Raw genomic sequence first — 113,244 nt, 5'->3', positions numbered from 1 at the left:
GCTTCAGTCTCTGGCGATTATGACACAGCCAACGTGACAGTCGGCGAGGCGGTGGGCCTCATCAACGACCTTCCATCGGCAAAGGACATTGTTCGCCGAACTGTGCGCGAGGCAAGCGAAAGACTTAGCCTCTACGCATTCGATCAGCGCATCGCCAGCTAAATTGCCGCGGCCCAAATGAAAGGGCCGACCACTTCCAAAAACATAAAAAGGGGACTGCAGCATGCAACAGCTACAGGAAAGGGACGATTCTGTCCGCAAACCAGGCATCTGGACCGTTGTTCTCGCATCAAGCGCCGGCACGGTTATCGAATGGTACGACTTTTATCTCTACGGAAGCCTGGCAATTTTTTTCTCGACGCTCTTCTACCCGGCCAATGAGCCGACGGCAGCCGTTCTGATCAGCGTCGCGACCTTCGCCACGGGTTTTGTCGTTCGCCCGTTGGGAGCCCTGCTGTTCGGCAGCATCGGTGATCGCTTCGGACGCAAGAGCACCTTCTTGATGACGCTCATTTTGATGGGCGTTGCGACCGCGCTCGTCGGCATCTTGCCAACCTTTGAAACCGCAGGATATTTCGCGCCGATCGCGCTCGTCGTCCTTCGGCTGATCCAGGGATTGGCAATCGGCGGTGAATACGGCGGCGCCGCCGTTTACGTTGCAGAACATGCACCGGCGAAGCGGCGCGGTTTCTTCACGAGCTTTATCCAGACAACGGCAACCGTCGGCTTTTTTCTGGCGATTGTCGTCGTGCTTACGTGCCGGTTGTCGTTTGGCGAAGAACTCTTCAAGCAGTGGGGCTGGAGAATTCCCTTCCTGCTATCGTCGGTCTTGATCGTCCTGTCCATATATCTGCGCCTCAAGCTGAGCGAATCCCCGGTTTTCGAGGAGCTTCGGAAAGGCGGGAAGACCGCAAAGAGCCCAATTCGTGAGAGTTTCGCCACCGGTCATGGTATGCGCTATGCAGCCTTTGCGCTGTTCGGGGCGACCGCCGGCCTGGGTTGCGTGTGGTATACCGGGCAATTCTACGCCCTCTATTTCCTGCAGAGCGTGCTGAAGCTGGACTTTCTGACAGCAAACCTTTGCCTTGCGGCTGCTTTGGTGATCGGAACGCCGCTCATCGTTTTCTTCGGCGCCTTGTCCGACCGGATCGGCCGCCGCAAGTTGATTGTCACCGGCTTCATTCTAGCAGCCGTATTCTATGTGCCGATTTATCAGGGCATCGCGGCAGCCGTCGCTGCGCAGAATTTCGTTCTGGTTACGGCCCTGATCGTCGCCCAACTCGTTTTCGTCGGGCTTGTTTACGGGCCGATGGCAGCTTTCCTCGTCGAGCTCTTTCCGGCGAAACTGCGTTACACATCGCTCTCACTTCCCTATCACATCGGAACAGGCGTGTTTGGCGGCTTTGTTCCTCTCATCAGCCTGTCGCTGGTTGCCTACACGGGCAACATCTATGCAGGGCTCGCCTATCCCATCGCGATCGCGATCATGAGCGCGGCGGTAAATGTGCTCTGCTTCCCTCGCGCCCTGGCTGGAGAGCGTGAACCTGCCACAACTGGCCTGCCGATAGAGGCAAACTGAATGTTCAAGGGGGACGCTGGCGCGTCCCCCGCCCTTTTCCTTTATTTCCAGAGGACGGCAATGCCGCTGATAAAAATCAACCTTCTAAAGGGCCGATCGCCCGAAGAACACGACACGATCCTCGACTGCATCCATGAGGCGGTAGTCCAGGCCTTCCATGTACCGCTAGCCGATCGCTATCAGATCCTGATCGAGCACGAGAGATCGCATGTGCGCGCGGAGGATACTGGGCTTGGTCTTTCTCGCAGTGACAGGCTGATCATTATCGAGGTGATCTCGCGAGGGCGGTCCGCAGACGACAGACAGACGTTCTATCGTCTCGTTGCCGCGAGGCTTTCGGATGCCTGTGCGATCGACCCTGCAGATGTTGTGGTCAGTATCGTGGAAAATGGTGACGCCGATTGGTCCTTCGGCCTTGGTCGAGCTCAATTCATAACCGGCGAGCTTCGCTGAAATCAGGATCCGCGGCAGTGAAAAGACATCAACGCCTGAACCAGTCCGATACCGCCACGCCATCAGCTTTGACCGGCCGGGTGCCAATTCAAACGACCAAGGAAGAGCTATTATGAAACAGCTACACAAAACCGTTGCAGTGTCACTGGGAGTGCTGATGACGACCTTCTTGGTTTCGGCACAAGCCAAAGAGACCGTCGTTAAGCTCAAAGTCGAGGGTCAGACGATCGTAGCCACGATGGTCACGCCGGATGATGTTGCCAAACCTCCCGTCGTCCTGATGCTTCACGGTTTCACCGGCAGCCGCAACGAGTGGAGTTCGGAGGCAGTGAAGGAAGGCCTGTTTGGGCGCGCTGCGCCGGTGCTCGCGAAGAATGGCATCGCTTCGCTTCGGATTGATTTTCGCGGCAGCGGTGAGAGTGACGGCAAATTCGAAGACGTGACCGTCGAAACCGAGATAACGGACGCACAAGCGGCGCTCGACTTCCTATCGACGAATGACAGCGTCGATGGCAAACGTATTTCGTTGATGGGAATGAGCCTGGGTGGTGCGGTCACGACCGCGGTCGCCGGCCGGACGAAAACGCCTCTAAAGTCTGTCGTGCTCTGGAACCCCGGCATCAATCTTCCGGCCGCGTTCATCTCCATATTTGGCGAGAAGCAGATGGCCGAAGCTGTGACAGCGGGCGATAAAGTCTATCCCGCCAAGCGCGTCGGCGATGGCAAGGAAATTCCCTTGAAAGGCCGCTTCTTCGAGAGCCTGTACGCAGTGCAGCCTGCCGGCGAAATCTCGCGCTACAAGGCGCCGCTGTTCTTGGCGGTCGGCACACGCGATAGCATCGTCTTTCCCCAGCCCGTTCTCGCCAAGTCGCTACTAGCTTATCACGATGGCCCGGAGGAACTGTGGACTGAAACCGTTGATCATGGGTTCGGCGTCGAACAGAGTGCTGAGACGGTGGACAAGCTGATTTCGGCGACGGTCGCCTTCCTGAAGTCCAACAGCCAATGATCGTGAGGGGCGAATGGCGCTTCCTTGAGGTGACAAATTCGCGGGAAGTGGCGGCGTCTTCGGCCGTAGCGCTACACGAAGACACCGCGCGTGCGAAATATCTCCTCCTACCCGACGATGACGTGCGGTACGAAACGCGATAGATTGGCGGTTATGCGCGAGCGGTCCTCGCGGACCGCAAGACCGCAGGCGCGATCACCGACGATCCAGCTGCCGAGCACAGCGAAGCCGCCATCGCTTTCGAAAAGCGGCGCATAAGCCTGGACGATAAAACCTTCCTCACCATAATCGCCGGGGGCGGAAATCAATTCCCGGCCATCTCGGAATATCGTGACGTTCTCGCCTTCTCGCGACAGCAGCGGTTTGCGCACATAGTCCGTCAAGGTCGAGGCCGCCGGGTCGTCGGCGAAATAGCTGGGCAGCAGGTTGGGATGATTGGGGTGGCGCTGCCAGAGCAGAGGCAAAAGCCCCTTGTTGGAGAGCACGGCCTTCCAGGCGGGCTCGACGAAAACATCGCCTGAGCGCACCAGGTCGCGTGCGAACGGCTCGCGCAGCATGAATTCCCACGGATACAGCTTGAAGCAGCGGTCGATCACCCGATCCTGGAGGTCGGTGTAGCGACCCTGCGCATCGATGCCGATCTCGCGTATGTCCAGAAGCTCGACGCGATGGCCGGCCTGCACTGCACAGTCCATCAGATAGACCGTCGTGCCGCGATCCTCCTCATTGTCGGTCATCGCCGCGAAGTGGAAGATCGACTCTTTGGAAAATTGCTCGAACGCCTCGACGAGGCCTTCCTGCAAGGAATTATACTGGTCCGCATCCTTGGGCAGGATACCCAAAGCCATCTGGTCGGTCAGCCAGTTGAACTGGAAATAGGCCGTCTCGAACACCGAAGTGGGGGTATCGGCGTTGTATTCGAGCAACTTGGCCGGGCCAGTGCCGTCGTAAGCAAGATCGAATCGGCCGTAGAGGTGCCGGTCGCGGCGCTGCCAGGAGCGCTGCACCACATCGCGCAGGTCCTCCGGAATGGCCAGCCTGTCGAGCGTCTCTTCGCTTCTGACGATATCGCCGACCATATCCATGCACATGTCGTGCAGTTCCTGGCTCGGCCCTTCGATCTGCATCTCGATCTCATCGAGCGTGAACGTGTAGGCGGCATCGTCGAGCCAATAGGGCTCGCCATACATGACGTGAAACCCGAAGCCGACGGCGCGCGCCTTGTCAAGCCAATCAGGACGCGCCGGAAGTGTGATGCGCTTCATGTCAGCCGCCGAAACTGAACGACGAACGGCCCCCGAAGCCTTGACGGGCAACGGTGCGAGTGTTGACGTTGACCGGCTTGACAGTCTGACGGGAGGGCGCGATCGCGGTGTCGTTGCCGCCCGAGCGAACAGTCGTTGTCACCGTTTGCCCCGAGCGATTGCGGTAAATCGGTGTCGAGCCGTAGGAGCCACTCTCCTCCTGGCGCCGGCGATAATTGTAATAGTCGCCGATGTTGTTCAGTGCGGAAGACAGCACGTAGCCTGTCAGGAACGGTACGAAAAAGCTGCCGCCACCCCCGCTATTGTTGGGGACGGCACTGGCCGACTGTTCCGTGCACTGGCCCGAGCCGTATTCGGCCTCGCAGGCGGCCATGCCGTTGAAACGCGGCGCGGCGGCGAGATGGGCTCGCATGGCATCCTGATAGCCGGCCTGGCAGACCTGCCGGTCCATGCCGGAAGTCACGCATTGGTCGACGGAGGTAAACATTGTCTCCGAAGGAGTCTGATCGCCGCAACCAGACAGCGCCAGGGTCGAGGCAGCAATAGTGCCGAGGGCCAGGAAAGGTCGTTTGTGCCCGCTCATGCGTCTGCGCATCGTTCCCTCCCTCAATAGGTCATGCAGGCGGCGTTGAGAATACCGATGACAAGCGCGATGCCGCCACCCCATATGCCCGCGGCGATATCGTCGCCAGTGATCTTTTCATGCAGGTCCGTCATGGTGAAATTCGCAATATAGAAAGCGAGGATCTGCGCCAGAATGCCGACCACCGCCCATATGATGTAATCGATGATGCTGACAGAATTGGCTGCAGCCGAAGCCAGAGGCAGGCTGAAACCGACAAGCGCGCCCAAGAATGCCGTGACGGCAGCAAGATTGCCTGCGCGAATGAGTTGGACTTCCTTTTGCGGCGTCAAGAATGTGTAGATCACCGCAAAAACGCCATAGGCGGCAAGACCGACGGCGAAATAGCCAAGGAAGGCAGGCAGACCCGCCACGTAATCGAGCATTGAAAAAGTCCTCCGTTGAAATTGATAGGATCCATCAGACGCGGCGAACATCGGCCGGAGCGAGTCCGTAGCCGATCAGAAACTCCACCGAGCTGCCCGCCTGGCTCTGTCCGAGATCCAGGTCACGCTCGACATTGATCAGCAGCATTTCGCGCGTCGAGCCAAGCGGGCGATAATACAGCATGCAGGTCTGGTGAATGGAGCGCTGCGCCTCACCGTCGTCGACCTTCTCGACAAACTCCGCCAATGGGGTGCGTTCCGGGCCTTCACCCCAGAAGCGGCTATAGAGGATGCCATCGGCATCGTAGGTTGGCTGGCCAATCAGGCCGTCCGGCCCGGTCCAGCGGTTCCATTCGCCCTGCCCGGCAGGCACGACGCTGTCCCAGGGGTGATAAAAGCTGATGTCGTCGACATCACCCGGCTGGCCCGACGTCGACATCACCTGAACCATTCGATGGTCTTCATCGTAATAGCGCGACAGAACCGTCGCGGCGTCCAGCGAAACCTCACCGTAGCCGGCAATGATGAACGGTCCGCTCCGTGGCAGCGGCATGGCCGGCTGGCCGGTTAAAGCCTCGGCTTCGAGGGAGAGGAAATCGATCTCCAACGCCCCGCCGATGGCGGCGCTCAACGGGCCAAGTTCTTTGGGTAAGGGCCTTTCGTTCTTGTCTCTGCCGAACCAGCCGATCATGATACGTCTCCCATTCGAGCCCAAGCGATGGCAGCGGGATCTAGCCGCATTCCGCTGATGTAGTAAAGGGTCTCGCCGCCCCGCAGCGGCGCCTCGTCTCGGCAATTGAGGTCGGTCATGCCCTGGCTCAGCATGCCCACCAGCGTCACATTGTGCTGACGTTTGAGGCTTAAAAACACGTCTCCATAGAGTAGCGGGGTTTGCAAAGGCGGGACCGGCAGGGAGAAGGCCGTGTCCGTGGAGGCGGCCGACAGCAGCCGTGCGGCGATTTCCGAGGAGCCCGGATCACGGGCGGAACGCGACAGCAGCTCCTCGGCGAGCGAGCCCACCGCCTCGACACGCGGCCGGCGTTGTTTGACCATCTGTGCCGTGCGGTCGTCGGCGAAATAGGCCACGATATGGGTATTGGGCGCATGGTCTTCGGCAATCAGCACGGCGGCCAGCGTCTCGTCGTCATTTGCTCCGCGCGCGATGATCGCGCGCGCCTTCGCCACTCCGGCCCGCACCAGAGCATCGGCATCGGCAAGCCGCTCGGTTCTGATATAGTCGGCGTAATTGCTGGCGGGATTTTCCGGCAGGTCCTTGGCAACCAGAACACTCATCGGTTCGTTGGCCTGCCGTTCGGCATGCAGCAGCCGCAGCGTCTGGTATGTCTGCCCCTCTTGCCAGCCGAGGACGATGATATGGCCGGCGCGTTCGCTGTAATCACCCAATCCGCGCATGCGATTCCTCCAGATCGTACCGATATTTGTCAACAACTTGCCAAGAACAGCGGTGAAGATGGCAATGCCGCCGGGAAGAACGAACAGGACGGCAATTAATCGGCCGAGCCCCGATTTTGGAGACAGATCGCCATAGCCGACAGTCGTTGCCGTCACCATATAGTAATAAAGAAAGTCGACAGGATTGCCGACGAGATCGCCTTCGCTGGCCAGCATGAAGAGCAGGTAAGAAGCGACCAGATGGATCAGGAGGATAACAAAAAGGGCTGACCAGGCCAATTCGCTGAGCGAGAGATATACACGCCGCAGCAATGAAGCGATAAATGGCAAGCGATTCCCCCCGTTCCCAACCCGTACCCTAGCGAAATTTATTTAGCGCACCAGATCTTTAAGTTGCAAACCGATTACCCAAATATTTTGACGTTCCAACCGATGGAGGACTTTTTGGAGACCTGGAACCTCACCACTTTAACGCGCCTGTTCGCCGCCGATCCGGATGCACTGGGCGATGTGGATGTTGCCGTACCCGAACAGGGCGACGTCATATGCGTAACTCTTAAGGAAAAAGGCGATCTCGACGTCTTCGTCGCGGTGAGCGGGGAGCGCGACATCCTTGTCAGCGCTGTTCTGGTGCCGTGCAAGGACGTGCCCAATCGAGAAGCCTTCGAACGCATGGTGCTGAAGACCCACAAGTTCGTGCCGCTCTCCAGCTTCGGCATCACCACGATCGACGGTGAGGAATGGTATGAATTGTTCGGCTCGCTGTCAGCACGCTCGCCGGCCGAGACGGTGGTCGAGGAAGTGGCGATTCTGGCTGCCAATGCCGTCGATGCGGCCCACATGATCGAAGAATGGAAAAGCGGGGAGATTGCAGCGTGAGCACCTGGGGAAAGATTTTCACCGCCATTCGCGGCGGCATTAACGAGGCAGCCGAAGCGGCCGCCGACAGCCAGTCCATGCGCATTCTTGACCAAGAAATCCGCGACGCCGAACAGTCGCTGCGCAGTGCGCGATCCGATCTGGCCGGCATCATGGCGTCCAACAAGAGCGTCATGCGCCGACTTGAAGAAAACCGCGCTAAGGAGGCCAAGGACACCGACAGCGCTCGCGCTGCGATCTCAGCGGGCCGCACGGATCTCGCTCAGGGCCTCGCCCAGCGTATCGCCAGTATCCGTGGCGAAGTGCAGCGCGATCAGGAAGAGCTCGATCGGCTGCTGCCCCGCCAGCAGCAGATGCTGCGCACGATCCAAGAGACCGAAGCGCGCATCGCTCAGATGAAGCGCGAAGTGGAGAACGTCAAAGCCAACGAGTCGCTGCTGCGCGCTCAGTCGGCGATTGCCCATAGCCAGTCGGGTATCAATACCCGTCTCGGCAGCGCCGTCGAAAGTCTCGAACGTATCAAGAAACGCCAGGAAATCACTGCCGGCCGCATCGAAGCCGGTGCTGAACTAGCCGCGCTGGAAAACGGCAGCGACCTCGATCGTCAACTCCTCGAGGCCGGCATTGGCAGTTCGAGCCACTCGGCCGACGACGTTCTCGCACAGCTGATGGCACCGAGACATTCGGTCGAGCCTATCTTGCTGCCGGCGCCGACCGGCAAAAAAGACTGACAATTCCCGGGAGCGGCAGCCCTGTCGGCAGATTGAAGACAGGGCGGCCGCGCGTGGGACTTTGACGTTACAGCCCGAACAAGTCGAAGAATGATACGGCGTCTGCCTGTGATCTCGTCAGGGGCTGCCGGCCAAGCACGTGCACGCGGACCGCGCCTATGACGCCAGCACGATCCCGGATTTCGGCACCGATGCGGCTTTGAGCCGGAGCTTTTGGAGCGATGGGCGCCTCCTGATTCCTTGGATGTAATGCATTTGAATGGTGATCCCCCGCGATGTGCATCTTGCGCTTGCAGTCAAAGCACGCTAATTGGCTTTTGTAATGTTATTACATCACCACCACGGCACGATCCGTGCCGGCCAATCGAAAGAGTTTCAGTGAATGAACAAGGCGATCACAACACTCAGCTACGCACTGGCTGTATCTGCAGCATTGACTTTTGCAGGAACGGCAGGCGCCCAGACATCTTCGGGAAACAATCACAGCCACAGCCATTCCCACGATAAGAAGGGGTCGGTAAATGATGGTTATTTCGATGACGATCAGGTGAAGGCGCGTGAACTATCGGACTGGGAAGGCGACTGGCAGTCAGTCTATCCCTATCTTGTCGACGGAACCTTGGATCCGGTGATGGCCGACAAGGCAAAACACGGCGACAAGACCGCCGGGGAATATCGTGCCTACTATGACACCGGATACAAGACTGACATCGACCGGATCGTCATCAACGGAAAGAAGGTTACGTTTTTCCGCGGCAAGGACTCCGTGACCGGAGACTACGAGACGGATGGGCACGAAATCCTCACCTACAAAAAGGGTAATCGAGGGGTTCGTTTCATCTTCAGGAAAAGCGCCGGTGATGACGCCGCACCTCGGTTTATCCAGTTCAGCGATCACATCGTCGCCCCCGAGAAAGCCGACCACTACCATCTTTATTGGGGCAATGACCGCGCCGCCCTCCTGAATGAAGTCACTAACTGGCCGACCTACTACCCCTCGAGCCTGAATGGAAAGCAGATCGCCGAGGAGATGCTGGCCCACTGACTAGCCGAGGCCGCACGTAGCCGTATCGGGGGGGGCGCAGAGCGCGAGCGCCCTCTCTTGTGTTTGCTTGGAGCGCGAAGCATCCGGCGGTCTCCATCCTCGCCGAGGCTACAGCGCGCCGAGGAACCTTTGGCAATCACCAAAGTTTAGTTTTTGAAGCTGTTAGCGCGGAAGACTTCAGTGAAGAGCGCCTCGAAAGCTCCCTGCGTGAACAGCTTCAACGGCTCCGCGGCAACCGAAACCTTGGCATTCAACATGAACGTCGAAACGACAATTTTCGAGCCGAGCGACTGGGTCCCGAACAATCAGCGCCTTCCTGTGTTACTTTACAAGGGGCTTTCTGGCGACGACGGACCTTGTGATTTCGAAGATCGCTTCGCGGGAAGCGGTTGGACAGGCATCTGGACAAACGGTGTCTTCGATTATCAGCACTACCATACCAGCGCACATGAGGTGCTCGGTGTGGCACGGGGTAGCGCCACTCTTCTCATTGGCGGTCCCGGCGGTCACGCAATAAAGGTCACGGCGGGAGACTGTTTGGTGCTTCCAGCCGGGACAGGACACCAAAATCTCGGCTGTACGTCGGACTTCCAGGTCGTCGGCGCTTATCCTGAGGGACAGCATGCCGACATTCAGACTTCGGCTGCATCAAGCGAAATGCTGGCGAAAATCTCGTCAGTACCCATCCCCCACAGCGACCCCGTTCAAGGTCCGTCGGGATTTCTCACCAAGAAATGGGGGTAGTCATTCGCCACCAATCGTGCGACCACTCGACCGGCTCAAAAACCTTACATTCACTCCCACCCATCACGACCCTGCTGGGTATCCTGGGATGCGGGAATCCCGGAGTTGCGGTTGCGCTTCTCGTGCTCCACCGCGCGTCAGCAAAAATATAGCATTGGCTAGTCGCATCGCCTAAAAGGGCGCACTGGGAATCGAGAGCTTTTCTGCAAAGCTCAAGCAATTGCGACGAAATGCAACTCGCTGTGACAAAATCGCCGCCGACTTCATGGGTTCATCAATATTGCAGGCACCATGCTCTGGCGCAAATGATTAAATTGTCACCGCCGCCTAGCTGACACCGAGAAACTGCCGGAGCTCCGCAGTCTGCGGATTGGCGAAGACGTCCTCCGGCCGGCCTGCTTCATGGACCCGGCCCTGATGCATGAAGACCACGCGGTTGCAGACGTCGCGGGCGAACTTCATCTCGTGCGTCACCATCAGGAGGGTCATTCCCTCGGCAGCGAGTTCGCGCACGACGGCCAGAACTTCGGCGACCAGTTCCGGATCGAGCGCCGAGGTGATCTCGTCGCAGAGAAGTGCAGTCGGCTGCATGGCGAGCGCGCGGGCGATGGCGACGCGCTGCTGCTGGCCGCCCGAGAGCTCGTCCGGATAGGCGTCGAACCTGTGGCCCAGCCCTACCCGCTCCAGCATCTTGCGGGCGGTGGCCTCGGCTTCGGCTTTCGGGGTCTTCTTGACCACGGTCTGCGACAGCATGACGTTACCGCCGACGGTCAGGTGCGGGAAGAGATTAAACTGCTGAAAGATCATGCCGACCTTGAGGCGCAGTGCCTTCAAATGCACTTCGTCATCGAGGAGCTGCGCGCCGGCCACGGAGATGGAGCCGTCGGTGATGGTCTCCAGACCGTTGATGCAGCGAAGCAGGGTCGATTTTCCCGAACCGCTCTTGCCGATGATGGCGATGACTTCGCCGGCCTCCACACCGAGATTGATGCCTTTCAGCACCTCGGTGGTGCCAAAGCTCTTGCGGACTTCAGTGATTTCGATGAGCGACATTGAGCTTCCTTTCCAGGATCTGGCTGCTTTTCGACAAGGGCCAGCAAAGGGCGAAGTAGATGAGGGCGACGAGCCCGTAGACGGTGAAGGGTTGAAAAGTGGCATTGGTGACGACGGTGCCGGCTTTCGACAATTCGACGAAACCGATGATCGAGGTCAACGCCGTTCCCTTGACGATTTGGACGGAGAAACCGACCGTCGGCGGTATGGCGACCCTCAGCGCCTGCGGAAAGATGACATAACGCATCTGCTGCAGCCGGCCCATGCCGAGGCTGGCCGAGGCCTCCCATTGACCCCGCGCGATCGCTTCGACGCAGCCTCGCCAGATTTCGGCGAGGAAGGCGGCGCTCCACAGGGTGAGCGCCAATCCCGCGGCAAGCCAGGCCGGCACGTCTATCCCGAAGAGGCCGAGACCGAAAAAGGCGATGAAGAGCTGCATCAGCAGCGGCGTCCCCTGGAAGAGTTCGATATAATATTTCGCGAATGCCCTGAACGCCTTGCGCTTGCTGATGCGCAGGAACAGCAGCCCCAGTCCGACTGCGCCGCCGCCGATGAACGAGACGAGCGAAAGCAGGATCGTCCAGCGGGTGGCGAGCAACAGGTTGCGCAGGATGTCCCAGAGTGTGAACTCGATCATCGTGCTGCTCTCCTCGGGAAAATGAACCCGCCGACCACCCCGAGCAACTGCCGGAGCAGGATCGCCAGCACAAGATAGATGGCTGTCGAGACGATGTAGGCCTCGAAGGCGCGGAAGGTTCGCGATTGTATGAAGTTCGCAGCAAAGGTCAGATCCTCGGCGGCGATCTGGGAGACGACCGATGAGCCGAGCATGACGATCACGACCTGCGACGACAGGGCCGGCCAGATGCGCTGCAGGGACGGCACGAGAACGACATGCCGGAAGGTTTCAAAGCGCGTCATGGCAAGGCTCTCGCCTGCCTCGAACTGGCCCTTCGGGGTTGCCTGGATGCCCGCGCGGATAATTTCGCAGCTATAGGCGCCGAGATTGACGACCATCGCGAGGTTGGCAGCCGTCAGTTCGGGAAGCTGGAGACCGAGCGACGGTAGACCGAAGAAGATGAAAAAGAGCTGAATCAGGAACGGCGTGTTGCGGATCAGCTCGACATAGGTCGCAACGACAGGCTTCAGCCAGGCCGGACCGAGTGCCCGCACCCAGGCACAGAAGATCCCAAGCGAAATGCCGAGCACGCCGCCGATCGCGATAAGCTCCAGGGTGACCAATATGCCCTTGATGATCTCAGGATAATATTCAAGCAGCCAGCCGAATTCGAAATGGTAGCTCAAGGAACTCTCCCCTCTTGCGGTAACAGAGCGTCACGTCATCCCGCGTGCGGACGCGGGATGACGTCCGTAAGACCGGGTCCTAGAGATCCGAGGGAAGATCGGCGCCGAGCCACTTCTGCGATATGGCGTTCAGTGCCCCATCGGTTTTGGCGGCGGCGATGATGCCGTTCACCTTCTCCAGAAGTGCTGCCTGTTCCTTGTTGAGGCCGATATAGCAGGGCGAGTTCTTGATGAGGAACTTCATCTCAGGGCGCTTGGGGGGATTCTTGGCGAGGATCGCCGCGGCGACGACGTTGCCGGTAGCGATGGTGTCGACTTGGCCGGACAGGAATGCGGAGATGGTGCCGTTATTGTCCTCGTAACGCTTGATCGTCGCGTCGGTCGGCGCGATCTTCGTCAGCTCGAGATCTTCGACGGCGCCGCGCGTGACGCCGATGCTCTTGCCGGCGAGGTCCTCCACCTTGGCGATCGAAACATCGGCCGGCGCGAACACGCCGTTGAAGAAGGGTGCGTAGGCCGTGGTGAAATCGATCACCTTTTCGCGCTCGGCATTCTTGCCGAGGCTTGATATGACCAGATCGACTTTGTTCGTCTGCAGATAGGGAACGCGGTTGGCGCTGGTGACCGGCACGAGTTCGGTCTTCACGCCCAGCTTTTCGGCAATGAGATTGGCCACGTCGATATCGTAGCCCATCGGCGCCATATCAGTGCCGACGCTGCCGAAGGGCGGGAAATCCTGCGGGACGGCGACACGCAGCGTCCCGCGCGCCGTGATGTCGGCGAGAGCATCGGCGTAGGACGCCGAGCCGAAGCCGAAGGTTGCAGCCAGGGTCGCGATTGCGAAGAAGACTCGTCTTGTCAGCATGTTTTAATTGCTCCTTTGAAGTTGTGGTTTTTTGGGTCTGATAGTTGGGAGACCGAGGGCACGGTCTTGGGAGGAAGTGACAGGGAACTGCGCAGTTCCGAGAGCGGATCGGGGCGGGTGGTGAGGTCGAGGCCCATTTCCACTTCGTCCAGATGTTCGATAGAGAGCTCGGCAGCTCTGACGAAATCGCCCGCTTGCATCGCCTCGAAGATGCGGCAATGCCCGTCATGAGACTGTGCTGCGTGAAATTCAGACTGATAGAGCATCGATATGAGGATCGTCCTCGCGGTGAGATCGCGGAGGATATCGACGATGATGGCGTTCCCGCTCAATTCTGCGATGCGGATGTGGAAATCGCCCATCAAATAGGTCAGGCGCTGGCGGTCGCCCGCAGCCATTGCGGTCTTTTCCTCGTTCAAATGCACGTCGAGAGCTTTGCTTCCCTCGTCCGTCAATACACGCATGCTGCGCAGCAACCCGGCCTCGATGACGCGCCGTGCCTCATAGACAGCGATCGCCTCTTCAGCGGACGGCTCGACGACAAACCAGCCCCGTCTCGGACTGACATGCACGATGCCGCGTGTTTCCAGACGCATCATGGCTTCACGGACGCGGGTTCGAGACACGCTGAAGAGCGTTGCCAGCTGGTTTTCACTCAGACGCGTCCCGGGCCGAATTTTGGCTGAAAGAATCCCGGAGACGATCGTCTCCTCGATGGTCTTCTGCGTGCTCTCAGATGTGTGGCTATCTTGCATACAAGACAGGAAAGCAAAGCTCGTGCCAAAATTCTGCGTTCAGGATTTCCAAGATGTCTCGGATCCCTCCCCCCGGAATTTGCACGCTGGGAATGCAGACTGAGCGTAAATTAAGCGAGTCCCCGCAATTCCTTGCAAACTCCTCAGCGGCCGCCGCCCAAAGCCGGCAAAGCCCCGTCCCTGTCGAAAAGTTGCTTGCAGCTAGACCGGTTCGGCATACATAGTCATGTTAGTCACCATAGTCAGGATATAGCGAATGCAGCCATCACGACCAGAAGATAAAAGTTGGACCGTCGCCAGTGCGAAAGCCAAGCTGTCTGAGGTTATCGAACGCGCGCAAGCAACGCCGCAAACGATCATGCGCAATGGTAAACCAAGCGTCGTCGTCGTTTCGGCCGAGGAATGGCAGCGGAAGACCGCGCGCAAGGGCACCCTTGCAGAGTTTCTGATGCAATCGCCGCTGCGTGGCGCCGATCTGGACCTCGAACGGCAGCGCGACGAACCGCGAGATCTCCAGTTGTGAGACTTCTGCTGGACACCAATGTGCTTTCCGAGGTGACAAGGCCGCATCCCGATGCACGTGTCCTACAATGGCTGGACAGTCTCGACGAGGATCGCTCATTCATCAGCACCGTATCGATCGCGGAGATCCGGCGTGGTGTTGCATTGATGGAAAGCGGGCGGAAGCGCGACGCGCTGGCTGAATGGCTTGCCCAGGATCTGCCGCAGCGCTTCGAGCAGCGTGTCATCACTGTGGACCAGCCGGTTGCGATAGCCTGGGGCGACTTGATGGGGCTCGCAAAGCGAAGCGGGCGCGGCTTCTCCTCAATGGACGGCCTAATTGCCGCCACCGCGATTGCTCACGATCTCACCCTCGCCACTCGCAATGTAAAGGATTTCCACGGCTTTGGGATCGAGCTTGTCGATCCTTGGACCGAGCGCCCGTGACGACCCACAGAGCGATCGTCATGGGATCTTTCTTTCGTCTAGTTGAAACTCGAGGTTTTGAGGAATTCCGCCAGCCGTTCGGTCTTGGGACGGACGAACATTTCCTTTGGATCGCCCTCCTCGCAGATGACACCCTGGTTCATGAAGATGACCCGTGACGAAACCTCGTAGGCGAAACGCATCTCGTGGGTGACGAGCAGCATGGTCATGCCGTCGGCAGCAAGCCCCTTAATCACCTGCAGGACTTCGCCCACCAGTTCCGGGTCGAGCGCGGAGGTCACTTCGTCGAACAGCATCAGTCTGGGCGACATGGCGATCGCGCGGGCGATCGCGACGCGCTGCTGCTGGCCGCCGGAAAGCTGCCCGGGATAATGGTTCGTGCGGGCGGAAAGGCCGACACGATCGAGCCATTTTTCCGCGATGGCGCGAGCGTCCGACTTCGTCATTTTCTTCACCTTGACGAGGCCGAGCATGACGTTTTCAGCAGCGCTCATATGCGGAAAAAGATTGAACTGCTGAAACGCCATGCCGGTCAGCGCACGCTGGCGTGCAATCTCCTTCTCGCTCTTGCGGCGCCGCGTTGTCCCTTCGGCGCGATAGCCGATCTCCTCGCCGTCGAGGCTGATCGTGCCGCCCTGGAATTCCTCGAGCATGTTGATGCAGCGCAGCAAGGTAGTCTTTCCGGAGCCGGACGAGCCGATGATGGAAATGACTTCGCCCTCCTCAACGGCGCAATCGACACCCTTGAGGACTTCGTGGATACCGTAAGTCTTGCGCAGACCCTGGATCTCGAGAATGGTCTTGGCCATCGGGGTATCTCCTCAGGACGGCAGGGCGGTCTTACGCTCGACATATTTGCCGAAGTGCTCGATGCCGTAGTTGATGATGAAATAGAGCCCACCGGCCAGGAAATAGAACTGGAGGCTCATGAAATTGCGGGAGATGATTTCCTGCGTGCGCAGGAGAAGCTCCGCGACGCCGATGACGGAGAGCAGCGTCGAGGCCTTCACCATCTCGGCCGCCGTATTCACCCAGGCCGGCAAGCACTGGCGCATGGCCTGCGGCCACAGCACCGAGGTGAAGGTCTGTGTAAAGGTCAGGCCGATCGCCTTGGCGGCTTCGGTCTGCCCTTTCGGGATCGCCTGAAGCGCCCCGCGCACGATTTCGCCGACATGGGAGGAGCAGAAGATGGCAAGGGCGAGCACGCCGGCCGAGAACGGCCCGAGATCGAGGCCGACGGCGGCAGAGACATAGTAGCTCGCGAGCACCAGCACGAGCACCGGCGTGCCACGGATGATATCCGTATAGGCGCGCACGGCCAGACGCAAAACAACGCCGCCATAGACGAGCGCCAAACCGACGAAAACGCCGAGTATGGAACCCGCGAGGATGGCCAGCAGGGAGATCGACACGGTTACGCCAATGCCGTTCATGATGACGTATCGGGCGATCCAGAGTTGTTCGAGAAAGGTGTGGGACATCGGCTTATCTCGGCAGGGCCAGACGGCGCTCGACGAAGCGCATCACGGCGGCGATGAGGAAACAGGTCGCGACATAGAGCGCGGATGTGACCATCCAGGTTTCTATGACGCGGAAGCTCTCGACATTGATCTTGCGGGCGGCAAACGTCAGTTCAGGCACGGCGATGGCGGCGGCAAGCGAGGTGTCCTTGAAGAGCGAGATGATCGTCGAGGACAGCGATGGCAGCACGTTGCGCAGCATCAGCGGAGCGATGATGGAGCTGCGGATCTGCATCCCCGTCAGGCCGATGGCAAGCCCCGCTTCCGTCAGGCCTCTCGGAATGGACAGCAGCCCGGCACGGAACACCTCGGCCAGATAGGCGCCGGAATAAAGCGACAGAACCAGGACGAAGCTTTTTATCTTGTCGAGGCGCACGCCCATCTGCGGCAGCGCGAAAAAGACGAAAAGCACCAGGACGAGAATCGGCAGGTTGCGAATGACAGTGACATAGACCCGTGCCGGCACGATCGCAAAACGGCTCTTGGAGGTCAGCGCGAAGGCCACGACAAGGCCGATCGCGGCCCCGATCAGGATCGAGATCACCGCAAGGCCGAGACTGAGTGCGAGCCCGCTCAAAAGAAAATCGAAGTTGCGCCAGACGGCAGCGAAATTCAACGTGTAACCCATACGGGCCGCCCTTTCAGACCAGAGCATGATGCCGAAAAGAGCGAGCGGTTTTCGGCATCATGCTCTCACTCTTTAAATGCGGAGCGGGAAACATGTCCCGCTCCGCATGGCTGTTACTTGAACTCGACCGGGAAGCCGATCTGCGGCGGCGTCAGATCTTTGCCGAACCAAGTCTTGAAGGACTTGGCGTAAAAGTCGAATTCAACGCCGGTCATGGCTTCGTGCAGGGCGGTGTTGACGAAGTTCAGCCAATCCTGATCGCCGCGCTTGACGGCGCAGGCGTAGGTCTGCGGGTTCCAGCCGTAGCCGGCATCTTTGTAACGGCCCGGATTCTGCGTCATGTACCAGGCAAGCGACGACTGGTCTGTGGCGACAGCATCGGCGCGTCCCGATTCCAGTGCCTGATAGATCAGGTCGACGGAATCGTACTGGTCGACGGTCGCCTCCGGCAATGCCGCATGCACCATTGCCTCGGCATAGACGTTTTGAAGAACCGAGATGGTGACGGAGGAACCGGCCGCCTTGAGGGCTGCGTGGTCGGCATATTTTCCGTCCGCCTTGAGCATCAGGCCGACACCCTCGCGATAATAAGGAATGGTGAAGGCAACCTGCTGCGCGCGTTCGCCGGTAACCGTCATGAACTGGCAGGTGATGTCGACTTTGTCGGTGGTGATGTTCGGGATGCGAGCATCGGAGGACTGGTTCACATATTCGATCTTCTCAGGATCGCCGAAGAGCGCCTTGGCGATGATATGGCCCATGTCGACGTCGAATCCCTGGAGCTTGTCGTCGGCGCTCTTGAAGTGCCAAGGCGCATTGGTGCTGCCCGTGCCGAGGACGAGATGGCCGCGGGCCAGCACTTCATCGAGCTTGCTGCCTTCGGCCAGCGCAGGCGTGGACAACAGAGCGGCGACGGCCAGCGACATCACGCCGGTGCGAAAGGAATTGGTCATGGCGTTCCCCTTATGGATGGTTCCCGTTATTCCAATATAATGGACGTATGTCTGTTTTACTGGAACAATGTTATGAAGTGCCATCGAGGATGAATTGTCAATGGGTCATGCCGAAAAAACGCGCAGCGGCGCGCGTGGCGATTTTTTCGGCAGTGCAGCATTATTCTCTTGTTTCAGAGGCTCAACATTATGCCCTTAACGCTCAGCGACCTGACGGCCATGCAGAGGGCAAAAGGTACGATCTTCAGAGCGACTGCCTCACGATCCAGCGCCTTACCCGTTTGCGGTCGCAGCGCAGATCAGTGAGGCAGCCGCCTCGCCTGCGGCTTCCATATAGGTCGGGTCTCGATGCAGCAGAACGACGGCGAACGAGCCATCGAGCAGCAGGACGATCTGCCGGGTGACGCTCTCATGCCGGCCGCCCATGACTTCGCATGGCGCATTCTGTCATTCACCGCTGGCGGCGGCGAGCGTTCTGGCGGCGGTGACGCGCGGTATCCAGAGCATTGCGGAGGGGTTCTGATCGAAGGCGAACGATTCGCCCGCATGGCGCCAACCACCGCTTTGCGCGGAGGGCTCGACGCATGGATCGAGCGTCGCAAGCCAACCGTCCCGGCTCGCCCGATTGATTGTCGCCAATACTGCCGATGCATGGCTCAGCTAGCGTAAAATTCTTCCAATCAGCCTTCAGCGCGATGGAGGCCGACTCCTACCCTTTGATCGACGATGATGCGCTCCCGTCAGGCTCGCCGCGGACGGGGCGACTACAGGCCTCACCCGCTTTTCAATTGCGCCATCGCAAGCAGCGAGTCCGCGCTTATCGTCGCCGAGCCGGTCAGGATCGAAAGTGCCGTCGACGTGGTGCCTGTGCCGTTGGCCATGTCATACATGGCAGTAAAGCGTTTGATCAGATCGTCGACTTTGTCAGGATCCGACAGATCCTCGATGTCGATAAAATTGTTGATCATCTCGGCTTGCTTGTCGACGTCCATGTTCGAGACGTAGCTGGACAGGTTGAAGCTCGTCGTAAAAAACTCGAAGAGCGCGCTGTCGCCCAGAATGTCGTAGGCGCTCGAGATCTCCGGCGCTTTGCGCTGGAAGTAGAGGGCAAGGCGCACGCCGGTGTTGCTGTCGCCTTGATCATCCTCGAGCGTCAGCCTGACATAGGCGTCGATTGTCTCCAGCACGTCGCCGCGCTGCTGCACCGTCCCGGTCGGATCGGTCGAAATATTGCCGTCCTGATCGAAATTGAACGCGCCGACGAGTTCGGCGAAGCGATTGTCGTCCAGCTTGTTGACGTAACTGTCTTCGTCGTCGAGATCGGAAGAAAACATCTTCTCCAACGCGTCCGACGTGACATCATCAGGATCGAGCCCCTTCGCCTCGAGCACGAAGGAAACCAGTCGATCGTCGGCCAGGAATTCGCTGGCCGTGGTGATCGTCGCCATCTGCTCGCGAAAATAGGCAATCTCCTCGTCCGCCGCGTCGGTCGCTTCCGTCAGCTCGTCGCCTTCGAGGTATCGGATCTTGTTCTGCTTGTAATAGGTGGCATAGTCGTCGACGACGGATTCCGACATGGCCTGCAGCGGAACGGCAACATCGCTATTGCTGTCGAAGTTGAAGGCTTTGCGAAAGGCGACGAACCGGTCATCGTCGAGGCTGTTGACATAGCTTTTCGAGTCCGAGGGATCGCTTTCGAGAATTTTCCGGACCTCGCTTCTCGAAACGCTGTCCGGGTCTATGTCAAAGGCTCGCAACGCCATTTCCCACAGTTCCGGGAGATCGTCGTTGTCGTCATCGTCGTCGTCATCGTTCGACACCAGGAAATCATCGATCGAGGTGACGCTGGCGATGCGCGTCGTATAGTTGTCGACGGCGTCTTCTGTGTCGGTGTTGGCGACCAGCACCGCATAATTTTCATCGAAAGCCGCCGTGGTGGCGGCGGTCTGTTCCGATGTCTGGGCCGTGTCGCCATCGGCAAGCGCGCCGTCCTCGTCGAAATTGAAGGCATCGTGCAGCTCGGACAAGCCGATCGCGTCGGCGAGATCCGCGCTTTTCAGCGCCGCGGAAATGAAGTTATCGGTCTCGCTATCGGTAAGCCCATAGGCAGTTCTCAGATAGGAAACCAGTTTGTCGTCGCTCATCAACGCGTCGACGGAGATGATGTTTCCGATTTGCGCAGCGAAGTAGGTGTCATAGGCCTCCCCGGTATCCGAGGATGCGGTCGTCGCCGAGGCAACCGCATAAGCGCTTGTGACCAGCGAAATCTGATCTTCCGACATCACGTCGCCGTCGGTCGAGCCATCCTCGTTGAAGTTGAAGGCCTTCGCCAGGTTGACATAGACCTCGTCGTCGAGCTGGTTGACGAAGCTATCGGCATCGTCGAGATCGCTCGTCAAAACGCTCTTCAGGAAGCTGGTCGAGGTATATTCGGTGCTGAGCCCGAAAGCCGTCAGCACATAGTTCTTCAGCGTCGAACTCGACAGGAGATCGTCGACCGAGGTGATCGACGAGATATTCTCTTCGAAATAGTCCGTCGCGTCCGCGATGTCATCCGCCTCGGTATCGAAGGATTCCTCATAAGCATCAAGCAGATTGTCCCGCTGCACGTCCGATTGCGCCGTCATCGTCTCGCCGGCGAATTTGAAGGCGGCAGCGAACTCGGCATAACGGGTGTCGCTCAAGCTGTTGGCGAAGCTCGATGAATCACTGAGGTCGCTCTCCAGAACCTTCTTCATGAAGGCCTTGGCATATGTCATGTCTTCAAGGCCGTAGGCCTTCATGGCGTAGGAATAAAGTTTGTAATCGCTCATGAACTCGTCGACGGTCGTGACCTTGTCGATGTTTTCCTTGTAATAGGCGCTGTCGCGGGCAACCGTTGCCTGTGAAGCCACGTTCGAGAGGCTGGCGTTCAGATTTCGCGCGACCGTGAGATAGCTTACATAGGTGGAAACCAACGTCTGTCCCTTTCATAGGCACGGCGGTGCCGCGCGAAAGCCTGCCGGCAGTCACGGGTGAACATTTTCATCTCTGCGGGAATGTCGTCGCCGGTCATGGCGAAGCGCAGCCACCTACATGTGGGCCGAATCACGTTAATAGAACTCTATAGTTCTATAATTCATCCAGTGCGGAATTGGAAGCGAAAGTCAAGGGAGGATAGCGCGAGGAGCGAATCTGATTGCGACGTTTTAGGCGGCGCCGACGCCTGCGGCAAAGATGGCAATGCAGCGGCGAAGATGGGCAAACAGTTGAGCCCGGTCGGGCCAGGCCTGCGCGCGCCCTTCCGGCGGACCCATGCCGCCGAGGATCATATCCATCAGCATCCGGGCTCCGCTCGCCGTATCGTCCAGCTTCAATTTGCCTTCCGACCGGCGTTCGCTCAGCCAGTCGGCGAGATGCTGGCGGCTGGCAAGCATGCCTTCGCGCTGCAGGATATCAACAAGTTCGGGAAATTGCGCCGCTTCGCGAAAGACGAGTTGCAGGAAGCCGGTGCGATCCGCATCCTTGTCCTCATCCATATCGATCATGAAAATGCGCTCGAGGCTCGCGGCAATCGAGATATCTTCGGCAGGCCTGGGCAGATCGAGCATCAGGCGTCGATGCGCGCCGACCACGGCGGCAAACAACTCTTCCTTGCTCTGAAACAGCTTATAGAGCGTCTGCTTCGAAACGCCCGCCTCGGAGGCGACGATCGCGGTCGTGCTTCCGGCATAACCGTATTTGACGAAAACGCGGCCGGCGACTTCGACGATATGCGCCCGCTTGTCCTCGTCGCTGGAAACTTTCGGTCGACCGCGTTTGCGCGGCTCGTCCGCAGGTTCGTCGATAATATCCATGACGGTCTAGACCACCCTGCCGAAACGCGTGCCGACGACCTGAGAACGTAGACTACGATTTCTGAGGGGCAATTTTTTCGGTTGTGGCATTAGTGATTTCGATTTAGAGAACTTATCAGTTCTGTAATGCGTTGCATCCTCACCCTCCTAGCGATGGAGCGCTTATGACGACCATTTCCGCTGCAACATCAGTCTCTTCCTATTCCTATAGCAAGCACCCGACATCCGCGTCCGAGGAGATCCTATCCTCTAATACGGTTTCGTCGGCAAAAGCAACCAAAAGCGGGCAGCTCGATGAAGACACGTCCGGCAGCGCCGACAAACTCCTGTCCCAGCTGATGACGCTGTCGATGAACCGCTTCTCCGATCAGTCGGCCTCCGGCGAGAATGAGGATGGCGGCGAAGGCATGGACGTTGCCCAATTGGACAGCGATGGCGACGGCTACGTGAGTAAGGCCGAGTTCGTCGCGGCCCGGCCGTCCGACGTGACGGAGGACCAGGCCAACACGCTTTTCGACAGCTTCGACAGCGAAAGCACTGGCTCGCTATCGGTCGATGCGCTGACCGAGGCCATGTCGGCTCAGCGGTCGCAACGCCCCGGCGGACCGCCACCGCCGCCCGCTGACGATGACGATCTTGCATCCCTGCTCTCCGATCTCGATACCGACGGCGACGGCTCCATCAGCAAGGACGAGTTCGTCGCAGGCCGGCCGTCCGATGTGACCGAAGACCAGGCCGACACGCTTTTCGACAGCTTCGACAGCGAAGGAGCGGGTTCGCTATCGGTCGATGCGCTGACCGAGGCGATGTCGGCCGAGCAGTCGCAACGTCCCGGCGGACCGCCACCGCCGCCGCCCGCAGAAGACAACCAGTCTCAATCCCTGCTCTCCGATCTCGATACGAATGGAGACGGGCTGGTGACATTGGACGAGTTCATGGCAGGCAAGCCCGAGGACGTCACCGAAAGCCAGGCGAGCCAGCTCTTCGATCTGCTCGACACATCCGGCACCGGTTCATTGTCCGTTCAATCCGCGGGCTGACGGCGGATACGGAGCGTCGCCATTGCAGCTGCTGGAGAAACTGCAATGAGACGATCTGAAAGCGGCCCGGCCGTGGAGCTGGCAGAGCCTGGAGCCGGGCCGCTCCTGAAATGCTGAAACGTTGGTGCGCCGCCACAGGCGCACGAAACCAGCGCGCGGATGAGCCGGAGCGCCTATCGCCATCACGGGGTCAGTCCAGACAATCAGATCATCGACCGGTGTCGGCCTTTGCCCGGCGCCAGCGATGTCGTGCGCCCGCCATCCGGGCCCTGGAAGCCTGTCGTCACATGGCATGTTCCCAAACCTTGAAGGAATTGAGCCATGAGCATTTTTGGAAGCATGAAAACCGCGGTCTCCGGCATGAGCGCCCAGGCAAACCGGCTGAGCACGGTTTCCGACAATATCGCTAACGCGAACACCACCGGCTACAAAGCCGTTTCCACCTCCTTTTCGTCATTGGTTCTGCCGTCTTCCTCGGGCAATTATAATTCAGGCGGCGTTCAGACCTCCGTGCGCCAAGCGATTTCTCAGCAAGGCGACATTTCCTATACGACCTCGGCCTACGACCTGGCGATCTCGGGAGACGGGTTCTTCATCGTCGAAAGCGCCGACGGCACGCCTGTGCTCACCCGGGCCGGCGACTTCTCGGTCGACAGCGACGGCAATCTCGTCAACGGCGCCGGTTTCACGCTGATGGGATATTCCTATGATTCCGGCGTGCCGGCGGTGGTCGTCAACGGCTTCGACGGTCTGGTGCCGGTCAACGTATCCCAATCGGGCTTGAGCGCCGTCGCTTCGAGCAGCGCCTATTTCAGTGGTAACCTGAACTCCGAAGCGACCGTCGTCACCGATACGACGACGCTGCCGAGCGCCAACACGGCAAGCGTCACCGACGACACGCAGAAGATGTCGCTGGTTGCCTATGACAGCCTCGGCGGCACCGTCCAGTACGACTATTACTTCACCAAGACCGGCGTCACGACGGATGCGAGCGGCGCAGTCACCGGCAGCACCTGGGAGGTCGCGGTTTACCGCAATGCCGATGCAGCCACCGGCAGCACGACGTCCTTTCCCTACTCTTCCGATGCCGTGAGCGTCGCAACGCTCTCCTTCGACGCCGATGGCCAGCTGACCTCCGCAACCGACACCGACATCGTCGATCCGGTGACGGCAAAGACGGTCACCATGGACTATTCCGACTTCACCCAGCTTGCCTCCGACTTCTCGGCGACGGGCTCTGCAGACGGCCAGGCCGCAAGTGCCGTAAGCTCGGTGTCTATCGGTGCGGACGGCGTGGTCTCGGTCTCCTACGCGAACGGCGCGACAAAGGCTCTCTACCAGATCCCTCTCGCGACGGTCGCCAGTCCCGACAATCTGACGCTGCTCAGCGGCAACGTCTATAGCGCCAACGGATTGTCCGGCGTCACGGTCACCGGCTTCCCGCAAACGAACGGGCTTGGCTCCATCCAGTCCGGCGCTCTCGAAAGCTCGAACGTCGATCTCGCCGGCGAACTGACGGAGATGATCGAGGCGCAGCGCAGCTATACCGCCAATTCCAAGGTGTTTCAGACCGGCTCCGATATCATGGATGTCCTCGTCAATCTGAAACGATAGGGAGGGCGCCGGCATGTCGCTCACCTCCGCCTTGAACAGCGTGCAAAGTATTTTCAACACTACGGGCCAGCAAAGCAGCGTCATCTCGACGAATATCGCCAATGTCGGAAATTCCGACTATGTGAGGCGGGAGGCGTCGGTTACGACGTCTCTTTCCGGCGCCCAGGCTGTCAGCATCAGCCGGGCGCAGGAAACTGCGCTGCTTGCCCAGTATCTGCAAACGAATGCCAAGGACAGCGCCCAGCAAACGCTGGTGACCGGTCTCGAAAGCCTGAAGTCGCTGGTGGGCGGCAATGACTACGAGACCTCGCCGAGTACCTATCTCACGGCGTTCCAGCAGGCGCTCCAGACATTCGGCACGTCGCCGAGCAGCACGACATCAGCGCAATCGGCCGTGACCGCCGCGCAGGATCTCGCCAATTCGCTAAATACCGCAAGCGACGGCGTCCAGTCGATCAGAGCCGAGGCGGATGCGGAGATCGCCACACAGGTCTCCACCCTGAATACGCTGCTGTCGCAATTCGAGGCGGCCAACAATGCGGTCAAGCTGGCGACGTCGACTGGCACCGATACATCTTCGGCGCTCGACGAGCGTGAAAAGCTGCTGAAGCAGATCTCCTCGATCGTCGGCGTCACTTCCACCGTGCGCGACAATAACGATATGGCGCTCTACACCTCGGATGGCACCGTGCTGTTCGAGACCATACCCCGTACCGTCACGTTCGCGCCGACAGCGACCTACGTCGCCGGAACGGAAGGCAATTCCATCTATATCGACGGCGTTGCGCTCGACGCCGGCGAGGGATCGACGACGAGTGCCTCGGGGAGCCTGCAGGCGCTGCTGCAGCTTCGCGACGAGATCGCCCCGACATTCCAGGCCCAGCTCGACGAGATCGCCAAATCGCTCGTCCAGATCTTCTCGGAAACCGACGGCAGCACCAGCGCGCCGGGACTTTTCGTGTGGACGACGGCGTCAGGCGCAACCGGGGGAACACCTGCTGCTTCCGACGATACGACAGGGATCGCCTCCACCATCTCGGTCAATCCAGCCGTCGTCACCAGCGAGGGCGGCGATGCGACGAAGCTGCGCGATGGCTCCATCAGCGGGATCATCGATCTCAACACCGCGGGAGACAGCGGCTTCTCGGACAATCTCGACGCCCTGTATCAGGCGCTGACGGAACAGCGCTCGTTCTCTTCCGACGCCGGTCTCTCGACGTCGCAAAGCCTGACGGACTATGCCAGCGCCTCCATCGGCTGGCTCGAACAATATCGAAGCGATGCCACGTCGGCCTCCGAAACCACGGCTGCGGCCTTGTCACGCTCCGACGAGGCCTATTCCAACGAAACCGGCGTCAACCTCGACGAGGAACTGACGCTGCTTCTCGACATCGAACAATCCTACAAAGCGGCGACGAAGATCCTGAACGTCATCGACGAGATGTTCCAGTCGCTCCTCGACATAGCGAGCTAGTCATGAAAGCATCTTTTGTCTCATCATCGGCAATGCAGAACGTTCTCAGGCTCACCATCAGCCAGTCCCAAAACAAGCTGCAGCAGGCCTCGACGGAAGCAACGACGGGAACCTACGCCGATATCGGCGTATCCCTCGGCGCCGGCGCTGCAAAGTCGATCAATCTCACCAGTGCTATCGCGCAGGCCGCCTCTTTCAAGATGAGTAATGCCGTCGTCGAATTGCGCATGAACGCATCGCAAACCGCCCTTTCGAGCCTCAAGGATGCCGGCGACAGTCTGGTCTCGAACCTGACCGCACTCCAGGCGAGCCAGGATACGACGAGCATCGCCGTTGCCTTGCAGACGGCGAGCGCCACGATTTCGCAGCTGGTCTCGACGGCAAACACGTCGGTCAATGGCGAGTTCCTGTTCGGCGGAACGAACCTCGACAGCCAACCTCTGACCGATCAATCCTCGGCGGTCTCGGATACGATCGTTTCGGCTCTGACCGACTATGCAACCGGTCTCGGAAAAGACGTCAACGAGTTGACGGGCGAGGAAATCGGCAGCTTCATCACCGACACGGTCGAGCCGATGTTTTCCGAGAGCGCCTGGACGGACGCTTCCGAAGGCTGGTCGGCCGCTTCCAGCGCCAACATGACGAGCCGGATCAGCGGATCGGAAACCATCACGTCGTCGACCAATGCCAATTCCGAAGGCATGCGCTATCTCGCGCTCGCCTCCGTCGTCGTCTCCGCCCTCTTCGGCCAGGATCTCAGCTCCGACGCGCAGAGCACCGTCGCATCCAAGGCGATCGCCTATGCGGCGCAGGCAACCTCAGGGATCGTGACGCAGCAAAGCGAACTCGGCCTCGCCCAGGAACGGCTCGAAAAGGCAAATGAGGCCCTCGACGCTCAATCCACTCTGCTTCAGGGAAACCTCGTCGATCTCCAGGGCGTGGATACCTATGAGGCCTCGACGCTCGTCAACCAGCTGCAGACGCAATTGGAAACGGCCTACACGCTCGTTTCCAAACTCCAGAGCCTGAGCCTGGTCAACTATCTCTGACGGATTGAAAAATGCGGGAATTCAAGCAGTTGCAAATACCGGCTCTCACGAAGGAGCCCAACACGGCGTGTTCCGAAATCGTGGCGGAGGCGGCCTTCGCGCTTGCCTCCGGCATCATCGATACGATCCCCTTCGTCGGCAGCAAACTCGATGAGCAACAAACGCGGGCATGGCCGCGATCGGGTGTCTTCACGGATGACGGCGTCGAGATGACCGGTACGCCCCCTGAAATATTCGAGCTTTGCGAGTTGCTGGCAGCCCACATCGAGAAAGGCACGTCATTCGACGTTTTCGAGGTTTTCCACAAGATTGCGCGCATCGACCGGCTGATCGACTGGCGCCACGGCGCAGTGCTGTCACCTGAGCCCCATCCGGTAACGCATTGACAGAAGACGCAAAATGTCTTCCCAATGGCGGCGCGATCACGGCCGCGCCGCCAGGAAGCATGGCATAGGCTGGTCTTGCATAGGGCTTGTCCGTTGCGGCAGTCTGGACTTTCCCATAGGGGAGACTGAGGACGATTGCCGAAGGTCTGCCGGCAATGGTCTTTCAGAGACCGAGTGTGTTCTTGATGTCAAAGCCGCGCGCGAAGCTACCCTTCTCCGAAGAGACCTTGCAGGCCATGCTGATCCGCGTGCTTCGCCCACTGGTCAAGCTCGCACTCGCCTCCGGCTTCAACTTCATCTCGTTTTCGACCGTTCTTCGCCGCCTCTATATCGAGGTCGCAGAGAAGGAGTTCACGCTGCCGAACAAGAATCAGACGGATAGCCGCATCTCGCTTCTGACCGGCATTCACCGCAAGGACGTCAACCGGCTGCGCGGACAGGTGCTTGCGGCATCCTTCTTGACCACCGGCGTTTCGCAGACGAGCCGCATCCTCGCCAGATGGCTTGCCGATCCGTTCTATTGCGATGCGGAGGATAGGCCGAGCGCCCTGCCCCGGACCTCCAGCGACGGCGCTCCGTCATTCGAGAGCCTGGTGAGCGACATCACCAAAGATGTCCATCCCCGTTCCATCCTGGACGACTGGCTGGATAAAGGCATCGTCGTTCTTGATGAGAACGGCTGGATCCGGCTCGACCTCTCGTCGATCGTCCCCAATGCCGGTGACGAGGCTCGCCGGCATTATTTTACACGCAACCTCCGTGACCATGTGCAGGCGTCGGTCATGAACCTGATGAACGAGCCTCCTCCGAACTTCGAACGCGCGGTCCATTATGACCGGATATCTCCTGAGCTGGCGGCCCGACTCGACGCGATCGCGCGCGACGAAGGAATGACGTTGCTCCTGAAGCTCAACAAGATCGCCCATCAGGCCATCAAGGACGACCCCGGCGGCAACAGCCGCTGGATCGCCGGGCTCTATGTCATGACCGAGGAGGCTGACGCCGATCTTAAGGCAGACGCCGCTTCCGAGACGGAGACAGACGAATGACCTCGTCGGCGATCTCGAGAAGACAATTTCTGTTGGCCGGAATAGCGCTTCAGGTCCTGGGGCCTACGATCGCCGCCGCGCAGCCGACGGGCACCAGCGATCATGGAATCGGCGGATCCGGACTTTCCATCCAGGGCGGCGAGTATGAAGATCACGGCATCGGCGGAACCGGTATCGTCGGAACTATCCAGGGTTTTGGAAGCATCATCGTCAACGACATCCACATACCATTCAGCGCGACGACACCGATCGAAATCGACGGCCGACGCGTTCGCGCGAGCGCGATGAAGGTCGGTCATGTCGCCCGGGTGCTGCTGACGGGCAAGCTCGCCGCCCGTATTACCATCTCCAGCGAAGTCCAGGGCCGCATCGACCGGATAAACAAGACCGGCATGACCATACTGGGGCAAACAATCGACACGACGGATGTCTCGACGAAAGGCCTGCGCAAGGGCAAGCGGGTCGCCGTGTTCGGCATCCGCAAACCTGACGGTACGATCATCGCCCGGCGCATCGAGCCCCGCTCCGTTTCCGATGGCGCCCACGTCCGAGGCGTGCCATCGAAGAGGGATAATCGCGTCCTGATCGGCCGCCTTTCGCTTGGAAGCACGCATGGATACCTGGCCGGCAAACAAACGCTCGTGCGTCTCAAGGCGGTCGCCGATCGATTGATCATCACCCGCGTCCAGGCCGAATCCGTGGTGCCGGGCCTCAAACACGGCATCGTCAACATTGAGGCCTTCCGGCCGACGGATAAGGACGGGCCTGGCGCGGGATCCCGAGGGTCCACGCCCTTCGGCTCGGCGCCGCTATCTCCTGATGGTCATGGCTTCGTCGATGTCGGCGTGCGGGACTCAAGCAGAATGACGGGCTTTCCCGGCGGACGCATTCCGGACGGTTTCGGTTCAAGACCGCCAGGTGGCCGTGGCCCTTCGGATCGGCCGCCGCCCGATCGTTCGCCCTTCGGCAGAGGCGGGCCGGACCGAGATTTTTCCGCCCCGCATAGAGGGGGGCCGCCAACAAAGGACGCCCCGCCTCCTGGGCCGCGGCCCCCTGGCCCGGGTCCGCACTAAAACTGCTGTCATTCGCATTGACAAATGGGAAAAATTCCCATTTATTGCTCCTGCGAATTCTGCTTCGGGTCATTCCAGGGAGGGTTTGTCGATTGGCTAACGGGTCCGCCCCACACCCGCTAGCCAATCGTTTAATTTTCAATTGTTCCGAGACTGTCAAACCCGTGTTCCTGAGTCATCGCAGCAATGGCCCATCTCGAAAGCTCAATGGCGCCATTCGAACCAAACCGTCATCGCCCAAGAGGAATCAGGACTTGTTTTTGCTGGAACGCGAACCGGACATGCCGGTGGAGATGGACGAACAGACCGTCGTTGCAACCTGGGAAAACCGCGCCCAAATCATCGAAATCATGGGCTGCGCACGGACCATGAGCCAGGAATTTCAAGATCTTTGGAGCGGCAGCGGCGGAACGGGACGGCTCAGTCAAGATGATACGGATAAGTTGATCGAGCTTCTGCGACAGATCGGCGACCTGAACGAAAAACTCATGCGCTTGGCCTGAAGGATATCAGGTAGGACGCCAAGCATGCTTCAGGAATTTAAAATTGCCATGGTGAGATCAACTCAAGACCTGTGGCCGCAAAGTCCCCCGGCTCTCGCGTCGCAAGTCGACCGCCATTGATCCGCGCAATAGCGGCTATCATGCCATCCGAAGCCGACATTCCGCGCCCTTGGCGAGCAGCAAGGCCCATGATGTCGCCATAAGCAAGAGCTGCCTCATCCATCAGGCCGAAAATCCGGTCCGTGAAGCAGCCGCGCTAGTTGGACAGTCCCTCTGTTTGAGGCGTTCGGCTCGTTGATCGGATCGGATCTTCTGAATACCAAAAGCTATTTCCGCAATTGTCACCGTCGGTAGCGCCAATTCTGAGTCATGACGGACCAGTCATGTGCTCACAGCTTTGTCGCGCGGGGTTTCCGCTATGACTTTGGTATCGAAAAAGATCAAAGGTCGATGTCCGTGCCACATTGTTGCACAAGTCGAGCATAGAAGCTCGTGGCTGCCTCGCGACCGGCTTCCCGTATTTCATACGATTCGAGAGCCCGCTCAACGATCTCAGCTATTGAGCGATTTTCGAGCCGGGCAAGCCGATGTGCAAGATCGCGTGCCTTCGCACTGCGCACGGAAAGTTGAGGTTCGGCCATGTCGGTCTGCTTTCATCTGCATGTAGCATAACTCCACCAGCATCAAGATTGGCAACTGATGGCTGAATACCACAAGTATTCACAGTTCTTTATTGTGTTCCGACATCAAAAAGAATTAACCGTATTTCAGTGTTCTCGCGAAATAATGCCACACGTCGATCAGGCGTCTCGAAGCAGAGAAGCCAAAAGTTATTTGGAGACAGTCTTGGCACTTACCATTGCTCGCAGTCTAGTGGCGTTTGGTGTCGCCGTTTCGGCCGGCCTTTTCATGTCGATCGGATTGCAGCAGTCGGCGCTCGAAAGGCTGAAGGTCAACGGGCCGGTTTATGAGCAGGTCGTCTACGGCAAGGATTTGATCGCCGATATTCTGCCGCCGCCGCTGTTTGTGGTGGAATCCTACATGCTTTCCTTCGAGGCGAGCAAATTTCCCGAACTCACCGAAACCAATCTTGCCAAGATCGCAAATCTCAAGGCTGCTTACGACGACCGTCGCGCCTATTGGAAAACCACCCGGCTGCCGCAGGCTTTGAAGGACGAGCTTGAAAACGAGGTCATCGCCAAGGGCGATCAATTCTGGGGGGTGATGAACCGCGAGATCATCCCGGCCTTGAATGCCAGGGATGAAGACAAGGCTCATGGTGCGATCGAGCAGCTGCGTGTCGCCTTTCATTCGCATCAGGACGCGGTCGAGAAACTCGTTGCCAATTCCGACGCCTTCCTGAAGGGCGAGGAACGCAATGCAGCCTCGGAGATCGTCACCCGGACGATCTATGCGGGTGCTGCGGGCTTCGGATCGTTCGGGCTGTTGCTGGTGGGGCTCTATCTCCTGCGTCGCCGCGCAATCGTGCCGCTCGATGGCATGAAGGCCTATATGGGCAACCTTGCCGAAGGCGACTTTTCGACCGAAGTTCCCTACGCCAATAGGTCCGACGAGATCGGAGCCATGTCGAAGGCCGTTGCGGTATTCCGCCGCAACGCGCTCGAGCGGCAGGATGCGCAGAAGCGCGAGACCGCACTTCGCAATGCGGAATTCGAACGCGAACGCAGCCAACTGGCCGAAAGGGCCGCCGAGGAGCAGACCCGCGAAACGGTGATCGAGGAACTCACCTACGGCCTGGAACAGCTGTCGACCGGCAACCTCGATTGCCGGATCACGACTCCGTTCGCCGCCGCCTACGAGACTTTGCGTGCGAAATTCAACGGCAGCATGGACGCACTTTGCGCTTCGATGGCCGAGATCGCCCAGACCTCCAAGCAGGTGGGCAGTTCCTCGGCCGGCATCACCGATGCAGCCGACAGCCTTGCCTCGCGCACGGAACAGCAGGCCGCCATGCTCGAAGAAGCGACAGCCGCGCTCGATGAGATGAATGCCAAGGCGAAAGACGCCTCCGCTCATGCCGGCAAGGCAACCGGCATGATGGCCGAAGCCCGCACCAGCGCCGAACATTCGGCGGCCGTCGTTCGCGAAGCCATCGCCGCCATGGAAAGGATCGAAGGCTCGTCCTCCCAGATCGGCGACATCGTCAATGTCATCGATGAAATCGCCTTCCAGACCAATCTTCTGGCGCTCAATGCCGGGGTTGAAGCAGCGCGCGCCGGCGAAGCAGGCAAGGGTTTTGCCGTTGTCGCGCAGGAAGTGCGCGAACTCGCCTTGCGCTCGGCTAACGCCGCCAAGGAAATCAGAGCTTTGATTTCCACCTCTTCGTCCCAGGTCTCCACCGGGGTGCAGCTTGTCAACCGCACCGGCAAGGCGCTTCTGGAAATCGAAGGCCAGGTCGAGCAGGTTGCCGGGCTGATCGCCCGCATCGTTTCGGTATCCTCAGAGCAGGCGGCGGCGATCGGCGAGATCAACGCCTCCGTCAACGCGCTCGATCAGGTGACGCAACGCAACGCAGCCATGGCCGTCGAAACCGCCACGGCCTGCCGGGCCCTCGGCAGCCAGACGCAAACGTTGGAAGGGGTCGTAAACCGCTTTCAGATCGACGGGACCGCCAGCGGGTCAAGACCGCAGAAAGCGGCTTGACATCTGACCGTCGAAGCTCGTCCTGCCTCTACCTGTCCGACCGCCTAGAGCATGATGCCGAAAAGTGTGCACGGTTTTCGGGCGACATCATGCTCTAACTCTTTAATTGAGAACAGGATCCAGATTTTAGGCCGGCCCGGCCTAAAACCATCCTGTTCTAGTCGTCAACAACCGCCACGACGGCAACGCAATCGCCTGATTTGACCAGCCCCGGGAAATGCCGGGCACAGAGAATGCCGTTCATGCCGGCGCGGATCTCGCGAGGGGCCACCCCGGTCCGTCCGGTCGGATAGATGCGAGCGATGACGGCATCGTCGGTAACGGCTTCGCCGAGATCGATGACGGGTTCGATCAGCCCGCCCTCCTCTGCGAAGGAGAAGCAGCGGCCGTCCGGCATGTCGAGCCAGGTCGTCGGATCGGGATCGACGGCGCCCGCGACGATCCCTGCGTGGCGCAGCACGTTCATGGTGCCGCGCTTGGCAATCGCCGCACTTTTGGCCGTGGCGGTGCCGCCGCCGCCGAGTTCCGTGGTGATGAAGATCTTGCCCATCTCCTCGGCCGCGGTGTCGTACATGCCGACCGCATCGATCTCCAGCATCTTCATCGAATAGGGAGCGGCAAAGGCCGTCACGAATTCGAAAGCTTTTTCCTGCTGTTGCTTGTTCGGCAGGATGTGGGCTGCGCAGAACGGCAGAAAATCGAGCGTCTTGCCGCCGGAATGGAAGTCGAGAACGAGATCCGCCATCGGCAGAAGCACACGGCTGAAATAGTCGGCAATCTTCTCCGTCACCGTGCCGTCCGGCCGGCCCGGGAAGCTGCGGTTCATGTTGCCCCTGTCGATCGGCGAGGTCCTGGTTCCCGCTTGGAATGCCGGATAATTCATGGCCGGCACGATGATGACGGTGCCACTCACCTCTTCGGCCTTCAGCGTGCGGGCAAGATCGAAGAGCGCGATAGGTCCTTCATACTCATCGCCGTGATTGCCGCCGGTCAGAAGCGCCGTTGGCCCCTTGCCGTTTCGGACGACCGTTATCGGCACCATCACCGATCCCCAGGCGGAATCGTCGCGGCTGTAAGGCAAGCGCAGGAATCCGTGCTGGATGCCCTCGGCGGCGAAATTGACCGTCGCGCTGATCGGCGACGGCCGCAAGCCAATTTCTGTCATGACAGCCTCAATCCTTCACCATCAGCCTGCGCGGCACGTTGGCGAAGCATTCGACACCACTGTCGGTGATGAGGATGCTCTCGGTCGTCTCGAAACCCATGTCCTCGAGCCAGAGGCCGGTCATGAAATGGAAGGTCATGCCGGACTTCAGTTCCGTCCGGTCGCCGGGACGCAGGCTCATGGTGCGCTCGCCCCAGTCCGGCGGATAGGAAAGGCCGATCGGATAGCCGGTGCGGTTGTCCTTGACGATGCCGTATTTCTTCAGCACCGCGAAGAAGGCGTTGGCGATATCCTCGCAGCTATTGCCGGGTCTGGCGACCGCAAGACCGGCTTCCATGCCCTCCAGCGTGGCCTTCTCGGCATCGAGAAAGGCCTGCGTCGGCTTGCCGAGGAAGACGGTACGCGACAGCGGCAGGTGATAGCGGTTGTAGCAGCCGGCGATCTCGAAGAAGGTGCCCTCGCCCTTCTTCAGAGGCCGGTCGTCCCAGGTCAGGTGCGGTGCGGACGCTTCGACGCCGGACGGCAGCAGCGGCACGATCGCCGGATAATCGCCGCCGATGCCGTCGACGCCGCGGGTGCCGGCATCATAGATTTCCGCGACCAGATCACACTTGCGCATGCCGACCTCGATCTTGTCGAAGATGCGGGCATGCATCGCTTCGACGATACGGGCGGCATTCCGCATATAGCTGATCTCGGTCTCGCTCTTGACCGCTCGCTGCCAGTTGACGAGCGCGGTCGCGTCGACGAAGCGCGCATTCGGCAAGTGCTTCTGCAGCGCCGCATAGGCTGCCGCCGAAAACCAGTAATTGTCCATCTCGACGCCGATCGTCAGCTTGCCGAAGCCGCGCTCGGTCAGGATGCCCGAGAGGTAGCCCATCGGGTGGCGCTCGGTCGACTGCACGTAGTGATCGGGATAACCGACGATATTGTCGTGTTTCAGATAGGCGGTGAACTTGGCGCCGTTGGCATCCTGGCCGCGGCCGAACCAGATCGGCTCGCCCTGCGGCGGCACGATCACCGCCTGGTGCACGTAGAAGGACCAGCCGTCATAGCCGGTCAGCCAGGCCATGTTCGACGGGTCGCTGACGATCAGCAGGTCGACACCCTTCGCCTCCATGGCACGCCGTGTCTTTTCCAGCCGCGCGGCATATTCACCGAGCGAGAATTTGAGATTGGGCTTTGTCATGTTTCTTCCCTTCTTTTCCGGCGCCGCGCCGGTCAGCTTTCGAACGTGGTCCCGGCATTCGCCACGCCGGCGCGAGCAAAGGCGAGTGTGGCGATGGCGGTGTCCTGGATGCCGGTCCCGGTCAGGTCCGCGATGGTAATCTGGTCGTTGCGCGTCCGTCCCGGCGTCCGGCCGGCAACGATCTGGCCGAGCTCGGCAAAGACCGCACCGCCTGCGACCAGCCCGGCATCGATTGCGTGATGCAACTCGCCGAGGCGCCGTGTCTGCTTCAAGCTGTCGGCGACGTAGAGGTCGGCACCCGCGATGGCGGCCGGATCGATCTCGTTCTTGTGCTCGGCATCCGAGCCCATCGCCGTCAGATGCTGTCCGGGTTCCAGCCACCCGGCCTCGATGATCGGCGTTTCGGAAGGCGTGGTGGTGACGATGAGATCAGCGCCGGTCATTGCGCCTCTGGCGTCCGATGTGGCGGTGATGGGAAACCCGAGCCTTGCCGCCAGTTCCGCTGCCACGCTTTGCGCCTTGGCGGCATCGCGCGCCCAAATCCTCGCTTCGCGGATCGGCCGCACCAGCGTCAATGCTTCGAGTTGCAGCCGCGCCTGCATGCCCGCACCGAAGATCGCGGCCACGGACGCATTTTCCCGCGACAGATGTTTTGCCGCGACAGCGCCGGCTGCTGCGGTGCGCACATCGGTGAGATAACCATTGTCCAGCAGTAAGGCCTGCACCAGTCCGGTTCGGCTCGACAGCAGCACCATCATGCCGTTGGTGCTCGGCAGACCAATCTTCGGATTGTCGAAGAAGCCGGGGCTGATCTTGATTGCGAAGCCCTCGATGCCGGGCACATAGGCCGTCTTCACATCGACTTCGCCCCGATATTCCGGAATGTCGAGCCGCAGGATCGGCGGCATGGCGACGGCCTTGGTCGCAAGCGCTGCGAAAGCGGCCTCGACGCAATCAACCGCATCGCGATCAAGCGCGATGACTTTCCTCAGTTCCGCTTCCGTCAGAATGATCATCCGGCTCATGGTCCCTCCTCACCGTAGAGCGGCTGCGTCCCGTTGATCACCTGCCGGTGCTGCTCCATGTCGACATTCGCCCCGGACAAGATCGCGACGATGGGACCGCGGCCCCTGATTTTTCCCGCAAGCACCGCTGCGATGCCGACCGCGCCCGCGCCTTCGACGATCTGGCGTTCGCAGGCATAGGCATGACGCATGCCGGCGGCGATTTCCGCTTCCGTCAGCAAGATGACCTCGTCGAGAAGCTCGCGGCACATGGCGAAGGTCACGCGATTGTCTAGGCCGATGCCGCCGCCGAGCGAGTCGGCAAGGCTCGGCATTTCCTCGACCTGCACCGGCAGCCCGGCATCGAGGCTCGCCTTCATCGCCGCACCCTTCTCCATCGTCAGGCCGATCACTTTGATCGTTGGACTGATGCCTTTGACCGCAGCGGCAACGCCGGCCGCAAGGCCGCCGCCCGAGAGCGGCACCAGCACGGTTGTCGCCTCCGGCACGGTGTCGATGATTTCGAGCCCCAGTGTTCCCTGCCCGGCCACGACATCAGGACTATCGAAGGGCGGGACCATCACCAGCCCCTCCTCGCGGACCAGCCGATCGACCTCCTGCTGCGCCTCGTCCTGTGATACGCCGACGATGCGGACATCGGCACCGAGGCGACGGATTTCCAAAATCTTGTTCTCCGGCACCAGCCGCGACATGCAGATGGTCGCAACAGCGCCTTCCGCCTTTGCCGCATAGGCAAGCGCCCGGCCGTGATTTCCGGTCGAGGCCGCGACGACGCCGCGCGAGCGCTCCGCCGGCGACAAGGAGAGCATCGCATTGGTCGCGCCGCGCAGCTTGAAGCTGCCGGTCGTCTGATGATGTTCGAGCTTGAGATGGACAGGTACGCCGGCCAATTCGCCGAGTGAAAAGGACTGCACCATCGGCGTGCAGATCACGCGGCCGGCAATCCGGTGCGCCGCCGCACGGATATCCTCCAGCGAAACGGGCAAGGTGCTCACCATGATCTCAGCCTTCCCGGTAGGGCTTGGTCATCAATTGACCGAGTTCGGGCCGCGCCCGATCGTCGCCGCAAAGCCGCAGGCAAGCCCAGGCGGTTGCGAGATTGCTGGTCACCACCGGCTTGCCGGTCTCGGCCTCGATTCGGGCCGCGACCTCTGCTGCCCGCACCGCCGTACAGGAGATAAACAGCGCGTCCGACTGCGGCGCCTGCGCCTGGCGCGCGAAGGCAAGGATCTCGTCCGGCGCGATCCGCGCCATCTCGCGGTCATCGGTCAGGCCGAGACAGGTGAAGCGGTCGATCGCAAAGCCGAGCTCCGCGAAATAATCCGCCATCGGCCGGCTGGTCTCGATCGTATAGGGCGTCAGCACCGAAATCCGTCTGGCGCCCAGCGCCTTCAGGCCAGTCATCGCGGCAGCCGTCGGCGTCACGACGGAAACGCCGGGCTTGGCCGCATGGATCGCCGCCTCGATATTCCGGTCGCCGATCACCACTGAGGCGGAGGTGCAGGAATAGACGATGGCATCGAGCGCCTCGTCCGGAAGGATCAGTGCCGCGCCTTCCGTCAGCGACGGCTGCATCTTCAGGAGGTTTTCCGGCGTGACCGGATTGGCATAATGGATGCGGCTGACATAGACGCCGAGGCGATCGCTGGCGACCATGCGCTGGAAGTCGACTTCCGTCGTATGGTCGGTCGCGAGGATGACCAGGCCGATGCGCTTTTCCAACGGCCGGTCCTCCAGCCGCGGCGGCCGGCCGGCAGCGATGATCTCGATCTCTACGGTCATGGTCAGTCATCCATCCTGGCGTAGCGTTCTTCGAGCCAGCGTAATCCCACCACCGAGATCAGGCTGATGACGAGGAAGAAGACGCCGACCAGCGTCATCGGCTCGATGTAGCGGTAGTTGCTGTTGGCGATGCTCTTTGCCTGGTTCATGAGTTCGAGCACGGTGATCGCCGAAAGCAGCGGCGTTTCCTTGAACATGGCGATGAAATAATTGGCGAGCGCCGGGATCATCGGCGGGATCGCCTGCGGCAGGATCACGTGGATCCAGGCCTGGCGCGTCGACAGATTGGTGGCCTTGGCCGCCTCCCATTGTCCGCGCGGCACGTTCTCGATGCCGGCGCGATAGACCTCGGCGGTGTAGGTCGCATAGTGAATGCCCATGCCGATGACGCCTGCGACCAGAGGCGACAGCCGGATGCCGATATCCGGCAGCACGTAGAAGATGAAGTAGAGCTGCACCAGCAATGGCGTGCCGCGGATGAATTCCGAGACGAAAGCGACCGTCCTGGAAATGCCGGCGGCCGGTGATCGCCGCGCAATGGCGAGCCCCAGGCCGGCGATCATGGCGACGGCAGCGCCGAGGATGGTGGCGAGAAGAGTGATCTTGAAGCCTTCGAGAAGGGTCGGCATGATCTGCCAGACGAAGTTCCAATCCCATTCCATCTGATCAGATCCTTATGCCGTCGAGGCTGCGTGCCATCCGCCGCTCCAGCCAGCGCATCGTCGCGGAGATCGCCGAGGCCATGAGAAAATAAAGGATGAGGATCGTCGCGAAGGGCACCAGCGTATTGCCGGTCTGCGCCCGCACCACCTGCGCCTGGAAGGTCATATCAGTCAGCGAGATCAGCGACACGACGGCCGTGCCCTTCAGGAGTTCGATCGCATTGTTGCAGAAGGTTGGCAGCATCAGCGGCAGCGCCTGCGGCAGGATGACGTGGCGCATGCGCTGGTATCGCGAAAGGTTGAGCGCGATGCAGGCTTCCGACTGTTCCCGCCCGACAGCCTTGACGGCGCCGCGCACCACTTCCGCCGCATAGGCGCCGACATTCAGCCCGAGCGCCAGCACGCCCGCCTGCAGCGGCGTCAGGGTCAAGCCCGCGAAAGGCAGCACGAAATAGACCCAGAAGAGCTGCACGAAGATCGAGGTGCCGCGGAAGAATTCGATATAGGCCGTCGCCAGAGCCCGCACGGCGAAGAAGCGCGACAACCGGCCAAGGCCCGCCAGGAAGGCCATCACCAGCGCCAGCGCAGACCCCATAATCGTCAGTTCGAGCGTCACCAGGGCGCCCTCAAGGATCAGTGTCAGATAGCCGGACCATACCGACATCGGCAACTCACTTCCTAAAGCATGTCGCGCAAAACTGTGCAGCGGTTTTGCGATAACGACATGCGTAAAAACAAGGACCTAAAGCGCGAGGAATGCATCTGAAAGATCGCGACGCGCTTTAGGAGATCGTTCGAGGGCGATCCGGCCATGCCTGGGGCATGGCCGGCTGCTTACCCTTGTTACTTCGCCGCGGCGCAGAGCTTGTCGCGGCTCGTCGACATCGCGGCCTTGGCCGAGAAGCCGTAGGGCTCGATGATCTTGGCGAATTCGCCGGACTCCTTCAGCTTCTTCAGCTCGACATCGAAGGCGTCGCGCAGCGCAACGTCCTGCTTGCGGAAGGCAGCGCCATCGCAATAGACTGGCGCATTGACGACGGGAGCGACGGTTTCGAGATTTGGATCCTTTGCCTTGTCCATCAGATCGTGGATCGACAGAACCGGCAGCGAATAGACGTCGATGCGGCCGTCCTGCAGCATCTTGATGCCGCTCTGGCCATCCGGAACGACGATGACGCGGTCACGCGGCACGCCGGCCTCGAGCGCCAGCTTCTCTTCGGTGCCGCCGCCCGGCGCGCCGATCTTGGCGTCCGGATTGTCGGCGATGTCCTTGTAGCTCGTCAGCTTCAGCGGGTTGCCCTTCTTGAGAGCGAAAGCTTCGGCATCGCAAAGGATCGGTTCGGAATAGGCGACGGCGTTGCAACGCTCGGGCTTCATGAAAAGGCCTGCGGTGATCGCGTCGTGGCGGCCGGCCTGCAGGCCGGGGATCATCGCACCATATTCCGAGATCGAGGCGACCACTTCCTTGACGCCCAGCTTTTCGAAGATTGCGCGCGCCACATCGGGTGCAGCGCCGGACACTTTGCCATCGGCTCCGACGGCGGTGAACGGCGGCTCGTTGGCGATGGCGATACGCGCAAAGCCTTGCTCCTTCAGCTGTTCGAGCTTGTCATCGGCGGCGGAGGCCGGGGCGGCCGCTGTGACCAGAAGCACCGACAGGCTGGCGGCGCTCAAAAGATATCTTGTTTTCATCGTTCCCAACTCCTCTGATTTTCCTTGAGTTTTGTTCTTGCGGGCAATGTCTGAGGTCAGACGCGGTGCCCCGCCGCAATGATCTTGCGCAGGAAAGTCTGCGTCCTCTCCTGCGTCGGATTGCGAAAGATGTCGCCCGGCTTGCCTTCCTCGACGATCTTGCCGCGATCGAAGAACAGCACACGGTCGGCGAAATCATGGGCAAAGCCCATCTCATGCGTGACGAGAAGCATGGTCATGTCGGTCTCGGAGGCGAGCCGCCGCATGACGTTCAGCACCTCCTCGACCAGCTCCGGATCGAGCGCCGACGTCACCTCGTCGAACAGCATGATCTTCGGCGACAGCGCCAGCGCCCTGGCAATCGCGACGCGCTGCTTCTGCCCGCCGGAAAGCTGCGCCGGGACACTTCTCGCCTTGTCGGCCAAGCCGACCATATCGAGAAGCTCCATCGCCCGCTTTTCGGCCACGGGCCGCTTGATGCCTTTCGTCAGCATCGGCGCCAGAGTCACGTTGTCGAGCACGCATTTATGCGGGAACAGATTGAAATGCTGAAAGACCATGCCGATCTTTTCGCGCATGCGGTGCAGATGCCGCTCATCGGCCGGCACCAGCCCGCTGCTACCAGGCATGTGGTAGAGCTGTTCGCCGTCGACCTCGATATGGCCACCGCTGATCGTCTCCAACGTCATCAGAATGCGCAGGATCGTCGTCTTGCCGGAGCCGGATGGCCCGATCAGCGCCAGCTTCTCGCCCGGCATGACATTCATCGACAGGCCGTCGAGCACGGTCAGCGGGCCGTATTTCTTGACGATGTTGTCGATGCGGATGATGGGCGGAAGCATTCATGTCTCTCCCTGTTGAGACAAGCAATGTCCTAACGATGACGGCCCATCAAAATCATGTCAATTCGTAAAATAATATCATGACAATTATTCTGCGCATGCTCAAACGCAAGGCATCTGCGTCAGATCGCAAGCAGCAGCTCCTCCGGGTTTCCTTGCGCCAATGAGGCGACGATGCCGAGCCCCGTCCGCAGCTCGGTTTCGGTTGTCGAGCCAAGCGAGATGCGCACGGCTGGCGTCCAGCCTTGATCGCCGGTGTGGAACGATTTGCCAGGCGCGATCGCCACGCCGCGCAGCCTTGCCTGCGATACGAAGCCGTCCTCAGTATGATTGCCGGAGAGCGGCAGCCAGACGTGCAGGCTTTGCGGATGCGCCCGGTACGGTAGGCCGGCCAGCATCTCCGCCGCGATCGCGTGCCGGCTCAAAAGGGCACGGCGCTGCCAGTTGACCAGCTCCATCGCCGTGCCGTCGCTGACCCAGCGGGTGGCGATCTCGGCCATGGCAGGCGTCGCCATCCAGTTGGAGACGAGATGCCGATTGGCGACGGCGGCAACATAGCGGTCGGGCGCGGTGAGATAACCGATCCGCAGGCCGGGAACAGTAATTTTCGTGAAGCTCGTGACGTAGAGTGTCCTCTCCGGCGCAAACGCGGCCACCGGCGGTGCACGACCCTCGACCATCGGGCCGAGAATGTCGTTTTCGATGATCGCGATATCATGTTTCGCAGCGACGGTGGCAAGCGCCTGCCTGCGCTCCGCGCTCATCAGCGCCGCCATCGGATTGATCACCGAGGGCTGCAGGAAAATGGCCCGGATCGGTCCCTTTCGACAGGCTTCGTCCAACGCTTCGGGGATCATGCCCTCCTCGTCGATCGCCAGCCCTTCGAGGTGCAGACCGAGATAGGTGGAGAGCGGAACCAGCGTATGATGGCTGATGGCTTCGGTCGCAACCGTCGAGCCGGGCGGGGCGACGCTCATCAGCGCCACCGTCATGCCCGATGTCGCACCGTTCGTCACGCTGATGTTCAGCGGCGATACCTCCAGCCCGCAGCGCGCCAGCCATTCCGTGGCGACCGCGCGGTGGCGCGGAAATACCATGTTCGGCCTGAACGAAAGCGCCGAGCTGGAAGGCAGGTTTTCCGAAAGCCAGCCGAAGGCCTGCCGCAGCCTTTCCAAATGGATCTGCTCGCAGACCGGCTTCAGGATCGACAGGTCGATCACCTCGCCCAGCCTTTCCGGCAGGTAGGGCGGTTCCGGCTCGCGCGGCCTGGTCTGGACGAAGCTGCCGCGTCCGATCTCGCCTGTTATCAGCCCCCGGCGGATCAGCTCGTCATAGGCGCGGCTGACCGTCTGCACGGAAAGATGCAGATCGTCCGCCAGCTTGCGATGCGGCGGCAATTGCGTGCCGTCGGAGAGCTTGCCGTCCGTGATCGCGCTTGCGATCTGTTCGGCAAGCGAGAGATAGGCCGGCCGGCGGAGTTGCGAGGGATCGGGGCGCCACTTTGTCATGATTTTAACACTGCTGAAAATCAGTTCAATTGACAATGCAAAAATGCGCTCCCATTGTCTTTTCCCTGCGTTTGAAATGATTTCTTCTAAAGAAGGCACCATGAAGCTCGACGCCATCGACCTGCGCATTCTCGACGCCGTCCAGCGCGACGGCCGTATCACCAAACTGGCGCTGGCCGAAAAGGCCGGACTGTCGCCGACGCCGTGCTGGATGCGGCTGCGCAAGCTCGAAAAGGCGGGTGTCATCACCGGCTATCACGCGCGCATCGCGCCGCGGCGGATCGCACCGGTCGCCAGCGTGATGATGGAAGTGACGCTCGCCAACCATCGCCAGGCGGATTTCGAGCGTTTCGAGCGCGCCGTGACCGCAATCCCGGAGATCGTCGCCTGCTGGTCGGTCGGCGGCGGCGTCGATTACATAGTGAAGATCATCGCGCCCGATATCGATGCCTATCAGCGGCTGGTCGACGGGCTTCTCGACCGCGAACTGGGCATCGACCGCTACTTCACCTACATCGTGACCAAGACGGTCAAGGAGGACACCGTCCTTCCGGTCTCTTCCTTCACTGCCACCGGTGAAGAACCGAGCGCGCTGTAGACAATCTCTCTGCCAGGCCGCCGTCATTTAGACCATCTCTCTCTTTTTGCATCCGCCAACAGACAATCTCTCGCCCGCTCCCGTGGAAGACTGACGTCAACCGCCACGAGGAGACTGGACATGACCGCCGTTTTTGCCCGCCCTGCCTATCATGACGCGCTGTCGCGGCTTGGCGACCGTCATCTCCTGCGCGATCTGGCCTATGTCGGCGGCCGGTGGATCGCCGGCAAATCAGGGAAAAGTTTCGAGGTCACGGATCCCGCTTCTTCGGCGACGCTGGCCTGGGTTGCAAGGCTTGGCGCGGATGAGACGGCGGTGGCGATCGATGCGGCGTCGGAGGCTTTCGCCAGCTGGCGCGCAATGCTGCCGCAGAGCCGCGCGGCGATCCTGCGCAAATGGTTTGAGCTGATGCTTGCGGCCAAGGAGGATCTGGCACTGATCATGACGCTCGAACAGGGCAAGCCGCTTGCGGAATCGCGCGGCGAGATCGATTACGCCGCCTCCTTCGTCGAATGGTATGCCGAGGAAGGCAAGCGGCTGAACGCCGAGAGCGTCACCAGCCATCTGCCCGGCGCGGAAATGATCGTCCGGCGCGAGGCGCTCGGCGTCGTCGGCATCGTCACGCCCTGGAACTTCCCCTCTGCCATGCTCACCCGAAAGGCTGCTGCAGCGCTGGCCGCCGGCTGCACGGTCGTCGCCCACCCCTCCTCCGAAACGCCGCTTTCGGCACTGGCGCTTGCCGAGCTCGGCGAACGGGCCGGCATTCCCGCCGGCGTCTTCAACGTGGTCACCGGCAATGCCGCAACGATCGTCGGACGGATGTGCGCCGATGTCCGCGTGCGTGCCATGAGCTTCACCGGCTCCACCGGAATCGGACGGCTGATCGCCGCCCAATGCGCACCGACCTTGAAGCAATTGGTGATGGAACTCGGCGGCCACGCCCCGCTGATCATCTTCGATGACGCCGATATATCAAAGGCGGTCGAGATCGCCGTCAACGCCAAGTTTGCCACATCCGGCCAGGATTGCCTCGCCGCCAACCGGATCTTCGTCCAGCGGCGGATCGCCGATGGCTTTGCCAAGGCCTTCGCAGACCGCATTGCCGAACTGAAAGTTGGTCCGGGGCTCGAGGATGGCGCCGAGATCGGACCGCTGATGCATGAACGCGCCGTCGCCAAGGTCGAGGGACAGGTCGCCGACGCGCTGGCGCATGGCGCACGGCTCGTCACCGGCGGCAGGCGCCACAAGGCCGGCCGGCTTTTCTATGAGCCGACGTTGCTGACCGATGTGCCGGCGGATGCGCTGATCATGCGCGAAGAGACCTTCGGGCCTGTTGCGGCGGTTACCACTTTCGACACTGAAGACGAGGTCATCGCCCGCGCCAACGATACCGAATATGGTCTTGTCGCCTATATCGTCACGGAGAACGGCGCCCGCCAGATGCGGCTCGGCCGCGCGCTGGAATACGGCATGGTCGCCGTCAACCGCGTAAAAATCACCGGCGCTCCCATTCCCTTCGGCGGTTGGAAGCAGTCCGGCCTCGGCCGCGAGGGTTCACGCCATGGGCTCGAGGCCTTCACCGAGCTCAAATATCTCTGCATCGATACGGCCGCCTGACCCCATTTCAAGTGAGACCCCATTTTCAAGAAAGAGGCTACGACATGCTCGACAGAAGCAACGAACTCACCGCCTGGGACCGCGATCACTTCTTCCACCCCTCGACCCATATGGGTGGGCATGCCCGCGGCGAGACGCCGACCCGCGTCGTCGCCGGCGGCGAAGGCGTCTACATCACCGACACGACAGGTCGCAAAAGCCTCGACGCCTTTGCCGGCCTCTATTGCGTCAATGTCGGCTACGGTCGCCAGAAGATCGCCGACGCGATCGCCGAACAGGCGAAGAACCTCGCCTATTACCATGCCTATGTCGGCCACGGCACGGAAGCCTCGATTACGCTGTCGAAGATGATCATCGACCGCGCCGCCCCCGCCGGCATGAGCCGCGTCTATTTCGGTCTCTCCGGCTCGGACGCCAACGAGACCAACATCAAACTCATCTGGTACTACAACAACATCCTCGGCCGTCCGGAAAAGAAGAAGATCATCTCACGCTGGCGCGGTTATCACGGCTCCGGCGTCATGACCGGCAGCCTCACGGGCTTGGCACTCTTTCACAACGCTTTCGATCTGCCGCGGGCACCGGTGCTGCACACCGAAGCACCCTATTATTTCCGCCGCCCCGACCGGTCGATGAGCGAGGAGCAATTCTCGCAATATTGCGCCGACAAGCTCGAGGAGATGATCATCGCCGAAGGCCCGGAAACGATCGCCGCCTTCATCGGCGAACCCATCCTCGGCACCGGCGGTATCGTACCGCCGCCGAAAACCTACTGGCAGAAGATCCAAGCCGTGCTCGACAAATATGACATCCTGCTCGTCGCCGATGAAGTCGTCACCGGCTTCGGCCGTCTCGGCACGATGTTCGGCTCGGATCACTACGGCATGAAGCCGGACCTGATCACCATCGCCAAGGGCCTGACCTCGGCCTACGCTCCCCTTTCCGGCACAATCGTTTCGAACAAGATGTGGCAAGTCCTGGTGCAGGGTTCCGATCAGCTCGGCGCGATCGGGCACGGCTGGACCTATTCCGCCCATCCGATCTGTGCTGCCGCAGGCATTGCCAATCTCGAACTGATTGATGAACTCGGCATTGTCGAGAATGCGGGTGCGACCGGCGCCTATTTCCGATCGGAACTCGCAAAAGCCGTCGGCGGCCACCGAAACGTCGGCGAAGTCCGCGGCGACGGGCTGATGGCGGCCGTCGAATTCGTCGAGGACAAGGACGACCGAAGGTTCTTCGATGCCGGCCGCAAGATCGGCCCGCAGGTTGCTTCCGCCCTCCTCGAACGCGGCGTCATCGGCCGCGCCATGCCGCAGGGCGATATCCTCGGCTTCGCTCCGCCGCTCTGCCTGACTCGCGAAGAGGCCGACATTGTGGTCAAGGCCGCGGCGGATGCGATCGAAACCGTCTTCAAGAACATCTGAGGGAGAAGAGCGGCATGACGATCCCGGAAACGATGGCGGCCGTATTGCTCACCGGCCATGGCGGGCTGGACAAGCTCGTCTATGACAGGGAGGTCCCAGTCCCGAGACCCGCGGACGGCGAGGTTCTGATCCGCGTCACGGCCTGCGGCATGAACAATACCGACGTCTGGGTCCGCCAAGGCGCCTACGGCACCGAGGACGATCCCTCCGCCGTCTCCACATGGCGCAGGCAAGGCAATACGCTGACATTCCCGCGCATTCAGGGCACCGATACGGTCGGCCATATCGTCGCCGTCGGCGCCGGCGTTAATCCGGTGCGCGTCGGCGAACGCGTCATGGTCGACTTCTCGATCTATAACCGCGACGACGACAGCCTCGCCGACATCGATTATATGGGCCATGGCCGCGACGGCGGTTATGCCGAGTACATGACACTGCCGGCCGAGAACGCGCATGTCGTCGCAACTGATCTGACCGACGTCGAACTCGCCACCTTCTGCTGCGCCTATCTGACCGGCGAGCGCATGCTGGAACGGGCAAGGCTTATCGCCGGTGAACGCGTCCTCGTGACCGGCGCCTCGGGCGGCGTCGGCTCGGCGATCATCCAGCTCGCGCGCGCTCGCGGCGCCATCCCGGTCGCAGTCGCAGGTCCCGGCAAGGAGGCGGCGATGCTCGATATCGGCGCCGAGGCGGTCGTGACCCGCGGCAAGGGCGATCTCGTCGAAGCCGTCCATTCCGCCAGCCGTGGCCAGCCGATCGATGTCGTCGCCGATCTCGTCGGCGGGCCGCTATTCAACGATCTTCTGAAGATCCTGCGCCCCGAAGGCCGCTACACGACGGCCGGCGCCATCGCCGGCCCGGTCGTCCAGCTCGATTTGCGGACCATGTATCTGAAGCAGCTGGAGCTGCACGGCTCGAGCCAGGGAAGCCGCGCCGACTTCCGCCGGATCGTCGGCTATATCGAAAGGCGTAAGATCCGGCCTCTCGTTGGCGGCGTCTATACGCTATCGGAATTCCACCGCGCGCAGACGGACTTCATGGCGAAGAACTTCGTCGGCAAATTGGTCGTGGTTCCCGACGAGAGATGATCTGCATCGCCCCGCAGACGAACCTTATCGGGTTTGCGGCGTTTCCCGGCCATGAAAAACCCGTATGATTACGGCGAGCACTCGCTGCGCCGGATGATGGAAGGCTTCCTTTCATCATTGACGGAGGCGCAGCGATCCGTCGCGCGGCAGGGCCACTGATGTCAGCTTCCAATGCCACGAGATACCCCACCTCTTCCGAACTCGAAAGAATTCGCCGCGCTGCCCGTATCGCTCGGCTTATGGACACCGCCATCCGCCTGCCCGTCATCGGTGTGAGGATCGGCGCCGACTCTGTGCTCGGCCTCCTTCCGGCCGTCGGCGACGTTGCCACGTCACTCATCGGTCTCTACATCCTCAATGAGGCGCGGCGTCTCGGCATTCCCAACGACAAGCTTGCACGCATGGCTGTCAATCTCGGCATCGATGCGGCCGGCGGTTCGGTTCCATTGCTCGGCGATCTCTTCGACGTCTACTTCAAATCGCATCGCCGCAACGTCGGCATCATCCTCGAGCACTTTGGGATCAGCGAAGATGAGCTTAACCAGCGAACTTGATAGGGTTATCGTGTTTTGCAATTCCCCTGCCGAGGAACCTGTGTGAGGGCGGTCTAAAGCTCGGTCAGAGCGCCGGCCGTCTTCACTGCGTGATCAAGGACGAATTGCAGCTTGGCAGCGTGGCCGAAGCCAGGCTCATCCGGCTGCCCCTTTTGCACGGCATTTGCAAAACGCTGGAAATTGGTGATAACCGGTTCGACCTCGATATTACGCCAGATTGCCTTGTCGGCATCGGGACCTTCACAGGCCCTGAGCGTCGAACCTTCAGGCGTATGCAACACCTCCAGCGCGCCCTTGTCGCCATGCAGGCGCAGGCGCAATTCGTTCAGATGGCCAGTCGCCCAGCGCGTTGCGTGGATGACGCCGGCCGCCCCGTTTTCGAGTTCAGCCATCATCAGGAAACTGTCGTTCGCGTCGAGATCATACTCGCCGATCCGGTTCCCGGGGCTCTTGTCGAACACCTTGAGATGCGATGCTGCTGCCTTAACGTCACTTCCGGCGGCAAAAACCGCGAAGTCGAGAATATGGATACCGACATCGCCCAGCACGCCATTGGAGCCGTGCTTTGTCGACAGCCGCCAAAGCCATTGCGATTCCTTGGTCCAGTCGCCCCACGCCTTTGAGACCAGCCAGCTCTGGAGATAGGACGCTTCGAAGTGGCGGATCGCGCCGAGGCGTCCGTCCAGCACCATCTTACGCGCTGCTTGCAGCGGCGCCACATTACGATAGGTAAGGTTTACCATCGTGACCTTGCCGGACGCAGCGGCGGCGTCGGCCATCTCTTTGGCTTCGCGGTAATTAACCGCCAGCGGCTTCTCGCAGAGGACATGCTTTCCGGCGCCGAGTATCTTCATTGTCGTGGAATAATGCGCGCGATCCGGCGTGACATTGGTCACGGCGTCAAACTCTCCCCAGGCAAGGGCGTCATCGAGCGACGTGAAAGTAAGTGGGATACCATGCCTCAGCGCGAAGGCCCGCAGCCGGACCTCGTCCGTATCGACAGCAGCAACAATTTTTACGTCGGCAATTTCGGAAAAATTCATGGCATGGGTGTTTGCCCATCCTCCGGTTCCGAGAATGATCAAGCGCATCTTTGTCCTCATGGTCGTTTATCGAACTGTTAGCAGCAAAATGATCGTCTTTCACAAGCACCAGACGCCCTTGCAGATAGCGCCCGTCTGTCATGGTCTCCACCCTCAAGGAAGGTGTTTCAGTTCCTCAGCGGTAACCGGCTTCGCCGGCCTGATGCAGACCCGGGCCACGTTCGACGACCGGCTCCAGTGCCTTTTCTACCCGCACATTTGGAGCGTCGGTGATACCAGTCAACGACCCCTCAGGCTTATAGGCCCACTTCACGCCGTTGATCAGCACCTTCTGGACATTGACGTCATGATAGGTCGGATAGGTCTCGTGGCCCGGGCGGAAATAGAAGATGTTGCCGGCGCCGCGGCGCCAGGTCAGGCCCGAGCGGAACACTTCGCCGCCCTGGAACCAGGAGATGAAGACCGTTTCGAGCGGTTCCGGCACCGAAAACTGCTCGCCGTACATTTCCTCGTTCGCAAGCTCGAAATGTTCGCCGATACCGGCAGCGATCGGATGGCGCTGGTTGATCGTCCACAGACGCTCGCGCTCACCCGCCTCGCGCCATTTCAGCGCGCAGGGCGTGCCCATCAGCCGCTTGAAGATCTTGGAGAAATGGCCCGAATGCAGCACCAGCAGGCCCATGCCTTCCCAGACGCGCTTGGCAACCCGCTCGACGACGACGTCGGAGACTGCGCCGTGATCCTTGTGCCCCCACCAGGTCAAGACGTCGGTCTCAGTAAGACGGGCTTCGCTGAGGCCGTGTTCCGGCTCCTGCAGCGTCGCCGTCGTCGCCGAGATACTTGGATCGGTGTTCAGCGCATTGGCGATCGTCGTGTGCATGCCTTCGGGATAGATCCCCCGGACGATCTCATTGGTATTCTCGTGGATGTTCTCACCCCACACAACGGTGCGAATTGTCACGTCGTTCTCTCCTTAGTTAAAAAACGGATCGAGCCCTGGGAGGAACATCGACCCTGGGAAAATCAGGCAGCCCGCATGGATGCTCGCTCAAGCGCCCGGCCCGACCGGTCGAAACGGTGAACGTGGCCGGCAAGCGGCGCAAGGCCAAGTGTTTGGCCGGGCGGGTGGCGGGAGACACCGGCTTCCCGCACGATGAACGGCTCGTCCGCCCCGATATCCAAATAGACGAAGCTATCAGCGCCGAGGATTTCCGAATGGATGACCGTGCCGCTCCAAACGGGTGACTCGAGCGTGATGCGAACATGCTCTGCGCGCACGCCAATCGTATGGCTATCATAGGGTTGCGCCAGCCCGCCCGAGAGGAAATTCATTTTCGGCGAACCGATGAAGCCGGCAACGAAGACCGAATTTGGGCTTTCGTAAAGTTCCAGCGGCGTGCCGATCTGCTCGACGACGCCGTCCCTTAAGACGCAGATCCGATCGGCGAGTGTCATGGCCTCGACCTGGTCATGGGTCACATAGATCATCGTCGTGTTGTGCATGCTGCGATGAAGCTTCGCGATTTCCAGCCTCGTCGCGACGCGAAGCGCCGCATCGAGGTTGGACAGCGGCTCGTCGAACAGAAAGACCTTGGGATCGCGTACGATCGCCCGGCCGATTGCGACGCGCTGACGCTGCCCGCCGGAAAGCTGTCGCGGCAAGCGGTCTAAGTAGGGGGAGAGCTGCAGCATGCCGGCAGCCTGTTCAACGCGCTGGCGGCATTCGTCTCTGGTGCTCCCGGAAAGTTTCATGCCGAAAGCCATGTTGTCGAAGACCGTCATATGCGGATAGAGCGCGTAGGACTGGAACACCATGGCGATCCCTCTCTTCGACGGCGCGTGCTGGTTCACTGTCTTGTTGTCGAAGGAGAGGGTTCCCGACGTGATGTCCTCGAGCCCGGAGATAAGCCGCAGCAGCGTGGACTTGCCACATCCCGACGGCCCCACGAACACCATGAACTCGCCCCGGCGGATGTCCATCGTCACGCCTTTGATCACCTCGAAAGCGCCGAAGCTCTTGCGGATATTCTCCAGTCGGATTTCTGCCATGTCCTACTCCCTCAACCCTTGACGCCGCCGGCGGTCAGCCCGGAAATGATCCGGCGCTGGAATATCAAAACAAGCACGACGACCGGCACGGTGACGATCACTGAAGCCGCCATGATGTTGCCCCAGGGGATCTCGAATTCGCTGTTGCCCGAAAGCAGGGCGATCGCAACCGGGACGGTTCGCTGCGTATCCGACGATGTGAACGTCAGCGCGAAAAGAAACTCGTTCCAGGCGGTGATGAAGGCGAGCAGTCCGGTTGTTACCAGCGCCGGCCACATCAACGGCATGAACACCTGGGTGATGATGACCCATGGTGAGGCGCCGTCGACGATCGCCGCCTCCTCGATCTCGATCGGCAATTCCCGCATAAAGGTCGTCAGCACCCAGACGGTGAAGGGGAGCGTGAAGATCATGTAGGAAAAGATCAGCGCGAAGGGCGTGTTGAAGATGCCGATCCAGCGGATGAGTTCGAAGAGACCCGCAAGAACGGCAATCTGCGGAAACATCGACACCGAGAGGATGGTCAACATCAACAGTGCCCGCCCGCGGAAATGCACTCGGGCCAAAGCGAAGGAAGCGGTGATCGAAAGTAGCAGCGATGCTGAAACCACGACGCAGGCGATCATCGCGGAATTCGCCAGACTGCGGACGAAACCGCCCTGGCCCATCACGGAAGTGTAGTTGCCGAAGGAGATTGAGGTCGGCCAATAATCGACTTTGAAAAGGGCCGTGCCGGTCTTCAGGCTCGTGAGGATTGCATAGTAGAACGGAAATACCGCAATGATGACGATGATCGTGACGAGCAGGTAGAAGAGCGTATTCTTGGCGATCGAAAGCAGCATCAACGTTCCTCCCCGCCGAGCTTGACGCGACCGAGCCAGATATAAAGGACGGTTACGGAGGCAATGATGAGGAAAAGCACCGTCGACGCGGTGGCGCCGTAGGCGAATTTGTCGAAGTCGAACAGGTTCTCGCGCGCCATGACCGACATGGTCTTCGTCTGCGCATTGTTGGGCGTCAGAACATAGATCAGGTCGAAGATGCGCATCGCATCCAGCATCCGGAAGATCACGGCAACCATGATGGCCGGTCGGATCAGCGGCAGCGTCAGACGCCAGAAAACCTTGACCGGATTGACGCCGTCGATCTTGGCAGCCTCATAGATGTCCCCCGGAACCATCTGTAGTCCCGCAAGAATCAGAAGCGCCATGAAGGGCGTCGTCTTCCAGACATCGACGATCAGCACTGCGATCATCGCCGTTTCCAGATTGGCGGTCCAGGCAATCTTCTCGCTGATAAGACCGAAGCCAAGCAGAATATCGTTCAGAATGCCAAACTGATCATTGAGCATCCAGGCCCACATCTTTGCCGAGACGATTGTTGGGATCGCCCAAGGGATGAGGATTGCGGCCCGTACGATCCCACGCCCGACGAACCGTGCGTTCAGCACCAAGGCGACGATCAGCCCGAGCACGGTCTCGATTACCACCGAAAGGACGGTAAACTTGGCAGTGTTCCAGACGGCATTCCACCAGACCGGATCGGCAAGCAGCCCGCGATAGACGGTCCTTCCGCTCTTCAGCGTCACCCACGACAAATAATTGTCAAAGCCGACGAACTGCGCATTGCCAAGGTCGTTCAGCGACGCATTCGTAAAACTGAAATAGATCGTTCTGAACAGCGGCCAGCCAGCGACGATTGCCAGGATCAACAGCGTCGGCGCCAGAAACATCCATGCCGATCGAATGCGCTCGGACCGCAACTCCGTGGTGGCTCTGAAATGGGAAACCCTGGGCTTGACTGCTTGTGGAACTACGATTTCGCTCATGAAACGTCTATCCCTCGTTAGCGCGTCCGAAGACCAGACCGGCGGCCTGACAGCCGCCGGTCGGAATATTCACCAAGCGTCGCCTTTGAGGGTCGTGAGGTCGGCTTCGAGAAGCTCGAGGTTCTCGGCACCCGAGCCGCTGCCGGACAGGGTGTTGTGCACTGCCGTCCAGAACTTCGACGACACTTCGTTGTACTTCACTTTGGCCGTTGCCGAAGGGCGCGGCACGGCGTCCTGGAAAATGGGTTTCCAGCTCGGCATGAAGGGCTGTGCGGCGGCAATGTCCTTGTCGTCATAAAGGTCGGTCAGCGTCGGCAGGTTGGATAGTTCGACGGCACGCGCCTTTTGGACGTCCTTCGACGCCAGGAATTTTACGAGCGCGATGGCTGCGTCCTGCTTTTCTGAGTATTTCGAAACCGCCAGATTCCAGCCGCCAAGCGTCGAGGACGGCTTATCGCCCGCGGCCGCGACCGGCAGCGTCATGACGTCGAACTTACCCTTCACGGCGCTGTCTGCGCCATTGCCGAGGGCATAGGCATAAGGCCAGTTGCGCATGAAGACGGCGTTGCCGGTCTGCCAGACGCCGCGCGATTCTTCTTCCTGATAGGCGAGCACGCCGGGGGGCGAGATCGTGCCGATCCAGCCCTTGGCCCGGTCAACCGCAGCTGCTGCCTTTTCGTTGTTGATCGAGATCGTGCCGTCCGGCTCGACGATCTGGCCGCCGCCCGAAGACTTCACCCATTCCAGTGCGTTGCAGGTCAGCCCCTCATAGGAGTTGCCCTGGAACACATAGCCCCAGAGGTCCTTCTGTCCGGCCTCGCGTTCTTTGTCCTGGACCTCCTTGGCGGTTGCGGCCATCTCGTCCCAGGTCTTCGGCGGCTGCTTGCCGTATTTCTCGAGCAGGTCCTTCCGGTAAAACAGTGCCGGCGCATCGGTAAACAACGGCAGCGCCACAAGCCTGCCATTAACGGTCTGAGACGCGACGATCGACGGGAAGAACTGGCCGACCACGTCCTTGGCTGCCTCCTTCAGATCGACGAACTGGTCGGCAAGCTGCGGTGCCCAGATGACATCGGTCTGATAGACATCGATGTCCTTGTTTCCCGCGGCAAGCCATAGGCGATATTGCGAAAATTGCTCGCTGCTCGATGACGGCATGGTCACGAGCTTGACCTGATTGCCGGTATTTTTCTCGAAAATAGCCAGATGCTTGCGCAAGAATTCGACGTTTTTTCCCGTGGTGTTGGCGGCAAAGGAAATTTCGGCGGCACGGATCGGACCGGCGGCCGCGATGGCGATTCCGAGCGCGGACAAGCCTAAAGCAAATTTTTTCATGATCTCCTCCCAGAAATTGAAATCGATTTGGCCAAGAGAACATTGCAGAAGGCTTCGACGGCGTCAAGTCGCCAAACGGGCGCTGCGAAGTTGTGCCGATCGGCATCCAACCACGCAGTCTACAACTTTTAAGGCAATTTCTGGCTCATCCAGGAGGCTTCTGAGTCGACGAAATTGAAATCGATTTCAACCCCAGTCGAATTAGGCACTTGCCCGTTGCGCATCGCCAACGCATCGTCCATTGATTGCCGGGACAAAGAAGACATCCGATGAAACTTCGCGAATTTGCAAAGCAGCTGGGACTTTCTCCGACGACGGTCAGCCGCGCGCTCAGCGGCTACCCAGAGGTGAGCGAAGCCACGCGTGCCCGGGTTGCAAGCGAAGCAATGCGCCTTGGCTACCGCCCCGATATCAATGCCGTGCGGCTAAAGACCGGGAGAGCCGGAGCGATAGGCGTCATGATGGCGCGGTCGGGAGAAATCCATTTCGCCGAATTCATGTCGGGTATGGCACAGCGCCTGGAAACGGCCGATACCGATATTCTGATCACGCCTATTACCGCACACAATGATGAGGACGAGATGCAGGCCTACCGACGCCTGGTTGAAAGCCGCCGGGTGGATGCGGTGATCATTCATTCGCCTCGCCCCAAGGACCCGCGGATCGAGCTGCTGAACAGCTTGGGCCTGCCTTTCCTGGTTCACGGCCGCTCGGAGACCGAGCACATTCACGCCTGGCTCGACATTGATAATGAAAATGCCGTGCGTAGAACCACCGAACACCTGATCGATCTCGGGCACCGACGCATTGCCATGATCAATGGCCTGCGGGGCAAGACGTATTCAATCCATCGCGAACAGGGTTTTCGGATTGCCCATCAGGAGCGTGGGCTCGTCGCCGATCCCAACCTGATGGTCTGCGATAAATTCTCCGACGAGAGCGGCTTTCGTCATGCCCGCTCTTTTCTGGAGCGCGCGAATGCGCCGACCGCCATCGTCGCCGGTTCCACGATGACGGCGCTTGGTGTTTACCGTGCCGTCCGTTCGCTTGGGATGACGGTGGGTCAGGATGTGTCGGTTATCGCCCATGACGACGTTTTCCCTTATCTGACGGCAGAAAACATGGCGCCGTCGCTCTCGACAACACGATCGTCCATGCGTGCCGCGGGCACGCGCTGCGCTGAGCTAACGCTACAGCTTATCGCTGGACGTGCCGTGGATGAGGTCCACGAATTGTGGCCAGTCGAACTGATCCTGAGGGAAAGTACCGCCCCGCCGCCCTGACCGAGAGCAACCTCTCGATACGGAAAGGGGACCTTGCGCTAGCGCGTTTACCGGCGCACGCAGGATCGGCCTGCTTTTCTAAAGCTGATCGATCGCAGGAACCTTGCCGCTCAGAAACGCCAGAGCCGCTGCGCCGACAAGGCCCGAGTTCTGATCCAACGCCGCCAGCATTACCCTGACATCCTTGAATGCCGGCATTGCCCATTGCGTGATGTAGGCTTGAATGCCCGGCTGCAGCCGGTCGAACTCATGGGAAAGCCCGCCTCCCATCACGATGATATCGGGACTGAAGATATGGATCAGGCTGGTGAAACCGCGACCGAGAATTTCCGCTTCCTCATCAATCAGTTGATTTGCGAGCCGATCGCCATCTCTTGCGGCTGCGAAAACGCTGCGGCTGTCGATGGCGCCGCCATCGCTGCCGATCGTCGTCCCGCTTGATTCCATCGCCCTCATTTGGGCGCGGCGCGCAAAAGCTGTTCCGGATCCGTAGGCCTCGAAACAACCTCTGTTGCCGCAGGGGCAAAGCTCTCCGTTCGGCACGACCGACATGTGCCCGACATGGGCTGCCATGCCTTTGCGGCCGCGCACGACGCGACCATCCGACACAACGCCACCGCCAATGCCGGTGCTCACGGTGACATAGACCAGATTATCGAACCCCTTGCCGGCTCCGAACTGCCACTCGCCGATGGCAGCGGCAATAGCATCGTTCTCGAGGTCGACCGGAAACGGAAACCGCTTCTGCAATTCCGCCTTCAGCGGAAAATCGACAAAGCCGGAGAGGGTCGGGATATGCGAGGCGATACCAGCGACCGTATCGAGCGGGCCTGGAGCGGATACGCCGACGCCCACCACAGAAGCAGGGTTCGATGCTGCAAGCAGTCCATCGGTCAATCCGCAAATCTGGTCGAGCACGCGGGCGGGGCCTGCCAGCGCATCCGTTGATTCCGCTGCACGCGCCAGAATCCTGCCCTGCTCGTCGACGAGGGCAGCGCGCACCTGCGTCCCGCCGAGGTCGATTCCAATGGCAATCTGCTGCATGTGAAGACCATGAGTTAGAGTGCGCGCACCCATGCCATCCGCTCGTCGAGCGACGGCGCATTGAAAGCCAGGGAACCGAGGACAACCGTTTCCGCACCCGACTGGCGCAGAAGCGGCACGGTGTGTTCGCGAATACCGCCGTCGGCGGCCAGCACGATCCGATGAGCCGCACCGCAGCCGGCGATGATCTGCTTTGCCTTCTGAAGCCGCGCTCCGGCCTTCTCGTCGAGGCCCTGGCCCTTCACGCCGATCGCCGTACCGAGCAGCGTCACAAAGCGCAGCCGGGAAGCGTATTTCTCGACGCGTTCGACAGGGGTATCGACCTTCAGCACCATGCCGGCGGCCACGCCGCGGCGATCGAGAAGATCGAGAGCCTCAGCGGCAACACTTTCGTTTTCAACATGAAGACTGATCAGATCGCTGCCCGCATCGGCGAACTGCTCGATCTGCGACAGGAGGATGCTGTCGGCGACCATCAGGTGAACATGGATTGGGCGCGCGGACACTTTGCGCACACCGGCAACAAGATCAGGGAAAAACAACATTGCCGGGGCGAAATGGCCATCGGCGACATCGATGTGGAGGACGTCGACGTGAGGATCGACACGCGCGAGATCATCCGCCAGATGCACGAGATCGGCCGACCAGACGGAGAATTCGGCAATCAGACGATCTTTCGGAAGATCGGCGATCCAGGTCTTGGAGGGGGTCGTCATTGTTTCAGAGCTCCTTCAGAAAATTGCCCATGGCAAGCCGGAAGTCGGCGACGTATTGCGCACGGCTCTCGGTCTTCGATGTGATCTGTACGAAGCGCGCGCCGGCAATCCGCTCGGCCAGAGCACGCGCATGGCTGAGAGGATGAATGCTGTCCCGATCATGGCCGATGATGAGCGTCGGCACGGTAAGATTGCCGACCTCCTCGTCGGTCACATCAGGACCGTCATTTGAGATCCGGGTGAGCAGTTCGGCGGTCACATCCAAAGGCGTGCGGGAGAAAAAGCCGGCAAGCGAGGCCAGATTGTCCGGCGCCTCGGCGGCGAGCCGCACGCCAATCGGCCCGGCGAGGAATGCGGTCTTTGCCTCGCCCAGTGGCAGAGTTTTCAAAAGATGCCCGACTTCGGCGTTGGGTGCCATATTTTCCGGCGCGGATGCCGTCAGCCAGGCCGGCCTTGCGATGATCAGAGCCTTGACAAGCTCCGGCCGCTTGATCGCGAGACGCAAGGCGATCGCCGCGCCCATCGAGATGCCGCCGATCGCGATCGGCGGCGTAAGGTTTTTTTCGATATAGGCGGCGATATCATCGCAGAAGGTCGCGATCGACAGCTGCTCCGTATTGCCGGCTTGGGAATGGCCGTGGCCCCGAGCTTCGATCGTGACCCGGCGAAAACCCGCTTCGAGCGGAAAGACCTCGTCGGTCTGGGCCGCGTCTCCGCATAAGCCATGCTGGAATATGACGGACGCGCCCTCGCCCGCCACATCCACATTGAGAATGGTCCCGTCGCTGGTTTCGAACGGTTGCGCCCGTCTCATCTGCCAGCCTCCGCAAGATTACCGTCGAGGCTATTCTTCAGGAAGGTTGCCACACCGGCCGCCTCCGAAGGCGAAAGGCCATGCGTGACGAGACTGCCCTTGAAGCCGATCGCCTCGAGACGGCCGAGATAATGCGCGTAGTCGAGCACACCCTTGCCGGCGGTCGCGAAACTACCGTCCGGATTGCGATCTTTCGCATGCGCCATGACGATCCGATCGGCCAGAAGGTCGATGGCGGAAGAGACAATGCTCCGCTGCTCATCCAGCGTCGCGACCTCGAAGAGATTGGCCGGATCGAGCACGATCTTGATCCGGGGGCTCTTCAGTGCCGCGATCAGCCGATAGGCTTTCTCAGCCGAGTTGACGACATTGGCAAGCTCGGGCTCGATGCCGAGATCCACATCGTAGCGCTCGGCGATCTCGATGGCCGCCCCCATGGCCTCGAGGAGATCCCGCCAGGCCTCCGGCGTGTCGTTGTCGGCATGCGCCTTCCACTGATCGATGGGGTCGCGTGTGCCGGTGCAGAGCGTGATCAAGGCGGTCGACATGCCGGTGCAGCGCTCGGCCAGAGTCGCGAGGTTACGAAGGCCGGCCTCGCGCACGGCGGGATCCGGATGGATCATGTTGAAGGTGCCGGAAACGGCAACGATCTCGACGCCGCTCTCGCACGCCGCTTCGGCAACCGAGCGGGCCTGCGCTTCCGTGATGATCTCCGGCATCGGCGAAAGGCCCGAGCAGGCCATATTGTATTGTGCGCAGGTGAACCCGGCGCCAGCGACCGAGTTGAGAACGGTCAAGGGTTCCGTTCCCTCGAATGTCTTTGCAAAGATGCCGAGCTTCATCACACGCCACCCGTGACGTCGGATAGCGCAACCGCCTTGCCGCTTTCGACGGAGCGCGCAACGGCGACCATGGCGCGGACCGATGCCAGGCCATCATCGATGTCGGCGCCTTCCATTACCGCGCCATCCAGAATAGTGCGGGCGAAGCCTTCGACCTGACGGCGGTAGAAATGGCCGTCGGCACCGAGAACGCGATGCGTGGCGCCGTCGGCCTCTCGGAAAATGTCCACCTCGCTGGTCTTGTAGTACCATGGGTTATAGGTCTTGCCCAAAATGCTGCCGTTCTTGCCGTAGATCTGAAAGCCTTCGTGCCAGTCCATGCGCACCTGGACGGTGAGATCGAGATGGCCGAGCGTGCCGGAGGCAAATTCCACGTCCACGAACCAGCACCAGATACCGGCTCGCTCGGACAGACGAGCGTCGACGGAAACGATGTCGCCGGCGAAATAACGTGCCGTGTCGATCAGATGGCAACCGTGCGCAAGCATATAGTAGCGCCGCAGGTCGGCTTTCGGATTGGCGGAGGGCTTCTTCGCATTGGCGCTGGTGACGATCAGCGGTTGGACCGCATCGGTCATCGGATAGCGGTGCGTGCTGTCGCAATACCATGCTTTGAGAGCGACCATCTCGCCCATTTCATCGCGGATGAAGGATTTGGCAGCTTGGAGCCCCGCGTCGAAACGCTTCATGTGTCCGACCTGGAACACCTTTCCCGACTTGTCGACTGCGGCCTTCAGTTCAAGGCATTCCTCGATGGTGACGCCGACCGGCTTTTCACAGAGGACATGCTTGTCCGCCTGAAGGGCGCGAAGGGAAGCCGGGACGTGAAAGGCATCGGCCGTCGCGATGACCACGGCATCGAGGTCGGGATCGGCCAGCATCTGATCGTAATCGCCATAGGTTTTTTCCGCCCCGTGGGTGATAGCCATGCGTTCGCGGAGATCCTCGGCGACGTCGCAAATCGCATAGAGGTCGGCATTGGCTGCCTTCGTGCAGCTTTCGAAATGCGCGGCCTGGGCAATCTGGCCCGCTCCCAATACGCCGATGCGGAGACGTCGTTCCTGTTTTGCTGGCATCGATAAGCCCTTTGGATCGGATATTGAAGATGAATGCTGGTTTCGGCGTCGGATGGAATGCTTTCAAGACGTCGAACGTCGCCGGCGTCTTTTGGCCGGACCGCCACCGGCGTGTCGGCTCTCCCTCGTCACTTCACAGCGCCATATGTGTTTGAGGATTGAAAAAGTGAAGTTTCGCCGGGTCGATGGCCAGATCGATCGATTGACCCGTCTCGACCGCGCTGACCGCTTCGAACCGCGCGACGGCGTTGGCGGCCCCGCTCAGGTCCTCGACAGCATCGGGATCGCCCGAGTCGATCCGGACCGCGTCGATCTTCAAATGCACGATCAACTCGGAGCCGAGCTCCTCGATCGACTTCACGACAACCGGGATCGTCGGATGGGAGGCTCCGGACGGCAACCGGCTGTCGTAGAGGTCCTCGGGCCTGACCCCAAAGATCACGTCCTTTCCCTCGAAAGCGGATAGACCGGGGGCACGCTCGAAGGCGCCGTCGGACAAGGGAATGGAGAAGTCCGACAGATGGATCCGCCCGCTCGCCAGACGCCCTTCGAAAAGGTTCATCGACGGCGAACCGATAAAGCCCGCCACAAACGCATTGACCGGGCGGTGATATAGAGCCTTGGGCGTATCCACCTGCTGAAGGACACCGCCCTTCAGCACCGCGACTCGATCGCCCATGGTCAGCGCTTCGGTCTGGTCATGGGTCACGTAGATCGTCGTCACGCCCAGCTGTCTCTGCAGGCTTGCGATCTCTGCCCGCATCTGAACACGCAGCTTCGCATCGAGGTTCGAGAGCGGTTCGTCCATGAGGAATGCCGCAGGCTCGCGGACCATGGCGCGGCCCATCGCAACACGCTGGCGCTGGCCGCCGGAGAGCTGCGCGGGCTTGTTGCCCAGCAAGGGCTCCAGCTGCAGGATCTTGGCTATCTCGTGCACGCGCTTGGTGCGTTCGGCCTTGTTCTTTCCGGCCAGCTTCATCGAAAAGGCGATGTTGTCGAAGACGGTCATGTGCGGATAAAGCGCATAGCTCTGAAAGACCATGGCAATGTCCCGGTCCTTGGGCGCGAGATCCACGACGTCCTGACCGCCGATGCTCAATGTTCCGCTGCTGATTTCCTCAAGCCCGGCAATCATGCGCAGAGCGGTCGACTTTCCGCATCCGGACGGCCCCACGAGAATCAGAAACTCGCCATCATGGATCGTCAGGCTCAGATCCTTGATCGCATGGTAGCTGTTTCCATAGGTCTTGCAGATTTTGTCGAGTACAACCACAGCCACGTCTCTTCCTCCCGTACCAGTTCGGATCACATCTTCCAACGGCGCTCCCCGCCGTCTCCGATCCTTTCGACAAGAAGGCTCAGGCCTGGGCTTCAAAGTCAACAGAAGAATCGAGGAGAATTCGCCACAGATCACCAGAAATTTTTCATATCTAGTTGAAAACTAAATATCTTTTTCACTAAATCAAACATCAAATGCGGAATTATATTTTTTATCGCGCGTAATTTTTTGATCGAAGCGCGCCTGTTGGGAGATCGCTCGTTGCGATTCAATGACACGTCACCCGTGAGGCTCTGCTCGGGCAGTCGACCGGCCCCGGCACCCATCGCCGCCCGCGCTCATTTTTGGCACGCCGGTATCGGGAGCGGCGCGGGCGCATTCTCCGCCGCCATCCATGCCATACACGTCTGGTGATCTGGCAGGCCTCTGCGCCCTCCCCGTGCGGTCACGGAAATGGCGGCCGCCGCCGTGGCATAGGCAGTGCAATCAAGCGGGCTCTTACCCCTAGCGAGGGCAAGGGCGTAGGCACCGTGAAAACAATCACCGGCGCCGGTCGTGTCGACCGCCTGAACCTGATAGGCCGGCACATGCCATCGGATGGCATCACCTTTCTGGCGGAGATAGGCCCCTCGTTCGCTATCGGTGAGGACAACAGCAGACCGATCCCCGGACCAGAGCTTGTCCAGGATCATCGTTGGATCAGCCTCGCCGGTGCATTCCTGCGCAAAGGCGAGCGGCAGCACCAGATGATCGGCGAAAGCCAGGATCCGGTTGGTCGCGGCACCGACCGTCCATTCGATATCGGCAATCACTGCCAGGCCCAAGGCGCGTGCGCGCGCCACGACACTTTCGGAGTGCGTGGCATAACCATCGATCAGCAGTACCGGGGCCTGCATCAAAACGTCGTTGGGCAGCGCATCCGATGTGCCGTGCAGCACATCGTCGTCATAAGCGATGAAGCGGTCACCGTCGGGACCGACCGTGATCACGGAGCGGATCGGCGCGGCATCCGCGTGGCGGGGGGCCAGCGATATGTCGACGCCGTCCCGCTCGAGCTCGCTGCCCGCCACGTCGGCCGTTGTCTCATCGCCGAGCCAGCCGATGAAGCCGGCCTGACCGCCGAGCCGGGCGACGGCAACCAGGGCCGTCGCCACGTTGCCGCCATGGTCCGTGGCGCGTTTCGTCACCTTCCCCTTGCCGGCCGTCAGCCCCCGATCGACATAGATGATGTCATCGATTGCCAGGGCGCCGAAGCCCAGAACCTGGAAAGGGCGCGGCACGTCTCAAGCACCGGCCGCCGCCAGCGCATCCTCCGGCGTCATGCCCTTATGAATGACGAACTTGAAGGCGCGCGCAGCCATGGTCGTATCGCCGTGACCCCAAAGGTTGCGACCGACGACCGCGCCTTTGGCTCCAGCGCGCAATGCTTCCGAGGTCTGGACGAGCGCTCCGAGCAGCGTATCGGTCTTCGGGCCGCCGGCGATCACGACCGGGATCGGGCAGGTCGCGACCGTCTCGCGGAAGGATTCGAAATCGCCGGTATAGCCGACCTTGATCACGTCGACGCCGGCCTCGAAGCCGATGCGCACGGCGTAAGCGATTTCATCCGGGGTGAACACGATCTTGCCGCCGTCGGAGAAATCGCGGGGATAAACATGGGCGACGACCGGCATTTCGAAGCGGGCGGCGGCGTTGACCGTATCGGTGAGCCAGCGGATATACTCTCCTTCGGTAGCGCCGCGCACGGGAATGGCGACAGCCAGAGCGTCCGCACCATAACGCACCGCGTCTTCCGGGGTCGCAATGAGCTGGCGAATGCGGTCGTCAGCGGTGAAGCAACCACCCTGAATGACCAGCGCTGCCTTTCCGGCATATTCCGACCAGAGATGGCGCGCCGCGCCAGGCTGGATGCTGATGTAGTCGGGGCCTCCCGCCATGACGCGTCTGAGCGCACCCGGCAGATCGGCAAGTCCGCCCTCACGCACATTGCCATAACCGACAAAATGATCGACGGCGCCTCCGAACAGATGACCCGATGGGTTCGAGAACAGGCGTGCGAGGCGGACTTTGGTTCCGAGACCCATGGCGATACTTCCTTTGTGATTGCTGGCTTTGCGATTGCTGGTGCCGATGTTGAGGAAACCCTAACTCGAAAACAAACAAATATTCAATATTTCGATTTCTTTCGTTTTTATATGAATGATGAATTTTTGGCGTGCATTTTTGTCATTGAACGGTTATTTCTGCAGCAAGAGCCGTGGAATGAGGCGGCGAACTTTCGTTTTTCAAAAGTCGCATTGTTGCAAATAACAGCAGTCGGGATCACATATGCTTGCAGAACAGAGGCGGCAGCAGATCATGCTGGAACTTCAACGGGTCGGCCAGGCACGCACCCGCCAGCTGGCGGAGTTCTTCGAAGTCTCGGAAGTGACGATCCGCTCCGACCTTGAAATTATGGACGCCAAGAAGCAGCTGATCAAAACGCATGGCGGGGCAATTGCCCTGCCGTCCGACTCGCCGGCGGCGGCCTTCGAGGAACGCATGCAGCGCAATTTCGATGCGAAGCGACGCATCGCCCAGATGGCTGCGCGACAGATCATCGACAACCAGTCGATCGTCTTCGACAGCGGTTCGACGCTGCTGCAGGTGGCCATGCAGATGCCACAGGTCAGCAACGTCGTGGTTGCGACGACGGCAATGAACATCGCGCAGCATCTGATGTACCGGCCAGGGCTCGACGTGCACATGATCGGCGGCCGCGTGTTTCCCAGCACCGTGAGCACGATCGTATCGGACTCCGACAAGGCGGTCGGCGGCCTCGTCGCCCATCAGGCTTTTGTCGGCGCCCACGCGATCGATCAGGCCTTCGATGTCGTCGATGTCTCCGAGGATATTGCGCGGACCAAGCGCAACCTGGTTCGCATGGCCCGGCGTGTCGTCCTCGTGGCGGATTCGAGCAAATTTGACGTCGGCGCCTCCTCCAAAGCCTTCTCGCTGTCGCGCGTCGATCTGATCATCACGGACAGCAACATGCCGCACAGCATCCGTCACCGGCTGGACAAGCTGGGCGTGGAGGTTCGCTACGCGTGACCTGCAGTCCACCTCTCCAGTTTACAAGAGAGACAAGAGAGGCTTTGGCGTCGACGGATGGCTTTGGCCGATGCCGAGAAAAGCGAGATGGGCTAAAACCCGAGATGTCGAAGCGTCTCGCGGTTCGTGCGAACGGCGGCTGCAGGATTGGTTGCAGCATGGTCCGATTCTTCCTCGACCACGATCCAGCCGATAAAGTTCGGCGCATCCTGAACGGCCGAAATCACGGCAGGCACGTCGCAGACACCTTCCCCCAACATCGCCCAGGTCCCACCGGCGTCGACATCCTTCAGATGCACGTAGCGGATCCGGTCCCGGTGGGCCGCCAGCGTGTCGCCGATCTGCTGGCCGCCACGCAGGATATGGCCGGTATCCGGCACCCAACCCACTTGTGGATCCAAGAGAGCAAACAGGCGATCATAGTCGTTCCGCGTAAACAGCAGCGTGTTGTGGTGCGAGGAAGGATGGACAGCTACAGTGACGCCAGCCGACTGTCCGATTTCGGTCGCACGATTGTAGCACTCGGCCGCAATCGCAAACTTCTTATCGCGCGGACCATCCGAGACAACCGTCGCCGAACCCATCGATATCATCGCGCCGGGAAAGTTCGCCGCGAAATCGACCCATCGCCGCGCCGTGTCGAGATCGGAGGCAATCTTTTCCGCCACCGTGAAGCCGCTGGCGGAGCCGAAAGCAAAGGAAACCAGCGCCAAACCGGCATCCGTCAGGGTGCGGGCAAAGTCGGCGGGCTCGAGCGCGTAGTGACCGATCATCGTGTCGGTGATTTCGATACCGGCATATCCGCCGTCGGCAATGGCGCGCACCAGATCGTCCGGACCGCCTCTCCAACCCGTGCCCAGCATCTCCCAGGTGAATGTTTGGCAGCCGATCTGCAGCTCAGCATTTTTCATATCGCGGTCCTGACCTATTCGTTGATGACAGCCGATACCGAAGCCGGCGGCTTCCCCGCGCGGGCAATCCTCGGGGGCTTCGCCGGCCTTGCCAAACCCCTTCCGCCTGGAGAGGCGGCCGAAGAGCGGAACGGCGGACTCTTCAGCGGGGATTGCGACGCTAGCGTGTTGCCATTACGTACGGTCAAATGTTACCGTGCGTCAATATATTTTATCCCTTGCGATTAAAATGTAACGCACCCCTCAACCCTTCGCACCCGCAACGGCAAAATCAGGTTCTTCGATGGCACAGACCAATGGTATGAAACTCAGGATCGGCATTGTGGGATGCGGCAACATTTCGCTCGCCTATATGCGCAACGCGCCGCTGTTTTCCGGCGTCGAAATCATCGCCTGTGCAGACCTCAACGCCGACGCCGCCAAGCGCCGCGCAGCCGAGTTCGATCTGCGTGCGGCTAACGTCGATAGCCTCATTGACGACAGGAACATCGACCTCATCCTCAACCTGACGATCCCAGCTGCGCATTTTGACGTTTCGATGCGGGCTCTGTCGGCAGGCAAGCATGTCTTCACGGAGAAGCCACTCGGCGTCACGGCCGCCGAAGGACGTAGCTTGGTGGATGCCGCCGCCGCGAAGGGCCTCATGCTCGGCTCGGCGCCGGACACGTTCCTCGGAGCGGCCGGACGCCATGCCCGGCGGCAGATGGAAGCCGGCGCCATCGGCAAGCCGGTGACCGGGACAGCCTTCATGATGGGGCGCGGCATGGAGCACTGGCATCCGGATCCCAGCTTTTATTACCAGGCCGGCGCAGGCCCGGTCATGGATATGGGGCCTTATTATCTGACGATGATGGTCAATCTGATGGGGCCGATCCGCCGTGTGCAAGCCGTCGCCACAAGCGGGCAGGAAGAGCGGCTCATCACAGCGGAGGGACCGAAGCAGGGCACCACGTTCAAGGTCGGCACGCCGACCAGCGTGCTGTCGCTGCTGGAATTCGAGTGCGGTGCCACCGTCACCTTCGGCTCCTCCTGGGACGTATTCCGCCATTCCAACCACCCCATCGAGCTCCACGGAACCGAAGGCTCGTTGCGCCTGCCCGACCCCGACAATTTCGGCGGCTCCGTCGCGCTCTCCAGCCGCGGCGCGCCCTGGCAGGAAACGGATACATCAGGCGAACTCTTTGGCGCCGTCAACTGGCCGATCGCAGCGCCTGATCGTGCCAACTACCGCATGCTGGGCCTTGCCGATCTCGCACGCGCAATCACCGAAGGCCGTGCGCCGCGTGCTTCGGGCGATCTGGCGCTGCACGTGCTCGAAGTCATGGAAGCGATCCTGCGTGCCGGTGAAACCGGTGTCGCGCAGACCATTTCGGGTATCGTCGCGCAGCCAAAAGAATTGCGGGAAGACGAAGCGAGGAGTTTGCTGGCATGACACAGTTGGACGAATCCGCCAAACGCGCGCTTGCATGGCCTGGCGATCCGCAAACGCCGGTCGAGAGCTGCACGCCGGCGCTGGCGCGGCAGCAATATCTGGATAGTTTCGCAGACATCCAGCGGCCGCTCGAAGACGTGGCCGAGATCCTGGAAAGGCATGTGGGCGCCATCCGGTTGAAGATATGGCGCGGACGGACGGCGCCGCGCCAGGGCGCGCCGGCCTTGCTTTATCTCCATGGCGGCGGCTTTGTGATCGGCGCACCGGAAACCCATGAGGATATCTGCCGGACGCTTGCCAATATGGCAGGCGCCGTCGTCGTCTCGCCCGACTATCGCCTCGCCCCGGAATACCCCTTTCCCGCTGCCATAGACGATTGCGCCGCCACACTCGTCTGGATGACGGAGCAGGCGGATGCGCTCGGCATCGATCCCTTGCGAATTCTCGTCGCCGGCGATAGCGCCGGCGGCAATCTGGCCGCAGTCGTCGCCCTGCTGGCGCAGGACGGACAGGTGCCTGATATCATCGGACAGGTGCTGATCTATCCGGTGACCGACCAGTTGCAGACAAGCGACAGCTACTCACGTTACCAAGAGGATTTCGGACTGACGGCCGCAGCGATGAAATGGTTCCGAGACCACTATCTGCCGGACGCCGCGAGCCGGTCGGACTGGCGAGCCTCGCCGCTGAGCGCAGCGTCGCTGGCAGGTGTGGCGCCGGCGCTCGTGATCCTTGCCGGATACGACGTGCTGTTCGACGAAGGGGCCGCTTATGCCGAGCGGCTCAGCACCGAGGCGAAGGCAACGACCCGGACCTGGCCCGGACAGATCCATGGCTTCGTCTCGAAGCGACGGGCCATTCCGGAGGCGCAAGAGGCCCTGGAAGCCATCGCAACGGCATGGCGTGCCATGGACCCCGCGCTTGCCCGTTGAGGTGGAAACACGGCATCAAGCCGACTCGCGCATAACCAGCGTTGCCTCGAGGATTACCTTGTTCGTCACAGGGGTCGTTCCATCATCCTCGCTCTCGATATGCGCGAGCAAAAGTTCCACGGATTTCGCGGCGATCTCCGGCGCGTTCTGGGCCATCGTCGTCAGCGACGGACAGGTATATCGGCTTAGCGGGTGGTCGTCGTGCCCGGCGATGCGCACGTCGCACGCGTCGTTCCGGCCGATTTTCAGGCCCGACGCGAATGCGGCTGCCATCGCGCCGAAAGCGAAGCGGTCGTTGGCGCATAGCAGTGTTTTGCCGGGAAGACCGCCATTCGCAAGAATTCTCTGCATCTGCTCGTATCCGAGACGCTCGAATTCCCAGGAAGGTGGCGCGTCGCAATCGATGACCAACGGAGTATGCCCTTCCCTCGCCATGGTCGCGCGGTAGCCCGCCTGCCGCTCGCCGGCATTTTCGGTCATATGCGGAATTTCCAGGAAGATCGGCGGCTCACCGGACCGGCAGAGATATTGCACAATGGCTGCCATGCTTTGCGCGTTGTCGTTGCCGACATAAGGAAGGTCGGCGTCGGCAGGATTGTCGAAGCAGACGACGGGGATGGCATCCCTTAGTCTTTCCAGCGCGGAACGGCGCGAACCGGCTCCGAGCGGCGCCACGATCGCACCCGCGACCTTCAGCGAGAGCAAGGTCCGAACCGCCTCCGCCTCCAGCTCCGGCCGCGTGTGCGAAGAAATCTGGACCGGCCAGAATCCCTTTTCGCGCAACTCCAGCTCGATCAGCGACACGACCTGCACATAAAAAGGATCCGACATGGTCGGGACCAGAATCCCGATATTCCTGGTCCGCTTGCGATTGAGATGCCGGGCGAAAAGGTTCGGCTCGAAATTCGACTTCTTGAGAGCCGCCTCGATACGCTTGCGGGTCACCTCCTTGATCTGCGAGGGGTCATCAAAATATTTCGACAAGGTCGGACGCGATACGCCGGAGGCGCTCGCGAAGTCGTCCATCGATTTATAACTTTTCTTGGCCATTCAATTCCTTATTGGCGGACCGACGATAACTGATCGGGAACGATTTCGCACAACGGCCGATCCTCTGACGCGCCAAATCATGCATTCGGCAGTTTGTACAGGATGACCTTCGTATCCTGAATCGTCGAAAATCACCGCGTAAGCCGGCGTGATCCGTCATTTTTGGTGCGGGCCCTGCCCTCGCTTTCGAAAATCGAAATATTCCCTTCACTGCGACTTGCGCCGACTGCGCCCCGTAGTTGCAAAAGGTGCTTGTTTCAGCATCCAAAATTCTAAAATTTGCAGCGAAGAAGCCGGGTGCCACGCTTTTCATTTTGTTGGGTAAACTTTCATTTGTTTACGAAAGTAAAGAAAAAATGCGTCACAAGCAATACAAATGCTGCAGAAAAACGCTGATGATGTCAATCAATTTTATGATTTTTTATCAATGATTTACCGCACGATGCACCGTGAATGCCGGCCTCCTATCTTTTCCTGATCGCAGTTCTTCATTGACAGATAGGGGCTTCAGGGAACCTACTTTGCCTACGATCTTGAGGAGGATCGATTAACTGACAATCTTTGGGAGGCACAGATGAATATCAGAAAATTCGGCGTGACGATGCGGGCTGCCGTGGCGGTATGGGCGCTCTGCGCCACATCGGCGTTTGCCGACACCACCATCGAGTTCATTCAATGGTGGGAACCCGAAATGCCGTCGGGCGCTCTGCGCGGCATCATGAACGATTTCGAAGCCAAAAATCCCGGCATCAAGGTGACGCTGGTCAGCGGTCCCTATGCCACAACGCGTGACCAGATCGTCGTCGGCGCAGCTTCGGGGACGCTCAGCGACGTGGTGGGCCTGGATGGCGCCTGGGTAAACGGGCTCTCCAAGCAGGGCGCGATCGCCTCCATGGACGAACTGATGGAGAAGGCGAAATACGACAAGAGCCAGATCACCGACATCGTCAAGATCGATGGCAAGAGCGTGATGTTCCCGCTGGCATCCTTCGTCTACCCCGTCTTCGTGAACCTGGATATCGCCAAGGCCGCCGGCGTCGACAAGCTGCCGACCACCCGCACGGAATTTACCGATGCCGCGAAGAAAATGACCGACGCCTCGAAGAACCAGTACGGCTGGGTGCTGCCGCTATCGCTGCAGTCTCCGAGCGGAATCCAGAACGACGTCATGTCCTGGGTCTGGGCCTCCGGCGCCTCGATGATGAAGGACGGCAAGCCTGACCTCGAAAATGACGCCGTCGTCGGCACGCTCGACTATATCGCTTCCCTCAACAAGGAAGGCGTTATTTCTCCCGGCATTTTTGCCAAGAAGGAACAGGACAAGGTCGAGGAATTCGTCAATGGCCGCGTCGGCATGATGGTGGATTCCCTCGCCCATGTGAACCTCATCCGCGAGCGCAATCCGAAGCTCAATTTCGGCATCTCCGCTTTGCCCGCCACTGACGGCTACACCGGCAAGCGCGGCATGCCCTATGCCTCCTGGGGCATCGGCATCAGCGAAGGCAGCCAGCACAAGGAAGAAGCCTGGAAGCTCGTCGAATACCTGATGAGCCCTGACGTCAACGGCCGTCTCGTCTCGATTGCCAACGCCTTCCCCGGCAACGTTCATGCCAAGCCGGACTTCGTGGCCTCGGACCCGATCTTCGCGGAAGCCTTCAAAATCTTCCAGAGCGGTTATCCTGCCAACGAATTCGTCGGCCTTCCGGTTGCCGAAGAGCTGATGCGCGACATGAACGTCGAAGTTCAAAAGATGTTCGACGGCGGGCAGTCAGCCAAGGAGGCAGCTGCCAATACCGAGAAGGCTTGGCTGGCGAAGTTCTAAGCACGTCGCTTTCACGGATCACCGGCAGCGCAACCAGGCGCTGCCGGTGCACGTCGTCAAATTTCGGCAGAATAGAAAGTCACAGCTCATGAACCACTCGGCTACGGCTCTGGTCGCTGCGCAAGCCAAAGCGCGAAGAAAAGGATGGCTTCGTTACAGCACCTTGAGGAAGCTGGTGCCCTATTTCTACGTTTCGCCGGCGACCCTGCTGCTTGTCCTGCTGATGCTGTTTCCCATGGTGATGGTCTTCAAATATTCACTGATGGACGGCGCCATCATGAAAAAGGACGCTGCCTTCGCAGGCGTCCAGAATTATATGACCATCTTCGACAATCCGGTCTTCTGGCAGTCGGTCGTGCAGACGCTTTATTTCACGATCATGAGCGTCATCTTCCACTTCATCATCGGCCTGGCCTTCGCGCTACTGTTGAACACCAACCGCGTCGATCCGCTCATTCGCAGCATCCTGCGTGTGCTCTTCATCCTCCCCTGGCTGTTCACGGCCGTCATCATCGCCATCATCTGGCGCCTGCTGCTCGACCCGAACGGCGTCGTCAACAGCGTGCTGATGGCGCTCCATATCATCAACTTCAAGGTCGAGTGGTTCTCCTCGACGCGCACCGCCATCCACGCTTTGACCTTCGCAAACATCTGGGCAGGCTATCCGCTCTACATGGTCAGTCTGCTCGCCGGCCTCCAGGGTATTTCGAAGGAGCTTTACGAGGCAGCCGGTATCGATGGCGCGAACGAAATCCAAAAGTTCTGGTACATCACCATTCCGCAGCTGATGCCGATCATCATCAGCATCGCGCTCCTCGATTTCATCTGGACGATGCAGGTTTTTCCACTCGTTTGGATGACGACGGGCGGCGGCCCGATCTATTCGACGGAAGTGCTCTCCACCTTCACCTACAAACTCGCCTTCTCCCAATACGAATTCTCGCTGGCTTCGGCGAGCGCAATGATCATCCTCATCATCTCGATGAGCGTCACCTACTTCTACATCAAACACCAGCAGCGCAGGTGATCCATGGCAAAGCGTTCCTTCAAGAGTTCGGTATTGCCGACCATCCTGACCTATCTCGGCCTGGCGATCGGCCTGGTCTTTTCGGCCTTCCCGATCGTGTGGATGTTTTTCAGTTCGCTGAAATCGAATACGGAAATCTTCGCGCTTCCGCCGCGGCTGTTGCCGGATGATTTTACGGTAGCCGCCTACCTGACGATTTTCAACGATCCGGTGAAAGTGCGGTTCTTCATCAACAGCTACTTCGTTGCCGGCGTCGTCACCGCTTTGACCCTCGTCGTCGCGATCGTGACCGCCTACGGCTTCAGCCGCTATCAGTTCCGGTTCAAGAACACCTTGAACATCTTCATCATCAGCACCCAGACCGTCCCGCCGATCACCCTTCTCATCCCCTATTTCGGAATGGTGGTCGCCTTCAGGATCTTCGATACCTATCTGGCGCTGATCCTCACCTACATGGTCTTCACGCTGCCTTATGCCATCCTACTGATGACAGGTTACCTCAACACCCTGCCGAAAGAGCTGGACGAGGCCGTCCTGGTCGACGGCGGCTCGAGCTGGACGGCGCTCTGGCGCGTCATCGTTCCGGTCTCCATCCCCGGGATCGTCGCCACCGCGGTCTACACCTTCCTGCTGGCCTGGAACGAATTCCTCTTTGCGCTGACGCTGACGAAATCGATGGACCTTAGAACCGTGCCGATCGGCATCCAGCTTCTGATGGGCCAGCACGCCTTCGAATGGAACGAGATGATGGCGATGAGCGTGCTTGGTTCCCTTCCCCTTCTGGTCCTTTACCTGGTTGCTCAACGCTATTTCATGGCAGGCATGACCGCCGGCTCGGTCAAAAGCTGATGGGAGTGCTGATCGCGGTTTCGAAACTCATAGCGGGAACAGAGCGCTGCGGCTAACGTCGACGTTCCAATCCCGCAGAGCATCTCCGACCTCGGTTCTGGTGGGCGCGCCGGTACGACCGCCGAACACTTGGCATTTGAGCGCCGCTGCGATGGATGACACGCGCATCGTCTCTTCGATCGGCAAGCCTTCTGCGATAGCCAGCGCGAAAGCGCCATGGAAGATATCGCCCGCCGCGAGCGTATCGACCGCCCTCACCTTCGGAGCGGTAAGATGGACGATTTCGCCGGTTCGGTCATCGAACCAGAAAGAGCCCTTTTCGCCAGCGGTGACGCTGATGAAGGCATGCTCGAACTTTCGCTTCAGAATGCCTACGACCTTCACCAACTCGGCCGTTCCGGCAAGCCGCTCGGCCGCCGGCTGCGAGAAGACGATGTGGCTCGCAACCGGTGCAAGCATCTCGATTACGCCATCGCCTGCGACATCGCCATCGAGAATGGCCGGTTTGCCCGCCTCTCGGGCCGCAGACAGCGTCCGCAACGCAAGCTTCGGCCACCGGACGTCGACCAGCACCGCATCGAAAGAAGAAACGTCCTCTCTTGTGACCGGCTTGACCGTCTCATGCAGGCCCGCGTCGTAAAAAGGCACAATCAGGCGCTCGCCGTGATCATCGACGAGAATGGTCGAGACGGCCGAGCGGGCGCCGTCCACGCGCAGCATGCCGCTGGTGTCTATGCCGCTGTTGCCGAGGTCGGCAATGATGCGTTCGCCGGTGGCATCGTTGCCGACAGCGCCCCAGAGGCTGGCGTTGCCGCCCAGCCGGGCGACCGCAAAAGCGGCGCTCGACGCCATGCCCTCGGCGATCTGCAGCATGTCGTAGGGCAGAATTTTGCCCTGGCCGGTGGGCAGCGAGCGGACCCGAAACAGGGTATCCATAACTGCCGCGCCGACACAAAGAACGCGGCGCGCCGGACCGGGAGGCGGTTCGAAGGCAGAAGAAGTCGTCAAAACCGTTGTCTCACCCGCTTACTTGACGGCTCCGGCCGTCAGACCGGCCACGATCTGCCGTTGCGCAAACACCGTCAAGATCAGCACGGGCAAGGTGACGATCAATGCGGCTGCGGCGAGCGGACCCCAACTGACCTGTTCGAAAGACAGCATGTTATAGACCGCGACAGGAAGCGTGCGCGTCTCGCGGCTGGCGAGCACGATGCCGAAGACGAAGTTGTTCCAGGAAAAGATGACCGACAGGATGAAGGCGACAACGATGCCCGGCCTGGCGATCGGCAAGGCGACCAGGCGGAAAACCTGCCAGGGTGTTGCGCCATCGATGCTTGCAGCCTCTTCCAGCTCCATCGGCGTCGTCTCGAAATAACCGATCATGATCCACACGACGATAGGCACGGTGACGACGAGATGGATGATGATCTGCGGCAGGAGCGTGCCGAGCAGGTTCAGCCACTGAAACAGCAGGAAAAGCGGGATCAGGAAGGAAAGGCCGGGCGTCATGCGCGCGATCATGATGACCATCGCGGACTTCTCGGCCTTTAGCCGCGCGATGCCATATCCGGCTGGCACGCCGATCAACAGCGCCAGAAGCGTGGCCGCACCCGTCACCAGCACCGAATTCCAGAGATAGAGGAAGAAGTTGTTCTCCTGGAAGACCTTCAGATAGTTCGACCAGGCGAAGCGTTCCGGAATGAAGATCGGCGGATAGGCGCCGTTGTCGATCTCATATTTCAGCGACAGCGAGATCATCCAGAGGAAGAACAGGACGACCGGCGAGATCATCACCAGGGCAACAAACAGCAGTCCGATGCGATCGAGCGTCTTGCGTTTCATCAGCGTGCCTCCCCGTCGGACCAGTTCACGCGCTGCCGGAGCATCATAAGGACGAAAGAGAGCAGGACGATGAGGATGAAGAAGACAACCGCCATGGACGAGCCATAGCCGATATCGTAGTAGGCGAAAGCGGTGTTGTAGAGATAGATGTTGATCGTCTCAGACGCCGTACCCGGGCCGCCCTGGGTCATGGCATAGATGATGTCGAAACTTTTCACCGCATCGATGCTGCGGATGATCACGGCAATCATCAGGAACGGTGCGATCATCGGCAGTGTCAGATAGCGGAATTTCTGCCAGACATTGGCTCCGTCGATTTCAGCACTTTCATAGGGCTCACGCGGAACCGCCGCCAGACCGCCGAGCACGATCAGCATGATAAGCGGCGTCCACTGCCAGGTCTCGACCAGTACCAGCGACGGGATGACGCTGCTCTGATTATAGATCCACTCCTGCGGGCCGATGCCGATGAAAGAGAGGAGATAGTTGAGCACGCCGAGCTGCGGATGGTACATCATCGTCCAGACCAGCGCGATGGCGACGGGTGTGGCCATCATCGGCATCACGAATATGCCGCGGATAAGTCCGCGCAACGGAAATTGAGCATCGAAGATCAGCGCTGCGAGCGTCCCTAGAAAAAGGGGGACCACCACGGAAAGCGTCGTATAGAGCACCGTATGCCATAGCGAGTCCCAGAAGCGCATGTCCACGACCAGCCGGGCATAATTGTCCAATCCCGCAAACACCTGGGACTGGCCAAGCGTCCAGCTGTTGACGCTCATCCAAAGCGTAAACACCCATGGAAAAACGATGACGGCCGCAATGACGATGAGCGCCGGGATAACGAAAGGCCAGTAGTTAGGAGCAAACCGATCCGGCTTGCTCCTTCCTTTCGACGTCTTGGCCACTGCGGCCGTTTCGATGCTAGTCGAGGCCATTATCCCTCGCTTTTCGCCAGGACGGGTTCGAACTGTGCCGTCGCTGCCTTCAGCTCGGTTTCGGGATCGGCGCCGCCGATCATGTTGGTGAGACCGACACCATAGACATCGCGGAACTCGGTGACCGGAATGATGACCGGCAGCGCGAGCTGCGAGATCTTGCCGGAACCGACGACGGCATCAAGCCAGGCGCCCGGCATCTTGACGCCTTCGCGGACCTTCGCATCCTCGAGGACGGACTGGCGGAAAGGAACGCCGGCGCCGGCCTGCAGCAGACGTGCGCCCATTTCATGCGAAATCGCCCATTGGCAGAAGAGGTACCCGGCTTCTTTCTTCTGGCTTGCCGCGACGACGCCAAGGCCGTCGCCAAAGGTGCCTGCGGCTTGTGCCTTCGGACCTTTCGGCATGATGCCGTAACCGACTTGGCCGACGACGCGCGACTTTTCCGGATTCTCGATCGGCGGTGCAAAACCGACGCCGTCCAGCCACATGCCGATCTTGCCCTGCAGGAAGGCCGACTGCGCCTCGGCCCAGTTGAAGCCGGAGACGCCGGGAGGGGCGGTCTTGGTCATCAGTCTTTGATAGAGCTTGGCTGCATCGATCGCTTCTTGCGATGTCGTGCGCAGCTTGCCATCCGGACCGAGCGGGCTCGAACCATACCCAAGCAGCAGCGACGTCCAGACCGGCGTATTGGCGTTCTTCAGGCCGCGGGCGACGAAACCGTAGGTGTTGGTGGAAGGATCGGTGAGCGCCTCCGCAGCACTGGCGAGTTCTTCGAACGTCGTCGGGTAGGCGAGCCCCTTCTTCTCGAACAGCGTCTTGTTCCAGTAGATGATCCAGTAATCGACCGAGAATGGAAGCGAACGCAGAACGCCGTCCGGATCTCTGGCAAAAGTCAGGCCGGCTTCGGCGAAGTCGCTTTCAACCAGAGACGGGTCGGTCAGAGAGGGGTCCTTGAGAAAACCGCCGATATCGGCAAGCCAGCCGCCCTTTTCGAACTGCCGCTTCTGGACGTGGTAGCTCATGTGCACGACATCGAAGCTGGGCTTGCCGGAGCTCAGCTCGATGGTCGTTTTCTGACGCTGCTGTTGTTCGGGCGTCGCTTCGGCATTGACCTTGATGCCGGTGAGCTCCTCGAATTCGGACAAGTACTTCAGAAGTATTTCGCTGCGCGGGCTCTTGACCAGGTTGACTTCAAGCGTCGTGCCGGCAAAGCGCTTCCAATCAACGGCAGCCGATGCCAACCGGACGCCGAGCATGCTGCTGGCGCCAAAAGCGGCCGTACCCGCCAGAAAGCCGCGTCTCGTCGGGTTCAAAAACGATGACATGTGATTCCTCCTCCTTTTGCCGGCGATCTCCTCACCCCCGGCTGTTTATTTCCGATTATATCCTGAGCGCACGATCTCTTGCATGATTGATATGTGCGACAAGGCTGTTGACGGCGTCCGCCGCCGATCGTCGTTCGATCGCCTCGAGCACCTTCAGGTGCTCAACCATGACAGGTCCGACGTGACCATCGATTCGAAAACGGTCCTGACTGATCAGGCGCATCTTGATCGAGTTCACCCGGTAGGCGTTCGAGATGATCGTATTTCCCAAAGCATCAATAAAAGCATCGTGCATGCCCCAATCGACAGCCTGCGCGTGCACTTCCAGTTCGTGCGATCCATCGCCGTTTCGAATGGCGTCGGCAATATCCCGATGCTGCTTCAGGAGCCCAGCGACCGTCTCGTCAGACGCAGAGCGGGTGAAAAGCGCGACCGCTTCCTTCTCCAGGAAGACGCGCAGCTGGAACGCCTCGCGAATGAGGTTCAGATCAATATGAGCGATCTGCAACCCCCGTTGGGGCACCGTCTTGATCAGACCTTCGGCTTCGAGCCTCGGGATGAGTTCGCGGATGGCGCCAAGCGTCAGCCCCGTCAACTCGACGAGGCGACGCTGCGAAACGAACTGGCCGGGGCGCACGTCACGCGCAAGAAGGTGGCGTGTGAAGCTCTCATACGCCTTTTCCCGCAGTGTCGGCTGCTCGTCCGTTCCGTCCATCGCCTCCCCCAGAAACATCTCCGACCTATGCCGCTTTCGAGCGGAAAAGAGTGTCGAACGCAAGAGCGAGTTGCGCCTGCCCTTCGCCGGATATTGAGACGAGTGGTGGTCGAACCGCAAGCCAGATTTCATCCGACGTCAGGTGAGCGACCATCGCTTTCACGGCGGCGGTCACCGGAAATTTCAGCAGTTCGTCCACGAAATTCTCGACGCGAGGATCGTCCATGCCTTCCTCCGCCATCAGCTTGACTTCGCGAGGTACGAAATTCGCCATGCCGGAGATCGCACCCTCGCCGCCAAGCCGCACGCCCTTCGCCAGGTGACGTTCGTCCCCCACCAGGATGACGAGATCGCCATGCGCCTTCAGTAGCGTTTCGGTAAAAGGCCAATCGCCGGAGGAATCCTTGACGCCCGTTACCACGTTGGGAAAGGCGGTCCGCAGGCGGCCGATCAGCGAAACAGTCAGCGGAACCATGGTGACCGAGGGAATGTTGTAAACGATAATGTCTCGCGCCTTGTCGCCCAGGATGGCGAAGACAGCCGAGAACCACTGGAAGACGCCATCGTCACTGACGTTCTTGAAGTAGGAAGGAGGAGCAAGAAGGATATTGCGGGCTCCCTTGGAAAGCGCATGGCCAGCCTGCATCGCCGCATCCTCGGCCGCGTCGACCAGCACACCGACGATGATCTGATTTGCGGCTATCCCACTATCGAGCAAGGAAGCGAGCACACGCTCACGTTCCTGCGTGCCGATGGAAGAACCTTCACCCGTCGTCCCGAACAGCGTCACACTCGAGCACCCCGCAGCGAGGCTTCGGCGTGCCTGCTCGATCATCGCCTCGATCGCGATATCGCCATTGCTGTCGAACGGTGTGGCGAGAGCGACCGAGAGCCCGAATTTCTGTGTCAAATATGCTTCCTCCCAATTCCGCGTCAGCTGTAGCAGGCTAACATGTTAGCTGTAAAGAGGTGATTGCACACTGCCTCGTTACACGATTGTCGCGGCCATAGCTTGCTAACGATCAACTGGCATGCCTCGCCGTCGGCCCGTTCGCCCGCACGAGCGCCATCAGCATCGGGCCGATCGCAAATTCGCCCCTCTCGGTCCTTCGAGTCAGATCTCTGAGATAACCGCCGGGCGAGTTGATGTGCCCTCCCCTTTCCAGGATGCAGGCGATCACGGTTGCGGCGTTTTCCGGCCCCATGCCCGAGCAGGCTTCCTCATAGGCCGAGGGACTGACGCCGAGCATCGACCGCACGACGACGGCGGCCGACATCAGGTCTCGCCAATTGCCGATGCTTCCGCCAGGCCCGTAATCGAGAATACTGGGGCAGGCCTGGAGGACGAGGCCGAGCGGGAAGGATTTCAGGCTTGGTCCGGCGCCCGGATCGGCCGCGCCCCCCGCCCTGTTGCTCATCCCGCCGGAAGGCTTTTGCTGTTTCAATCTTCGTTCGTCCGACGGCCCGGCGTTCGGGTCGTTATCGGCCGCTGCCTTTTCGCCCTGCTTCGTTTCGAAGCTTGGTTCAAGTTCATAAATGGAGTCGGGATTTGAATTCTGTTTGTGATGCTCAATTTGAGACTCATTGGCGTCTATTTTTTGTGTTTTTAGCCGTCTTTCCAGCATGTTGATGATCTCGGCGCGCAGCAGCCCCATCTCGTCGAGCAGCGGTGCCAGGTGTTCAGCAGTCGCCACGCGTGGAATTCGCGCAAGAAGCGCTCGAAACATCACCGAAATGCCTTCCCAATTACCGGAAACCCCTTCTTCGAGGGCCGTTGCAATCAGCTTGGAGATGTCGCGTCGGCACACCGTCAGGCGTTCCCTGGTCACCCGTAGCAACTCCCGGTCGGCAACCGCCTGGGCGGCCAGGCTTTCGATTTCGACAGCACGAGCCAGAAGCGGTGCGACGCTGAAGCCGAAGGCCTCGCCGATGGCCCCTGCCCTGTCGCGGCGCGCATAGCGCTTTCCATTCGGGCTGTCCTTGCGCAGGATCAGGCCTGCCTCGACCAGAACGGCAAGATGCCGCCTGAGGGTGGCTGGGGTCATGCCGCGAGCGCGCAACGAAAGCTGCGCATTCGACGGGAAGACGATCAGTCCCTTTTCCTCGGAGATTTCGTCGTCAGGGTAGAAGGTCAAAAGCGCGTCGAGCACCGTCAGCGCCCGATCGGTGACGCCAAGCGCCGGCCGTGCTTCGCAGATCGCCCTGAACAGCTTCCATTTGCTGCGTTTCATCCCCGGCTCGATGGTCTCGGCCAGTTGCTGGCTTGCCAGCATGCCAAGCGACATCGGCCGCCGCCCGAAGGGCGTCGTCACATATCCACTCTCCATTTGCCTTCACCTTCGTTCAGGCAAAAGAAAACCATCCACCAATTTGGTGCCTAAGACGCTTGACTGTGATTCGTGGAAATGCGATTCTCGATGTGCTTAAGATCTGAGAAGGGCTTCCACGACGGCGTCGTTGGGGGCCTTTTTCTTTTGCGCGCTACGCTCCTCTGTCCTTGTTGAACTCCTGGAACAGGCCCTTCAGCCTTTCCTGGACGAATTGATCGAAACCGGGCGCGGTCTTGCCGTCGAAGACGAAGGTCGCACCGGACGCCGTCTTCTTGATCATGACAGGCACGCCACCAACCTGGGTTTTGGCCACCGCCGGCTTCGGCGCAGACGTCTTCTTCGTTGCCAGAACGAGTGCCCGGTGAAACCGCTCGTCGCTCGAAATTTTGCGCGCGTCGTCCGCGGACAACTCCGCGATGATCTTTTCGACGTCGGCTTTCTCAAGCCGCTCGCCCAGTTCCAACCATCGCCGGCGGCCGATATCAGGTGCTGCACCTATCGCGTTGACGAGATCAAGCGGGACCTGTCGTATGACGATCAGCATTCTCGACAACGCCGCCTTGTCCACGCCGAGAGCCGCCATGATGACATCGCGGCCAAAGCTGCGTTCCTCGAGCCGCGATGCGAAGAGCGCGCGCTCGATGTAGGAGAGATTGGTTCGAGCGCTGTTTTCCTGTCCCTGGCTGACGACCAGTTGACCGTCGGTGAGATCGCGAACGACCGCGCGCACCCTGATGCCGATTTCTCTGGCGGCAGCCAGACGACGATGGCCGTAGGCGACTTGGTAGCGTCCCCTCGTTTCGGGATGTGGGCGGACAAGGATCGGAACCTGCTGCCCATGCTCGCGGATCTGCTCGACAAGCTGCGCGAGTTCGGCCGCATCGATTGCCAATCGGTCGCTGACGAAGGAAGCGTCGATCAGGCCGGGATCGAGCTCGATGATGGTCTGCCCGGTGGCAAGCTGCCGTTCCAGTTCACTCGCCCGCTCCATTTTCTCGGTAATGTTGCCAAGCGTCTTGGTAATGCCGCCGACCGGCGCGGCACTGCGCTCCTGCGGCACGAATCCGGCGATGGGGCGATTGTCGCGCGGCGCGACCGCATCCGCCCTTGCCGGGTTCGGAGCGGAAATTTCGATGAGGTTTTTGCGCGCCATCTATCTATTTCCTCCCCCAGGTCGAGCGAATGTGCGCCTCGATCTCGCCGTTCACGAGGTTGAGCGACTCCAGTGCCCGATCGTAGGTTCCGCGTGTGAACTGCGACCGCTCGACCTCGTAGAGTGTCTGTTTGGTGACGCCGGCGTCGGCGACCGCCGTCGACTTCACCATGGCGTTGTGGAGCATTCGATTGCCGAAGATCGCCCGCATGAAGCCGGTCATCTGGCTTTGCGGTCCGTCGTTCGGCTCGAACCGCGTCACGAGATAGCGCATCCAGTCATAACTGGTGCGCCCGCCGGCCTTTTCCACGACGGACATCAGCTCACTCGTCATCGTCAGAAACTGCGACATCGACATCACATCCAGCATCTGCGGGTGGACCGTGATCAAGACCGAGGTGGCCGCGCAGAGCGCCGACATCGTCAGGAACCCCAGCTGCGGCGGGCAGTCGATAACCACGACATCGTAAAGGCTTTCAATCTCCGTCAGGACTTCGCCGATGCGGGCAAAGAACATCGTCTCCGCCGTACCCGACGCCATCGCCTTTGGGGTCTCGTGCTCGAATTCCATGAGCTCGAGATTGCCTGGAATGAGATGCAGATTGGGCGTGTAGGTGGCGCGCACGATGTCGGCGATGGGGCGCGGCTCCTCATATCGGATCGCACCGTAGATCGTTTCGCCCTCTCCGACGTCGAACTCCGGCTGATGGCCGAACAAGGCGGACAACGAGGCCTGCGGATCGAGGTCGACGGCGAGCACGCGGTAGCCCCTGAGCGCCATGAACTGCGCCAGATGGGCCGCAGTGGTGGTCTTGCCCGAGCCACCCTTGAAATTCATGACGGAGATGATCTGGAGTTTTTCGCCCGGCCGGCGGGCCGGCACATATTTCGGCGTTCCGTTTCGCTCGTCGAGGACCCGGCGAATCCGGTCCATGTCCGTCGCACTGTAAAGCCGCCGTCCGTTTGCGAGGGGATCGGGCCCATGGCCGTCGGCGGCCACCTGGCGGAGATAACCTTCGCCGATGCCGATGAAGGCCGCAGCTTCCGCCGGCGAAAATGTTCTGATGGTCTTTTGCGAGAGCGGGGGAAAGATTTTTGCCTGATGCTGCTGAAGTTGATAGGATAACTCCTTCGCATCTGTTGCCAGAAGCGATGGGAGGTGCTCTTGATCGTCTTGAAGAGCAAGACTCGGCTGCATGATCTTTTTCCCAGGTAACTGCGCAATTTTGAACGAAAGCGCTTCAGTTGCGCAGTTACTATATGCCTCGATTCGTTACCAATTTACAAATGCTTAACCAAACCGCCCATTTCAGCCCGCCAAGACGGCTGGCGACATGAGCCAGATTTCAAGTGATTCGCGCATTGCCGATGACTCGAAGTGACCGATAACTACGGTGGCTTTGCAACCAACCGGGAGGTCAATCATGTCGCCTTATAAGCCATATTTATCAAAAGCTTGGGCGCTACATCTCTATTTCCCATCGTCCTTTAGGTAGTTGTTGCCGTTGATCACCAGAAGCCCGTCGGAACCTTTGTCGGGTTCGAATATGCTCATGGTTTCGGTCCTACCGCTGGCGTCGGTCAGATCGAGGCGATAACCGGAAAGCTTGTAGCGTCCGCTTGCGCCCGGCCGGTTGCTTGACGTGGTGACGCCCGATTGCGATCCGCCGATTTCGTTCGTCATCGAGGCGCCGGACCAGCCCGTGCGTTCGAAGGTACCATTTCGATGAAGCGTCAGCGTATGGCTGGACGCCACCGATCCCGATGAGGTCGCGGTCATGCCGCTCGAGGCGAAGGTGGATACCCATTCGCCGTCGAGCGTCGTGCCCTCATCAAACGGCGGCACGGCGCGGTGGTCTGCGTCGGCAATCACCAGGTCTTCGCCCTTTTTCGAGAACGGCTTCGTCTCGATCTCGATCGTGCCGTAGGCAGAGGTGACGCTGCGCATTTCGATCGACGACCCGGCGGATGAGAAGAAACCGCCGCCGGCAAGCTTGTAAAGGCCGCAATCGGTCGGGGTGTCCCTGCAATGTTCGGCAATGCTCCTGCCGCCCTTCGGCAACTCCGTGCTGAACAGGCCATTCGGATCGAACATGGTGATCGTGCTGTCCGAATAGAAATCCATGCCGCCGAAGACGTTCGGCCGGAGGCCGGTATCGAGATGGGTGAAGACGCCGTCCAGCCCGCCGTCGTCACTCGCCGGCACGAGATCGAAATCCTTGTCGGAAGGATCAAGCTTCACCGAGCGCACGAGGGTTGCGAAATCGGCCTCGGCGCTGCTGCTTCTGTCACCGTTCACATTCAGCAGCACGAGCTGCAGAAAGGCCTGCCGCTTGTCGCCGGCGATGCCGACGACGATCTGGCTGATGGTCACGTTCTTCTGGTGGACGCAGCAACGTTCTTCCACGCGGATGTCGTAGCCGTTCACCGTGACCCCATAATGCTTGATCAGGATATCTTCCTTTGCCATGTCGGGAAGCGTCGCGACGAAGGTCTTCATGCCGGCCTGCAGGGAATTGCGCGTTGCCGGGAGCGGCTTGGTGATCTGGATCAAAGCACTGCCGCGCTTATCGTCCTCGGTCTCCGGAAAATCCTTCTGCAGCATGAAGAGATTACCCTTGCCGGCTTTCCTCCAGCCGGAAGCGGCATCGGGCAAGGTCACCGTCAGGCCGCCGATATCGCCGGGCGCCGCCAATGCCTGGGAGCAGGACAGGAGGCAGAAAATGACGAGAATGAAGCCCAAGGCCGATTTGTTCCGGCCGATCCGATCGATATGCGCGTTGCCCATGCGCCCTCCCCTCGCGTTTCGACTACCGCCGACGGGATTTGGAGCTGGGCGCGACCATTTCAACCCTGAGCTTCATGAAGGTTTATTGAAGGCTTCGACACGCCGTATCAATGAGCTTAGGAAACAGGCGCTATCAATTTCAATGACGGAAAATAGGTGCGATAGCGGCCGACATCACGGGTCAAAAGCGGCAGCTGTTCTACGGCTGCGTGAGCGCCGATGAAGAAATCGGGAAGCACGCCGGTGCGTGACCCGCCTGCCTTGCGATACTGCGTGAAGACCTTGCCCGCAAGAAACAGGGCGGCCTTCGGCATTGGTCTCATCTCGAGGCCGGCCTCTTCCAGAAAAGTCTCGAGCGCTTCGATCCTGTCGTATCGAACCGCAAGTTCGGCATAGATGACATCATTGATCAGCAGGGAACCTTCGATGCTCGCCGTCTCGAGCTGGGCTATCGACCAACTCGACCATTTCGGGTCATCGGTCGCGAGGTCCAAAAGAACATTGGTGTCGACGAGCGTCACGTTTCGCCACGCGTCAAAGCCATGATGGCGTCGGTACCGAGGCCCTTGCCGGCATGGCCGCGCAGCTTCTCGAAGCGACTGGCCGGCCGCTTATGGTCAGCGCGCGTCAGAACCACACTGCCGTCGGCAGCGCGATGAAAGTCGACCCGGCTGCCGGGAACGATGCCAAGCAAATCCCGGACCCGCTTTGGAATGGTAACCTGCCCTTTTGCGGTAACGGTCGTGGCCATATTGGGCGCCTTTGTAATACTTATCTATTGAATAGTATTACTTGCATTGTAAAATTTCAAGCCCAATGCTTGCTGCAGAAGCCGGTTGCTAAGCGGCCATCGATTGGTAGAGCCAGTCGGAAAGCGTCTGGCGCGCCACGCGCGCACCGGCGGCGGGGATCAGGGCGTCGTCGGTCAATTCGACACCGAAATATGACGTGGATCGATCGGTTATCACCTGGCGTTCGTCTTCGTTCGCGGCGAGATAGATCCGGGCGATTTCATCGATGCCGAACTGCTCCGGGCCGCCGATTTCGACGACATCGCCCAAGGGAGCACCGGCTGCCAGTTCCGCCAGGAATGCGGCGACATCTCCGGCTGCGACCGGCCTCATCAAGGCCGATGGCAACCGCAAGACATTGCCTTCAGCCCCGATGTCGATCAATCCGTTTATGAACTCGTAAAATTGCGTGGAGCGGAGGATTGTGTAGGGTCGACCTGAAGCCCGGATCAGATTTTCCTGCACCATTTTCGCGCGAAAATAGTCGCTCTCCACCAGGCGCGGCGTGCCAACGACCGAGAGTGCGAGATAGTGCCGGATGCCGGCTTGCGCCGCAGCTGCGAGCAAGTTCTTCGTCGACGCCTTGAAGAAATCGAACGCCGAACTGTCGCCGAACGATGCGGCATTGGTCACGTCCACAACGACTTCGGTTCCCGCCATCGCCACATCAAGTCCCTTGCCGGTAACCGTGTCGACGCCAAGCGACAATGATGCGGCCGCGACGTCGTGGCCCGATCGGCGCAACTTCTCGCTGAGCCGCGTTCCGATGAGACCGCTTGCTCCCACCACCGTGACTTTCATATCGGCATCCTCTGTTGCATGTCTTCTGCAATGCCTCACGCGGATCGACAATGACCGGAAAGCCGGACGCCTTCCATCGTGCCTGAGGTCTGGCGCCCTAGCCGTAGGGCATAGCGGAACCAGCCTGAAGTCTAGGATGCGCCATCGGGAAAACAGAACAGTCTTCAGATCCGTCGTTCGCCCGAAAATTCCGGCTACATTCCCGCGCAATGCATGGGTTTCCATGAGTTGCGGTTGTGGTTCGGCGGGATTACGCTTTGTAACATGAGCTCGCCAGCCCCAAAATCGAGAACGACTGCTGCAGGAAATGCTGACGATCCCCCGGGACTCTCTGTCCGGCAGGAGCAGCTGATGCTGAGCGTCTGGTCGCACCGTCCCCAGTTCCTGCATCTGGGGCTATTCTTCCTCGCCTATGTACTCGCCTGCGGCTTCGCACAGTCGCTGGCAATCGTGCCGGGAACGGGTATTTCCATCTGGCCTCCGGGCGGGCTTTTCGTCGCTACGCTCATCCTCGCCTCCAGGCGCAGCTGGCCGTGGTGGATCCTGGCGGGCTGCCTGGCAGAGATGTTCAGCAATTTCCTGTGGTTCTACAGCCCCGTACCCGCGGCCTTCCTGATCTATGTCGGCAACGCTCTTGGAGCAATGGTCGCCGCATGGCTGGTGAACCGGACCTTGAAGCACCCTGTTCAGATGGAAACTCTGCAGGAAGTTCTCACGTTCGTCGTCTTGGCTGCCGGAATCGCACCGATCGTGAGCGCGACCGTGGGAAGTGCCACGCTTGCCTGGTTCGCGATTCAATCGCAATCCTTCGCGACGGCCTGGCCACTATGGTGGATCGGAGACGCAACCGGTGTCCTCATCGTTTCGCCGCTGGCGTTGGTCCTCTTTCACAGCTGGCGCAGCAAGACGCAGTTCTCGGCCGCGCAATGGGTGGAAGCCTTCGTCCTGGGGCTGATCTTTCTCGGTGTCGCGGCTCTATCGCTCAGCGGCTACCTTCCTTTCGCCTATATCATCATGCCGCCTCTTCTTTGGGCCGCGGTCCGCTTCGAGTTCAAGGGCGCCGCGGTATCGCTCGCTCTGCTTGCTCTGATCACGGCGGTATTCACGATAACCGGCGCCAGCCAGTTTGCCGGTGATCCAGAAACCCAGAAACACAATCAGATCATGCTGCAGCTGTTTCTGGCCATCTCGGCATTTTCGGCGCTGATTGTCGCCGCCATATCCCGGCAGCACCAGTTGGCGGTGCTGACACTGCGCCAAAATGTGGAGACGTTGCGCGACCGGGAGCGGGAACTCTCGCAGCTCGTGGACATGGTTCCGAGTCATGTCTGGCGTCTGACGCCCGACGGCGAGCCGACCTTCTTCAACAGACGGATGGTCGATTTCCTCGGTCTCGACGTGGCGGACTCGGACAGACCAGGCATGAGCCGGCTGGAGGCGGTCCTGCAGGCCATCGTTCATCCCGATGATACAGCCGGTTTCAGGGACGCCCTTCGCCATTGCCTTGCCACCGGCGAGAGTTTCGTCATGCGGTATCGGCTGCGGCGCGCCGACGGTCTCTATCGCTGGATGTCGAGCCGCGCCGAACCGATGCGAGATCACGCCGGCAACATCGTCCAGTGGTACGGCCTTTGTCACGACATCGACGATCAGGTGCATGCCGAAGAGACCGTGCGCCGGAGCGAACGGCAGCTTCAGCAGATGATCGACGCCGTGCCGGTCCGCATATGGAGCGTGGAACCGACTGGCGGATCGATCTACTTCAACAAACGCTACCAGGATCATTTCCACGCCGTCATCGCCAATTTTGACGCGCAGGCCGAACCGCGCATCGATGAGCTCCTGCAGCAGCTGGTCCATCCCGAGGATGCGTCCGAAGTGCAGCGCACGCTGCGCACCTGTTTCGAAACCGGCGGCGGCACCGCCATGCGGTTCCGCTGGCTTGAAAAGGATGGCGTCTATCGCTGGGCGGAATGCAGAGTGGAGCCTCGGCGTGACGACCACGGAGCGGTCGTGCAATGGTACGGCGTCTCCCTCGACATCGACGAGGAGGTGCGTGCGCTGGAGGCGCTGCGCGACCGCGAACGCGAGCTGTCGCAGCTCGTGGACATGGTCCCGGCCCAGATCAGGCGCCTGACGCCGGAAGGCGAACCGGTCTTCTTCAACAAGCGCCTCATCGACTTTTTCGGTCTCGACGTAGGCGATATGGACAGGCCCGGCATGAGCCGCCTCTCCTCGGTCATCCACACCCTCGTCCATCCCGATGACGCATCAAGGTTGCTCGAGACGGTTCATCATTCCCTCGCCAGCGGCGATCCCTTCTCGATAAAATATCGCATGCGCCGTTTCGACGGAGCCTATCGCTGGGTCGATGGCCGAGCCGAGCCGCTACGCGATCAAAGCGGCGCGATCATGCAATGGTATGTCATATCCGTCGACATCGACGACGAGATGTGCGCGCAGGAAGCACTGCGCGACCGCGAGCGGGAGCTTTCGCAACTCGTGGACATGGTTCCGAGCCTGCTCTGGCGGCTCAATCCGGAAGGCGCTCCGACCTTCTTCAACCAACGCCTGATCGATTTTCTCGGTCTCGATATCGCCGATATGGAAAAGCCGGGCGTCAGCCGCCTGGCAGCGCTCATCGAGGCCGCAGTCCATCCCGACGATGCCGCCGGCCTGGAGCAAGCGCTCAACCATTCTCTCGCCACCGGGGAGCGCTTCTCCAGCCAATATCGCCTGCGGCGCGCCGACGGTGTCTATCGCTGGGTGAAAGGCAGCGCGGAGCCGCTGCGGGATGATAATGGACGGATCGTTCAGTGGTACGGCCTCTCGCATGACATCGACGATCAACTGCGCGTCGAGGACGCACTGCGGGAGAGAGAACGATCGCTCTGGCAGCTCGTTGAAACGCTGCCGGCAATGATCGATTGCGCAGCACCTGATGGAGAGCCGATCTATCGCAGCCAGCAACTGCGCGACTTCCTCGGTTATAATCTCGAAGAGTTGGACGGAACGGGCAAAACCCGGCTGGACGGCACACTCGATGCCGGTGTTCATCCCGACGATGTGGTAGGGGTCAAGGAAAACTATGCCCATTCATTGTCCACCGGCGAGCCCTATGCGCGCAGGCACCGTCTGCGGCGCCATGATGGTGAATATCGCTGGGTCGAGACGCGTGCGGCACCGATGCGCAATGCCGAAGGCGTCATCGTCCAGTGGAATGTCATCTGCCTTGATATCGACGGCGAGGTTCACGCGGAAGAAGATCTGCGTCGGGCGCGAGAGGGTCTTGCACGGGCGAGTCAGGTGGCGAGCCTGGCCGAACTTTCAGCCTCCATCGCGCACGAGGTGAACCAGCCGCTCGCGGCCGTCGTGGCCAACTCACACGCCTGCCAGCGCTGGCTCATGGCCGAGCCGCCGAATATGGAGCGGGCACAGAGGACGGTCGAGCGCATCATCCGGGATGCCAACTCGGCGGCGGATGTCGTCAGCCGCATTCGCGCTCTGTTCAAGCAATCCGTAGACAGGAGGACCCCATCGACGCTCTCCGGTATCGTCAACGAAGCGCGCAACCTCATGGCCGACGAGGCCTGGCGTCGTCACGTTCGGATGGAGGTGGGGGTCGACGCCACCCTTCCGCTCATCGCAATCGACCGCGTCCAGATCCAGCAGGTTCTCATCAATCTCATCCGCAACGGCATCGAGGCAATGGACGCCACGACAGGCGACAGGGTCATCGAAATCCGCGTGCGCCAGATCGGGAATATCCTCCAGACCGAGATCAGCGATCGCGGCCAGGGCATCGACTTTCCCGAAAAGATGTTCGAGCCGTTCTTCACGACGAAGGAAAACGGCATGGGCATGGGGCTGGCCATCTGCCGCTCGATCGTCGAACTGCACGGCGGACGATTGTGGGCCGAGAAGAACAATCCGTGCGGAGCGACGTTGATTTTCACGTTGCCTATTGAAACGAAGGCGGCGCAATGACGGCCGACGACCATATCGTCTTCATCGTCGACGACGATGAACGGATCCGGGAAGCGCTCGTCGAGCTGCTGGACTCGCACGGCATGCACGCCATCGCCTTCGAATCGGCCTGCGACTACGTGAGTGCGGACAAGCCGGATGTGCCTGCCTGCCTCGTGCTGGATATCGAGCTGCCTGACATCAACGGTCTCGATCTGCAGAGACAGATCGCCGACAGGGATCATCCGCCGATCGTCTTCATTACCGGACATGGCGACATTCCCTCCTCCGTGCGTGCGATCAAGCACGGCGCGGTGGACTTCCTGACCAAGCCGTTCAGCGATGCGGATCTCATGGCGGCAATCCACGCGGCGATTGCTCAGGATCGGGAAAAGAGAGCCGAACGCGCCGAGATCGACGTGATGAGACAACACTATCTCGACCTGACGCCACGCGAGCGCGAGGTGCTGCCGCTCGTCGTCAGCGGCCTTCTCAACAAGCAGGCCGCAGCCGAACTGGGGATCAGCGAAGTCACGCTGCAGATCCACAGAAGAAACGTGATGCAGAAAATGGCCGCGGCGTCGCTCGCCGATCTGGTGCGGATCGCGGAGAGATTGGAAATACCGATAACCCACTCGCGCAGAGTGGGAGGGAATTGAAGATGAACAAGACAAGACACGTCGTGGCAATTGTAGATGACGATCCAAGGTTGCTTGAATCGATGGGCGACCTTCTGGAATCGGCGGGTTATGTGGCCCGCAGCTTTTCATCGGCGGGCTCGCTGCTCGTCAACGGGCTGTCGGACCTCGACCTGCTCATCACCGATATCGGAATGCCTGGCATCGACGGCTTCGAACTTCGCGACCTCGTGCGGAAGTCGCGTCCGGAACTGCCCGTATTCATGATCACGGGCCGCCACGAGCTAGCCGATCAGGGACGCGCTCAAGGCGCAAGCGGATTTTTCCGCAAGCCCTTCGATGCCCAGGCCCTGCTGGCGGCCATTGCCAACGCTTTGCATAAATCGACAGATGGAGGGTGACATGAGAGTTGACCAGCCGTTGCTGCGGAGATCGGCGCCGTTATCATTGCAATGCAGTTATGAAGAGAACCAGCCGCTCGTCATTATCGTCGATGACGACGTCTCCGTTCGCGAGGCGCTATCGGAGCTGATCCTGTCGGCGGGTTTCCAGTCGACCAGTTTTGCTTCGACCCGAGAATTGCTTGAGGCCGATATATTGGATAGCCCCGGCTGCCTGATCCTCGACGTGCGCATGCCAGGCGCAAGCGGCCTTCACCTGCAGAGCCATCTGGCCGAAAACGGCATTTCCAAGCCGATCATCTTCCTGACCGGGCATGGCGACATCCCGATGACCGTCCAGGCGATGAAGGCCGGCGCCGTGGATTTTCTCACCAAGCCGGTGCGGGACCAGACGCTGCTCGACGCCGTGACGGCCGGCATTGCGATGGATGCCGAGCGACGGGCCGAAGCGGCGATCACCAAGCGCAATATCAAGCGCCTGGAGACGCTGACGCAGCGCGAGCGCGAGGTCCTGCATGAAGTGGCGCGCGGCCGCCTCAACAAGCAGATCGCCTTCGACCTCGGCATCAGCGAGGTGACGGTCAAGCTGCATCGCAGCAATGTCATGCACAAGATGGAGGCGGCCTCCATCGGCGAACTGATCCGGGCCTGGGAAACACTGCCCGCACAAATGCGCCAGGTCGGCCCGCGCTAGTAGACGAAGGATGCCGGGCTCGAAGACGATCTGCCGCTGTCCATTTGATGCGCGCCGTATCCGATTCGCGCCGGAAAAGACGATGCGGCGCCGATAATGGGTTTCGGCCCCGCACCCATGCGCTATCTCTAAATTAAAGCTCGGGGATATGACCAGGTACCCGGCTTTGGTTCCCCAAAGGAGATCTCGCCTTGAACAATCAATCGTCAGCCGCGCCTTCCCCTGAAACCAACGCCTTCGACAACGAAGCAAACTTCCTGTCGGCCATGGGGAATGCCAAACGGCTTCACATTCTGCATCTGTTGGCCGAAGGAGAAATGTCCGTGAGCGTCCTGGCCAACGAGGTGGGATTGAGCCAATCTTCGACTTCCCAGCATTTGGCAATTCTTCGAGAACAGGAACTCGTGCAGACCCGAAGGGACGCCCAGACGATCTACTATTCACTTCAATCCGGCGCGGCGAGAGCCGTGCTCGATACGCTCGCCGACATTTTCGGATCGTACCGTCACACTGTCGCCGAATGTGTCAGGACCGTGAGCGCCTGACAATGACAGGGCATTGATCTCGCCGCTCATCAGTGGCCCCCAATTTTGCCGAGGATGATCTTGTAGGCGATCAGGATCGGGGCGGCGACGACGAAGAGCAGGGCGATGGTGAAGAACGCGGTTTCGAACGAGATGACCGCGGCCTGATTGGAAAGCTGCCGCCCGAGCATGCTCATCGCCGCTTTCGGGATGCCCCCCGGCTCGACGCCTTTGGCCGCCAGCAGACCGTTGATCTGCGCAAGGCGACTGATCACGGCCGGGTGGCCGTTATTGAGGTTGGCGCCAAGCACCGCAAGATTCTGTGCCGTTTCACGGTCGATCAGGGTCTGCAGGCTGCCGATACCGATCTGGCCGCCCGCCAGCCGGCCGATATTGAACAGCGCCACGCCATAGACGAGAAACGCGCGCGGCAGGCCGGAAAGCGCAATCAGCGTCAGCGACAGGAACAGCATTCCGAGACCGGCGCCGCGCAGCAGGATCGCCAGGTTCATGTCGGCCGCGCCGCTTTCGGCGTTCGACTGCGAAAGCATCCACATCGCCGCCATGAAGGTCAGAATGCCGAAAGGAACCGTCGCTATCGGCGGCAAGCGTCCAACCCTGATCAGCAACGCAACCAGCAGCAATGTCGCGATGAACAGAAAGCCGCTCGGCAGCAGCAGCCATCCGGCTTCGGTCGCGGTCATGCCGAGCAGGGAAACGGCAAAAGACGGAATGACATAGGCGCTGCCGGTCAGGGCAAAACCGGCGACGAAACTGACGGCGAAAGCGAAAGCGAAATCTTGATCACGGAATACCGAGAGATCGATCAGCTTGTCCTTGTGCGTGCCGAATAGCGAGATGACGAATACCACCAGGGCGGCAGTACCGAAAGCTGCAAGCAGGATGATCCGAGTTTCGTCGAACCAGTTCCATCGGCTGCCCTGGTTCAGCACATAGGTCAGCGCTGTGACCGCGGCTGCGAGTAGGACGAGGCCAGGCCAATCGAAACCGCGGTCCGGCGCCTCCATCCTGTTAAGTTCGCCGCCTGCGACCGCCAGAGCCAATCCCACGAGACCGGATGCAAAGCCGGTCAGGAAAATCCAGTTCCACGACCAGTTGTCGACGATCCATCCCGACATCAGCGGCACGAAACAGGCAGGCGCCACGACCGCCCCGGTCGCAAACAGCGACTGGATGAGCGGCTGCCGCTGCCGATCGAACAGCTGGAACAAGGCGGTCTGGCCGCAGACGAGCAGCACGCCGCCGGCAAGACCCTGCAGAAGTCTCAACGCCGTCAGGAAGCCGGCATCCTGCGTCAGGGCGGCCAGCCCACAGCCAATGGCGAGCACGCCGGTGGCGAAACGCAGGACGACCGTGCCTGAGAGGACATTGATCAGCCAGGCGCTGATCGCAAAGCCGGTGAATTTTGCCGCCGTATAGCCGACGTCGAGCCAGAGGAATTCATCCGGCGTCGCATGTATGTCGCCGATCAGGTCTATCCGACCGGTTGAAATCGCGGTGCTCGCCACGGCTTCGGCAAGCGCTGCCATGCTGATCCCGGCAATGAGTATCCATCCGCGCAAATCGATCCCAGCATTGCTCGCGACCGGCAGCGGCGTCATCACTTGGCCTCCTCGGGAGACCCGATCCAAACGGCAACCTTGGCCGACAATCCCGGAACCAGGCGGCCCGACAGTGGATTGCCGGAGAGGCTGATCTTGACCGGCACCCGCTGCACCACGCGAACGAAGTTGCCGGTCGCATTGTCTGATGGCAACAGGCTGAAGGCGGAACCGCTGCCTGGCGCGAAACTCGTGACGACGCCTTCGATCTTGACGTCGCGGAAACCATCGACGGTTATGCGGACGTTTTGGCCGATCTTCATATGCTCGAGCTGGGTTTCCTTGAAATTGGCCACGACCCAGATATTGGCGACCGGCACGATGTCGATCAGCGCCTGGCCCGGCGTGACGTAGCGGCCAAGCCTCACCTGGCGATTACCGATTACACCGTCGATAGGCGCCCGAACCACGGTATTTTCGAGATCGATGCGCACGAGATCGCGGGCCGCCGTCGCCTGGGCGATCGATGCCTCGGCGGCCTCCCTCTGCGCGGCGATGACCGAAAGTTTGCTGCGCTGTGCGGCAAGTGCCGCTTCGGCAGCCTCGACGGTGGAATTCGCCTGGTCGCGGGCCGACTGCATCGCCTCCACCTGCGCCCGGGTTGCGACATTTGCCCGGACAAGATTAAGAGCGCGCGCGAGATTCTGCTCCGTCAGAAGCCGGGAGGCCACCGCGGCCTGGCGCTGTGCATCGACCTGGATGATCGTTGCCTGCTGGAGTTGCTGCTCGGCGCGATTGTTGGCGAGAGCCGCGCGCGCAGCGGCAAGATTGGCTTCAGTCTGGGCAAGGCGGGCGCGATAGTCCTTGTCGTCGATCGTAAAGAGAACGTCGCCGGCTTTGACCATGGCGTTGTCGTCGACATTGACCTTGGTGACGTAGCCTGCGACCCGCGGCGCGAGCGAGGTGATATCGCCGCGTATATAGGCGTTGTCGGTCGCTTCCTCGAAACGGCCGGCCTGCCAGTAGTTTACGCCCCATGTGCTGGCAAAGCCCATCAGAAGGCAGGCGATGCTGCCGAGGACGATGACTTTCAGAACCTGTCTCATAGCGCGGCCTCCATCATTTCGGCCGCGGGCAAAGCCGGATGGCGTCTTGCGCCGGAAAAGTCGCTTTGAAAGAGTGACATGGTTCGGGTCTCCTTGCGTGCCGGCGCCTGGCGGCAGATTCAGACAAGGTTAGCCAGCAGCACTTTCGCTTGGTATTGGCGGAAGGTATCGGAACGGCTAGGCTTTGGTATCGGCGCGATAGGCAGGGAGGCGACACTCGCCTGCCGATATGCCGATCCGCATCGGCCGCGTGAACGCCCTCTCCGCGCTCCTCCCGGAAAAACGATCCGAGGACATAGGCTTTGGTTTGCCGAAGCAGGCCGCGTGGCTGGATCGGCGCGGGCCGCGGATTCTGGGAAGCTCTGGGTCGAGAGCCGTGTTAACCGAACGCGACAGGGATGATGAACACAGGGGTTTTTTCGGTTTCTCCCTGTGGCCAACAAATTGGCAGGCGAGCATCCAACCTGTCCGGCTCCGCATCGCCTTCTCGCAGCAGCGAACACAACATGAGGCCGGCCGCTTCCCTTCGGCAGCGGCCGGCCTCGTTGTCAGCAGATGATGCTCTCAAGCGAAGGCGTAGGAGCCATCAGGCCGTTTCGGCACGCGCCGCTGCCAATGGATGTAACCTTCCTCTTGCATCGCCTTTTCGTCCATTTCGACGCCCCAGCCCGGCCGGCCGGGACGCAGCTCCAGATAGCCGTCCTTCGGCAGATAGGGATCGACGACATAGCGGGTTTCTCCCTGCCGCTTCTCGATATCGAGGCCGCCATAGACATAGGCCTGGCCCTTCGGCAGCCGGTATTCGAGGATGCGGAAATTCTGCGCCGCGGCCGAGAAATGAACGTTGACCGCGGTGGCAAGCGGTCCCATCGGGTTGTGCGGCGCCACGCCGACGAAGAAGGCTTCGGCGAGTGTGGCGATGCGGCGCATTTCGCTGATGCCGCCGACGACGCAGATATCCGGCTGGATGAGGTCGGCGCCCTTGACCTGCAGCAGCCGCAGGAACTCGTTTCTGTTGTAGAGCGACTCGCCGGTCGCAAGCGTGCAGTTGAGACCCTGTTTCAGGTCGCCCCAGGCCTCGATATTTTCAGGACGCAGCGGCTCCTCGAAAAACAGCGGATCATAAGGCGCCAGCGCATTGCCGAGCTGGCGAGCGGCGATCGGCTCGAAAATCTTCGCATGGGCATCGAAGGCGATTTCGTATTCGTCATTGACCGTTTCGCGAAGCGAGCGGAAATAATCCGCCGAGGCTTTGACGACATTACCCCAGCGGTTGGAGTGCATGTCGATCCGCCAGGGGCTGAGCTTGAAGGCGGTGAACCCCCATCCCTCCTTCAGACGATCGAACTCGTCGCGGGCCGCCGGCGCATCCGGTGCGGTATAGACCCCGGCATAGACCTTGATGCGGTCGCGCACCTCGCCGCCGAGCAGCTTGTAGACCGGGACATTCGCCGCCTTGGCGGCAAGGTCCCACAGGCAGTGATCGAGCGCCGAGATCGCGGCAAGGCCGAGCGCGCCCGGCGGGAACCGGCTTTGCTGGATCAACAGATTGACGAGATAGTCGACGCGTGTCGGATCCTGGCCGGACAGAAATTCGTAGAGATAATCCAGGAGCGGCGGCAGCGCCTTGTCGGGGCCGTGATTGTAGCATTCGCCCCAACCCGTCAGCCCGTCATCGGTGTCGAGCGCGACGATCACGCGGGGACGGTCCTTGTCGCGGGTCATGAAAACCCGCATGCGGTCGATCTTCATCTTTCTGTCCTTCTAGCGATTGAAATAGGTGCGGCGCGACTGGCGCGTTTGCACGTAGAGGTGCTCATTGTCGGTTCCGGGATTGTAGGCGCCGGCACTTTGCGGGACCGAGACATTGCCGTTGCTGGGGAAGCGCGCCACGAAGGCCTCGTCGATATCGCAACCAAGTCCCGGGCCATCAGGAACGGCGATCAAACCGTCGACCTGTTGCGGATGCGGCACGATCGTCTGGCGGCGGCCGTCCCAGTCGTCGTCGAGGCGCTCGAGGATGAGCGCGTTGGGGATCGCGGCAAGCAGATGCAAAGCCGCATATTCCGCCACCGGCCCGAGCGAGCCCGAATGCGGCGCCATCTGGATATGATGGGCTTCGGCCATGGCCGCGATCTTCTTCATCTGGGTGATGCCGCCGGCCCGCCCGGTATCCGGCTGGATCACGTCGACCAGTTCCTTCTCGATGAGCTCACGCTCGCCGAAGATGGTCGCCGAGCGTTCGCCGGCGGCAAGTGGCACATGCGCTGCGTCGCGGATACGCCGGTAGCCGTCGATATTCTCCGGCGCGATCGGATCTTCCACCCACATCAATTCATAGGGTTCGAGCGCCCGCACCAGCCGGCAGGCATCCGCAGGCGTCAGCCACGGCGGCCCATGCAGATCGATGGCGATGTCCATGTCGTCGCCGACGGCGTCACGCAGCGCAGCAACCTTGCGGACCGGATCAGCGACGCCGCCGCACTTGATCGCCTTTATTCCGCGCGCTTTGATGGCAAGCGCGCGCTCGGGCGTATTCGCATGCGAATAGATCGGGATCCGGTCGCGCACCTTGCCGCCGAGCAGCATCCAGACAGGCACGCCGAGCGCCTTGCCCTTGATGTCCCATAGCGCCATGTCGATGCCGGTCATCGCACCGCCTCCGACCGTCCCAAGCATGCCATGGCCCATCATCGCGATATGCATCTTCTGCCATAGCCGTTCGGTATGGGCCGGATCTTCGCCGATGAGGAGTGGGGCGAGATCATGGATCGCCGTCTCGACGACGCGCGGCCAGCCTGAACATTCACCGATGCCGGTGATGCCCTCGTCGGTATCGATCTTCAGAAAGAGCCAGTTTCTGGTGCCGCCGAACTGTTTCGAGGCGCCACTGCTGGACCGTTGGTCAGAAGCCCAGTTCGCGGGATCGGGCTGACCGACATGCATGAGAAAGGTGCGGATTCCGGTAATTTTCATCGTTGAAAACTCCCATTCTTCAAAATGTCCGGCGCGACATAGCGGAAGCGCCGCGAATGGTCGCGATCACGCGGATCGGGGCGCGGGATCGCTGATATGAGCGCCTGCGTATAGGCATGCTCGGGCGTGCGGCAGACCTTCTCCGCGTCGCCGATTTCGACGAGTTGGCCTTTGTACATGACGCCCACACGGTCGCACATGTAGCGGATAACGCCGATATCATGACTGATGAAGATATAGGCGAGCCCGAGTTCGTCCTGCAGACGCATCAACAGGTCGAGCACCTGCGAGCGCACGGATACGTCGAGCGCCGAGGTCGCCTCATCGGCAACAATGACGCGCGGATTAAGCGTGATGGCGCGGGCAATGCCGATGCGCTGGCGCTGGCCGCCGGAGAAGGCGTGCGGGTAGCGTTCGCGTGCCCTCGGGTCGAGACCAACCTGCTCCATCAGGTGACAAACCCGCTCTTCCAGCGCCCGCCCCTTTGCAACGCCATTGACGAGCAGCGGCTCGCCGATGATCTGGGAGACGGTCATGCGCGGGTTGAGGGAGCCGAAAGGATCCTGAAACACCATCCGCAATTCCCGCCGTGCGGCGGCAAGCGTCTGACCTTTTGCCGTTGCCAGATCGATGATGTCGCCGTCGGCACGGCGATAGAGAATTTCGCCTGCAGTCGGATCGATCAGCCGCATGATCGAGCGACCCATCGTCGTCTTGCCGGAACCGCTCTCGCCGACGATGCCGAGCGTTTCGCCCGGCAGAAGCGAAATGGAAACATCGTCCAGCGCTTTCACCTCGCCGAAATCCATCGATACATTGCGGAGTTCGAGGATCGGTGGCGCCGTCGTGTCGAGCGGGGCGCGCGCCAGCCGGATTTCGGCTTTCGCTTCCAGCTTCAGCACCGAGCCGATCAGCATGCGGGTATAGTCGTCTTTCGGCGCATGAAAGATCTGCTCGACCGGCGCATATTCCTTGGCGACGCCGTTGTGCATGACCAGCACATCGTCGGCGATCTGCGCCACGACACCCATGTCATGCGTGATGAAGAGAACCGCCATGCCCTTCGCCTTCTGCAGCCGGGCAATCAGGTCGAGAATTTCGGCCTGGGTCGTCACGTCGAGGGCCGTGGTCGGCTCGTCGGCGATCAGCAGTTGCGGTTTGCAGGCGAGCGCCATGGCAATCATGGCGCGCTGGCGCATCCCGCCGGAATATTGAAAGGCATATCGGTCCAGCGCTTTTTCCGGCGAGGGAATCTCGACCTGGCTGAGCAGCGATATGGCTTCAGCGCGCGCCTCTGCCTTGCTCATCCTGGTGTGAAGGCGAAGCGCCTCGACGATCTGGTTGCCGACCGTGTGGATCGGCGACAGCGACGACATCGGCTCCTGGAAGATCATGGCGATGTCGCGGCCGCGGATCGCTCGGATCTGACGCCCGCGCGGGTTGAGGCTGGTCAGATCGATCGAGCCGCCGTTCTGATCGTTCAATATGATCGATCCGCCGGATATGCGGCCGGGCGCATCGACGATCTGCAGAATCGATCGCGCCGTCACCGATTTGCCGGATCCGCTTTCGCCGACGACACAGAGCGTCTTGCCCGGCTCGATCGAGAAAGACAGATCGCTGACGGCGCGAAAGACGCCGGTGCGCAGAGGGAACTCGACCGTCAGATTTTTCACCTGCAACAGCGGCCTGCCGGCAATAGGAAGGATATCGGTCATGCCGGCCTCATTTGTTGTAGGGGTCGGCGGCATCGCGCAGGCCGTCGCCGAGAAGGTTGAGCGCCATCACGGCGACCACGACGGCACAGCCCGGCATGAAGAGCCATGGCGCGGTGGCGATCGAGCGAATGTTCTGGGCCTCGCGCAGAAGCACGCCCCAGGAGATGGTCGGCGGCTGCAGACCGAGCCCCAGGAAAGACAGAGAGGTTTCGGCAAGGATCATCGCCGGCACCGCCAGTGTGATCGACGCGATGATATGGCTGGCAAAACTCGGCAGCATGTGGCGAAAGATGATGCGCCTTTCGCGAACGCCGTCGAGCCTGGCGGCAGCGACGAACTCCTCGGTGCGCAAGGACAGGAAGCGGCCGCGAACGACGCGGGCGAGCTGCGCCCAGCCGGTCAGCGACAGGATGATCGTGATCATCATGTATTGCAGCGTCGCAGGCCAGTCTTGCGGCAGCGCCGCGGCCATCGCCAGCCAGATCGGGATCGTCGGCAGCGACAGCACGAAATCGATCACCCGCTGCAGGAAGAAATCCATGCGGCCGCCGTAATATCCCGAGATACCGCCGAGCACGATGCCGAGCATCAGCGAGAAGAAGACGCCGACGAGGCCGATCGACAACGAGATCTGCGAGCCCTGCACCGTTCGGCTGAAGACGTCGCGCCCAAGCCTGTCGGCGCCGAAGAGAAGCAGCGGCGTCGTCTTGTCGGGCGAGGCGATCAGATGGATGTTGGTCCTGAACAGGCCGAACACGGAATATTCATAACCGCGCCCGAAGAACTGGACATCGACACGCTTCGTCGTGTCTTCCTTGTAGATGGCGGCCAGCGTTTCCGGATCGCGGGTCAGCTTCATCGGATAATAATGCGGGCCGAAGGAGAACCCGTTCTCAGTATCGATCAGATGCAATTTCTGCGGCGGGTGAAAGGTCGCCCGCGCATTTTGCAGGTACGGATCGTTGATGGCGAAGAAGCCGGGAATGAGGGCGACGATATACATCAGCACGGTGACGACCAGCGCCACCATGGCCAGCCGGTGCCGGCGGAAAGCCCACCAGATGAGCTGCCACTGCGATGCGACGGCGGCGCGATCCGGCTGAATATTTGTAATGGGGATGTCGACCACGTGAGGCTCCTATTCCAACCGGATGCGGGGATCGACCAGCGCAAGCAGGATGTCGCTGATCAAAGAGCCTATCAGCGTCAGCGCGCAGATCAGCAGAACGAAGGCGCCGGCGAGATACATGTCCTGGGCCATCAGCGCCTGCAGCAGCAAAGGTGCTGCTGTCGGCAGATTGAGGACGATGGCGACGACGACCGAGCCGGAAATGAGGTTGGGCAGCAGCCAGGCAATCGTCGAGATGAACGGATTGAGCGCGATCATCAGAGGATATTTCATCAGCAGCCGGAACTCAGAGAGACCCTTTGCCCGGGCCGTTGTGACGTAAGGCTTCGGCAATTCATCGAGCATGTTGGCGCGCATGACGCGGATGAGGCTCGCCGTCGAGGAGACGGCAAGGATGATGACGGGAAGCCAGAGATGCGAGAAGAGGTCGACCATCTTGGCGAAGCTCCAGGACGCGTTCTCGTATTCCGGCGAAAAGAGCCCGCCGACATCCTGTCCGAATTCGACCGCCGCGACATACATCAGCACCAGCGCCAGCAGGAAGGACGGAACGGCCAGGCCGAAAAAGGTGAACGCGGTGAAGAAATAGTCGCCGATCGAATATTTGCGCACGGCGGAATAGACGCCGATCGGCAGCGCGATTGCCCAGGTGGCGATCAATGTCGACAGGGCCAGAACCAGCGTCAGCGCCATGCGCTCCCAGATCAGGTCAGAGACCGGCTGCTGCCATTCGAAGGAGATGCCGAAATCGCCGCGCGTGAGAATGCCCCACATCCATTTGAAATATTGGACGAGCATCGGGTCGCCGAGGCCGAAGCGCTCGCGCAATTGCGCCGCCGTGTTCTGATCGACGATTTCGTTGGAGGCTGCCAGCGTCGCAATATAGGTCGTGACATAATCGCCCGGCGGCAGCTGGATCAGCACGAAAGCCAGGAAGCTGACGGCAAACAGCGATGGAATCATCCATAGGAAGCGTTTGGCGATAAAGACCAGCATGAGGCGCCTCTTGCATTGAACGCCGCCTCCCGGGCCTGGTCGACCGTCAGGACCGGCAAGGCATCGCGGAGGGCGAACTGAAAGAAAGCGCCGTACCTGATGGCACGGCGCTCAAGACGAAAATCAGCTCGTAAAGGTGAATTGCTGCGGCATTGCAGGGCCGGGATTGGGCCAAGACCAGCTATCCGGCTCCTTCTCGGGAACATTGCGCAGATTGTTGCGGATGATGCCGAAGCCGCCGACGGCAAGGCAAAGGCCGACGGTCTCGAACTCCTCGGCCGCGATGTCGAAGATCTGCTTCATGATCGCACCGCGCTTGTCGAGATCGGCCGTCGAACGCGCTTCGTCGAAAAGCTTCATGCGTTTCTTCTGGCTTTCCGGCGGTTCTTCGCCGCGGGCACCGTTGGAGGTGTACCAAAGCGTCCACGGAATGGCGTAACGCGAACCCTGCGGATGGAAGGCGAAGAAATCGCGCGGATCGAGCATCGGATCGAGACCGCCAGGACCTGGCCACACCGCCGCATCATGGGCGTTGTCGTCGCCGCGGGTGTAATAGAGCGCCCGCTCGATCGTGTTGACCTTCATGTCGATACCTATCTGAGCCCAATGCGCCTTGACCAGTTCCAGGGCATCGACGAGGTCGGGATAGAGGGTCGGAATGACGTCGATCGAGAAGAACACCTTCTGGCCGTCAGGCCGGAGGCGGAAACCGTCGCCGCCTTTCTTATAGCCGGCTTCATCGAGCATCGCGCCTGCCTTGTCGGCATCATATTCGGTGAACTGGCGTGCGTATGTCTCGTTATACCAGGGGTGGGTCGGACGCGGCCCGGCCTGGTAGGGCTCGCTCTGGCCGAAATAGACGATGTCGATCAGTTCCGGGCGATTGATGCCGATCGAGAGCGCTTGCCGGAACGACTTGTCCGCAAACATCTTGCGCATGGCAGGATCTTTGTGGGTGATGTTGAAATAGATCTGGCACTGTTGCGAGGCCGAAGGCACGAGCGTCAGCAGCCGATAATCGCCCTTTGCCATGTTCTTGGACAGCGTCGGCTTGTTGGCGAGAACGCTGATGTGACGTTCCTGGATGTCGATCTTTCCGGAGATGACGTTCAGCATCAGCGATTCGACGTCCTGCGAGATGCCGAAGTTGATTTCATCGATGTAGGGAAGCTGGTTGCCCTCGGTATCGACCTGCCAGAAATAAGGGTTGCGGGTCATGACGACGCGCGTCGCACCGCCGGCATAGGGTTCCTTGACCACCCACGGATCGAGCGTCGGCTTGTCGACATTGCCCCATCGCGACGGAATCTCGATGTCGCCGCAACGGCTGCGGAACAGCTCCGTCCAGCTGGTGACGCCGGCCTTCTTCGCATCGGCCTCGATATTGGGATTATATTTCGGCAGGAACTGGCTGCAGTAATGCTTCGGGAACAGCGTCGGATGCTGGCCAAGCGGTGTGGCGAGGTTTTCCAGGTAAAGCGCGTTGGCCGCAGCAAAGGTGAATTTCACCGTATAATCGTCGATCTTCTCGACCGTGACCGGCTTGCCGGCGACAGCAAGCTGCGCCGGTGTCGAGCTGTAGAGCTCGGTGTTCTTGACGCAGTCTTCGATCGCGAAAACGACGTCATCGGCAGTGAAGGGATGGCCGTCGGACCAGCGCACGCCTTCGATCAGATGGAAGGTGAATTGTGTTGCGTCGTCGCTAACTTCCCAGCGCTCGGCAAGGTTCGGCTGCACGGCGGTAAAATCGAGGTTCCAGCGCACAAGGCTCTGGTTGCCGACCATGCGCAGGATGCCGTTATGGTCGGATGAACCGCGAAGGCCGCGGCGCAGCGAGCCGCCATAGGTCCCGACCTTCTCGAACGGCGTCACGACCATCGGCTTTTTCGGCAGGCGCTCGGCCAGCGGCGGCAGCTTTCCATCCTTGGCGAGCTGCGCAAGGGCCGGCGCTTCACCGCCTGCGGCAGACACGCGACCGGCGATAGACAACGCCGCGACACCAGCCATGCCGCCAAGCACGGCGCGGCGGGTGACGCCACGCGACAGTATTTCTTTGGCCATCGAATTCCTCCCTTTTGTGCCGGCGCAGCCTTGCACCGGCTGATGCGCCGGGCTCCCGACCCGACGCTGGCGCCCTCCTCGGCGCTACGACCGAAACCATAAACACGTTCTCAAATGATTACAAGAGTTGACAGATAATTACAAATTTTGTAGCCATTGCTGCATTGAAATGCGATATGCGCCGCTGAAAACACGGCCGACCGGACGATAGACGGCATATTTGTCAAATGCTGTACGCCGCCCTAAACATATGGTCGGCGACAGCAAGGGTGCGGCCGCTGACCCGGCGCACGTGGCGTTGAGAGAAAAGGATCATAATGACATTCGCGGTCGATGCCGTTTCGAACAGGGGCGCAACGCGCTTCAGCGACATCATCTACGAGAAGATCGTAGGGATGATCGCCGACGGCAACTTTCCGGTGAACGAACGACTGCCGCCGGAGACGAAGCTCGCCGCTGATTTCGGCGCATCGAGACCCGTCGTGCGCGAAGCGCTCGAACGCTTGAGAGCTGATGGCCTGGTCGTTTCGCGCAAGGGTTCCGGTTCCTATGTCAGGCAAAGGCCGGATTCGTCGATGTTGAAAATGGTACCGGTCGGCTCCTTGGCCGATGTCCAGCGGTTCTTCGAATTCCGCGCCGGTCTCGAAGCCGAGGCGGCGGAGCTTGCCGCGCGAAACTGGCAGCCGGTCGACAAGGAGCGGATAACGGCAGCGCTTCTTTCGATCGAGCAATGTTTGCGCAACGGGGAGCTTGGCGCCGAGGAGGACCAGGCTCTGCACGATGCAATTGCCATGGCGACCGGTAACCAGTTCCACATCACCCTGCGCGAGTGGTTCAAGCCGCATTTCGCCATCGGGCATTCCGTTACGCGAAGCTTGAGCTTGAAGCGGACGCCGGAACAGATCCGCAGCGTCCAGGATGAGCATGCGGTGATCGTCGAAGCGATCTTCGCGCACCGGGAAACCGAAGCGCATGATGCGATGAAGAGACACATATTGAATGCTCGCGCCCGCATGTTCCAGGGCGTTTGAGCGATATGGGAGGAGAGACGATGAAACGGGTCGCTATGACGGGTGCTGCCGGACGTGTAGGGACGCTACTGCGCCCGCTTCTTCGGCCGCATGTCGAGCACCTCAGCCTGATCGATCTCCAGGAACCTGACGGGCTTGGCGAAAACGAGACTTTCGTCAGGGCCGACCTTACAAAGCTCGACGAGGCGACGGCTGCGCTGAAGGATATCGATGGCGTCGTTCATCTGGCGGGTATTGCCAGCGGCATCGACATGAACGCCATTCTGCACGCGAATGTGCTTGGAACATACAATCTCTACGAAGCGGCGCGGATCAACAAGGTCCAGCGGGTCGTCTATGCATCAAGCAATCATGCCACCGGCTTTTATCCGCGCGGCCAGCTCGTATCGCCGCTCGACCCGATGCGCCCCGACAGCCCCTATGGACTTTCCAAATGCTGGGGCGAACTTGTGGCGGGGCTTTATTACGACACATCAGGTATTCGCTCCCTGTCCATCCGCATCGGCAATGCGGGCACCTATCCCAACAGCGAGCGATCGGTTGCGATCTGGATCAGCGCGCGAGACCTGGCGCAGTTGGTGCGGATCGGCCTCACCCACTCACAGATCGCTGCAACAGTCGTCTACGGCGTCTCCGACACGGACACGCAATGGTGGGACAACGAGCTGGCAGCACGATTGGGCTACCAGCCGCAGGACCGGCCGCGTGACCACGCCCTGATCGAAGAGGGATCCGAAGGGCCGGTCGCGCTGGCGTTCCAGGGTGGCGGGTTCTGTGAGATCAATCACGACGGCACCATCCGCATACGCGACGCCGATGGCTTGGCCAAGAGCCCGGAGACGGTTGAATGACGGCGCCTCGGGTCATCCGCCCGGACGTCCGTTCCGTTATCCAGCAACCGCTGACGGTTGGTGAATCACCGGTATGGGACGAGGGGACCGGTACTCTGTGGTTCGTCGATATTCTGGCGCCGGCGCTCGTCCGGCTTTCGCCTTCAGGAAAGATCGACCGCTTCGACATGCCGGCCGCAATCGGCGCGCTCGGGCTTTGCCGCGATCACAGGATCGTCGTGGGGCTCCAGACGGGCGTCCATCTCTTCGATCCGGTTTCGGGAGATTTCGAGTTTGTGTGCGATCCGGTTGGACGCGACATCAATTGCCGCCTCAATGACGGAAAGGTCGGCCCCGATGGGCACTTCTGGATCGGCTCGTTCAGCGAAGCCAAGCCGCAGACCAATGATGCCGCACTTTACCGCGTGGGCGGCGATGGCCGCAGGCGGACCGTTGCAACCGGACTGACGAGTTCCAACGGCCTTGCCTGGTCGCCGGACGGCCGGCGGATGTATCATTCCGACAGCCGGCAATGCTTCCTGCAGGCATTCGACTTCGATCCTGATACGGGCGACCTCGGCGATGGGCGCCGGCTTCGCAGCTTCACGGAAGACGAGGGTCGGCCGGACGGAGCGACAACCGATCGTGACGGGTTCTATTGGAGTGCCGGCGTTTCCGCCGGTCGCCTCAACAGAATATCGCCCGAAGGCGAAATCGTCGAAATCTACATTCTGCCGGTTCCCGCACCGACGATGCCGTGTTTCGGCGGGCCGGATCTGCGCACCCTCTTCGTCACGAGCCTGTCGACGGATCGCACCGGACGTTTCGAGGCGGGGACGGTGATCGCCTTCGACGTGGATGCGGAGGGCTTGGCGCCTTTCCGCTTCGGATAACGACCATTTGGATGGAAAGCGAACGGGGAAGAAAGATGAGCATCGCGATCATGCGCAAGGCGCTTACGGGCGTTTCGGGTGTTCCCGTCACGGCCTATGACGGGAGAGGCGAAGTCGAACCTGGGATTACGGCGAAGGTCTATGCGCGGGTGGCGGCGGCGGGCATTCACAACATCGTCGCTGCCGGCAATACCGGGGAATTCTATGCGCTAACGCCGCAGGAAATCAGGATCGTCCACGAGGCAGCGGTTTCAGGTGTCGACGGCAAGGCACCGGTGACGGCGGCAGTCGGCCGGTCGCTGCGCGAGGCGATCGGCATGGCGAAAGATGCGGCCGCGATCGGCGCATCCGCCGTCATGTCCCATCAGCCCGTCGATCCCTTCGCAGCACCTGCTGCCCAGATCGACTATTTCTGCAATCTTGCGGATGCTTCGGCCCTGCCGCTCATCGCCTATGTCAGGGCGGATGGTTTCGCCGTCGCCGATATCGTCCGCCTGGCAAACCATGGCAATATTGCCGGCATCAAGTTTGCGACGACTGACCTGATGCTGCTGTCGAGAGCGATCCCGGCGGCCGATCCCGGCGGCGCGCTGTTCGTCTGCGGCCTGGCGGAAAGCTGGGCGCCGACATTTACCGCGGCCGGCGCCCGCGGCTTCACGTCCGGCCTTGTCAACGTCGCGCCGAAGCTCTCGCTTGAGGTCCACGCTGCGCTCGAAAGACGCGATTTTGCCGCGGCCAGGGCGATCGTCAACAAGCTCGAGCCATTCGAGCGGATGCGGACCAAATTCCGCAACGGCGCGAACGTGACCGTCGTCAAGGAGGCCGTCACCTATTCCGGTCTCGATGTCGGCCCTGTGCGCGTGCCGGGATTGCCGCAGCTCGACCAGCAGGACCGCGAGGAGCTTCATCGACTGCTTCAAGGCTGGGAGGTCGAAGGCGACATTCAAACACATTCAGACCAGCCGGCCGTAAAGGCGGCGGGCTGAATTCGATACTATTTCCACGAGCAACAGGATTGGGAGGTCTTGAGATGCTGAGACACGTACTGACAACGATCGCTATTACCGGCGCCCTGATGGCGGCGCAACCGAGTTGGGCCGCCTCACCGCCCAACATGCTGGTGATCGGCACCAATCTCACCGGCATAAGGACGCTCGATCCGGCCCAGAACAATGCCCGCACGGTTTCCGAGCTGATCTCGAACCTCTACGACAACCTCGTGCAGCTGTCGCCGGACGATCTTAAAACGCTGAAGCCGATGCTTGCGACGCAATGGAGCGTCTCGCCGGACGGCAAGATCATCACGATGACCCTGCGCGACGACGCAATCTTCCAGAGCGGCAACAAGGTGACCGCCGAGGATGCGGCCTGGTCGATCCAGCGCGTCATCAAGATGGGCCAGGTCGGCTCCACCGACATCGCGCTCTGGGGCTTCACAGCCGAGAACGTCGAAAAGCTCGTGCGGGCCAAGGACGAGCATACGCTGGAGATCGAGCTGCCGCAGGCGGTCAATACCGATCTCGTGCTTTATTCGCTGGCGGGCTCGTCGATCGGCATCGTCGACAAGAAGACGGTTCTGTCGCACGAGGCGAACGGCGATTTCGGCGGCGCCTGGCTTTCGGCCAATTCCGCCGGCAGCGGGCCGTTCAGCTTGGCGCAATGGCGGCCGAACGATGTGGCAATCTTCAATGCGCAGCCGAAATATTGGGGCGGCAAGCCGGCCATGGCTCGCGTCGTCGCCCGCCATATCCCGGAATCCGGCAATCTCAGGCTTCAGCTCGAAGCCGGCGACGTCGACGTCGGCCAGTATGTGGCAAGCGGCGATCTCGATGCGCTCGCCACTAAGAAGGACATGGTTATCGAGAATGTCCCGGGTCTCGGCTTCTACTATATCGCCCTCAACCAGAAAGACCCGGATCTGCAGAAGCCGAAGGTTCGCGAGGCCTTCCAGCATGCCTTCGATTGGAAAGCGATCTCCGGCAACATCATGCGCCATACCGGCTTTCCCTGGCAGTCGATGATCCCGCGCGGGATGATCGGCGCGCCGGAGGAGGCGGCAATCCGCTACGACTACGATCCTGCCAAGGCCAAGCAACTGCTTGCGGAGGCTGGATATCCCAACGGACTGAAGAAGGTGCTCAATCCGTCGGGAGCCCCGACCCTGCCCTTCGCCGAAGCGCTGCAGGCGAGTGCCCGCGCCGCCGGCATCGATCTCGATCTCGTGCCCGGCGAGTTTACGCCCGCCTTCCGCGAGCGCAAATTCGAAGTCCTGCTCGGCAATTCCGGCGCCCGCCTGCCCGATCCCTTCGCCGTGGCCACGCAATATGCCTTCAACCCCGACAATAGCGACGAGGCACGCCTCGGCAGCTATTACCTCTGGCGCACGGGCATGAAGGTGGACGAGCTCAACACGCTCATCGACCAATCGATGAAGGAGCGCGACACGGAAAAGCGCACCGACATCTTCAAGAAGATGGATGGCATCTATGCCGGCATGGCTTCGCCGCTGGTCATCTTCTTCCAGCGAACCGACCCCTATGTCATGCGCGCCAACGTGAAGGGCTATCACGGGCATACGACCTGGTCGACGCGCTGGCATGACGTGACCAAGGAGTAGAACGCGTGGCGAGCGCCGATATGACATCGAAGGGTGGGTTCGCCGAGGCGGCCCCGCACCCGGGACTGAGCCTGCTGCGGCGCCTGGCGGGACGCGTTGTGGCCGTCGTGACGACGCTGCTCGGCCTGCTCTTCCTGACCTTCTCGATGGGCCGCCTGCTGCCCGCCGACCCGGTGCTATCAATCACCGGGGCGGAAGTCAGCAAGGAGGTTTACGATCGCGTCTATAACGAGCTGGGTCTTGGGCAGCCGATCTGGATGCAGTTCCTCTCCTACGTCGGCAAGATCGCCACAGGCGATCTCGGCATGTCGGCGACGACAGGCCAGCCGATCCTCACCGATCTGTTGACGATCTTTCCCGCGACGATCGAACTTGCGATCATCGCCATGATCATCGGGGCGATCGTCGGCATTCCCTTAGGGATCACAGCTGCGGTCAGGCGCGGAACCGTTATCGACCACGTCGCGCGGATCGTCGCCCTTGCCGGCCACTCCATCCCGATTTTCTGGACCGGGCTGATGGCACTCTTCGTCTTTTATGCGAAGCTGAAACTCGTCGGCGCCTCGGGCCGGATCGATGTCTTCTATGAAGGCCTCGTCACGCCGATGACGGGCTTCCTCCTGATCGACGCGGCGATTCAGGGCCAATGGGACGTGTTTTACAACGCCCTTGGCCACATCATCCTGCCGGCGGCAATCCTCGGCTACTATTCCGTCGCCTATATCAGCCGCATGTCGCGGAGCTTCATGCTGGAGCAACTGAGCCAGGAATACATCATCACCGCGCGGGCCAAGGGGCTCGGCACCCGAAAGGTGGTCTGGCGCCATGCATTCAAGAACATCCGCGTACAACTCCTGACGATCATGGCGCTGACCTTCGGCGGTCTGCTCGAAGGCGCGGTGCTGATCGAGACCGTCTTCGGGTGGCCCGGACTCGGCCAGTACCTGACCCGGGGGCTGCAGATGAACGACATGAACGTGGTCATGGGTTCGGTGCTGACGATTGGCGCCGTCTTCCTGACGATCAACATCCTGTCGGACTTCCTCTATCGCATTCTTGATCCGAGGACACGGTGACGCCATGACGATCTCCTCTGAGCACGCAGACAGCGTCAACACCGGCGGCCTTCGCAACTGGCTGCTCGCACCGGAGCCTCGCGGCTGGTTCCAGTCATCGACGCAGCAAATTCATCAGGGCTGGCGGAAATTCAGCCTGCACCCGCTTGGCCTCGCGGGACTGGCCATCATCCTGCTGCTGATCGTCGTGGCGCTGGCCGCACCCCTGCTGACGAGCTACGATCCGATCGGTCAGGACATGGCCGGGCGTCTTGCCGCGCCATCGGCGAGCCATTGGCTCGGCACCGACAATTTCGGCCGCGACGTCTTTTCCCGCGTGATCTATGGCGCCCGCACGACGCTCTACATCATCATGCTCGTCACGGTCATTGTCGCCCCGCTCGGCCTGCTGATCGGCACCGTCTCAGGTTATTTCGGCGGCATCGTCGATGAAATCCTGATGCGCGTCACCGATATTTTTCTCTCCTTCCCCGGCCTCGTGCTGGCGCTGGGTTTTGCCGCAGCGCTCGGTCCGGGCATCACCAATGCGATCATCGCGATTTCGCTGACGGCCTGGCCGCCGATCGCGCGCCTTGCGCGCGCCGAGACGCTCAGCCTTCGCAAGGCGGACTATATCGCCGCCGTACGTCTGCAGGGCGCGACGTCAATTGCGATCATCACCCGCCACATCCTGCCGATGTGCATTCCCTCGGTGATCGTCCGCGTCACGCTCAACATGGCGGGCATCATCATCACCGCCGCCGGCCTCGGCTTCCTCGGCCTCGGCGCGCAGCCGCCGTGGCCGGAATGGGGTTCGATGGCCGCCAGCGGACGTGAATTCATGCTCGACAGCCCCTGGGTCATCGCGGCACCCGGCATTGCCATTGCGCTGGTCAGCCTCGCCTTCAACCTGGTCGGCGATGCGCTTCGCGATGTTCTCGATCCCCGAGGTTCGGAATGACTGACCTGATCGATATTCAAAACCTCGAAATCGCCTTCGGCGGCGGACAGGTGCGGGCCGTGCGCGGCGTGAGCTTTTCGCTTGGACAGGAAAAGCTCGGGATCGTCGGTGAATCCGGATCGGGAAAGTCGACCGTTGGCCGCGCCATCATGAAGCTGCTGCCACCGACGGCGATCGTCAATGCCGAGCGGATGCGCTTTCGCGACGTCGATCTGCTCAACGCGAACGAAAAAACGATGATGACGATCAGGGGGCGGCGGATCGGCCTGATCCTGCAGGATCCGAAATATTCGCTCAATCCCGTCATGCGGATCGGCGAACAGATCGCCGAGACCTACCGCTTCCACCATCCGAGGGCGAACAAGAGCAAGACCTACAGCCAAGCGCTCGATATGCTCGAAGCCGTCCAGATCCGTGATCCCGAGCGCGTGGCCCGCCTTTATCCGCACGAAATCTCGGGCGGCATGGGTCAGCGGGCGATGATCGCCATGATGTTGATTGCCGAACCCGAAGTGCTGATCGCCGACGAGCCGACGTCAGCGCTCGACGTGACGGTGAGGCTCGAGATCCTGGCTCTGCTCGACGAGCTCGTCTTGCGCCGCAATCTCGGCCTGATCTTCATCAGCCACGACCTCAATCTCATCCGGAATTTCTGCGATCGCGTCCTCATCATGTATGCGGGGCGGGTCGTGGAAGTGCTCGAAGCGCGCGATCTCGACAAGGCCCGACATCCTTATACGCAAGGCTTGCTGGCATCCCTGCCGACGATCGAGGATCCACCCGCCCGGCTGCCGATCCTGAAGCGGGATCCCGCCTGGCTCGAAGAACCCGCATTGGAGCCGCCGCGGTGATCAAAATCGACAATCTCACCATCCGTTTCGGACATGGCCAGCGGCCTGTCGTCAGAGATGTAAGCCTTTCCATCGAGAAGGGGACCGCCTTCGGCCTGGTCGGCGAGTCCGGCTGCGGGAAGTCCACTGTCCTGCGGGCGCTTTCCGGCCTCAACGCCAATTATGACGGCCGGATCGAGCTCCAATGCGAGACTCTGGACCGACGGCGCAGCCGGCCGTTCTTCCGCCAGGTGCAGATGGTGTTCCAGGACCCCTATGGATCCCTCCATCCCCGCAAGACCATCCGCTCCCAGCTCAAAGAACCGCTGCGCAACCAGGGCCTGGATACGAATGCCGTCGACGTCAACGCCGTCCTGAGATCGGTCGGCCTCGATCCGGCGCTGAGCTACAGATTTCCACACCAGCTGTCCGGCGGCCAGCGCCAGCGCGTGGCGATCGCCCGCGCGCTGATGCTGGATCCGGACGTTCTGCTTCTCGACGAACCGACATCGGCGCTCGACGTGTCGGTTCAGGCCGAAATCCTCAATCTCCTCCAGGATTTGCGCACCAATCGCGGGCTGACCTATCTGCTGGTCAGCCATGACCTCGCCGTTGTCTCGCACATGTGCAGCCGCGTCGCCATCATGGAAGCGGGCGAGATCGTCGAACAGGTCGATGTCGGTGCCTTGCGAAGAGGTGCTGTCGAACACCCCTATTCGCAACGCCTGCTGCGCGCCAGCCGGATGTACGGAAGGGCGTAATTCTCGATCGATACGCGGCTGCTTCTTGGCGTCGTCGCAGGCCCGCCATCCATATCAAGCCGATCCGGCTGCCCAAACCAAAGGCAGTATCGATCGCCGATGATGTTGCGTAAGCGTTGAAAGACGCTCGGCCACTCGCACCTTCACCCGGGCATACTCAGGATTTTCGCTGGCGGATCGGAGATTCCCAATCTGGCGTTATCCGCTTGATCTGGAGTACAGGCCAAGCTCGCTTATCACGGCAAATTCGCAACGCTGATAGAACTCCGACAGCGCCCCTCCTCGTTGTGAGATCAGCCACACGCTGCTACATCCTTCAACTGTGGCTGTTTCGAACATTGCAGAAAGTAGAGCGGTCCCTATTCCCTTACCCTGTGCGTCGGGCTGCACTGAAAGCTCGTCCACATAAATGACGGGGCCGGTATGGCGCCGCTGTCGTATTCCGAGCGCAATGCCGAGCACCTTGTCTCCGTCAACTGCCGCAAGTGCAATTGACCTGGGAGTTTCAAGCACATAGGTTACATTTTCTGCAGCCGCCTCAAGCGACCAGCTCTCATTCCACGGCGGCAGGGCATAGGCATTTACCAACACGCCGGCCGCGCCGCTAATGTGTTTTTCAACCAGACGCTCGATCCGAAATGACATAAACTCGCCTCACGCCACGTGAGGTGACATTCGCCGAAGGCTATTGGTTTCGCAATGGTGTGTTGCCTGCATCCGCAGGTTTTTCGCCGAGCTTGTCCCTAAAAAAGGTAAAGATCGCGGCTGCCCTAAGCAGGTCCGGGCCCCGCCCGGCTGAGCCCAGCATTGAAAATGCTCTATTTCCATCCTCACGTGAAGCCGCAAGATCCCAAGCGGGACTGGACGAATGATCTCTTCGGGCGCAGGCAGCATCTTTTCTTTTCGGCAAACCCGAGCCGGACGCGATTAACGCACCCGGTTCAGGGCCGTCCGGTGAATGCTTCGCAGGTCGAGGATGCGGCAATCCCCTTTCAGCGCGCATGGGCAGCATCGGTAGTTCGATCCTGTTGAAAACGCGTGCTCCGCGGCGAGCGAATACGTCCCATACGGAACCAATTCACCGCCGAGTGGTTATATGACACCCTCCTCCTCGATCAACTGAGCGTCATGATGCGGATGTTACGCGGCCCGAAAGTTACTCAGATGGTGAAGGTCCTTGTATGCGCCATCGCCGCAGCGGCGGCGTCAATGCTCATGGCCGGCGCCGCCAATGCCGACGAGTCCGCTTTCCTCAAGACACTGGCGGGAAATTGGAGCGGTAAGGGTACGGTGAAAGTGCGGACAAATGCACCCACCATGAAAGTCACTTGCCGTTTCAAGTCGGATGCGAATGCAAGTTCCCTTGCACTCAATGGGCGCTGCACCAGTCTCGCCAT

Annotated in this window: 111 protein-coding genes and 3 pseudogenes (2 of these 114 running past the window's edge); 47 read left to right on the top strand and 67 right to left on the bottom strand. The window is 60.5% G+C overall.

The annotated features are described in order from the left end of the window. The 4 genes from V8P77_RS11160 to V8P77_RS11145 all read left to right on the top strand — a co-directional run. Positions 1–162, top strand: the end of a protein-coding gene (locus V8P77_RS11160; protein WP_335912629.1) for an NAD(P)H-dependent flavin oxidoreductase. Its footprint begins 825 nt before the window's first position; only the last 162 of its 987 coding nucleotides appear in the window; its start codon lies beyond the left edge, outside the window; its stop codon occupies positions 160–162. Positions 163–223: 61 nt separating this feature from the next. Beyond that, positions 224–1,579, top strand: a complete 1,356-nt coding sequence (locus V8P77_RS11155) for an MFS transporter (RefSeq protein WP_335912628.1) — start codon at positions 224–226, stop codon at positions 1,577–1,579. Between the two features lie 60 nt (positions 1,580–1,639). Beyond that, positions 1,640–2,032, top strand: a complete 393-nt coding sequence (locus tag V8P77_RS11150) for a tautomerase family protein (protein ID WP_335912626.1) — start codon at positions 1,640–1,642, stop codon at positions 2,030–2,032. A gap of 112 nt (positions 2,033–2,144) precedes the next feature. Next, positions 2,145–3,041, top strand: coding sequence for an alpha/beta hydrolase family protein (locus V8P77_RS11145; RefSeq protein WP_335912624.1), 897 nt, complete (start codon positions 2,145–2,147; stop codon positions 3,039–3,041). Between the two features lie 107 nt (positions 3,042–3,148). Here V8P77_RS11145 and V8P77_RS11140 read toward each other — a convergent pair whose 3' ends face one another. The 5 genes from V8P77_RS11140 to V8P77_RS11120 are packed head-to-tail and all read right to left on the bottom strand — an operon-like array spanning position 3,149 to position 7,057. Further along, a complete protein-coding gene (locus V8P77_RS11140; RefSeq protein WP_335912622.1) occupies positions 3,149–4,306 on the bottom strand; it encodes a glutathionylspermidine synthase family protein in 1,158 nt (385 codons plus the stop codon). Position 4,307: 1 nt separating this feature from the next. Then, positions 4,308–4,901 carry a DUF1190 domain-containing protein gene (locus V8P77_RS11135; RefSeq protein WP_335912621.1) on the bottom strand — a complete coding sequence of 198 codons (594 nt, stop codon included), beginning with the start codon at positions 4,899–4,901 and terminating at the stop codon, positions 4,308–4,310. Positions 4,902–4,912: 11 nt separating this feature from the next. Next, positions 4,913–5,314 carry a DUF350 domain-containing protein gene (locus V8P77_RS11130; RefSeq protein ID WP_335912620.1) on the bottom strand — a complete coding sequence of 134 codons (402 nt, stop codon included), beginning with the start codon at positions 5,312–5,314 and terminating at the stop codon, positions 4,913–4,915. A gap of 34 nt (positions 5,315–5,348) precedes the next feature. Further along, positions 5,349–6,005, bottom strand: coding sequence for a YjfK family protein (locus V8P77_RS11125; RefSeq protein ID WP_335912618.1), 657 nt, complete (start codon positions 6,003–6,005; stop codon positions 5,349–5,351). Further along, positions 6,002–7,057, bottom strand: coding sequence for an ion channel (locus V8P77_RS11120; protein ID WP_335912617.1), 1,056 nt, complete (start codon positions 7,055–7,057; stop codon positions 6,002–6,004). The genes V8P77_RS11125 and V8P77_RS11120 overlap by 4 nt, the downstream gene beginning before the upstream one ends. A 102-nt stretch (positions 7,058–7,159) precedes the next feature. On the opposite strand from V8P77_RS11120, the gene V8P77_RS11115 reads away from it, so the two are divergent. The 5 genes and pseudogenes from V8P77_RS11115 to V8P77_RS11095 all read left to right on the top strand — a co-directional run. Then, positions 7,160–7,606 (top strand): YjfI family protein, encoded by a 447-nt coding sequence (locus V8P77_RS11115; protein WP_032992943.1) that lies wholly within the window; start codon positions 7,160–7,162, stop codon positions 7,604–7,606. Further along, positions 7,603–8,337 (top strand): PspA/IM30 family protein, encoded by a 735-nt coding sequence (locus tag V8P77_RS11110; protein WP_335912615.1) that lies wholly within the window; start codon positions 7,603–7,605, stop codon positions 8,335–8,337. Before V8P77_RS11115 ends, V8P77_RS11110 begins: the two co-directional genes overlap by 4 nt. A 382-nt stretch (positions 8,338–8,719) precedes the next feature. Further along, entirely contained in the window at positions 8,720–9,382 is a 663-nt protein-coding gene (locus V8P77_RS11105; protein WP_335912609.1) for a ZinT family metal-binding protein, read from the top strand. A gap of 255 nt (positions 9,383–9,637) precedes the next feature. Further along, positions 9,638–10,126: a cupin gene (locus V8P77_RS11100; RefSeq protein WP_335912898.1), complete on the top strand. Its 489-nt coding sequence runs from the start codon at positions 9,638–9,640 to the stop codon at positions 10,124–10,126. A 175-nt stretch (positions 10,127–10,301) separates the two neighbouring features. Then, a pseudogene (locus tag V8P77_RS11095) lies at positions 10,302–10,435 on the top strand (IS5/IS1182 family transposase); the annotation flags it as partial. 18 nt (positions 10,436–10,453) lie between these two features. On the opposite strand, the gene V8P77_RS11090 reads toward V8P77_RS11095, so the two are convergent. The 5 genes from V8P77_RS11090 to V8P77_RS11070 all read right to left on the bottom strand — a co-directional run bounded on the left by V8P77_RS11090 (position 10,454) and on the right by V8P77_RS11070 (position 14,104). Beyond that, positions 10,454–11,179 carry an amino acid ABC transporter ATP-binding protein gene (locus V8P77_RS11090; protein WP_335912608.1) on the bottom strand — a complete coding sequence of 242 codons (726 nt, stop codon included), beginning with the start codon at positions 11,177–11,179 and terminating at the stop codon, positions 10,454–10,456. Next, entirely contained in the window at positions 11,157–11,816 is a 660-nt protein-coding gene (locus V8P77_RS11085) for an amino acid ABC transporter permease (protein ID WP_335912606.1), read from the bottom strand. Before V8P77_RS11085 ends, V8P77_RS11090 begins: the two co-directional genes overlap by 23 nt. Further along, complete coding sequence (locus tag V8P77_RS11080; protein ID WP_077977020.1) at positions 11,813–12,484, bottom strand: amino acid ABC transporter permease; 672 nt, start codon at positions 12,482–12,484, stop codon at positions 11,813–11,815. The genes V8P77_RS11085 and V8P77_RS11080 overlap by 4 nt, the downstream gene beginning before the upstream one ends. Positions 12,485–12,563: 79 nt before the next feature. Continuing rightward, positions 12,564–13,349, bottom strand: coding sequence for a transporter substrate-binding domain-containing protein (locus V8P77_RS11075; protein ID WP_335912599.1), 786 nt, complete (start codon positions 13,347–13,349; stop codon positions 12,564–12,566). After that, complete coding sequence (locus V8P77_RS11070; RefSeq protein WP_138332920.1) at positions 13,343–14,104, bottom strand: GntR family transcriptional regulator; 762 nt, start codon at positions 14,102–14,104, stop codon at positions 13,343–13,345. Before V8P77_RS11070 ends, V8P77_RS11075 begins: the two co-directional genes overlap by 7 nt. Positions 14,105–14,360: 256 nt before the next feature. Between V8P77_RS11070 and V8P77_RS11065 the strand changes: the two genes are divergently transcribed. Further along, positions 14,361–14,627: a type II toxin-antitoxin system Phd/YefM family antitoxin gene (locus V8P77_RS11065; RefSeq protein ID WP_017991284.1), complete on the top strand. Its 267-nt coding sequence runs from the start codon at positions 14,361–14,363 to the stop codon at positions 14,625–14,627. Further along, positions 14,624–15,052, top strand: a complete 429-nt coding sequence (locus tag V8P77_RS11060) for a type II toxin-antitoxin system VapC family toxin (RefSeq protein ID WP_335912587.1) — start codon at positions 14,624–14,626, stop codon at positions 15,050–15,052. Before V8P77_RS11065 ends, V8P77_RS11060 begins: the two co-directional genes overlap by 4 nt. Before the next feature lie 38 nt (positions 15,053–15,090). Here the strand turns inward: V8P77_RS11060 and V8P77_RS11055 are convergent, their stop codons facing one another. From V8P77_RS11055 to V8P77_RS11020, 7 genes and pseudogenes are all read right to left on the bottom strand, one after another. Continuing rightward, complete coding sequence (locus V8P77_RS11055) at positions 15,091–15,861, bottom strand: amino acid ABC transporter ATP-binding protein (RefSeq protein ID WP_335912585.1); 771 nt, start codon at positions 15,859–15,861, stop codon at positions 15,091–15,093. 12 nt (positions 15,862–15,873) lie between these two features. After that, a complete protein-coding gene (locus tag V8P77_RS11050) occupies positions 15,874–16,533 on the bottom strand; it encodes an amino acid ABC transporter permease (RefSeq protein ID WP_011648868.1) in 660 nt (219 codons plus the stop codon). A gap of 4 nt (positions 16,534–16,537) precedes the next feature. Then, positions 16,538–17,200 (bottom strand): amino acid ABC transporter permease, encoded by a 663-nt coding sequence (locus V8P77_RS11045; protein WP_335912575.1) that lies wholly within the window; start codon positions 17,198–17,200, stop codon positions 16,538–16,540. Between the two features lie 113 nt (positions 17,201–17,313). After that, a complete protein-coding gene (locus V8P77_RS11040; RefSeq protein ID WP_335912573.1) occupies positions 17,314–18,153 on the bottom strand; it encodes a transporter substrate-binding protein in 840 nt (279 codons plus the stop codon). Between the two features lie 273 nt (positions 18,154–18,426). Further along, positions 18,427–18,552, bottom strand: a pseudogene (locus V8P77_RS11035) (TetR/AcrR family transcriptional regulator); the annotation flags it as partial. Between the two features lie 374 nt (positions 18,553–18,926). Continuing rightward, entirely contained in the window at positions 18,927–21,110 is a 2,184-nt protein-coding gene (locus V8P77_RS11025; protein ID WP_335912570.1) for a DUF1217 domain-containing protein, read from the bottom strand. Positions 21,111–21,341: 231 nt separating this feature from the next. Continuing rightward, on the bottom strand, positions 21,342–21,989 hold the full coding sequence (locus V8P77_RS11020) for a TetR/AcrR family transcriptional regulator (protein ID WP_335912568.1): 648 nt from the start codon (positions 21,987–21,989) through the stop codon (positions 21,342–21,344). Positions 21,990–22,153: 164 nt separating this feature from the next. Here V8P77_RS11020 and V8P77_RS11015 point away from each other — a divergent pair, with 164 nt between their 5' ends. The 8 genes from V8P77_RS11015 to V8P77_RS10980 all read left to right on the top strand — a co-directional run bounded on the left by V8P77_RS11015 (position 22,154) and on the right by V8P77_RS10980 (position 30,177). Further along, entirely contained in the window at positions 22,154–23,029 is an 876-nt protein-coding gene (locus V8P77_RS11015; protein ID WP_335912567.1) for an EF-hand domain-containing protein, read from the top strand. A 321-nt stretch (positions 23,030–23,350) separates the two neighbouring features. Beyond that, positions 23,351–24,643: a flagellar hook protein FlgE gene (locus V8P77_RS11010; protein WP_003550208.1), complete on the top strand. Its 1,293-nt coding sequence runs from the start codon at positions 23,351–23,353 to the stop codon at positions 24,641–24,643. 13 nt (positions 24,644–24,656) lie between these two features. After that, a complete protein-coding gene (flgK, locus tag V8P77_RS11005) occupies positions 24,657–26,117 on the top strand; it encodes a flagellar hook-associated protein FlgK (RefSeq protein WP_335912566.1) in 1,461 nt (486 codons plus the stop codon). 2 nt (positions 26,118–26,119) lie between these two features. Continuing rightward, complete coding sequence (locus tag V8P77_RS11000; RefSeq protein WP_335912564.1) at positions 26,120–27,166, top strand: flagellar hook-associated family protein; 1,047 nt, start codon at positions 26,120–26,122, stop codon at positions 27,164–27,166. A gap of 11 nt (positions 27,167–27,177) precedes the next feature. Then, a complete protein-coding gene (locus V8P77_RS10995) occupies positions 27,178–27,552 on the top strand; it encodes a hypothetical protein (protein ID WP_130788063.1) in 375 nt (124 codons plus the stop codon). Positions 27,553–27,707: 155 nt separating this feature from the next. Continuing rightward, positions 27,708–28,601: a DUF6502 family protein gene (locus V8P77_RS10990; protein ID WP_335912560.1), complete on the top strand. Its 894-nt coding sequence runs from the start codon at positions 27,708–27,710 to the stop codon at positions 28,599–28,601. After that, on the top strand, positions 28,598–29,674 hold the full coding sequence (locus tag V8P77_RS10985) for a DUF5666 domain-containing protein (protein ID WP_335912559.1): 1,077 nt from the start codon (positions 28,598–28,600) through the stop codon (positions 29,672–29,674). Before V8P77_RS10990 ends, V8P77_RS10985 begins: the two co-directional genes overlap by 4 nt. A 254-nt stretch (positions 29,675–29,928) precedes the next feature. Continuing rightward, positions 29,929–30,177, top strand: a complete 249-nt coding sequence (locus tag V8P77_RS10980) for a hypothetical protein (protein ID WP_335912557.1) — start codon at positions 29,929–29,931, stop codon at positions 30,175–30,177. A gap of 37 nt (positions 30,178–30,214) precedes the next feature. Here V8P77_RS10980 and V8P77_RS10975 read toward each other — a convergent pair. Both V8P77_RS10975 and V8P77_RS10970 read right to left on the bottom strand, forming a co-directional pair. After that, positions 30,215–30,621: pseudogene (locus V8P77_RS10975) on the bottom strand (PIN domain-containing protein). Continuing rightward, the gene (locus V8P77_RS10970) at positions 30,618–30,818 is read right to left on the bottom strand and encodes a type II toxin-antitoxin system VapB family antitoxin (RefSeq protein WP_335912555.1); all 201 of its coding nucleotides are present in this window, start codon (positions 30,816–30,818) and stop codon (positions 30,618–30,620) included. The pseudogene V8P77_RS10975 and the gene V8P77_RS10970 overlap by 4 nt, the downstream one beginning before the upstream one ends. Positions 30,819–31,023: 205 nt before the next feature. Between V8P77_RS10970 and V8P77_RS10965 the strand changes: the two genes are divergently transcribed. Next, positions 31,024–32,841: a methyl-accepting chemotaxis protein gene (locus V8P77_RS10965; protein WP_335912554.1), complete on the top strand. Its 1,818-nt coding sequence runs from the start codon at positions 31,024–31,026 to the stop codon at positions 32,839–32,841. Between the two features lie 157 nt (positions 32,842–32,998). On the opposite strand, the gene doeB is transcribed toward V8P77_RS10965, so the two are convergent. From doeB to ehuR, 10 genes are all read right to left on the bottom strand, one after another. Then, entirely contained in the window at positions 32,999–34,006 is a 1,008-nt protein-coding gene (doeB, locus tag V8P77_RS10960) for a N(2)-acetyl-L-2,4-diaminobutanoate deacetylase DoeB (protein ID WP_335912552.1), read from the bottom strand. Positions 34,007–34,013: 7 nt separating this feature from the next. Continuing rightward, a complete protein-coding gene (gene doeA / locus V8P77_RS10955) occupies positions 34,014–35,195 on the bottom strand; it encodes an ectoine hydrolase DoeA (RefSeq protein ID WP_335912550.1) in 1,182 nt (393 codons plus the stop codon). Between the two features lie 32 nt (positions 35,196–35,227). Further along, positions 35,228–36,220 carry an ectoine utilization protein EutC gene (eutC, locus tag V8P77_RS10950; protein ID WP_335912549.1) on the bottom strand — a complete coding sequence of 331 codons (993 nt, stop codon included), beginning with the start codon at positions 36,218–36,220 and terminating at the stop codon, positions 35,228–35,230. Beyond that, on the bottom strand, positions 36,217–37,218 hold the full coding sequence (eutB, locus tag V8P77_RS10945) for a hydroxyectoine utilization dehydratase EutB (RefSeq protein WP_335912548.1): 1,002 nt from the start codon (positions 37,216–37,218) through the stop codon (positions 36,217–36,219). Before eutB ends, eutC begins: the two co-directional genes overlap by 4 nt. Positions 37,219–37,222: 4 nt before the next feature. After that, on the bottom strand, positions 37,223–38,002 hold the full coding sequence (eutA, locus tag V8P77_RS10940) for an ectoine utilization protein EutA (RefSeq protein WP_335912547.1): 780 nt from the start codon (positions 38,000–38,002) through the stop codon (positions 37,223–37,225). Between the two features lie 2 nt (positions 38,003–38,004). Further along, a complete protein-coding gene (gene ehuD, locus V8P77_RS10935) occupies positions 38,005–38,664 on the bottom strand; it encodes an ectoine/hydroxyectoine ABC transporter permease subunit EhuD (RefSeq protein WP_335912545.1) in 660 nt (219 codons plus the stop codon). A gap of 4 nt (positions 38,665–38,668) precedes the next feature. Further along, positions 38,669–39,328: an ectoine/hydroxyectoine ABC transporter permease subunit EhuC gene (gene ehuC / locus V8P77_RS10930; RefSeq protein WP_335912543.1), complete on the bottom strand. Its 660-nt coding sequence runs from the start codon at positions 39,326–39,328 to the stop codon at positions 38,669–38,671. 179 nt (positions 39,329–39,507) lie between these two features. After that, a complete protein-coding gene (gene ehuB, locus V8P77_RS10925) occupies positions 39,508–40,356 on the bottom strand; it encodes an ectoine/hydroxyectoine ABC transporter substrate-binding protein EhuB (protein WP_335912542.1) in 849 nt (282 codons plus the stop codon). Between the two features lie 56 nt (positions 40,357–40,412). Next, complete coding sequence (gene ehuA, locus V8P77_RS10920) at positions 40,413–41,198, bottom strand: ectoine/hydroxyectoine ABC transporter ATP-binding protein EhuA (protein ID WP_335912540.1); 786 nt, start codon at positions 41,196–41,198, stop codon at positions 40,413–40,415. A 122-nt stretch (positions 41,199–41,320) separates the two neighbouring features. Next, positions 41,321–42,706, bottom strand: coding sequence for a MocR-like ectoine utilization transcription factor EhuR (ehuR, locus tag V8P77_RS10915; protein ID WP_335912538.1), 1,386 nt, complete (start codon positions 42,704–42,706; stop codon positions 41,321–41,323). A 100-nt stretch (positions 42,707–42,806) separates the two neighbouring features. Between ehuR and V8P77_RS10910 the strand changes: the two genes are divergently transcribed. From V8P77_RS10910 to V8P77_RS10890, 5 genes are all read left to right on the top strand, one after another. Next, positions 42,807–43,304: an Lrp/AsnC family transcriptional regulator gene (locus V8P77_RS10910; RefSeq protein WP_335912537.1), complete on the top strand. Its 498-nt coding sequence runs from the start codon at positions 42,807–42,809 to the stop codon at positions 43,302–43,304. 120 nt (positions 43,305–43,424) lie between these two features. Then, complete coding sequence (locus V8P77_RS10905; RefSeq protein ID WP_335912536.1) at positions 43,425–44,921, top strand: NAD-dependent succinate-semialdehyde dehydrogenase; 1,497 nt, start codon at positions 43,425–43,427, stop codon at positions 44,919–44,921. 44 nt (positions 44,922–44,965) lie between these two features. Further along, positions 44,966–46,348, top strand: a complete 1,383-nt coding sequence (locus V8P77_RS10900; protein WP_335912534.1) for an aspartate aminotransferase family protein — start codon at positions 44,966–44,968, stop codon at positions 46,346–46,348. A gap of 14 nt (positions 46,349–46,362) precedes the next feature. Next, entirely contained in the window at positions 46,363–47,436 is a 1,074-nt protein-coding gene (locus tag V8P77_RS10895; protein WP_335912532.1) for an alcohol dehydrogenase family protein, read from the top strand. A gap of 158 nt (positions 47,437–47,594) precedes the next feature. Next, a complete protein-coding gene (locus V8P77_RS10890; RefSeq protein ID WP_335912530.1) occupies positions 47,595–47,990 on the top strand; it encodes a DUF4112 domain-containing protein in 396 nt (131 codons plus the stop codon). Between the two features lie 53 nt (positions 47,991–48,043). Here the strand turns inward: V8P77_RS10890 and V8P77_RS10885 are convergent, their stop codons facing one another. The 6 genes from V8P77_RS10885 to V8P77_RS10860 form a co-directional block, all read right to left on the bottom strand. After that, the gene (locus V8P77_RS10885; RefSeq protein WP_335912528.1) at positions 48,044–49,081 is read right to left on the bottom strand and encodes a Gfo/Idh/MocA family protein; all 1,038 of its coding nucleotides are present in this window, start codon (positions 49,079–49,081) and stop codon (positions 48,044–48,046) included. A 127-nt stretch (positions 49,082–49,208) separates the two neighbouring features. After that, positions 49,209–49,994, bottom strand: a complete 786-nt coding sequence (locus V8P77_RS10880) for a ThuA domain-containing protein (RefSeq protein WP_335912526.1) — start codon at positions 49,992–49,994, stop codon at positions 49,209–49,211. 62 nt (positions 49,995–50,056) lie between these two features. Beyond that, positions 50,057–51,082, bottom strand: a complete 1,026-nt coding sequence (locus tag V8P77_RS10875; protein WP_335912524.1) for an ABC transporter ATP-binding protein — start codon at positions 51,080–51,082, stop codon at positions 50,057–50,059. Positions 51,083–51,093: 11 nt separating this feature from the next. Further along, positions 51,094–51,924 carry a carbohydrate ABC transporter permease gene (locus V8P77_RS10870; RefSeq protein WP_003550173.1) on the bottom strand — a complete coding sequence of 277 codons (831 nt, stop codon included), beginning with the start codon at positions 51,922–51,924 and terminating at the stop codon, positions 51,094–51,096. After that, positions 51,924–52,910 (bottom strand): carbohydrate ABC transporter permease, encoded by a 987-nt coding sequence (locus V8P77_RS10865; protein ID WP_011648832.1) that lies wholly within the window; start codon positions 52,908–52,910, stop codon positions 51,924–51,926. Before V8P77_RS10865 ends, V8P77_RS10870 begins: the two co-directional genes overlap by 1 nt. A 69-nt stretch (positions 52,911–52,979) precedes the next feature. Further along, positions 52,980–54,245, bottom strand: coding sequence for an ABC transporter substrate-binding protein (locus V8P77_RS10860; RefSeq protein ID WP_335912520.1), 1,266 nt, complete (start codon positions 54,243–54,245; stop codon positions 52,980–52,982). A 269-nt stretch (positions 54,246–54,514) separates the two neighbouring features. Here V8P77_RS10860 and V8P77_RS10855 point away from each other — a divergent pair, with 269 nt between their 5' ends. Further along, a complete protein-coding gene (locus V8P77_RS10855) occupies positions 54,515–55,528 on the top strand; it encodes a substrate-binding domain-containing protein (protein ID WP_335912518.1) in 1,014 nt (337 codons plus the stop codon). Between the two features lie 78 nt (positions 55,529–55,606). Here the strand turns inward: V8P77_RS10855 and V8P77_RS10850 are convergent, their stop codons facing one another. From V8P77_RS10850 to V8P77_RS10815, 8 genes are all read right to left on the bottom strand, one after another. After that, the gene (locus V8P77_RS10850) at positions 55,607–56,572 is read right to left on the bottom strand and encodes an ROK family protein (protein ID WP_335912896.1); all 966 of its coding nucleotides are present in this window, start codon (positions 56,570–56,572) and stop codon (positions 55,607–55,609) included. A gap of 14 nt (positions 56,573–56,586) precedes the next feature. Next, positions 56,587–57,288: a ribulose-phosphate 3-epimerase gene (locus V8P77_RS10845; protein WP_335912515.1), complete on the bottom strand. Its 702-nt coding sequence runs from the start codon at positions 57,286–57,288 to the stop codon at positions 56,587–56,589. A 4-nt stretch (positions 57,289–57,292) separates the two neighbouring features. Then, on the bottom strand, positions 57,293–58,102 hold the full coding sequence (locus V8P77_RS10840; RefSeq protein WP_335912514.1) for an alpha/beta fold hydrolase: 810 nt from the start codon (positions 58,100–58,102) through the stop codon (positions 57,293–57,295). Continuing rightward, a complete protein-coding gene (locus V8P77_RS10835; protein WP_335912512.1) occupies positions 58,099–58,944 on the bottom strand; it encodes a sugar phosphate isomerase/epimerase family protein in 846 nt (281 codons plus the stop codon). Before V8P77_RS10835 ends, V8P77_RS10840 begins: the two co-directional genes overlap by 4 nt. Continuing rightward, complete coding sequence (locus V8P77_RS10830; protein WP_335912510.1) at positions 58,944–60,020, bottom strand: Gfo/Idh/MocA family protein; 1,077 nt, start codon at positions 60,018–60,020, stop codon at positions 58,944–58,946. The genes V8P77_RS10835 and V8P77_RS10830 overlap by 1 nt, the downstream gene beginning before the upstream one ends. Before the next feature lie 133 nt (positions 60,021–60,153). After that, a complete protein-coding gene (locus V8P77_RS10825) occupies positions 60,154–61,299 on the bottom strand; it encodes an ABC transporter ATP-binding protein (RefSeq protein ID WP_335912509.1) in 1,146 nt (381 codons plus the stop codon). 338 nt (positions 61,300–61,637) lie between these two features. After that, a complete protein-coding gene (locus V8P77_RS10820; protein WP_335912508.1) occupies positions 61,638–62,579 on the bottom strand; it encodes a PfkB family carbohydrate kinase in 942 nt (313 codons plus the stop codon). A 3-nt stretch (positions 62,580–62,582) separates the two neighbouring features. Next, on the bottom strand, positions 62,583–63,383 hold the full coding sequence (locus V8P77_RS10815) for a beta/alpha barrel domain-containing protein (protein ID WP_128461455.1): 801 nt from the start codon (positions 63,381–63,383) through the stop codon (positions 62,583–62,585). Positions 63,384–63,627: 244 nt separating this feature from the next. On the opposite strand from V8P77_RS10815, the gene V8P77_RS10810 reads away from it, so the two are divergent. After that, on the top strand, positions 63,628–64,389 hold the full coding sequence (locus tag V8P77_RS10810; protein ID WP_335912503.1) for a DeoR/GlpR family DNA-binding transcription regulator: 762 nt from the start codon (positions 63,628–63,630) through the stop codon (positions 64,387–64,389). Between the two features lie 92 nt (positions 64,390–64,481). Here the strand turns inward: V8P77_RS10810 and V8P77_RS10805 are convergent, their stop codons facing one another. Continuing rightward, entirely contained in the window at positions 64,482–65,300 is an 819-nt protein-coding gene (locus tag V8P77_RS10805) for a sugar phosphate isomerase/epimerase family protein (RefSeq protein WP_335912502.1), read from the bottom strand. Positions 65,301–65,583: 283 nt separating this feature from the next. On the opposite strand from V8P77_RS10805, the gene V8P77_RS10800 reads away from it, so the two are divergent. After that, positions 65,584–66,732 carry a Gfo/Idh/MocA family protein gene (locus V8P77_RS10800; RefSeq protein ID WP_335912501.1) on the top strand — a complete coding sequence of 383 codons (1,149 nt, stop codon included), beginning with the start codon at positions 65,584–65,586 and terminating at the stop codon, positions 66,730–66,732. Continuing rightward, positions 66,729–67,664, top strand: a complete 936-nt coding sequence (locus tag V8P77_RS10795) for an alpha/beta hydrolase (RefSeq protein ID WP_335912499.1) — start codon at positions 66,729–66,731, stop codon at positions 67,662–67,664. The genes V8P77_RS10800 and V8P77_RS10795 overlap by 4 nt, the downstream gene beginning before the upstream one ends. A 15-nt stretch (positions 67,665–67,679) precedes the next feature. On the opposite strand, the gene V8P77_RS10790 is transcribed toward V8P77_RS10795, so the two are convergent. Further along, positions 67,680–68,714 (bottom strand): LacI family DNA-binding transcriptional regulator, encoded by a 1,035-nt coding sequence (locus tag V8P77_RS10790; RefSeq protein WP_335912498.1) that lies wholly within the window; start codon positions 68,712–68,714, stop codon positions 67,680–67,682. Between the two features lie 574 nt (positions 68,715–69,288). Between V8P77_RS10790 and V8P77_RS10785 the strand changes: the two genes are divergently transcribed. The 3 genes from V8P77_RS10785 to V8P77_RS10775 all read left to right on the top strand — a co-directional run bounded on the left by V8P77_RS10785 (position 69,289) and on the right by V8P77_RS10775 (position 72,412). Next, positions 69,289–70,536, top strand: a complete 1,248-nt coding sequence (locus V8P77_RS10785; RefSeq protein WP_335912496.1) for an ABC transporter substrate-binding protein — start codon at positions 69,289–69,291, stop codon at positions 70,534–70,536. Between the two features lie 88 nt (positions 70,537–70,624). After that, complete coding sequence (locus V8P77_RS10780) at positions 70,625–71,563, top strand: carbohydrate ABC transporter permease (protein ID WP_335912494.1); 939 nt, start codon at positions 70,625–70,627, stop codon at positions 71,561–71,563. 3 nt (positions 71,564–71,566) lie between these two features. Next, complete coding sequence (locus V8P77_RS10775; protein ID WP_335912492.1) at positions 71,567–72,412, top strand: carbohydrate ABC transporter permease; 846 nt, start codon at positions 71,567–71,569, stop codon at positions 72,410–72,412. A 27-nt stretch (positions 72,413–72,439) separates the two neighbouring features. Here V8P77_RS10775 and V8P77_RS10770 read toward each other — a convergent pair whose 3' ends face one another. The 13 genes from V8P77_RS10770 to V8P77_RS10710 all read right to left on the bottom strand — a co-directional run bounded on the left by V8P77_RS10770 (position 72,440) and on the right by V8P77_RS10710 (position 85,098). After that, positions 72,440–73,420, bottom strand: a complete 981-nt coding sequence (locus tag V8P77_RS10770) for a sugar kinase (protein ID WP_335912490.1) — start codon at positions 73,418–73,420, stop codon at positions 72,440–72,442. An 18-nt stretch (positions 73,421–73,438) separates the two neighbouring features. Continuing rightward, positions 73,439–74,254, bottom strand: a complete 816-nt coding sequence (locus tag V8P77_RS10765; protein WP_017956614.1) for a carbohydrate ABC transporter permease — start codon at positions 74,252–74,254, stop codon at positions 73,439–73,441. Continuing rightward, positions 74,254–75,192, bottom strand: a complete 939-nt coding sequence (locus tag V8P77_RS10760; RefSeq protein WP_335912488.1) for a carbohydrate ABC transporter permease — start codon at positions 75,190–75,192, stop codon at positions 74,254–74,256. The genes V8P77_RS10765 and V8P77_RS10760 overlap by 1 nt, the downstream gene beginning before the upstream one ends. Then, the gene (locus V8P77_RS10755) at positions 75,192–76,520 is read right to left on the bottom strand and encodes an ABC transporter substrate-binding protein (RefSeq protein WP_027664815.1); all 1,329 of its coding nucleotides are present in this window, start codon (positions 76,518–76,520) and stop codon (positions 75,192–75,194) included. Before V8P77_RS10755 ends, V8P77_RS10760 begins: the two co-directional genes overlap by 1 nt. A gap of 55 nt (positions 76,521–76,575) precedes the next feature. Continuing rightward, positions 76,576–77,253, bottom strand: a complete 678-nt coding sequence (locus tag V8P77_RS10750) for a GntR family transcriptional regulator (RefSeq protein WP_206106342.1) — start codon at positions 77,251–77,253, stop codon at positions 76,576–76,578. A gap of 7 nt (positions 77,254–77,260) precedes the next feature. Continuing rightward, positions 77,261–78,145, bottom strand: coding sequence for a dihydrodipicolinate synthase family protein (locus V8P77_RS10745; RefSeq protein ID WP_335912485.1), 885 nt, complete (start codon positions 78,143–78,145; stop codon positions 77,261–77,263). Between the two features lie 112 nt (positions 78,146–78,257). Beyond that, positions 78,258–79,562 carry a plasmid replication protein RepC gene (gene repC, locus V8P77_RS10740; protein ID WP_335912483.1) on the bottom strand — a complete coding sequence of 435 codons (1,305 nt, stop codon included), beginning with the start codon at positions 79,560–79,562 and terminating at the stop codon, positions 78,258–78,260. A 154-nt stretch (positions 79,563–79,716) separates the two neighbouring features. Beyond that, positions 79,717–80,718 carry a plasmid partitioning protein RepB gene (repB, locus tag V8P77_RS10735; RefSeq protein WP_335912482.1) on the bottom strand — a complete coding sequence of 334 codons (1,002 nt, stop codon included), beginning with the start codon at positions 80,716–80,718 and terminating at the stop codon, positions 79,717–79,719. A 4-nt stretch (positions 80,719–80,722) separates the two neighbouring features. Beyond that, a complete protein-coding gene (gene repA, locus V8P77_RS10730; RefSeq protein WP_003550127.1) occupies positions 80,723–81,916 on the bottom strand; it encodes a plasmid partitioning protein RepA in 1,194 nt (397 codons plus the stop codon). A gap of 273 nt (positions 81,917–82,189) precedes the next feature. After that, positions 82,190–83,506, bottom strand: a complete 1,317-nt coding sequence (locus V8P77_RS10725) for a hypothetical protein (protein ID WP_335912476.1) — start codon at positions 83,504–83,506, stop codon at positions 82,190–82,192. A 116-nt stretch (positions 83,507–83,622) separates the two neighbouring features. Then, positions 83,623–84,027, bottom strand: a complete 405-nt coding sequence (locus V8P77_RS10720) for a type II toxin-antitoxin system VapC family toxin (protein WP_335912474.1) — start codon at positions 84,025–84,027, stop codon at positions 83,623–83,625. Continuing rightward, the gene (locus V8P77_RS10715; protein ID WP_027664809.1) at positions 84,024–84,257 is read right to left on the bottom strand and encodes an AbrB/MazE/SpoVT family DNA-binding domain-containing protein; all 234 of its coding nucleotides are present in this window, start codon (positions 84,255–84,257) and stop codon (positions 84,024–84,026) included. The genes V8P77_RS10720 and V8P77_RS10715 overlap by 4 nt, the downstream gene beginning before the upstream one ends. Positions 84,258–84,345: 88 nt before the next feature. Next, complete coding sequence (locus tag V8P77_RS10710; RefSeq protein ID WP_168288713.1) at positions 84,346–85,098, bottom strand: SDR family oxidoreductase; 753 nt, start codon at positions 85,096–85,098, stop codon at positions 84,346–84,348. Between the two features lie 351 nt (positions 85,099–85,449). Here V8P77_RS10710 and V8P77_RS10705 point away from each other — a divergent pair, with 351 nt between their 5' ends. The 5 genes from V8P77_RS10705 to V8P77_RS10685 all read left to right on the top strand — a co-directional run bounded on the left by V8P77_RS10705 (position 85,450) and on the right by V8P77_RS10685 (position 91,342). After that, positions 85,450–89,085, top strand: coding sequence for a PAS domain-containing protein (locus V8P77_RS10705; protein ID WP_335912472.1), 3,636 nt, complete (start codon positions 85,450–85,452; stop codon positions 89,083–89,085). Further along, positions 89,082–89,723 (top strand): response regulator transcription factor, encoded by a 642-nt coding sequence (locus tag V8P77_RS10700; RefSeq protein ID WP_335912470.1) that lies wholly within the window; start codon positions 89,082–89,084, stop codon positions 89,721–89,723. Before V8P77_RS10705 ends, V8P77_RS10700 begins: the two co-directional genes overlap by 4 nt. A 2-nt stretch (positions 89,724–89,725) precedes the next feature. Next, positions 89,726–90,103: a response regulator gene (locus V8P77_RS10695; protein ID WP_335912894.1), complete on the top strand. Its 378-nt coding sequence runs from the start codon at positions 89,726–89,728 to the stop codon at positions 90,101–90,103. Position 90,104: 1 nt separating this feature from the next. Further along, positions 90,105–90,797, top strand: coding sequence for a response regulator transcription factor (locus tag V8P77_RS10690; RefSeq protein WP_335912469.1), 693 nt, complete (start codon positions 90,105–90,107; stop codon positions 90,795–90,797). Between the two features lie 191 nt (positions 90,798–90,988). After that, on the top strand, positions 90,989–91,342 hold the full coding sequence (locus tag V8P77_RS10685; protein WP_335912467.1) for an ArsR/SmtB family transcription factor: 354 nt from the start codon (positions 90,989–90,991) through the stop codon (positions 91,340–91,342). Between the two features lie 29 nt (positions 91,343–91,371). On the opposite strand, the gene V8P77_RS10680 is transcribed toward V8P77_RS10685, so the two are convergent. The 8 genes from V8P77_RS10680 to V8P77_RS10645 all read right to left on the bottom strand — a co-directional run bounded on the left by V8P77_RS10680 (position 91,372) and on the right by V8P77_RS10645 (position 102,869). Beyond that, positions 91,372–92,943 carry an MFS transporter gene (locus tag V8P77_RS10680; protein ID WP_335912465.1) on the bottom strand — a complete coding sequence of 524 codons (1,572 nt, stop codon included), beginning with the start codon at positions 92,941–92,943 and terminating at the stop codon, positions 91,372–91,374. Next, positions 92,943–93,989, bottom strand: coding sequence for an HlyD family secretion protein (locus V8P77_RS10675; RefSeq protein WP_335912463.1), 1,047 nt, complete (start codon positions 93,987–93,989; stop codon positions 92,943–92,945). The genes V8P77_RS10680 and V8P77_RS10675 overlap by 1 nt, the downstream gene beginning before the upstream one ends. A 564-nt stretch (positions 93,990–94,553) precedes the next feature. Further along, positions 94,554–95,741, bottom strand: a complete 1,188-nt coding sequence (locus tag V8P77_RS10670; RefSeq protein ID WP_335912461.1) for a galactarate dehydratase — start codon at positions 95,739–95,741, stop codon at positions 94,554–94,556. A gap of 12 nt (positions 95,742–95,753) precedes the next feature. Continuing rightward, the gene (locus V8P77_RS10665) at positions 95,754–96,965 is read right to left on the bottom strand and encodes a mandelate racemase/muconate lactonizing enzyme family protein (RefSeq protein ID WP_335912459.1); all 1,212 of its coding nucleotides are present in this window, start codon (positions 96,963–96,965) and stop codon (positions 95,754–95,756) included. Beyond that, positions 96,962–98,683, bottom strand: coding sequence for an ABC transporter ATP-binding protein (locus V8P77_RS10660; RefSeq protein WP_335912457.1), 1,722 nt, complete (start codon positions 98,681–98,683; stop codon positions 96,962–96,964). The genes V8P77_RS10665 and V8P77_RS10660 overlap by 4 nt, the downstream gene beginning before the upstream one ends. A gap of 7 nt (positions 98,684–98,690) precedes the next feature. Further along, the gene (locus tag V8P77_RS10655; protein WP_335912456.1) at positions 98,691–99,812 is read right to left on the bottom strand and encodes an ABC transporter permease; all 1,122 of its coding nucleotides are present in this window, start codon (positions 99,810–99,812) and stop codon (positions 98,691–98,693) included. A 9-nt stretch (positions 99,813–99,821) separates the two neighbouring features. Continuing rightward, on the bottom strand, positions 99,822–100,808 hold the full coding sequence (locus V8P77_RS10650; RefSeq protein WP_027664799.1) for an ABC transporter permease: 987 nt from the start codon (positions 100,806–100,808) through the stop codon (positions 99,822–99,824). Positions 100,809–100,931: 123 nt separating this feature from the next. Then, complete coding sequence (locus tag V8P77_RS10645) at positions 100,932–102,869, bottom strand: ABC transporter substrate-binding protein (RefSeq protein WP_335912453.1); 1,938 nt, start codon at positions 102,867–102,869, stop codon at positions 100,932–100,934. A 317-nt stretch (positions 102,870–103,186) separates the two neighbouring features. Between V8P77_RS10645 and V8P77_RS10640 the strand changes: the two genes are divergently transcribed. The 9 genes from V8P77_RS10640 to V8P77_RS10600 are packed head-to-tail and all read left to right on the top strand — an operon-like array spanning position 103,187 to position 111,847. Then, the gene (locus V8P77_RS10640) at positions 103,187–103,900 is read left to right on the top strand and encodes a FadR/GntR family transcriptional regulator (protein ID WP_026160238.1); all 714 of its coding nucleotides are present in this window, start codon (positions 103,187–103,189) and stop codon (positions 103,898–103,900) included. Between the two features lie 20 nt (positions 103,901–103,920). After that, complete coding sequence (locus V8P77_RS10635) at positions 103,921–104,751, top strand: NAD-dependent epimerase/dehydratase family protein (protein WP_335912443.1); 831 nt, start codon at positions 103,921–103,923, stop codon at positions 104,749–104,751. Then, entirely contained in the window at positions 104,748–105,623 is an 876-nt protein-coding gene (locus V8P77_RS10630; RefSeq protein ID WP_335912441.1) for an SMP-30/gluconolactonase/LRE family protein, read from the top strand. Before V8P77_RS10635 ends, V8P77_RS10630 begins: the two co-directional genes overlap by 4 nt. Before the next feature lie 35 nt (positions 105,624–105,658). After that, positions 105,659–106,609 (top strand): dihydrodipicolinate synthase family protein, encoded by a 951-nt coding sequence (locus V8P77_RS10625; RefSeq protein ID WP_335912440.1) that lies wholly within the window; start codon positions 105,659–105,661, stop codon positions 106,607–106,609. A 44-nt stretch (positions 106,610–106,653) separates the two neighbouring features. Next, positions 106,654–108,240, top strand: a complete 1,587-nt coding sequence (locus tag V8P77_RS10620) for an ABC transporter substrate-binding protein (protein ID WP_335912439.1) — start codon at positions 106,654–106,656, stop codon at positions 108,238–108,240. Between the two features lie 5 nt (positions 108,241–108,245). Next, the gene (locus tag V8P77_RS10615) at positions 108,246–109,316 is read left to right on the top strand and encodes an ABC transporter permease (RefSeq protein ID WP_335912438.1); all 1,071 of its coding nucleotides are present in this window, start codon (positions 108,246–108,248) and stop codon (positions 109,314–109,316) included. 4 nt (positions 109,317–109,320) lie between these two features. Then, positions 109,321–110,256 carry an ABC transporter permease gene (locus tag V8P77_RS10610; RefSeq protein ID WP_335912436.1) on the top strand — a complete coding sequence of 312 codons (936 nt, stop codon included), beginning with the start codon at positions 109,321–109,323 and terminating at the stop codon, positions 110,254–110,256. Then, positions 110,253–111,107 carry an ABC transporter ATP-binding protein gene (locus V8P77_RS10605; RefSeq protein ID WP_335912435.1) on the top strand — a complete coding sequence of 285 codons (855 nt, stop codon included), beginning with the start codon at positions 110,253–110,255 and terminating at the stop codon, positions 111,105–111,107. Before V8P77_RS10610 ends, V8P77_RS10605 begins: the two co-directional genes overlap by 4 nt. Further along, the gene (locus tag V8P77_RS10600; RefSeq protein WP_335912434.1) at positions 111,104–111,847 is read left to right on the top strand and encodes an ABC transporter ATP-binding protein; all 744 of its coding nucleotides are present in this window, start codon (positions 111,104–111,106) and stop codon (positions 111,845–111,847) included. Before V8P77_RS10605 ends, V8P77_RS10600 begins: the two co-directional genes overlap by 4 nt. A 198-nt stretch (positions 111,848–112,045) precedes the next feature. Here the strand turns inward: V8P77_RS10600 and V8P77_RS10595 are convergent, their stop codons facing one another. After that, positions 112,046–112,492 carry a GNAT family N-acetyltransferase gene (locus V8P77_RS10595; protein WP_335912433.1) on the bottom strand — a complete coding sequence of 149 codons (447 nt, stop codon included), beginning with the start codon at positions 112,490–112,492 and terminating at the stop codon, positions 112,046–112,048. 519 nt (positions 112,493–113,011) lie between these two features. Between V8P77_RS10595 and V8P77_RS10590 the strand changes: the two genes are divergently transcribed. Then, positions 113,012–113,244, top strand: partial view of a hypothetical protein gene (locus V8P77_RS10590; protein WP_335912431.1) — the 5' end (the start) only. It continues 280 nt past the right edge of the window; only the first 233 of its 513 coding nucleotides appear in the window; its start codon is at positions 113,012–113,014; its stop codon lies beyond the right edge, outside the window.

The sequence above is a fragment of the Rhizobium aouanii genome (assembly GCF_037002925.1).
Lineage (GTDB): Bacteria > Pseudomonadota > Alphaproteobacteria > Rhizobiales > Rhizobiaceae > Rhizobium > Rhizobium aouanii.
The sequence above is the reverse complement of the archived record's forward strand: the minus strand, read 5'-3'. Positions and strand labels throughout refer to the sequence as shown.

What these genes read in the sequence shown, in the direction of transcription:
- V8P77_RS10910 (WP_335912537.1), top strand. Translation starts at nt 42,807, where the DNA reads ATGAAGCTCGACGCCATCGACCTGCGCATTCTCGACGCCGTCCAGCGC.
- V8P77_RS10900 (WP_335912534.1), top strand. Translation starts at nt 44,966, where the DNA reads ATGCTCGACAGAAGCAACGAACTCACCGCCTGGGACCGCGATCACTTC.
- V8P77_RS11050 (WP_011648868.1), bottom strand. Translation starts at nt 16,533, where the DNA reads ATGTCCCACACCTTTCTCGAACAACTCTGGATCGCCCGATACGTCATC.
- eutA (WP_335912547.1), bottom strand. Translation starts at nt 38,002, where the DNA reads ATGACCGTAGAGATCGAGATCATCGCTGCCGGCCGGCCGCCGCGGCTG.
- ehuR (WP_335912538.1), bottom strand. Translation starts at nt 42,706, where the DNA reads ATGACAAAGTGGCGCCCCGATCCCTCGCAACTCCGCCGGCCGGCCTAT.
- V8P77_RS11135 (WP_335912621.1), bottom strand. Translation starts at nt 4,901, where the DNA reads ATGCGCAGACGCATGAGCGGGCACAAACGACCTTTCCTGGCCCTCGGC.
- eutC (WP_335912549.1), bottom strand. Translation starts at nt 36,220, where the DNA reads ATGAGCCGGATGATCATTCTGACGGAAGCGGAACTGAGGAAAGTCATC.
- ehuB (WP_335912542.1), bottom strand. Translation starts at nt 40,356, where the DNA reads ATGAAAACAAGATATCTTTTGAGCGCCGCCAGCCTGTCGGTGCTTCTG.
- V8P77_RS10625 (WP_335912440.1), top strand. Translation starts at nt 105,659, where the DNA reads ATGAGCATCGCGATCATGCGCAAGGCGCTTACGGGCGTTTCGGGTGTT.
- V8P77_RS10620 (WP_335912439.1), top strand. Translation starts at nt 106,654, where the DNA reads ATGCTGAGACACGTACTGACAACGATCGCTATTACCGGCGCCCTGATG.
- V8P77_RS11015 (WP_335912567.1), top strand. Translation starts at nt 22,154, where the DNA reads ATGACGACCATTTCCGCTGCAACATCAGTCTCTTCCTATTCCTATAGC.
- V8P77_RS11125 (WP_335912618.1), bottom strand. Translation starts at nt 6,005, where the DNA reads ATGATCGGCTGGTTCGGCAGAGACAAGAACGAAAGGCCCTTACCCAAA.
- V8P77_RS10800 (WP_335912501.1), top strand. Translation starts at nt 65,584, where the DNA reads ATGGCACAGACCAATGGTATGAAACTCAGGATCGGCATTGTGGGATGC.
- V8P77_RS10610 (WP_335912436.1), top strand. Translation starts at nt 109,321, where the DNA reads ATGACGATCTCCTCTGAGCACGCAGACAGCGTCAACACCGGCGGCCTT.
- repC (WP_335912483.1), bottom strand. Translation starts at nt 79,562, where the DNA reads ATGGAGAGTGGATATGTGACGACGCCCTTCGGGCGGCGGCCGATGTCG.
- V8P77_RS10645 (WP_335912453.1), bottom strand. Translation starts at nt 102,869, where the DNA reads ATGGCCAAAGAAATACTGTCGCGTGGCGTCACCCGCCGCGCCGTGCTT.
- V8P77_RS11075 (WP_335912599.1), bottom strand. Translation starts at nt 13,349, where the DNA reads ATGCTGACAAGACGAGTCTTCTTCGCAATCGCGACCCTGGCTGCAACC.
- V8P77_RS10795 (WP_335912499.1), top strand. Translation starts at nt 66,729, where the DNA reads ATGACACAGTTGGACGAATCCGCCAAACGCGCGCTTGCATGGCCTGGC.
- V8P77_RS10885 (WP_335912528.1), bottom strand. Translation starts at nt 49,081, where the DNA reads ATGCGCTTGATCATTCTCGGAACCGGAGGATGGGCAAACACCCATGCC.
- V8P77_RS10690 (WP_335912469.1), top strand. Translation starts at nt 90,105, where the DNA reads ATGAGAGTTGACCAGCCGTTGCTGCGGAGATCGGCGCCGTTATCATTG.
- V8P77_RS10725 (WP_335912476.1), bottom strand. Translation starts at nt 83,506, where the DNA reads ATGGGCAACGCGCATATCGATCGGATCGGCCGGAACAAATCGGCCTTG.
- V8P77_RS11000 (WP_335912564.1), top strand. Translation starts at nt 26,120, where the DNA reads ATGAAAGCATCTTTTGTCTCATCATCGGCAATGCAGAACGTTCTCAGG.
- V8P77_RS10985 (WP_335912559.1), top strand. Translation starts at nt 28,598, where the DNA reads ATGACCTCGTCGGCGATCTCGAGAAGACAATTTCTGTTGGCCGGAATA.
- V8P77_RS10680 (WP_335912465.1), bottom strand. Translation starts at nt 92,943, where the DNA reads ATGACGCCGCTGCCGGTCGCGAGCAATGCTGGGATCGATTTGCGCGGA.
- V8P77_RS10840 (WP_335912514.1), bottom strand. Translation starts at nt 58,102, where the DNA reads ATGAGACGGGCGCAACCGTTCGAAACCAGCGACGGGACCATTCTCAAT.
- V8P77_RS11045 (WP_335912575.1), bottom strand. Translation starts at nt 17,200, where the DNA reads ATGGGTTACACGTTGAATTTCGCTGCCGTCTGGCGCAACTTCGATTTT.
- V8P77_RS11105 (WP_335912609.1), top strand. Translation starts at nt 8,720, where the DNA reads ATGAACAAGGCGATCACAACACTCAGCTACGCACTGGCTGTATCTGCA.
- repB (WP_335912482.1), bottom strand. Translation starts at nt 80,718, where the DNA reads ATGGCGCGCAAAAACCTCATCGAAATTTCCGCTCCGAACCCGGCAAGG.
- V8P77_RS10695 (WP_335912894.1), top strand. Translation starts at nt 89,726, where the DNA reads ATGAACAAGACAAGACACGTCGTGGCAATTGTAGATGACGATCCAAGG.
- V8P77_RS10640 (WP_026160238.1), top strand. Translation starts at nt 103,187, where the DNA reads ATGACATTCGCGGTCGATGCCGTTTCGAACAGGGGCGCAACGCGCTTC.
- V8P77_RS10870 (WP_003550173.1), bottom strand. Translation starts at nt 51,924, where the DNA reads ATGCTGCTTTCGATCGCCAAGAATACGCTCTTCTACCTGCTCGTCACG.
- ehuD (WP_335912545.1), bottom strand. Translation starts at nt 38,664, where the DNA reads ATGGAATGGGATTGGAACTTCGTCTGGCAGATCATGCCGACCCTTCTC.
- V8P77_RS11040 (WP_335912573.1), bottom strand. Translation starts at nt 18,153, where the DNA reads ATGACCAATTCCTTTCGCACCGGCGTGATGTCGCTGGCCGTCGCCGCT.
- V8P77_RS10865 (WP_011648832.1), bottom strand. Translation starts at nt 52,910, where the DNA reads ATGAGCGAAATCGTAGTTCCACAAGCAGTCAAGCCCAGGGTTTCCCAT.
- V8P77_RS10845 (WP_335912515.1), bottom strand. Translation starts at nt 57,288, where the DNA reads ATGACGACCCCCTCCAAGACCTGGATCGCCGATCTTCCGAAAGATCGT.
- eutB (WP_335912548.1), bottom strand. Translation starts at nt 37,218, where the DNA reads ATGGTGAGCACCTTGCCCGTTTCGCTGGAGGATATCCGTGCGGCGGCG.
- V8P77_RS10710 (WP_168288713.1), bottom strand. Translation starts at nt 85,098, where the DNA reads ATGAAAGTCACGGTGGTGGGAGCAAGCGGTCTCATCGGAACGCGGCTC.
- V8P77_RS11150 (WP_335912626.1), top strand. Translation starts at nt 1,640, where the DNA reads ATGCCGCTGATAAAAATCAACCTTCTAAAGGGCCGATCGCCCGAAGAA.
- V8P77_RS11115 (WP_032992943.1), top strand. Translation starts at nt 7,160, where the DNA reads ATGGAGGACTTTTTGGAGACCTGGAACCTCACCACTTTAACGCGCCTG.
- repA (WP_003550127.1), bottom strand. Translation starts at nt 81,916, where the DNA reads ATGCAGCCGAGTCTTGCTCTTCAAGACGATCAAGAGCACCTCCCATCG.
- V8P77_RS10790 (WP_335912498.1), bottom strand. Translation starts at nt 68,714, where the DNA reads ATGGCCAAGAAAAGTTATAAATCGATGGACGACTTCGCGAGCGCCTCC.
- doeB (WP_335912552.1), bottom strand. Translation starts at nt 34,006, where the DNA reads ATGACAGAAATTGGCTTGCGGCCGTCGCCGATCAGCGCGACGGTCAAT.
- V8P77_RS10830 (WP_335912510.1), bottom strand. Translation starts at nt 60,020, where the DNA reads ATGCCAGCAAAACAGGAACGACGTCTCCGCATCGGCGTATTGGGAGCG.
- V8P77_RS11065 (WP_017991284.1), top strand. Translation starts at nt 14,361, where the DNA reads ATGCAGCCATCACGACCAGAAGATAAAAGTTGGACCGTCGCCAGTGCG.
- V8P77_RS10835 (WP_335912512.1), bottom strand. Translation starts at nt 58,944, where the DNA reads ATGAAGCTCGGCATCTTTGCAAAGACATTCGAGGGAACGGAACCCTTG.
- V8P77_RS10890 (WP_335912530.1), top strand. Translation starts at nt 47,595, where the DNA reads ATGTCAGCTTCCAATGCCACGAGATACCCCACCTCTTCCGAACTCGAA.
- V8P77_RS10750 (WP_206106342.1), bottom strand. Translation starts at nt 77,253, where the DNA reads ATGTTTCTGGGGGAGGCGATGGACGGAACGGACGAGCAGCCGACACTG.
- V8P77_RS10805 (WP_335912502.1), bottom strand. Translation starts at nt 65,300, where the DNA reads ATGAAAAATGCTGAGCTGCAGATCGGCTGCCAAACATTCACCTGGGAG.
- V8P77_RS10850 (WP_335912896.1), bottom strand. Translation starts at nt 56,572, where the DNA reads ATGCAGCAGATTGCCATTGGAATCGACCTCGGCGGGACGCAGGTGCGC.
- V8P77_RS10780 (WP_335912494.1), top strand. Translation starts at nt 70,625, where the DNA reads ATGAACCACTCGGCTACGGCTCTGGTCGCTGCGCAAGCCAAAGCGCGA.
- V8P77_RS10905 (WP_335912536.1), top strand. Translation starts at nt 43,425, where the DNA reads ATGACCGCCGTTTTTGCCCGCCCTGCCTATCATGACGCGCTGTCGCGG.
- V8P77_RS10995 (WP_130788063.1), top strand. Translation starts at nt 27,178, where the DNA reads ATGCGGGAATTCAAGCAGTTGCAAATACCGGCTCTCACGAAGGAGCCC.
- V8P77_RS10635 (WP_335912443.1), top strand. Translation starts at nt 103,921, where the DNA reads ATGAAACGGGTCGCTATGACGGGTGCTGCCGGACGTGTAGGGACGCTA.
- V8P77_RS10755 (WP_027664815.1), bottom strand. Translation starts at nt 76,520, where the DNA reads ATGTCATCGTTTTTGAACCCGACGAGACGCGGCTTTCTGGCGGGTACG.
- V8P77_RS11010 (WP_003550208.1), top strand. Translation starts at nt 23,351, where the DNA reads ATGAGCATTTTTGGAAGCATGAAAACCGCGGTCTCCGGCATGAGCGCC.
- V8P77_RS10765 (WP_017956614.1), bottom strand. Translation starts at nt 74,254, where the DNA reads ATGAAACGCAAGACGCTCGATCGCATCGGACTGCTGTTTGTTGCCCTG.
- V8P77_RS10775 (WP_335912492.1), top strand. Translation starts at nt 71,567, where the DNA reads ATGGCAAAGCGTTCCTTCAAGAGTTCGGTATTGCCGACCATCCTGACC.
- V8P77_RS11140 (WP_335912622.1), bottom strand. Translation starts at nt 4,306, where the DNA reads ATGAAGCGCATCACACTTCCGGCGCGTCCTGATTGGCTTGACAAGGCG.
- V8P77_RS11085 (WP_335912606.1), bottom strand. Translation starts at nt 11,816, where the DNA reads ATGATCGAGTTCACACTCTGGGACATCCTGCGCAACCTGTTGCTCGCC.
- V8P77_RS10605 (WP_335912435.1), top strand. Translation starts at nt 110,253, where the DNA reads ATGACTGACCTGATCGATATTCAAAACCTCGAAATCGCCTTCGGCGGC.
- V8P77_RS10660 (WP_335912457.1), bottom strand. Translation starts at nt 98,683, where the DNA reads ATGACCGATATCCTTCCTATTGCCGGCAGGCCGCTGTTGCAGGTGAAA.
- V8P77_RS11055 (WP_335912585.1), bottom strand. Translation starts at nt 15,861, where the DNA reads ATGGCCAAGACCATTCTCGAGATCCAGGGTCTGCGCAAGACTTACGGT.
- V8P77_RS10760 (WP_335912488.1), bottom strand. Translation starts at nt 75,192, where the DNA reads ATGGCCTCGACTAGCATCGAAACGGCCGCAGTGGCCAAGACGTCGAAA.
- flgK (WP_335912566.1), top strand. Translation starts at nt 24,657, where the DNA reads ATGTCGCTCACCTCCGCCTTGAACAGCGTGCAAAGTATTTTCAACACT.
- V8P77_RS10895 (WP_335912532.1), top strand. Translation starts at nt 46,363, where the DNA reads ATGACGATCCCGGAAACGATGGCGGCCGTATTGCTCACCGGCCATGGC.
- V8P77_RS11090 (WP_335912608.1), bottom strand. Translation starts at nt 11,179, where the DNA reads ATGTCGCTCATCGAAATCACTGAAGTCCGCAAGAGCTTTGGCACCACC.
- V8P77_RS10705 (WP_335912472.1), top strand. Translation starts at nt 85,450, where the DNA reads ATGCTGAGCGTCTGGTCGCACCGTCCCCAGTTCCTGCATCTGGGGCTA.
- V8P77_RS10990 (WP_335912560.1), top strand. Translation starts at nt 27,708, where the DNA reads ATGGTCTTTCAGAGACCGAGTGTGTTCTTGATGTCAAAGCCGCGCGCG.
- V8P77_RS11145 (WP_335912624.1), top strand. Translation starts at nt 2,145, where the DNA reads ATGAAACAGCTACACAAAACCGTTGCAGTGTCACTGGGAGTGCTGATG.
- ehuC (WP_335912543.1), bottom strand. Translation starts at nt 39,328, where the DNA reads ATGTCGGTATGGTCCGGCTATCTGACACTGATCCTTGAGGGCGCCCTG.
- V8P77_RS10970 (WP_335912555.1), bottom strand. Translation starts at nt 30,818, where the DNA reads ATGGCCGAACCTCAACTTTCCGTGCGCAGTGCGAAGGCACGCGATCTT.
- V8P77_RS11070 (WP_138332920.1), bottom strand. Translation starts at nt 14,104, where the DNA reads ATGCAAGATAGCCACACATCTGAGAGCACGCAGAAGACCATCGAGGAG.
- V8P77_RS10595 (WP_335912433.1), bottom strand. Translation starts at nt 112,492, where the DNA reads ATGTCATTTCGGATCGAGCGTCTGGTTGAAAAACACATTAGCGGCGCG.
- V8P77_RS10650 (WP_027664799.1), bottom strand. Translation starts at nt 100,808, where the DNA reads ATGCTGGTCTTTATCGCCAAACGCTTCCTATGGATGATTCCATCGCTG.
- V8P77_RS10675 (WP_335912463.1), bottom strand. Translation starts at nt 93,989, where the DNA reads ATGAGACAGGTTCTGAAAGTCATCGTCCTCGGCAGCATCGCCTGCCTT.
- V8P77_RS11155 (WP_335912628.1), top strand. Translation starts at nt 224, where the DNA reads ATGCAACAGCTACAGGAAAGGGACGATTCTGTCCGCAAACCAGGCATC.
- V8P77_RS10715 (WP_027664809.1), bottom strand. Translation starts at nt 84,257, where the DNA reads ATGGCCACGACCGTTACCGCAAAAGGGCAGGTTACCATTCCAAAGCGG.
- V8P77_RS10875 (WP_335912524.1), bottom strand. Translation starts at nt 51,082, where the DNA reads ATGGCAGAAATCCGACTGGAGAATATCCGCAAGAGCTTCGGCGCTTTC.
- V8P77_RS10785 (WP_335912496.1), top strand. Translation starts at nt 69,289, where the DNA reads ATGAATATCAGAAAATTCGGCGTGACGATGCGGGCTGCCGTGGCGGTA.
- V8P77_RS10700 (WP_335912470.1), top strand. Translation starts at nt 89,082, where the DNA reads ATGACGGCCGACGACCATATCGTCTTCATCGTCGACGACGATGAACGG.
- V8P77_RS11130 (WP_335912620.1), bottom strand. Translation starts at nt 5,314, where the DNA reads ATGCTCGATTACGTGGCGGGTCTGCCTGCCTTCCTTGGCTATTTCGCC.
- V8P77_RS11100 (WP_335912898.1), top strand. Translation starts at nt 9,638, where the DNA reads ATGAACGTCGAAACGACAATTTTCGAGCCGAGCGACTGGGTCCCGAAC.
- V8P77_RS10670 (WP_335912461.1), bottom strand. Translation starts at nt 95,741, where the DNA reads ATGAAGATCGACCGCATGCGGGTTTTCATGACCCGCGACAAGGACCGT.
- V8P77_RS10630 (WP_335912441.1), top strand. Translation starts at nt 104,748, where the DNA reads ATGACGGCGCCTCGGGTCATCCGCCCGGACGTCCGTTCCGTTATCCAG.
- V8P77_RS11020 (WP_335912568.1), bottom strand. Translation starts at nt 21,989, where the DNA reads ATGGATATTATCGACGAACCTGCGGACGAGCCGCGCAAACGCGGTCGA.
- ehuA (WP_335912540.1), bottom strand. Translation starts at nt 41,198, where the DNA reads ATGCTTCCGCCCATCATCCGCATCGACAACATCGTCAAGAAATACGGC.
- V8P77_RS10855 (WP_335912518.1), top strand. Translation starts at nt 54,515, where the DNA reads ATGAAACTTCGCGAATTTGCAAAGCAGCTGGGACTTTCTCCGACGACG.
- V8P77_RS10665 (WP_335912459.1), bottom strand. Translation starts at nt 96,965, where the DNA reads ATGAAAATTACCGGAATCCGCACCTTTCTCATGCATGTCGGTCAGCCC.
- V8P77_RS10860 (WP_335912520.1), bottom strand. Translation starts at nt 54,245, where the DNA reads ATGAAAAAATTTGCTTTAGGCTTGTCCGCGCTCGGAATCGCCATCGCG.
- V8P77_RS10810 (WP_335912503.1), top strand. Translation starts at nt 63,628, where the DNA reads ATGCTTGCAGAACAGAGGCGGCAGCAGATCATGCTGGAACTTCAACGG.
- V8P77_RS10815 (WP_128461455.1), bottom strand. Translation starts at nt 63,383, where the DNA reads ATGGGTCTCGGAACCAAAGTCCGCCTCGCACGCCTGTTCTCGAACCCA.
- doeA (WP_335912550.1), bottom strand. Translation starts at nt 35,195, where the DNA reads ATGACAAAGCCCAATCTCAAATTCTCGCTCGGTGAATATGCCGCGCGG.